Origin of the sequence: Arthrobacter sp. 9AX, from assembly GCF_902506095.1 — a bacterium.
Taxonomy (GTDB): Bacteria; Actinomycetota; Actinomycetes; order Actinomycetales; family Micrococcaceae; genus Arthrobacter.
Genome location: NZ_LR733293.1, coordinates 4,334,290 through 4,415,168, shown reverse-complemented (window position 1 = coordinate 4,415,168; position 80,879 = coordinate 4,334,290). Strand labels below are relative to the sequence as shown.

The 80,879-nt window shown below is 66.3% G+C and carries 70 protein-coding genes, 1 tRNA gene, 1 rRNA gene, 1 pseudogene and 2 riboswitches (1 of these 75 running past the window's edge); of the genes and pseudogenes, 35 read left to right on the top strand and 38 right to left on the bottom strand.

Annotation, left to right across the window (positions count from 1 at the left end):
* Positions 1-9 precede the first annotated feature (9 nt).
* From rrf to BACI348_RS20450, 5 genes are all read left to right on the top strand, one after another.
* Positions 10-126 (top strand): 5S ribosomal RNA (gene rrf / locus BACI348_RS20470).
* A gap of 434 nt (positions 127-560) precedes the next feature.
* Complete coding sequence (locus BACI348_RS20465; RefSeq protein ID WP_009358243.1) at positions 561-848, top strand: HU family DNA-binding protein; 288 nt, start codon at positions 561-563, stop codon at positions 846-848.
* 118 nt (positions 849-966) lie between these two features.
* Positions 967-3,117: a bifunctional copper resistance protein CopD/cytochrome c oxidase assembly protein gene (locus tag BACI348_RS20460; RefSeq protein WP_159829632.1), complete on the top strand. Its 2,151-nt coding sequence runs from the start codon at positions 967-969 to the stop codon at positions 3,115-3,117.
* Entirely contained in the window at positions 3,117-5,168 is a 2,052-nt protein-coding gene (locus tag BACI348_RS20455; protein WP_159829630.1) for an NHL domain-containing thioredoxin family protein, read from the top strand. Before BACI348_RS20460 ends, BACI348_RS20455 begins: the two co-directional genes overlap by 1 nt.
* A 166-nt stretch (positions 5,169-5,334) precedes the next feature.
* Positions 5,335-6,216: a type IV toxin-antitoxin system AbiEi family antitoxin domain-containing protein gene (locus BACI348_RS20450; protein ID WP_159829628.1), complete on the top strand. Its 882-nt coding sequence runs from the start codon at positions 5,335-5,337 to the stop codon at positions 6,214-6,216.
* A 44-nt stretch (positions 6,217-6,260) separates the two neighbouring features.
* On the opposite strand, the gene BACI348_RS20445 is transcribed toward BACI348_RS20450, so the two are convergent.
* The 4 genes from BACI348_RS20445 to BACI348_RS20430 form a co-directional block, all read right to left on the bottom strand.
* On the bottom strand, positions 6,261-7,253 hold the full coding sequence (locus BACI348_RS20445) for a hypothetical protein (RefSeq protein ID WP_201298528.1): 993 nt from the start codon (positions 7,251-7,253) through the stop codon (positions 6,261-6,263).
* 69 nt (positions 7,254-7,322) lie between these two features.
* Positions 7,323-9,071: a helicase HerA-like domain-containing protein gene (locus BACI348_RS20440; RefSeq protein WP_159829626.1), complete on the bottom strand. Its 1,749-nt coding sequence runs from the start codon at positions 9,069-9,071 to the stop codon at positions 7,323-7,325.
* A gap of 48 nt (positions 9,072-9,119) precedes the next feature.
* On the bottom strand, positions 9,120-9,590 hold the full coding sequence (locus BACI348_RS20435; RefSeq protein ID WP_159830393.1) for a GNAT family N-acetyltransferase: 471 nt from the start codon (positions 9,588-9,590) through the stop codon (positions 9,120-9,122).
* A gap of 156 nt (positions 9,591-9,746) precedes the next feature.
* Positions 9,747-11,702: an FAD/NAD(P)-binding protein gene (locus BACI348_RS20430; RefSeq protein ID WP_159829624.1), complete on the bottom strand. Its 1,956-nt coding sequence runs from the start codon at positions 11,700-11,702 to the stop codon at positions 9,747-9,749.
* A 265-nt stretch (positions 11,703-11,967) separates the two neighbouring features.
* Here BACI348_RS20430 and BACI348_RS20425 point away from each other — a divergent pair, with 265 nt between their 5' ends.
* Genes BACI348_RS20425 through BACI348_RS20395 form a run of 7 tightly spaced genes read left to right on the top strand, consistent with a single transcriptional unit; the run spans position 11,968 to position 19,383 of the window.
* Positions 11,968-13,068 carry an amino acid ABC transporter permease gene (locus BACI348_RS20425; protein ID WP_201298472.1) on the top strand — a complete coding sequence of 367 codons (1,101 nt, stop codon included), beginning with the start codon at positions 11,968-11,970 and terminating at the stop codon, positions 13,066-13,068.
* The gene (locus tag BACI348_RS20420) at positions 13,065-13,904 is read left to right on the top strand and encodes an amino acid ABC transporter ATP-binding protein (RefSeq protein ID WP_328700004.1); all 840 of its coding nucleotides are present in this window, start codon (positions 13,065-13,067) and stop codon (positions 13,902-13,904) included. The genes BACI348_RS20425 and BACI348_RS20420 overlap by 4 nt, the downstream gene beginning before the upstream one ends.
* A gap of 10 nt (positions 13,905-13,914) precedes the next feature.
* Complete coding sequence (locus BACI348_RS20415; protein WP_159829622.1) at positions 13,915-14,964, top strand: transporter substrate-binding domain-containing protein; 1,050 nt, start codon at positions 13,915-13,917, stop codon at positions 14,962-14,964.
* Entirely contained in the window at positions 14,961-16,079 is a 1,119-nt protein-coding gene (locus tag BACI348_RS20410; RefSeq protein ID WP_159829620.1) for an LLM class flavin-dependent oxidoreductase, read from the top strand. Before BACI348_RS20415 ends, BACI348_RS20410 begins: the two co-directional genes overlap by 4 nt.
* Positions 16,063-16,896, top strand: a complete 834-nt coding sequence (locus BACI348_RS20405) for a DUF1684 domain-containing protein (RefSeq protein ID WP_159829618.1) — start codon at positions 16,063-16,065, stop codon at positions 16,894-16,896. Before BACI348_RS20410 ends, BACI348_RS20405 begins: the two co-directional genes overlap by 17 nt.
* Entirely contained in the window at positions 16,893-17,996 is a 1,104-nt protein-coding gene (locus tag BACI348_RS20400) for an LLM class flavin-dependent oxidoreductase (RefSeq protein ID WP_159829616.1), read from the top strand. Before BACI348_RS20405 ends, BACI348_RS20400 begins: the two co-directional genes overlap by 4 nt.
* Before the next feature lie 10 nt (positions 17,997-18,006).
* Complete coding sequence (locus BACI348_RS20395; protein WP_159829614.1) at positions 18,007-19,383, top strand: NtaA/DmoA family FMN-dependent monooxygenase; 1,377 nt, start codon at positions 18,007-18,009, stop codon at positions 19,381-19,383.
* Positions 19,384-19,537: 154 nt separating this feature from the next.
* Here the strand turns inward: BACI348_RS20395 and BACI348_RS20390 are convergent, their stop codons facing one another.
* The 7 genes from BACI348_RS20390 to BACI348_RS20360 all read right to left on the bottom strand — a co-directional run bounded on the left by BACI348_RS20390 (position 19,538) and on the right by BACI348_RS20360 (position 27,189).
* Entirely contained in the window at positions 19,538-20,125 is a 588-nt protein-coding gene (locus BACI348_RS20390) for an HdeD family acid-resistance protein (protein WP_159829612.1), read from the bottom strand.
* Positions 20,126-20,445: 320 nt separating this feature from the next.
* Positions 20,446-21,075, bottom strand: coding sequence for a TetR/AcrR family transcriptional regulator (locus tag BACI348_RS20385; RefSeq protein ID WP_159829610.1), 630 nt, complete (start codon positions 21,073-21,075; stop codon positions 20,446-20,448).
* A 91-nt stretch (positions 21,076-21,166) separates the two neighbouring features.
* Positions 21,167-22,213, bottom strand: a complete 1,047-nt coding sequence (locus BACI348_RS20380) for an LLM class flavin-dependent oxidoreductase (protein WP_159829608.1) — start codon at positions 22,211-22,213, stop codon at positions 21,167-21,169.
* Positions 22,214-22,285: 72 nt separating this feature from the next.
* Positions 22,286-23,959, bottom strand: a complete 1,674-nt coding sequence (locus BACI348_RS20375; protein ID WP_159830387.1) for a glycoside hydrolase family 13 protein — start codon at positions 23,957-23,959, stop codon at positions 22,286-22,288.
* 92 nt (positions 23,960-24,051) lie between these two features.
* Complete coding sequence (locus tag BACI348_RS20370) at positions 24,052-24,939, bottom strand: carbohydrate ABC transporter permease (protein ID WP_159829606.1); 888 nt, start codon at positions 24,937-24,939, stop codon at positions 24,052-24,054.
* Positions 24,936-25,874 carry a carbohydrate ABC transporter permease gene (locus tag BACI348_RS20365; RefSeq protein WP_201298471.1) on the bottom strand — a complete coding sequence of 313 codons (939 nt, stop codon included), beginning with the start codon at positions 25,872-25,874 and terminating at the stop codon, positions 24,936-24,938. The genes BACI348_RS20370 and BACI348_RS20365 overlap by 4 nt, the downstream gene beginning before the upstream one ends.
* A 37-nt stretch (positions 25,875-25,911) precedes the next feature.
* Positions 25,912-27,189, bottom strand: coding sequence for an ABC transporter substrate-binding protein (locus BACI348_RS20360; protein WP_201298470.1), 1,278 nt, complete (start codon positions 27,187-27,189; stop codon positions 25,912-25,914).
* Between the two features lie 90 nt (positions 27,190-27,279).
* Here BACI348_RS20360 and BACI348_RS20355 point away from each other — a divergent pair, with 90 nt between their 5' ends.
* Positions 27,280-28,485 (top strand): ROK family protein, encoded by a 1,206-nt coding sequence (locus BACI348_RS20355; RefSeq protein WP_159829604.1) that lies wholly within the window; start codon positions 27,280-27,282, stop codon positions 28,483-28,485.
* A 60-nt stretch (positions 28,486-28,545) separates the two neighbouring features.
* On the opposite strand, the gene BACI348_RS20350 is transcribed toward BACI348_RS20355, so the two are convergent.
* From BACI348_RS20350 to BACI348_RS20340, 3 genes are all read right to left on the bottom strand, one after another.
* On the bottom strand, positions 28,546-29,529 hold the full coding sequence (locus BACI348_RS20350) for an ABC transporter substrate-binding protein (protein WP_159829602.1): 984 nt from the start codon (positions 29,527-29,529) through the stop codon (positions 28,546-28,548).
* A 234-nt stretch (positions 29,530-29,763) separates the two neighbouring features.
* Positions 29,764-30,462: a type 1 glutamine amidotransferase domain-containing protein gene (locus BACI348_RS20345; RefSeq protein WP_159829600.1), complete on the bottom strand. Its 699-nt coding sequence runs from the start codon at positions 30,460-30,462 to the stop codon at positions 29,764-29,766.
* The gene (locus tag BACI348_RS20340) at positions 30,447-31,364 is read right to left on the bottom strand and encodes an aldo/keto reductase (protein ID WP_159829598.1); all 918 of its coding nucleotides are present in this window, start codon (positions 31,362-31,364) and stop codon (positions 30,447-30,449) included. The genes BACI348_RS20345 and BACI348_RS20340 overlap by 16 nt, the downstream gene beginning before the upstream one ends.
* A 142-nt stretch (positions 31,365-31,506) precedes the next feature.
* Here BACI348_RS20340 and BACI348_RS20335 point away from each other — a divergent pair, with 142 nt between their 5' ends.
* The 3 genes from BACI348_RS20335 to BACI348_RS20325 all read left to right on the top strand — a co-directional run bounded on the left by BACI348_RS20335 (position 31,507) and on the right by BACI348_RS20325 (position 37,047).
* Positions 31,507-32,496 (top strand): LLM class flavin-dependent oxidoreductase, encoded by a 990-nt coding sequence (locus tag BACI348_RS20335; RefSeq protein ID WP_159829596.1) that lies wholly within the window; start codon positions 31,507-31,509, stop codon positions 32,494-32,496.
* A 346-nt stretch (positions 32,497-32,842) separates the two neighbouring features.
* Positions 32,843-35,473 carry a trehalase-like domain-containing protein gene (locus tag BACI348_RS20330; protein ID WP_159829594.1) on the top strand — a complete coding sequence of 877 codons (2,631 nt, stop codon included), beginning with the start codon at positions 32,843-32,845 and terminating at the stop codon, positions 35,471-35,473.
* A gap of 77 nt (positions 35,474-35,550) precedes the next feature.
* Positions 35,551-37,047, top strand: coding sequence for an MFS transporter (locus BACI348_RS20325; RefSeq protein ID WP_236557659.1), 1,497 nt, complete (start codon positions 35,551-35,553; stop codon positions 37,045-37,047).
* A gap of 11 nt (positions 37,048-37,058) precedes the next feature.
* On the opposite strand, the gene BACI348_RS20320 is transcribed toward BACI348_RS20325, so the two are convergent.
* The 4 genes from BACI348_RS20320 to BACI348_RS20305 all read right to left on the bottom strand — a co-directional run bounded on the left by BACI348_RS20320 (position 37,059) and on the right by BACI348_RS20305 (position 40,702).
* Positions 37,059-38,186 carry an FAD-dependent oxidoreductase gene (locus tag BACI348_RS20320; RefSeq protein WP_159829592.1) on the bottom strand — a complete coding sequence of 376 codons (1,128 nt, stop codon included), beginning with the start codon at positions 38,184-38,186 and terminating at the stop codon, positions 37,059-37,061.
* A gap of 10 nt (positions 38,187-38,196) precedes the next feature.
* Positions 38,197-39,123: an AEC family transporter gene (locus BACI348_RS20315; protein ID WP_159829590.1), complete on the bottom strand. Its 927-nt coding sequence runs from the start codon at positions 39,121-39,123 to the stop codon at positions 38,197-38,199.
* Positions 39,124-39,187: 64 nt separating this feature from the next.
* Positions 39,188-39,613 carry an aspartate 1-decarboxylase gene (panD, locus tag BACI348_RS20310; protein WP_201298469.1) on the bottom strand — a complete coding sequence of 142 codons (426 nt, stop codon included), beginning with the start codon at positions 39,611-39,613 and terminating at the stop codon, positions 39,188-39,190.
* A 174-nt stretch (positions 39,614-39,787) separates the two neighbouring features.
* Positions 39,788-40,702 (bottom strand): LysR family transcriptional regulator, encoded by a 915-nt coding sequence (locus tag BACI348_RS20305; RefSeq protein ID WP_159829588.1) that lies wholly within the window; start codon positions 40,700-40,702, stop codon positions 39,788-39,790.
* 150 nt (positions 40,703-40,852) lie between these two features.
* Between BACI348_RS20305 and BACI348_RS20300 the strand changes: the two genes are divergently transcribed.
* Together BACI348_RS20300 and BACI348_RS20295 are read left to right on the top strand one after the other, a co-directional pair.
* The gene (locus tag BACI348_RS20300; protein WP_159829586.1) at positions 40,853-42,316 is read left to right on the top strand and encodes an amino acid permease; all 1,464 of its coding nucleotides are present in this window, start codon (positions 40,853-40,855) and stop codon (positions 42,314-42,316) included.
* Between the two features lie 285 nt (positions 42,317-42,601).
* On the top strand, positions 42,602-46,105 hold the full coding sequence (locus BACI348_RS20295) for a bifunctional proline dehydrogenase/L-glutamate gamma-semialdehyde dehydrogenase (RefSeq protein ID WP_201298468.1): 3,504 nt from the start codon (positions 42,602-42,604) through the stop codon (positions 46,103-46,105).
* A 90-nt stretch (positions 46,106-46,195) separates the two neighbouring features.
* Here BACI348_RS20295 and BACI348_RS20290 read toward each other — a convergent pair whose 3' ends face one another.
* Both BACI348_RS20290 and BACI348_RS20285 read right to left on the bottom strand, forming a co-directional pair.
* Entirely contained in the window at positions 46,196-46,513 is a 318-nt protein-coding gene (locus tag BACI348_RS20290; protein ID WP_159829584.1) for a hypothetical protein, read from the bottom strand.
* Between the two features lie 416 nt (positions 46,514-46,929).
* Positions 46,930-47,784, bottom strand: a complete 855-nt coding sequence (locus tag BACI348_RS20285; RefSeq protein WP_159829582.1) for a LysR substrate-binding domain-containing protein — start codon at positions 47,782-47,784, stop codon at positions 46,930-46,932.
* A 144-nt stretch (positions 47,785-47,928) separates the two neighbouring features.
* Between BACI348_RS20285 and BACI348_RS20280 the strand changes: the two genes are divergently transcribed.
* Positions 47,929-49,314, top strand: coding sequence for an MFS transporter (locus BACI348_RS20280; protein ID WP_159829580.1), 1,386 nt, complete (start codon positions 47,929-47,931; stop codon positions 49,312-49,314).
* Positions 49,315-49,379: 65 nt separating this feature from the next.
* Here the strand turns inward: BACI348_RS20280 and BACI348_RS20275 are convergent.
* Together BACI348_RS20275 and BACI348_RS20270 are read right to left on the bottom strand one after the other, a co-directional pair.
* Positions 49,380-49,453: transfer RNA gene (locus BACI348_RS20275), tRNA-Gly, on the bottom strand.
* A 29-nt stretch (positions 49,454-49,482) separates the two neighbouring features.
* Positions 49,483-49,674, bottom strand: a complete 192-nt coding sequence (locus BACI348_RS20270) for a hypothetical protein (RefSeq protein ID WP_159829578.1) — start codon at positions 49,672-49,674, stop codon at positions 49,483-49,485.
* A gap of 11 nt (positions 49,675-49,685) precedes the next feature.
* Here BACI348_RS20270 and BACI348_RS20265 point away from each other — a divergent pair, with 11 nt between their 5' ends.
* On the top strand, positions 49,686-50,147 hold the full coding sequence (locus tag BACI348_RS20265; RefSeq protein ID WP_159829576.1) for an SRPBCC family protein: 462 nt from the start codon (positions 49,686-49,688) through the stop codon (positions 50,145-50,147).
* Between the two features lie 118 nt (positions 50,148-50,265).
* On the opposite strand, the gene BACI348_RS20260 is transcribed toward BACI348_RS20265, so the two are convergent.
* Positions 50,266-51,951 (bottom strand): CAP domain-containing protein, encoded by a 1,686-nt coding sequence (locus BACI348_RS20260; protein ID WP_159829574.1) that lies wholly within the window; start codon positions 51,949-51,951, stop codon positions 50,266-50,268.
* A 165-nt stretch (positions 51,952-52,116) separates the two neighbouring features.
* Here BACI348_RS20260 and dcd point away from each other — a divergent pair, with 165 nt between their 5' ends.
* On the top strand, positions 52,117-52,692 hold the full coding sequence (dcd, locus tag BACI348_RS20255; protein ID WP_159829572.1) for a dCTP deaminase: 576 nt from the start codon (positions 52,117-52,119) through the stop codon (positions 52,690-52,692).
* Between the two features lie 13 nt (positions 52,693-52,705).
* On the opposite strand, the gene BACI348_RS20250 is transcribed toward dcd, so the two are convergent.
* From BACI348_RS20250 to BACI348_RS20240, 3 genes are all read right to left on the bottom strand, one after another.
* Positions 52,706-53,887 (bottom strand): cation:proton antiporter, encoded by a 1,182-nt coding sequence (locus tag BACI348_RS20250; protein WP_159829570.1) that lies wholly within the window; start codon positions 53,885-53,887, stop codon positions 52,706-52,708.
* A 5-nt stretch (positions 53,888-53,892) separates the two neighbouring features.
* Complete coding sequence (locus tag BACI348_RS20245; RefSeq protein WP_159829568.1) at positions 53,893-54,375, bottom strand: cation:proton antiporter regulatory subunit; 483 nt, start codon at positions 54,373-54,375, stop codon at positions 53,893-53,895.
* 132 nt (positions 54,376-54,507) lie between these two features.
* Positions 54,508-55,911, bottom strand: a complete 1,404-nt coding sequence (locus tag BACI348_RS20240; protein WP_159829566.1) for an MFS transporter — start codon at positions 55,909-55,911, stop codon at positions 54,508-54,510.
* A gap of 195 nt (positions 55,912-56,106) precedes the next feature.
* Here BACI348_RS20240 and BACI348_RS20235 point away from each other — a divergent pair, with 195 nt between their 5' ends.
* Genes BACI348_RS20235 through mnhG form a run of 6 tightly spaced genes read left to right on the top strand, consistent with a single transcriptional unit; the run spans position 56,107 to position 62,517 of the window.
* Entirely contained in the window at positions 56,107-59,184 is a 3,078-nt protein-coding gene (locus BACI348_RS20235) for a Na+/H+ antiporter subunit A (RefSeq protein ID WP_159829564.1), read from the top strand.
* On the top strand, positions 59,181-59,699 hold the full coding sequence (locus tag BACI348_RS20230) for a Na(+)/H(+) antiporter subunit C (RefSeq protein WP_159829562.1): 519 nt from the start codon (positions 59,181-59,183) through the stop codon (positions 59,697-59,699). The genes BACI348_RS20235 and BACI348_RS20230 overlap by 4 nt, the downstream gene beginning before the upstream one ends.
* Entirely contained in the window at positions 59,696-61,300 is a 1,605-nt protein-coding gene (locus BACI348_RS20225) for a Na+/H+ antiporter subunit D (protein WP_159829560.1), read from the top strand. Before BACI348_RS20230 ends, BACI348_RS20225 begins: the two co-directional genes overlap by 4 nt.
* Complete coding sequence (locus BACI348_RS20220) at positions 61,297-61,842, top strand: Na+/H+ antiporter subunit E (protein WP_159829558.1); 546 nt, start codon at positions 61,297-61,299, stop codon at positions 61,840-61,842. Before BACI348_RS20225 ends, BACI348_RS20220 begins: the two co-directional genes overlap by 4 nt.
* Positions 61,839-62,117: an MrpF/PhaF family protein gene (locus BACI348_RS20215; RefSeq protein ID WP_159829556.1), complete on the top strand. Its 279-nt coding sequence runs from the start codon at positions 61,839-61,841 to the stop codon at positions 62,115-62,117. The genes BACI348_RS20220 and BACI348_RS20215 overlap by 4 nt, the downstream gene beginning before the upstream one ends.
* Entirely contained in the window at positions 62,107-62,517 is a 411-nt protein-coding gene (gene mnhG / locus BACI348_RS20210; protein WP_159829554.1) for a monovalent cation/H(+) antiporter subunit G, read from the top strand. The genes BACI348_RS20215 and mnhG overlap by 11 nt, the downstream gene beginning before the upstream one ends.
* Before the next feature lie 70 nt (positions 62,518-62,587).
* Here mnhG and BACI348_RS20205 read toward each other — a convergent pair whose 3' ends face one another.
* From BACI348_RS20205 to BACI348_RS20180, 6 genes are all read right to left on the bottom strand, one after another.
* Entirely contained in the window at positions 62,588-62,851 is a 264-nt protein-coding gene (locus tag BACI348_RS20205) for a DUF4235 domain-containing protein (RefSeq protein WP_159829552.1), read from the bottom strand.
* 95 nt (positions 62,852-62,946) lie between these two features.
* Positions 62,947-63,162 carry a CDGSH iron-sulfur domain-containing protein gene (locus BACI348_RS20200; protein WP_159829550.1) on the bottom strand — a complete coding sequence of 72 codons (216 nt, stop codon included), beginning with the start codon at positions 63,160-63,162 and terminating at the stop codon, positions 62,947-62,949.
* Entirely contained in the window at positions 63,159-64,235 is a 1,077-nt protein-coding gene (locus BACI348_RS20195) for a glycosyltransferase family 2 protein (protein WP_201298467.1), read from the bottom strand. The genes BACI348_RS20200 and BACI348_RS20195 overlap by 4 nt, the downstream gene beginning before the upstream one ends.
* On the bottom strand, positions 64,232-65,305 hold the full coding sequence (locus tag BACI348_RS20190; protein ID WP_159829548.1) for an iron-containing redox enzyme family protein: 1,074 nt from the start codon (positions 65,303-65,305) through the stop codon (positions 64,232-64,234). The genes BACI348_RS20195 and BACI348_RS20190 overlap by 4 nt, the downstream gene beginning before the upstream one ends.
* 54 nt (positions 65,306-65,359) lie before the next feature.
* Positions 65,360-65,872, bottom strand: coding sequence for a DUF4383 domain-containing protein (locus BACI348_RS20185; RefSeq protein WP_159829546.1), 513 nt, complete (start codon positions 65,870-65,872; stop codon positions 65,360-65,362).
* A gap of 178 nt (positions 65,873-66,050) precedes the next feature.
* Positions 66,051-66,593, bottom strand: a complete 543-nt coding sequence (locus tag BACI348_RS20180) for a heme-degrading domain-containing protein (protein WP_159829544.1) — start codon at positions 66,591-66,593, stop codon at positions 66,051-66,053.
* 73 nt (positions 66,594-66,666) lie between these two features.
* Positions 66,667-66,807: riboswitch (TPP riboswitch) on the top strand.
* Between the two features lie 57 nt (positions 66,808-66,864).
* Here BACI348_RS20180 and BACI348_RS20175 point away from each other — a divergent pair.
* The 3 genes from BACI348_RS20175 to BACI348_RS20165 are packed head-to-tail and all read left to right on the top strand — an operon-like array spanning position 66,865 to position 69,841.
* The gene (locus BACI348_RS20175) at positions 66,865-67,488 is read left to right on the top strand and encodes an ECF transporter S component (RefSeq protein ID WP_159829542.1); all 624 of its coding nucleotides are present in this window, start codon (positions 66,865-66,867) and stop codon (positions 67,486-67,488) included.
* Positions 67,488-69,044, top strand: a complete 1,557-nt coding sequence (locus tag BACI348_RS20170; RefSeq protein ID WP_159829540.1) for an ABC transporter ATP-binding protein — start codon at positions 67,488-67,490, stop codon at positions 69,042-69,044. The genes BACI348_RS20175 and BACI348_RS20170 overlap by 1 nt, the downstream gene beginning before the upstream one ends.
* Positions 69,041-69,841 (top strand): energy-coupling factor transporter transmembrane component T family protein, encoded by an 801-nt coding sequence (locus BACI348_RS20165; protein ID WP_159829538.1) that lies wholly within the window; start codon positions 69,041-69,043, stop codon positions 69,839-69,841. Before BACI348_RS20170 ends, BACI348_RS20165 begins: the two co-directional genes overlap by 4 nt.
* An 88-nt stretch (positions 69,842-69,929) precedes the next feature.
* On the opposite strand, the gene BACI348_RS20160 is transcribed toward BACI348_RS20165, so the two are convergent.
* Positions 69,930-70,715, bottom strand: a complete 786-nt coding sequence (locus BACI348_RS20160; protein ID WP_236557658.1) for a glycoside hydrolase family 25 domain-containing protein — start codon at positions 70,713-70,715, stop codon at positions 69,930-69,932.
* 231 nt (positions 70,716-70,946) lie between these two features.
* Between BACI348_RS20160 and BACI348_RS20155 the strand changes: the two genes are divergently transcribed.
* Entirely contained in the window at positions 70,947-72,470 is a 1,524-nt protein-coding gene (locus BACI348_RS20155; RefSeq protein WP_159829534.1) for a UDP-N-acetylglucosamine 1-carboxyvinyltransferase, read from the top strand.
* A gap of 67 nt (positions 72,471-72,537) precedes the next feature.
* A complete protein-coding gene (locus BACI348_RS20150; RefSeq protein WP_159829532.1) occupies positions 72,538-73,770 on the top strand; it encodes a glutamate--cysteine ligase 2 in 1,233 nt (410 codons plus the stop codon).
* A gap of 254 nt (positions 73,771-74,024) precedes the next feature.
* Here the strand turns inward: BACI348_RS20150 and BACI348_RS20145 are convergent.
* Positions 74,025-74,306: pseudogene (locus tag BACI348_RS20145) on the bottom strand (hypothetical protein); the annotation flags it as partial.
* A gap of 261 nt (positions 74,307-74,567) precedes the next feature.
* Here BACI348_RS20145 and BACI348_RS20140 point away from each other — a divergent pair.
* Positions 74,568-74,879 (top strand): DUF1905 domain-containing protein, encoded by a 312-nt coding sequence (locus BACI348_RS20140; RefSeq protein WP_159829530.1) that lies wholly within the window; start codon positions 74,568-74,570, stop codon positions 74,877-74,879.
* On the opposite strand, the gene BACI348_RS20135 is transcribed toward BACI348_RS20140, so the two are convergent.
* The 3 genes from BACI348_RS20135 to BACI348_RS20125 are packed head-to-tail and all read right to left on the bottom strand — an operon-like array spanning position 74,876 to position 76,773.
* On the bottom strand, positions 74,876-76,084 hold the full coding sequence (locus BACI348_RS20135) for an O-succinylhomoserine sulfhydrylase (protein WP_159829528.1): 1,209 nt from the start codon (positions 76,082-76,084) through the stop codon (positions 74,876-74,878). The genes BACI348_RS20140 and BACI348_RS20135 overlap by 4 nt on opposite strands.
* On the bottom strand, positions 76,085-76,498 hold the full coding sequence (locus BACI348_RS20130) for a rhodanese-like domain-containing protein (protein ID WP_159829526.1): 414 nt from the start codon (positions 76,496-76,498) through the stop codon (positions 76,085-76,087). It abuts the gene before it with no gap.
* Entirely contained in the window at positions 76,495-76,773 is a 279-nt protein-coding gene (locus BACI348_RS20125) for a DUF1737 domain-containing protein (RefSeq protein WP_159829524.1), read from the bottom strand. Before BACI348_RS20125 ends, BACI348_RS20130 begins: the two co-directional genes overlap by 4 nt.
* Before the next feature lie 13 nt (positions 76,774-76,786).
* A riboswitch (SAM riboswitch) is annotated at positions 76,787-76,901 on the bottom strand.
* 355 nt (positions 76,902-77,256) lie between these two features.
* Between BACI348_RS20125 and opgC the strand changes: the two genes are divergently transcribed.
* The gene (gene opgC / locus BACI348_RS20120) at positions 77,257-79,647 is read left to right on the top strand and encodes an OpgC domain-containing protein (protein ID WP_159830375.1); all 2,391 of its coding nucleotides are present in this window, start codon (positions 77,257-77,259) and stop codon (positions 79,645-79,647) included.
* Between the two features lie 142 nt (positions 79,648-79,789).
* Here opgC and BACI348_RS20115 read toward each other — a convergent pair whose 3' ends face one another.
* On the bottom strand, positions 79,790-80,044 hold the full coding sequence (locus tag BACI348_RS20115) for a hypothetical protein (protein WP_159829522.1): 255 nt from the start codon (positions 80,042-80,044) through the stop codon (positions 79,790-79,792).
* Positions 80,045-80,273: 229 nt separating this feature from the next.
* Here BACI348_RS20115 and BACI348_RS20110 point away from each other — a divergent pair, with 229 nt between their 5' ends.
* On the top strand, positions 80,274-80,879 hold the 5' portion of the coding sequence (locus BACI348_RS20110) for a TetR/AcrR family transcriptional regulator C-terminal domain-containing protein (protein ID WP_159829520.1). It continues 105 nt past the right edge of the window; the window shows 606 of its 711 coding nt (coding positions 1-606); the start codon lies at positions 80,274-80,276; its stop codon lies beyond the right edge, outside the window.

Below are 80,879 nucleotides of genomic sequence, written 5' to 3'. Positions count from 1 at the left end.
TAAAAGGGTTACGGCGGTCATAGCGTGGGGGAAACGCCCGGTCCCATTCCGAACCCGGAAGCTAAGACCCACAGCGCCGATGGTACTGCACCCGGGAGGGTGTGGGAGAGTAGGTCACCGCCGGACAACCATTAGGTCGAGGCCCCAACCACCAGGTTGGGGCCTCCCACATTTAACAACCACACCACTAATGCCCGAAACAAGCGGGCGCCGCCGGCCGCCTGCGGCAGGACCCGCACCCACTCTGGGGCGATCCACCCGCTTGGCGGTAGATCCGCCAGCGCGGCCACCCATGCCGCGGCAGCACCGCCGTCGACCGCCCACGTCGCCGGCAATGCGGCACCAAGTGGGCGGGCGTCGCCAAAGCGGGGTCACCGTAGGCGCCACGTAGCCCTCACGCAGGCTCCAAATCCCCGAAAATCGGGTGATTAACCTCAAAAAGTCGCGGAAACACGCGGAATTTGCGGACCTGAACGGCCCAAGCTGGTAAGTTTTCGAACAGTGGCTTGTGCGCATGCCGCGTGCAGGCTCCAGAATCATGACCGTCCAGGAGGACATAAATGGCTAAGAACCGTAGTGAACTTGTTGCAGAGGTAGCGGGCAAGGCCGGCACCAGCCAGGCAGCCGTCAACTCCGTCCTCGACGCACTGTTCGAGGTTTTCGAGACTTCTGTCGCCGCGGGCGAGAAGATCACCATCCCGGGCTGGCTCGCCGTCGAGCGCACCGACCGTGCAGCACGCACCGGCCGCAACCCGCAGACGGGTGAGACCATCCAGATCGCAGCAGGCCACAGCGTCAAGCTGACCGCCGGCTCCAAGCTGAAGGCTGCTGTCTCCAACAAGAAGTAGAGCTTCTTCCCTCCGGGATCAAACCCGGTGTGGACAAGGGGCGGCGACCAGACGGTTGCCGCCCCTTATGCTTTTAAGCCGATTCGCGGCCCGGGCGGCGGTGACGGACAATGGATAGGTGCCTTCAGCCGCAAAACCCCAATCCACAACCACCCCGCCAACTCCCGGCAAGGGAGCGCCGGGGCAGGGCAGCGGTACCCTGGGCGTCTCGAACGCATGGCAGCTCGCCGGTCTGGGTGCACTCTTCCTCGGCCTGGTGGCGGCTCTCCTCTTCTCCGGAGCGGCAGCTGCCCGTGAAGTCTCGGATCCCGGCGCGCTCGTCCGTTGGGGCCTGCCTTTCAGCAAAGCCATCCACAACGTCTCCGTGGCCACCGTCATCGGCGGCCTCATCTTCGCCGTAGGCATCCTTCCCAAGAGCCTGACCCGCCGCACCAGGGGCCAGGACAGCGCGGAAGATGCGGAACACCCGGCCTTCACCCGCGCCCTGGCCGTAGCTGCTGCGGCGGGCGCCGCGTGGACCTTGTCGGCCATCGCCGTCCTGGTGCTCACCTACTCTGACGTTGCAGGGCAGGGTGTCTCCGGCGACGCGCAGTTCACGCAGGCGCTGGTCTACTTCATGACTGACATCGAGACCGGCCGGGCCTGGCTTGCCGTCACCATCATTGCCGCAGTGGTGACAACCGCCCTGTTCGGCGTCAGGTCCCTGGGCGGGCTGGCACTAACCTTGCTCCTGGCCCTGATCGGACTGGTGCCGACAGCCCTGATCGGCCACTCCTCCAGTTCCTCGGACCACGAGGGAGCCATCAACTCCCTGGGCCTGCACCTGGTGGGTGTCAGCACCTGGGTGGGCGGCATCATCATCCTGGCGCTCCTCTCCGGGATCCTCACCGGACCCAAGGCCGGCTCGTCAACGGACATCACGGAAGCAACGCTCCGCAGGTTCTCCGCACTGGCCGGGTTCGCGTTCGTGCTGGTCTTCGCCTCCGGCATCATCAACGCAAGCATCCGGATCACCAGCTGGTCCGACCTCCTGGGCTCCCCCTACGGCCAGCTGATCCTGGCCAAATCCGCCGCCACCCTGGTGCTCGGCGGGATCGGCTTTATGCACCGGCAGTGGGTGATCCCGCAACTGGGGGCCACGGGCTCCACCATGTCCTCGCGGCGCGTCCTCTGGCAGCTGGTCCTGGCTGAACTCCTGATCATGGGGGCCACGTCCGGGATCGCTGTGGCCCTGGGCCGCTCTGCGCCGCCCCAGCCCACCACCTTCGCCCCCGACGCTTCACCGGCTTTTATCCTCAGCGGCTACGAGCTTCCCCCGGAGCTGACCCCCGCCCGCTGGCTGACCGAGTGGCGACTGGACTGGCTCTGGATTGCGGTGGCGCTGTTCGGGCTCGTCTCCTACTTCCTCGGCGTCGTGAAGGTCTTCCGCCGGGGTGACAAGTGGCAGTGGTTCCGGTCTGTGAACTGGGTGATTGGCCTGCTGGTGCTCACCTACATCACGTCCGGGCCGCCGTCGGTCTATGGCCGCGTGCTGTTCTCCGCGCACATGGTGGACCACATGGCGCTGACCATGGTGGCGCCCATCTTCCTGGTCCTCGGGGCGCCGGTGACCCTGGCACTCAGGGCACTGCCTCCGCGCGGGGACGGCTCACGCGGCCCGCGCGAGTGGCTTCTGGTTTTTGTGCACTCCAAGTTCTCGCAGCTGGTCACGCATCCGATCTTCGCCGCCGCCAACTTCGCCGGCTCGATCGTCCTGTTCTACTACTCGGACCTGTTCGGATACGCCATGCGCGAGCACGTGGGGCATGAGTTGATGATCCTGCACTTCCTGCTCACCGGATATATTTTCATCCTGAGCATGATCGGCACGGACCCGCTGCCGCGCCGCGCACCGTACCCGATGCGGCTGCTGCTCCTCCTGGCCACCATGGGCTTCCATGCCTTCTTCGGCGTGGCCATCATGGGCGGGACCAACCTCCTTGCCGCCGACTACTTCGGAAACCTGGGCCGGGCCTGGGGGCAGTCCGCGCTGCTGGACCAGCAGACAGGCGGCGCCGTGGCGTGGGGAATCGGTGAGGTGCCCACCCTGCTGGTGGCCATCGGCGTGGCCATCATGTGGTCGCGCTCGGACCAGCGGGAGACCAAACGCGTGGACCGCGCGGCGGACAGGAATAACGACGCCGATCTCACCGCTTACAACGATATGTTTGCCAAATTGGCCGAACGCGACGCCAGGCTGGCCGAACGAAACAAGCTGGAAGGACGCTGATGAGCGAAACCGTACGCACCCACGCCCGGGTCCGAGCCTCCGAACTGGTGGGCCGCAACTGGTTGAACACCGGTGGGAGGTCACTGGACCTCGAAGCCCTCCGCGGCAAGATCGTGCTGCTGGACTTCTGGACATTCTGCTGCATCAACTGCCTGCACGTCCTGGACGAACTGCGGCCGCTTGAGGAGCAGTACTCCGACGTCCTGGTCACCGTGGGCGTCCATTCGCCCAAGTTCGAGCACGAGGCGGACCCGGTGGCCCTCGCCGCCGCAGTGGAACGCTACGAGATCCACCACCCCGTCCTGGACGACCCGGAACTGGAGACCTGGAAGGCCTATACCGCCCGCGCCTGGCCTACCCTGGTGGTCATCGACCCCGAGGGCTACATCGTGGCGCACCTCTCCGGCGAAGGCCACGCGGACGGCCTCGCGGTCCTGATCCCCGAGCTCATCGCAGAGCACGAAGCCAAGGGCACACTGCACCGCGGCTCCGGGCCCTACGTTGCCCCCGAGCCCAGCTCCGGCACCCTGCGTTTCCCCGGCAAGGCGCTCTTCCTGCCCGCTGGCCGCGGTTCGGCTGAGGTGCAGGAAACGTCCGACGGCGGCACGGCGGCAGGTGCCGCGGCGTCCGGTTCGGCCTCGGGCCCGACCTCCAACGGCGCAGCAACGCATGGTTCGTGGCTGGTCACCGACACCGGGCACCACCGCCTGGTGGAACTGGCTACCGACTTCAAGACCGTCCTGGCCACCTATGGTTCCGGTGTCAGGGGCTATTCCGATGGCCCCTCGGCCGGTGATACTGCCACGGCCCAGTTCAACGAGCCCCAGGGCCTGGTCCTGCTGCCTGAAGACGTGGCTGCCAAGGTTGGCTACGACGTCGTCATTGCCGACTCGGTCAACCACCGCCTCCGCGGCCTCTCGCTCACGGACGGCAAGGCCCTCACCGTGGCCGGCAACGGCGTTCAGCGGCTGCTGGAAACCGGTCCTGCCCGCGTTGACGAGGACGCCGTCGGCTTCACCGGACTGCTGGGCGGGCACCCCCTCGAGGTGTCCCTGAGCTCGCCCTGGGACCTGGTCTGGTCCCGCAAGCTCAACGCCGTAGTGGTGGCCATGGCCGGGACGCACCAGATCTTCAGTTTCGATCCCGTATCGGGTGCTGTTGCGATCGTTGCGGGCAACGGACTCGAAGGCCTGCTGAACGGCGCCGCGCACGAAGCCTGGTTCGCCCAGCCGTCAGGCGTTGCCGAGGACGCGGAGGGGAACATCTGGGTTGCTGACTCCGAGACGTCGGCGCTCCGCAAGCTCGTAGTTGACGATGACGGGGCTGTTACGGTGGAATCCGCCGTCGGCAAGGGCCTGTTCGACTTCGGCTTCCGGGACGGCGCCGCCGCGGACGCCCGGCTCCAGCACCCCTTGGGCGTGACGGTCCTGCCGGACGGCTCCGTGGCCATCGCCGACACCTATAACGGTGCCGTCCGCCGCTACGATCCGTCCAACGGCACGGTCTCCACGCTGGCGCGCGGCCTGCTCGAACCTTCGGACGTGATCGTGGACCACACCCAGTCCGCCGGTTCGGAACCGCTCCTGGTGGTGGTGGAGGCGAACCAGCACCAGCTCGTGTACGTGCCCATTCCCAAGGAAGCCCAGCAGGTGGATGAGGGCGCGTCCCAGACGCACCGGCCCAAGAGCCCGGTTGCCCCTGGCCCGCTGGAGCTCACGGTCCGCTTCACAGCCCCTACCGGACAGAAGCTGGATGACCGCTGGGGCGATCCCACCCAGCTGAAGATCTCGTCCACGCCTCCTGAGCTGCTGGTGTCCGGCGGCGGCACCTCGGTGGGGCTGCTCCGCACGCTCGAGCTTTCCACGGAGGTTCCCGAAGGCGTCCTGCACATCACTGCGCGGGCAGCGGCCTGTGACGGCCCGGAAACCGAGGACGGCGACATCCCGGACCACGCTGCCTGCCACCTCTACCAGCAGGACTGGGGCATCCCGGTGCTGCTGCAGGCCGACGGCGATACCGAGCTGGTACTGGACCTCCGCGGCATGGACTGACCCGCCGCCGTCGATGCAAAGTGGCCCGAGTTTCCACGTTTGGAGGAGGAAACCGGGCCACTTCTTTGCTGATCCCACCCCAAAACTGGGCCAAGTTGGGCTCACCTTGTCCACATAGCCCTGCATAAGGCTGCCGGCAGGCCGGGTCATCAGTAATTGTTGCCTGATGGACCCAACGGAGATCCTCAGGTCAGCTGGTGGAGTACTGCTGCGGAGGGATGTGCTGGCCGCAGGTGCCACTGACGCGGACCTTCGGCTTGCAGTCCGGCGCGGCCAGGTGCTTCGGCTGGAGCGAGGACTCCTGGCCGTCCCCGACGCCGACGCGGAGCTGGTGGCCGCGGGACGCGCCCGAGGTCTCCTTACCTGCGTATCTGCCGCCCCGGCATACGGACTGTGGCAGCTTCGATCACCTGGGCGGCCCCACTACTGGCAAAGCAACGGCCGGAGTGCAGCCCGGTGTGTCAGCCACCGTGTTGCCCTGACACAGCCAGCCCGGCATCGGACTCTGGCAGCACTTCCCGATGTCCTGCTTCACGCACTGCTGTGCCTGCCGGAACTCGAATCCCTGGTGATGGTGGAGAGTGCCTGCAACCGCGGAGACATCGATCCGACATATCTTCTCCGCCACCTCCACGGAAGCAGGTGCGGCCAGGCGCGGAACGTGGTGTCCAAAATCGAGTGTGGCGCAGACTCGCTTCTCGAGACCCTGGCAAGAGTGCTGTTTCGGGAAGCCGGCATACTTACCGAGACCCAAGTGTGGATCGACGGCATCGGGCGCGTGGACTTCCTGTTGGAGGGATTCCTGATCGTGGAGATAGACGGGCTCGCCTTCCACCTCGAAGCAAGGCAGTTCAAGAAGGACCGGCGCAGAGACAACTCGGCGATTCTGCAGGGCCTACCCGTGCTTAGGTTCTTCTACGACGACGTTGTTCACGCGCCGGAATCCGTCCTGACGCAGGTCCGCGAGGTTCTTAGATGGGGTTCGTTGCGGTGGCCTCAAACAAACCAGCCCAGTTATCAGCACAATTGGCTCCGGCGTGGCTGGTAAACCTGTCGGCAGGTATCCAAAAGTGGGCCAGTCCGGGAGGAGGCCTAGAAGCTCAGGACCGGGGTTACCTTGATAGTGTCGCCGGAGACGTCCAGCCGGGTGGTGAAGCTGAAGTCCACCTCTTCATCCAGCGGGTACCAGGCACCCGTGAACAGGTTCTGCTGGAGGGCCACCACCTTGGCCTTGCCATCCAGCGGGGCCACCACCCAGCGGCCGTCGAACGGTTCGATGGAGACGTTGGGGTACTCCGTGACGGACCACTTGATAGTGCCGTCCTGGACGCGGTTGTTGCTGGCGTAGTAGAAAGGGCAGTCGGGCTGGAGCTTCTGGTCCTTGACCGCCTGGGCAGCGCAGCCGTCCAGGAATTCCTTGACCTTCGCCGCCACGTCCTTTTTCAGGTTGTCCGTGGCCTGGGTCAGCAGGTTGAGCGGCGCCACCGGGACGTCGCGGGCGGTAACGGTGGCCCGGGTGACAGGGGCAGAGAAGTACTCTCCGGTGACGGTGGCCTCGTACTCGCCCGGGTAGAACACCGCGAAGGAGTTCCGGCCGGAGGGCATGTTGACGTCCACACCGTTGATGGTGGCCTCGTGGGAATTGACCACCGAGATGTCAACGGTGGGCAGCCGGGACGGGACAAATGCCCAGGTGTTGAAGAAGAGCCACTCGGTCCCGGTCTTCTGCAGCTGGAACTCCGTGCGGAGCCGGCTGCCGTCGATGGTGTATTCCATGGGGACCATCACCTGGCCGCCCGGCCGTTCCTCGGCCTCGCCGATGCTGACGCTCGCCAACCGGGACGCGGCCGTCTGCAGCGCGGTGCCGTCCAGCATGGCGGCGTTGCTGGGCGGCACCGTGGCCCGCAGGAGCCCCAGCGCCTTGCCGCCGTCGCCGCTCTGCAGCGCATCCAAATACTCACGCACCGGCTGCTGCGGGCTCGCCACCGTGTTGTTCACCAGGTTCACCGCAACGATCGCAGCGGCCACGGCAAGCATGAGGCCCAGCAGCCATCCGGCCGCTATCCTCACCAACGCTTGACTCATCTGCACGTTCAATACGTTACCTGCCAACCGCCCGACGACGGCAGTTGAGCCAGCGGGCGGCGATACCCGTCAGCGGCGGCGGCGCCGGGACGACGTGCCGAAAACACCCCGCAGCAGCTCGCGTCCCAGCTGGGTTCCGATGGACCTCGCCATGCTCTTCAACCCGCCGCCGAGCGCCCCGCCGAGGACACCGCCCAGGTCGCCCATCATCCCGCCGCCGGCGCCTTGCGGTGCCGGTTGCTGCCGGGCCTGCGGTGCTTCTTCCCGCGTGCGGGGCGTGCTGGTCCCGGTGGAAGGGGCGGGCCTGCTGCTGGGCCGGCCGAGGATCTCCTCTTCGATGCGCCGGGCCTCGGCGTCCACGTCCAGACTGCCGCCCGTGCTGTAACCGGAAACACCACCGCCGGAAACGCCGCCGCCCGAGGGAACCGCAGGCTGCCCGGAGGCGGCCGGCCCGGTGGGGGCCGCCGCCTTCCCGGTGAGCTTTTCGTACGCCGAGGGGTTGTCCACGGACGTGCCGTACTTGCCCAGCAGGTCAGAACCCGCCACAGTGCTGCGCACCAGTTCCTCTTCGCTGGGCCCCATCACGGATTCGGGGGCACGCAGGCGGGTCAGTGCCACGGGGGTGGGAGCGCCCTTCTCGTTCATGACGGTAATAACGGCCTCGCCGATGCCCGCGGAAGTGAGCGTCTCTTCGAGGTCGTAGTCACTCACCGGGAAGGTGGAGACCGTAGCCTTGAGTGCCTTGGCATCCTCCGGCGTGAACGCGCGCAGGGCATGCTGCACCCGATTGGCCAGCTGGCCCAGGACATCAGCCGGGACATCCTTGGGGGTCTGGGTGACAAAAAAGATTCCCACGCCCTTGGACCGGATGAGCCGGACCGTGGTGGTGATTGCATCCAGGAACGCTTTGGAGGCGCCGTTGAACAGGAGGTGGGCCTCGTCGAGGAAGAACACCAGCTTCGGCTTGTCCAGGTCGCCGGCCTCGGGCAGGTCCTCGAAGAGGTCGGCGAGGAGCCACATCAGGAACGTGGAGAACAGCATGGGCTTGGTCTGCAGGGTGGGCAGTTCCAGGCAGGTGATCACACCGCGGCCATCCGGGGCGGTTCGCAGCAGCTCGGCAGTATCGAACTCAGGTTCGCCAAAGAATTTTTCCAGCCCCTGGGCTTCAAGATTCACCAGTTCGCGCAGGATCACGCCTGCGGTGGCCTTGGACAGCCCGCCAAGCTCTTCCAGCTGGTCCTTGCCCTCAGCCGACGTGAGGAACTGGATGACGGCCCTGAGATCCTTCAGGTCGATCAGTTCCAGGCCGTTTTTGTCCGCAAAGTAGAACACCAGCTGCAGGCTGGATTCCTGGGTGTCGTTGAGCTCCATGATGCGCGAGAGCAGGATGGGCCCGAAGGAGGACACCGTGGCCCGGACCGGGACGCCGTTGCCGTCACCGCCCAGGGCCAGGAACTCCACAGGGTAGGTCCTGGCCTGCCAGGCCTGTCCGATGCTGTCGGTGCGGGCCTTGAGTTTGTCATTTCCGGCGGCCGCCGTGGCCAGCCCGGACAGGTCGCCCTTGATGTCCGCGAGGAAGACGGGGACACCGGCGGTGGACAGCTGTTCGGCCATCATGTGCAGCGTCACGGTCTTGCCGGTGCCGGTGGCACCTGCCACCAGGCCATGCCGGTTCATCATGGACAGCGGCAGGCGGACCTGTGCCTCCTTGTGGAGTTCGCCGTCCACAATGGCGGCGCCCAGTTCGATGGCGGCCCCCTCCAGCGTGTATCCCTTCTGGATGGTGGCGAGCTTCTCTGCTGTGGTTTTGTTGGCCATGCGGTTAGCTTAGCCGCGGCTCCGCGCCACGTGCGGGCGGGAACACCGTCAGTTCTGCGGGTGTCCGGAAAGTTCCTTGGTGAAGGCGAGGAACTTGATGGTCTCCGGGTCGGCGTCCAGGTCGAACTGCGGTTGGTAGCCGGTGGTCAGGTAAAGGTACTTGGCTTCGGGCTGGCGCGGTCCTGTGGTGAGGTAGAGCCGGCTGTACCCGCGGCGCACCGCCAAGGCTTCCAGCTCGGCCAGCACCAGCCTGGCGAGGCCGCGGCGGCGGTGGGCCGAATGCGTCCAGATCCGCTTCAACTCGGCGGTGTGCTCGTCATAACGGCGGAACGCTCCGCCGGCGATGGATCCGCCGTTCTCCTGGATCACCAGCAGCGCCCCGCCGGGTCCCGCGAACTCTTCGGCAGGGTAGCGGTTCAGTTCCTCCGCCGCTCCCTCGCGGCCAAACATGTCGCCATAACGGGTGTCGTATTCGACGGCGAGCTCGTCCAGCAGCGGACGGACCCGGGGATCGTGCATGGGAAGACTGAGGACCGTCAGCGCGGCGGGGTCCAACGGCCGGGGTCCGGTGCCAAGTGGCGGGCGGGCAGCGTCGAGGGGCTGGTGCCCGGCATCGGGGGACTGATGCCCGGTACCCAGCGGCTGGCACCTGGTGTCAGGTTCTGCGGTCACGGTTCAATTCTTTCCGACGGCGGCTGGTTCAGTGGACAGGGTGGAGGAATGTTCTGCGTGGTGGCCACGGGCGAGGGTGAGGACGCTCCGGGCGAGGGCATCGTTCTCGCGGAACGGCGCGGCGTTGGTGCCGGGCCGGGCAAACGCCCCCGCGCCCCAGCCCGACGTGCCCGGACCGACGCCGAACAGGCCGGCCTGCGGCTCCCCTTCGGCGTTCACGAGCTGGTGCCCCGCCGAGATCAGCAGCTTGCCCGTGGAATGGATCCCGTCAGCGGTCAGCAATTGCTGTTCGGTGCCCAGCCCGGTCTTGTGCAGCGACTCGAGCAGCGGGTTCAGCGACCGCGCCACGGTGGTCGTGGGCAGCCTGGCTTCGATCAGGGCCCTGGCCGCCACCGAGGTTCCTGACCGCGGTGAGCCGGCGTGGAACAGCCCGGTGGACTCATCGGCGGCCACCTCAAGGTCCGGACCGAGGAAGTGCAGCAGCCCGGCGCGGTGCAGCGCCAGCATCTGGCGCAGGCGGTGCGGCGGTGGTCCGGAGTCCACAAAACTGAAGAACCCGTGCCACCAGCCATGGACGGTCTGCTGGGACCTGGCGTTGAGGCGCTCCGGCGGGACCACCCGGCCCACCTCCATGTAGACGTGGAGCAGGGCAAGGAAAAGGGCCTGGGTTTCGGGGTGGTCGGGACTGTCCCGGAGGGCAAGATCGTGCTCGATGTACGCAACCAGCGCCTCCTGCACCTCCTGGTGGCCCGCTAAGCTGCGCCCGGTGAAGGGCCGGTCCAGCCGCTCAAGGTCGAGGTGGAGGCCAGCATCCGGAACGGCCGCGGCTACCAGGGCCTCCCGGGCGGCGCTGTACCAGGCGAGGTCCGCGTACCGGGCAGAGAATTCGTCCCAGCCCATGGCGGCGCGGTCGGGGCTTCCCGTCAGCAGCTCGCGGTAATAGCCGTACCCGGCCTCCTTGGCGATCAGGGGCCACAGGTCCCGGCGGAAATCCAGTTCGCCATACTGCACCGGCAGGGCATTTACCGCGGCCGCGGTAAAGAACCGCAGGGGCCCCGGCGCCTCGCCCCGCAGGGCCGTTGAAATCTTCGAGTGGTACGGCACCCCCCGGCGGGAACCAGCCCACAGCCTTGGTTCCCGGCCCGACGGAAGGTAGCGGAGCCCGCCGTCGTGCGTTTCAACGAACCGCCCCCCGCGGCCCTCCATCAGCAGGACCAGGAGGTCAACGAAGGCCAGGCCCATGCCGGCAACAATGACGTCCTCGCCGGGGCCAAGGGGTGAGTAGTCGACGTCGGTGGTGTAGCTGGGGGCCGCGTGGTAGCCGCCGTGGCGCCCGGCAAAGTCGGCCCAGGCCGCAGAGGCGGCGTCAGGACGGGAGTCTGTGTGCCCCAGGGCAGTGACAACGATGTCGGCCCGCAGCGTCCGGCCGTTGGCCAGCTCCACGAGGTAGGCGGGCGGTCCTGCTGCGGGCCCGACAACCTGCTCGATGGCCACGGCGGTGGTCCGGTGGACCGTGACGTTTCGGCCCAGCGACCGGGCTGCCCGCCGGAAGAACCACTCGAGGTACTGGCTCTGCATCTGCCGGGTGGGGAAGGACACGCCTGTGAGCGAGCGGAGCTGTTCACGCAGGCTGCGGGGGAAGTCCGGCACATCGGTGATCGAGCCGTCCAGGACCCCCGCCGCCCACTCGGCCAGGTTGGGTCCTTGGCCGGCCGGGCCCTCGCAGGCCACGGAAGAGTCGGTAAACATGGTGATGTCCGCTGCCATTGAATTGAGCAGGAGGCCCGGGTGCTGGTCGTAGCGCCAGATGCGGCCCGAGCCCGGAACGTGCGGCTCAACAACGTGGATTTCCAGCGGCCCGTCAAACAGCTCCGCACGGTTGGCCGCAAGCCGCTCCAGCACTCCGGCCGTGCGGGGTCCGCCGCCGACGAAAACGACGGCCGGGATGTTCGCTGGCATGGGTGCTCCTGGTAGCGGCGGTAGGGGGCGGCTGAGGTGCCCATGCTAGGCAGCGATTCCGACGGCGGTCGAGTGCCAGGTCACGGCCGTTAACTCCGCGTCACATCCCGTCAACAGGCGCAAAAAACCGACTCATGACGTTGTGCGAACTCCGGTGAAGTTATGCAACTTGCCGCCTTGCTGCCCTCTTCCGGCCGGTCCTAGATTTGCAGCCAGCACCCGGGTCAAACAGTCCCGGCCCAAACCAAGAGAAGCGAGGTGGCGCATGAGTTCAGCAGCAACTACCGCGGCGCAGTCAACAACGTCAGCACAGTCAGCTGCCGGCGCGGCACCGGACGCCGCCACGGGCGGAACTGCGGGGGCCGTGACTGCGGACGCCGTTAACACGGAAACCACACCCTCCGCGGCAGGCGGGGTCCCGCCGGAAGGCCGAAGCGCCCGGGTGGCCACGGACTACTCGGACTATCGCGTGGTGGCCGCAAAGCACCCTTGGCGCTGGGTGGGAACCGCGGTGGTGGCCCTGGGTGTCCTCGGCATCGCCTGGTCGCTGGCCACCAACCCCCGGTGGGAGTGGGGTGTGGTGGCGCAGTGGTTCACCGCCCAGTCCGTTGTCACCGGGCTGGTGGAGACGCTGAAGCTGACCGCCATCTCAGGGATCCTCGGTTTTGTGCTGGGCTTCATCCTGGCGCTGATGCGGCTGTCCGCCTCGCCGCTGCTGGTCTCGGTCTCCTGGACGTTCTCCTGGATCTTCCGGTCCACGCCGCTGCTGGTCCAGATGCTGCTCTGGTACAACCTGGGCTACCTGTACGAAAAGATCTCCCTGGGCATCCCGTTCACCGACGTCCGGTTCTTCGAAGTCCAGACCACCACCCTCATCAGCCAGTTCGCGGCAGCCGTGCTGGGCCTGACCCTGAACCAGGCAGCCTACTCCGCCGAAATCATCCGCGGCGGCATCCTTTCGGTGGACCAGGGCCAGCTGGAAGCTGCAGCCGCACTGGGCATCCCGGCTTGGCGCCGCTCCACCCGGATCGTCCTGCCGCAGGCCATGCGCGCCATCCTGCCCACCGCGTTCAACGAGATCATCGGCCTGGTGAAGGGCACGTCCATTGTGTATGTCCTGGCCTACTCCGAGCTCTTCTACACCGTGCAGGTCATCTACAACCGCACGCAGCAGGTCCTGCCGCTGCTGCTCGTGGCCACCCTCTGGTACGTGGTGATCACCTCTGTGCTCAGCGTCTTCCAGTACTACATCGAACGGCACTACTCCAAGGGCGCGGTGCGTAACCTGCCGCTGACGCCCCTGCAGAAGGCCCGCAAATTCTTCGCCACCCACGCCGTGGTCAACAACGCAAGGAACGCCCGATGAGCACCGCAACCCCTACTGCCGAAGCCCCGGCCACCGCACCCGGCACCGCACCGGCTACCCGCGGCCTGGTGGAAATCACCAAAGTCCGGAAATCATTCGGCGCCACCGAGGTCCTCAAGGGCGTCAGCCTCACCGTGGAGCCGGGCGGGGTCGCCGTGATCGTGGGCCCCTCCGGTTCTGGCAAGTCCACTCTGCTGCGCACCATCAACCACCTCGAAAAGGTGGACGGCGGCTTCATTTCCATTGACGGCAAGCTGGTGGGCTACGAGGTCCGCGGCGAGCGGCTGCACGAGCTGCGCGAGAAGGACATCCTGAAGCAGCGCACCGGGATTGGCATGGTGTTCCAGAACTTCAACCTGTTCCCGCACCTCACCGCCCTGGAAAACGTGGCCGAAGCCCCCGTGGTGGCACAGGGCCGCTCCAAGGACGAGGCCCGGCGCCGCGGCCTGGAACTCCTGGACCGGGTGGGCCTCAGGGACCGGGCCGATGCGTACCCGCGCCAGCTCTCCGGCGGCCAGCAGCAGCGGGTGGCCATCGCCCGGGCCCTGGCGCTGGACCCCAAAATCCTGCTGTTCGACGAGCCCACCTCCGCCCTGGACCCGGAGCTGGTCAACGAAGTGCTGGACGTCATCCGCGAACTCGCAAAATCCGGCACCACGCTGATCATCGTCACCCACGAGATGGGCTTCGCACGCGACGTGGCGGACACCGTGGTGTTCATGGACCAGGGGCAGATCGTGGAACAGGGCAGCCCGCAAGAGATTTTCACCAACCCGCAGGAACCGCGCACCCGGAGCTTCTTCTCCAAAGTGCTCGAGCCGGCTTTCAACATCTAAAGGATCCACCATGGCACTTTCCACCGGCCTTTCCTCCCGCGCACGCCGCGTGCGCACCCTCGCGGCGCTGCCCGCCGTCGTCCTTCTGTCCGCAGCCGGGCTGTCAGCCTGCGCTGATCCCGGCGCAACAGCTGCCGGTACCTCCGGCGGAGGGGCGCAGACGACGGCGGCACGCAACGGCGTCGTCTACAACACCTCGCCGGACCAGCAGCGCATCCGCGCAGGGAAGGATGCGGCGCTCGCCGCCAAGGTTCCCGGGCTGATCGGCAAGGACGGCAAGCTGACCGTCGCCACCACAGCCGGTTCCATCCCGCTGTCCTTCCACGCCACGGACGACAAGACGCCCATCGGCTCCGAGCTGGACATCGCGCAGCTGGTGGCGGACAAGCTGGGCCTTGAGCTGGACGTCCAGGTGACCTCCTGGGAGAACTGGCCGCTGAAGACCCAGTCCGGCGATTTTGAGGCTGTGTTCTCCAACGTGGGCGTCAACAAGGACCGGGTGAAGCTGTTCGACTTCGCCAGCTACCGCGCCGCCTTTATGGGCTTCGAGGCCAAGAAATCGGCCAGCTACGACATCAAGGGCGCGGACGATATCTCCGGCCTGAAAGTCTCCGTAGGGTCCGGAACCAACCAGGAAAAGATCCTGCTGGCTTGGAACAAGGAGCTCGAAGGCAAAGGCAAGGCGCCGGCCACCCTGCAGTACTACTCCTCCGACGCCGACACCATTTTGGCGCTGTCCTCCGGCCGCACTGACCTGAACATCGCACCCTACCCGTCCACCGTGTACCGGGAAAACACCCGCGATGACCTGAAGGTAGTGGGCAAGGTTAACGCTGGCTGGCCGTCCGAAACGCTCGTGGCCGCCACCACCCTGCGGGGCAACGGCCTGGCCCCGGTGATCACCGAAGCGCTCAACTCCGCGATCGACGACGGCTCCTACGCCAAGGTCCTGGAGCGTTGGGGCCTGTCCGAGGAGGCGCTGCCGGAGTCGAAGAACATCACCGAGGAAACCTTCGCGGCGGCTCAGGCTACCCCCGCACCGTCAGGGAAGACCTCATGAAGTTCCAGGTCCTGGACATCATCCCGCACCTGAAGAACCCGGTGACCGGGGAGATTGTCTCGACGGCGGACCGGCTGAACCAGGTGGTGGAGACCGCCCGCCGGGCCGAAGAACTGGGGTTCGACAGCTTCTCGGTGGGGGAGCGGCACGCGGGAGAGTTCATTTCCTCCTCCCCCACCACGGTGCTGGCGGCGATCGCAGCGGTCACGGACCGGATCCGGCTGCAAAGCGGTGTCACGGTGCTGTCCGTCCTGGACCCGGTGCGCGTGGCCGAGGACTACGCAACCATCGACCAGCTAAGCCGCGGCCGGCTGGAGCTGGTGATCGGCAAGGGCAACGAGGTGGTGCAATACCCGCTGTTCGGACTGGACCTGGCGGACCAGTGGGAGCTGCTTGCGGAAAAGTACGAACTGCTCCGCAGGCTCTGGCGGGAGGAGGCGGTTACCTGGTCCGGCCGGTTCCGGGCTGCGCTGACCGAACCGACCACCACCACGCCCCGGCCCTTTGACGGACCGCTGAGGATTTGGCACGGCTCTGCTACAACCCTGACGTCCGCTGCGCTGGCCGCCAAGTGGGGCGATCCGCTTTTCACGGCCAACGCCATCCAGCCGCGGGAAAACTACGCAGTCCTCATTGAGCACTACCGGGAGGAGTACGAGCGGCACGGCCACGATCCCCGCCACCGGTACCTCGGCTCCGGCAGCGGAGCGGGCGGCGTGTTCATCGCCGGCACCACGCAGGAGGCCATCCGCCAGTTCGGCCCGGTTTATGAGGCCCTGACGAAGAACCGCAACGTGCCGGGCAACAATTCGCCCTTCCGGGACATCCAGCACGCCGTGGCTGAGGGACCAGCGCTGGTGGGAAGCGCGGAACAAGTCATCGACAAGATCCTGAGCTACCACTCGCTGTACCGCCACGACCTGCAGTCCATCTCGTTACCCACCACCCTGCCGTTCGAACAGCAGCTGGACATCCTGGAGCGCTTTGCCCTGGAAGTCATCCCGGCTGTCCGGGAAGCGGCACCCACCACGCTCTGGGAAGCCGAAGACCCTTGCGGCAACCGCCCCGAATCCGCGCACGCCAACAGCAGGAGTGAACATGCCTACGTCCACTGACACCGCACTCGAAGCCTTCGAAGCCGACTGGCAGGAATGGCACGCCGCCCATGAACGCCACCGGGCGCACCCGCACGGCTTCCTGGCGGTGACCCACCTGCATTGGCTGGGGATCGAAGCCGCGCGGCTGGAAGGCGCCCCGGGCACCTGGAGCGCGGAGGCCGACGTCGTCCGTGTAGTCCTGGAACCGGGCGAAAGCCTGCAGCAGGACGGCAAGGAGCTGAACACCGCCACCCGGACCACGCTGGAATTCGGGCCGATTGAGGAGCGCGGCGGCATCAACCTGGTGTCCGGCGATACGGTCATCGAGGTGGCCAAACGCGGCGGCGAGTACATTGTGCGGCCCAGGAATCCGGATAACCGGCTGCTGCGTGAGTACCAGGGCACACCGGCCTACTCGCCGGATGCGGCCTACGCCGTCCGTGGGACCTTTGTGCCGTTCGAGGCGCCACGGCCCACCACGGTGGGTGCCGCCGTCGAGGGCATCCAGCACGTCTACGAGGCACCGGGTGAAATCCGCTTCAAGCTCGCCGGCCAGGAACTGGCGCTGACCGCGTTCAACGGTTACGCCCCCGGCTCGCTGTCGGTGCTGTTCACGGACCGGACCTCCGGTAAAACCACGTATGCGGCCAACCGCTCGCTGTCCGTGGTGCCGGCCGCCGACGGGTCCGTGGAGCTGGACTTCAACCGGGCCGTGAACCTGCCGTGCGCCTACACGGACCTTGCCACCTGCCCGCTGCCGCCGGCGGAAAACCGGCTGCCGGTAGCCATCGAAGCCGGCGAAAAGATTCCCTACGAACGTCAGGACCAGCAGTGAGCACTACAGAACCATCCCGCCAGGGATTCCTTGCCATCGAGGTCGACGGCGCCGGCTGGGACGGCGGGGACTTCGCGAGCCTCGGCGAGGCGGTCCTCGCGGCTGAATCCGCCGGATTCCACGCAGCCACCTTCACCGACGAGCCTGTCCCCGGCCGGGCCAACGCGCTGCAGCGTGCAGCGTTCGCCGGGCCGGTGACGCGCACCATCGCCCTGATCCCCGAAGTGGACACGGTCTACACCGAGCCGTTTCACGTCTCCACCCAGCTCGCCAGCCTGGACTATGTGTCCGGCGGCCGTGCCGGGTGGATCGTCACCGCAGCTGAATCACCCGAGGCGGCTGCCGCCGTGGGACGTTCCTTTGTTTCCGGCACCGCCCTGGGCCAGGAGGCCGCTGCGTCCGTTGAGGTGTCCCGCAGGCTATGGGACTCCTGGGAGGACGACGCCGTGATCCGCGACGTAGCCACCGGCCGTTACATCGACGTGGACAAGCTGCACTACATCGATTTTGATACGGCGGCCGACTTCGAAACGCCCGCCGGTTTTGCCGGTCCCGGTTACTCCGTGAAGGGCCCGTCCATTATTCCGAGGCCACTGCAGGGCCAGTTGCCCGTGCTTGCCGCCGCGTCACTGGTGGGGGAGGGGCAGCTTCCGGCCGATGCTGTGGACGCGGTGCTGGTGTCCGCTCCGACGCCGGAACTGCTCGCCGCCGAGGTACGCGATGTGCGCGCCCGGGTTGGTGGGTCCGTGGCGGTGATTGCCGAGCTCGGCGTCGTTCTGGACTCCCGCGGACAGGCTGCGGCCGGGCGTCCGGCCGGTTTTGATGGGGCCGGGTCCGCCGGCGGCCGTGCGCAATACGCCGGTTCTGCAGACGGTCTCACCGAGCTCCTTGAGGCGCTCCTGCAGGAGGCGGACGGCGTGCGCCTCCACCCGGCGTCGCTCGCGTTGGAGCTGGACGAGCTTTCCCGGCTGGTGCTGCCGGAGCTTCGGCGCAGGGGCGCGCTTCGGCCGCCGGTGCAGGACGGCACCTTCCGTGACCTGCTGGGCCTGACGCGCCCGGCCAGCCGCTACGCATCCGCCGCCGCCGGCGCCGGAAAATAAGGGGAAAACCATGACACAGCACAACCGTGCTAACTCCGGGGTCTTCGAGCCGTCGGGCAAGATCCAGTTCGGTATCTTCTTCCAGGGCGTGAACTCCGGCACCATCTGGAAGGCTGCCGAATCCGGCTCGCAGACTGACTTCGAATCGTTCCGCCGCATCGCGCAGACCGCCGAGCGCGGGCTGTTCGCCGCCTTCTTCCTGGGCGAAGGGCTCCGCCTCCGTGAACACCTGGGCCGTCCGCATGGGCTGGACGTGGTGGGCCGGCCGGATGCGCAGACCATGCTCGCGGCGCTGGCGTCGGTGACCAAAAACATCGGGCTGGTGGCCACCCAGAACACCACGTACAACGACCCCGCGGACCTGGCGCACCGGCTCGCGTCGCTGGACCTGATTTCCGGCGGCCGTGCAGCGTGGAACATCGTGACCACGGACAACGCCTGGACGGGTGCGAACTTCCGCCGCGGCGGTTACCTGGACCACGCCGACCGCTACAAGCACGCGGAAGCGTTCGTGGAAACGGCCAAGCGGATCTGGGACTCCTGGGAAACGCCGGCCGGTCCCGCCCGCCGCGTGCTCCACGAGGGCCAGCACTACACGGTGGACGTGACGCCGCGCCTGCCGCGCAGCGCCCAGTACCGGCCGGTGCTGTTCCAGGCCGGCGACTCCCCGGAAGGCCGAAGCTTTGCCGCCCGGCATGCGGACGTCATCTTCTCGGCGCACCCGAAGTTCGACGACGCCGTGGAGTTCCGCAAGGACCTCGTGGAGCGTTCGCTGGCCGCCGGCCGCGGGGCCAACGCGGTGCAGATCATGCCTGCGAGCGAGTTCATCCTGGCGCCTACCGCTGGGGAGGCGTTGGAGAAGAAGGAGTGGGTGCGCAGCCTGCAGATCGGCCCGCAGCAGGCGGTGGCATATCTGGAGCAGTTCTGGGGCCGCGAGCTGTCCGGGTACGATCCGGACGGGCCGCTGCCGGAGATCGATCCGGTGGTGGAGGAGACCTCGGAGACCCGCGGCAGCGGCTTCCACGGCGCCAAGGCCCGCCAGCTGGCGGACCAGTGGCGTGCGGAGGCCAAGGACAAGGGCCTCTCCATCCGCCAGTTCGTCTCCTCGAAGACGGCGCGCGTCGACGCCACCTTCACCGGCTCCTACACAGCCGTGGCGGACCGGTTGGCGGAGTACGCCCGCGTGGGTGCCGTGGACGGGTTCAACATCTCACCCTGGCTGATTCCCACCGGCCTGGACGACATCGTGAACCACCTGGTGCCGGAGCTGCAGGAACGCGGTGTGTACCCCACCGAGTACGCGGGCAGCACGCTGCGCGAGAACCTTGGGCTTGGCACGCCGGTGCGTTCCGCCGATGAAACTGCCGGGGCGGTCCGGGCGTCATGAGCGCGTTCCGCCCCGGCGGATGGCTGCGGCGGTGCTTCCTGAGCGTGGGCCGCGGCTTTGTTGGAGTGTTCGACGGCGGCACTGAAGTGAGTGCCGCCGTCGAGCCTTCCTTGGAGTCTGTGAGGTTGCAGCTGGCGGTGTGGGAGCAGCGGATTTAAGGCATCGAGGGTGTTGGCCCGTGATGCCCGGACGCCGACGCAGCGCCGAAGCCGCGGAGTTGGAATCCGGCCGCCAGCAGCAGAATGCCGGTCAGGAAAGCGAACGCCGCCAGCAGGCCAAGCAGGCTCAGGATGCCGGCGCCCGGGAGGATCAGGACGTAGAGCCCGAACAGTGCGTTGACAATTCCGATGGCCAACCACATCCACCAGGAGGTCAACACCTTCTTCACCTGGAAGGAGAGCCCGATCTGCGTCACGCCCAGAACCAGTGCCCATGCGCCTATCACCATGGCAAGCCATAGCGCGGTGATGCCCGGCCACACAAAGGCCACGATTCCAGCAAGAACCGAAGCGATGCCGCCAACGAGTGCCCAAGCCGACCGCCGGGGACGGTCGGAGAAATAATGGACGATGTTCGTGATTCCATCCACCCCCGCATAGAAGCCGAAGAGGAACACCAGGGCCAGGACGGTGGCGCCCGGCCAGAGGATCACGAGGATTGCGAAGAGGATGGCGAGGGCGCCGCGGACGAACAGTGCAGTTCCCGTTCCCTCGAATATTTTCTGTTCCCCAATGAAGGACATAATTCACCTCGCGGTATGCTGCGTTTCTTGTGAATCTGGCAATGCTTGCCAGTGTGGATGGCGGGGGCCGGGGCCTTCCCGCCGCGCCCCGGCCAGGGACGCGCGCGGCAGCCTGACGAACTGCGCCGGCCAGTCGCAAGGGGCCGTGCTCTCTCATCTCCAGTCTTGACCTCAGGCGGAGGAACAATAGGGTCTTAGGTCCCTGGAGATCCCGGTCGGACCCGTGTACTGGTCTGCCGCACCAAAGAAGGGCCGACGGCGGCAGCCGGGTGCCGCCGTCGGCGCAGCACCCACGTCCGGCCCGACTGACGGGGTGTTGTTCAGTGCTCCTGGAGCGCGCCGTGGCTATCGCTGTTCCGGCCCCGCAGCGGGGCGAAAGCGATCTCTTCCGTCCGGCTGATGCTTCGCCTAATGGCCTCTTTGTCCACACCAAGGAGGGACGTCAGCCACATGCCGTTCTGGATGACCACAATGTCGGAGGCCCGCGCCCGGCATTCCTCCCATGGCATTCCGGGCCGGGCGTTCGAAATTAGTGCCGCGACTCCATCGATGTACCGGTCGAAGGCGGCGGCGTTGATCTGCGCGTAGTCCTCGTCGGCCTGGGCGAGGGCCCACAGGTGCAGGCGCAGGGACAGGTAGCGGGTGGTGAGCAGATCAGCGCCGGCAACCCGCCGCAAGGCCATGCGCAGTTGCTCGTCCGGAGCCAGCGACGGATCCGGCGCAACGAGCAGGAGATCGTGCTCGTCCACGCGGCGCAGGGCAGCGCGGATCAGGGTGGCTTTGTCGTCGTAGTAGTAGTTCACCAGGCCCAGCGCGACGCCGGCTTCGCGGGCCACGGCCCGCATGCTCACCCCTGAAATTCCGTGCCGGGACAGCAGATCCATCGCGGCGTCGAGAATTCGCGACTGCCTGTCGACCTGTTCGCCACTGTTCACGGTGCTTGTCCCCATCCGGCCAGACTATTGCCTAACCCGGGGCGGTGCACTTTCAGGTCACGGTGCATGACGGAACCCGCCGACTGGTGGGTGCCCGGCCTGCGGCTTATTGCGTGCCCTCGGCCGGAGCCCATCCCAGGGCGGGCCCCAGCTTGGCGGCGATGTCGGTCAGGATCTGGACGTAATCCTCATGGTCAAAGCTGAAGGGCAGCGCGAACGCCACCTCGTCGACTTCCCGGAATCCGGCATGGGCGTACAACTGCCCGGCGATCTCATCGCTGGTGCCGATCAGGTCCTGGGCGAACAGCATGCCCTTTGGCCCCTGCGGCGCCCGGGTGCGGGGCATGCGTTCATCGACGTACCGCCGGTACTTCGCCCGCTGGCCCGGGGACGCCGAATCGGTGGGGATCACCACCAGGCCCTGCGATACCCGCGCCGGTCCCTGCTGGCCTGATGTTGTGGCGGCCGCACGGAAAGCGCGGATCTGGGACTGCTGAACCTCGGCGAAGTCCGGTTCCTGGTCCTGGTCGGGGAAGACGACGCTGCTGGAGAGCAGGTTGAACCCGTTGGCCCCGGCCCAGGCAGCGGACTTCGTGCTGCCCGCCCCATACCAAAGACGGTCCCGCAGGCCGGGGGAGTGCGGCTCCACCCGGTTGGAGAATTCCTCAACCACTCCCTGCTTGCCGGAGAACTCCCGGACCGGTTCCCCTGCGATGAGGCGGGCAAGCCGTTCCACGCGGGCGTAGCTGAAGTCCTCCTGCCCTGAGGAGTCCGGGTACAGCTCGTGCTTCACAGTGTCGTAGTGCATCGGTTCGCCCACGCTCAGCCCCGGATTGATCCGTCCCCCGGCGAGGAGATCCACCGTGGCCAGGTCCTCGGCCAGGCGCAACGGGTTCTCCCAGCCCACCGGGGTGACGGCCGTTCCAAGCTCAATCCGGGAGGTGCGCTGGCTCGCGGCGGCCATCACCGCGATGGGCGAGGAGATGCCGAACTGAAGATGGCGGTGGCGCAGCCAGGCGCTGTCGAATCCAAGCCGCTCGCCCAGTTCGATGATCCGCAACGTGGATTCATGGCCCGGGGCCGGATCCGCTGGATCGAACAGCCCGATGGTAAGGAATCCGAGCTTGCGCAAGGGACGGGTGGGCTCAGGCATGGGACTCCTTCAGGATCGGGTGCGGCTCCCTCCCAGAATATGCGCCCGGGCATGGCACCATGGCCGCTGCTGCTACGCCTGGAGCCAGGCGGTTGTCGCTCCGGGCAGGGTATCTGCCTCAAGCGGTGAGCTTGAGACCAGGACCTCGCCGGCGGGCAACTCGAAGGCTTCGCTACCGAAGTTCGTGACCGAGGTCCAGCCGTTGGGGCGCCGGAAAGCTACGACGTCGGTCCGGCCGGTTTCCAGCCATTCCACCGTTTCGGAGGTCTGCAGCTGCGACCGCAAGGCCAGCGCGCCGCGGTAGAGGGACAGGGTTGAGTCCTCCTGCGATTCCTGCGCTTCCACAGAATGGCCGGCAAACCATTTCGGCTGCGGCAGGTGGGCGTCGGCGGTCCCGAAACCGAACGAGTTGCCCGAGGCTGTCCAGGGCAACGGGACGCGGCAGCCGTCGCGGCCGATTTCCACGCCTTTGTTGCGGAAGAAGGCGGGGTCCTGGCGTTCTGAATCCGGGATCTCGCTGCCGACTTCCTGCAGGCCCAGTTCTTCGCCCTGGTACAGGTACGCGGAGCCGGGAAGGGCGAACATCAGCAAGGATGCGGCGCGGGCGCGGCGCAGGCCGAGTTCGACGTCGATATCTTCCTGCTTGCCGCCGGCGAGCAGCCACTGCTTGCCGGCCTGGCCGGACATGATCTCGCCCCCGGCCGACGGCCCGGCCACGGGAAGCCCGTAGCGGGTGGCGTGCCGGACGACGTCGTGGTTGGAGAACACCCACGTGGAGGAAGCGCCGGAGGCCTGGGCCTCAGCAAGGTTCCCGGTGATGATTTTCCGGAACTGGGCGCCGTCGAAGTCTGCCTGCAGCAGGTCGAAGTTGAAGGCCTGGCCCAGCCCTTCCGGGCTGGCGTAGCGGGCACGGCGGTCCGCGTGCACCCAGGCTTCGGCGACGGCGGTGCGCGGCGGGTTGTATTCGTTGAAGACCTTGCGCCACTCGGCATAGATCCCATGGACTTCGTTGCGGTCCCAGTAGGGATGTGCGCCGGCAAGGTAAAGCGCCTCGCCCTGGGCTTCGAGGTCTGCCTTGGTGGGCAGGGATTCCTCGAGGTTCTTGGTCAGGGCATGGGCGACGTCGATGCGGAAGCCATCCACTCCGAGGTCGGACCAGAAGCGCAGGGTCTTCAGGAAGTCCTGGCGGACTTCGGGGTTGTCCCAGTTGAAGTCGGGCTGTTCCTTGGCGAAGATGTGCATGTACCACTGGCCCGGGGTTCCGTCCGGTTCCGTGATGCGCTCCCAGGCCGGGCCGCCAAACACGGAGTCCCAGTCCGACGGCGGCAGCTCGCCGTTTTCGCCCAGCCCGTCCCTGAAGATGTAGCGGTCGCGGGCCGGGGATCCCTTGGGCGAGGCGAGTGCTTCCTTGAACCACTCGTGCCGGTCCGAGGAGTGGTTGGGCACGATGTCCACAATGAGCTTGAGCCCGGCTGCGTGCAGGGCGGAAGCCATGCCGCTGAAGTCTTCCAGTGTGCCGAGCCGCGGGTCCACGTTGCGGTAGTCGTCCACGTCATAGCCGCCGTCCGCGAGGGCCGAAGGGTAGAACGGGCTCAGCCAGACGGCGTCGATCCCCAGGGATTTCAGGTACGGAACCTTGGCGGTGATGCCGTTGATGTCACCGATGCCGTCACCGTTGGAGTCGGAGAAACTGCGGGGGTAGATCTGGTAGACCGAGGCCTGCCGCCACCAGTTGGGGTCGGTCATGCTCACGTGCACGTCGCTGGTTTCCTGGATGGTGATGGAGGGCAAGAGTGGTTCCTTTGTGTTGTTCAGAGTGGTCGGTTGTACGGCTGGAGTCACTTGACGGCACCCTGGGTCAGGCCTGCCATGACCCAGCGCTGGGTAAACAGGTAGACCACGATCGCCGGTGCCATGGCCATCAGGTACGAGGCGAAGGCCACGTTGTAGCTGTTGCTGAACTGTGTCTGGAACATCTTCTGCAGCACCGGAATTGTCTGCAGTTCCGGGTCGGAGATGATGAGTGAGGGCATCATGAAGTCGTTCCAGGATGCGATGAATGCGAAGATGCCCACTGTTGCGCTCATGGGTCCGAGCAGGGGGAAGATGAGCTTCCAGAACACCTGCCACGTGCCGGCGCCGTCAATGCGCATGCTTTCCTCCAGTTCCACCGGGATGGAGCGCAGGAACGCGGTAAACAGCATCGTGTTGAACGCCAGGGCAAACACGATGTGCAGGATTGCGACGCCCAGCGGGTTGTCCAGTCCCACGAGGCCTGTGAGCTGGATCTGCGGCAGCGCCACCACGGGGAACGGGATGAACATCGCCGCGAGCAGGTAGAAGAAGGACCAGCGGAAGAGCCGGCGGTCCCAGTTGCGGACGATCGCGTAGGCTGCCAGCGCCGACACGATGATTTCCCCCGCCACCGCGGTGACGGACACAAACACCGAGATCGCGAAGCCGCGGGGGAAGTTGGTGAGCGTCCATGCCTGGACGAAACTGTCGAAGGTCAGGGGGCTCGGCAGCGAAAAGGCGTTGCCGTCCACCGCCTGGCCGGTGGTCTTGAACGCCATGCTGAGGGTGACGTAAAGGGGGACGAGCACGCTCAGCGTGCAGACGATCAGGATGATGGTGACGGGCCAGTTGCTGCGCTCCTGGCCGGCGCGGACCGGTTCGCTGGTTCCGGCGGCGGGTCCTGCTGTGATGGTGCCGGGTGCGCTGCTCATGCTGCGATCCCTCCTTTGCCACGGGTGAAGCGAAGCTGGATGAGTGCGATGACGATGCTGATGAGGAAGAAGATCACGGCGTTGGCCATCTGGTACGCGTAGTCGCCGCCTTCGAAGCCGCGGAAGATCGACATCGCGACGCTGCGGGTGGACACGCCGGGCCCGCCGTCGGTGAGGCCCACGATGATGTCGTAGGCGTTGAGGTAGTTCTTGAAGCCGAGAACCATGTTGATCACCGCGTACCCGGCAACGAGCGGCAGGGTGATGTGCCGCAGGTTGTGCCAGGGCGTTGCTCCGTCGATGGAGCTTGCCTCGTAAACCTCGGCGGGAACCGTAAGTAGCCCTGCGATGTAGATCAGCATCGCGCTCGGAATCGACTGCCACGCCGCGACGAAGACGATCGCCAGCCACGCGAGGTCGGGGTTGGCGAGGATGCTCGTGGCCAGCGGTTCGAAGCCCAGGCCTTGGCCCACGAGGGGCAGCGAGTTCGAGAAGAGGTATTGGAAGACGAACGCGATGACGATGCCCGATATGACCATCGGGATCACGAATACCGTGCGCAGCGCGGTACGGAAGCGGACACGGGACGTGAGTCCCAAAGCCAGGAAGAAGGCCACCGCGTTGACGGCGATGACCGTCACGAGGGCAAAGGCGAGCGTGAAGCCGTAGGCGCTGAGGACTCCCTCATCCTGGAACACCGCGATGAAGTTTCGGATGCCGATGAAGTCGAAGTCACCGAAGCCAACGGAATTCGTGAAGCTGTAGATGAATCCGAGGACGGCCGGCAGGGTGACGGCGAGAGTGAAGATCGCCAGGGAGGGGAAAAGGAAAAAGTAGTACAGCGGATCGACGCGGCTTTTGCGCGCACGTGTCGCTCTGGTCGCTGGCGGGGCCGTCACCACCGCTCCGGTGGAAGGCTTCGTCGTCAAAGACATGGTGGTCCTCGTTTCGTGCATTAGGTCGGAAGGGTGGTCACGCGCGGAAAGCCAGGCGCGCCCAGTCGGCGTCCATCCGGCGCAGCGTGCCCTCGGGGTCGGCGCCACCGATGATCGACTGGAAGTAGTTGGCCGCCGGGATCGAGTTCGGGATGAACTGTGAGGCGCCCATGTAGAACCGGCCCTCGTCGTAGTACTTCTGCATCTCAACGATCCGGGGGTCGGTCACCGCCGGTGCGTCCTTGGTGGTGCCGAATCCCAGGAATTCGGCGTTGTAGGAGTTCTGGATCTCCGGCTGCATGAGGTGCTGAAGGAAGGCGCGTGCACCTTCCCGGGCGTTGGCTACTTCCGGGACCCACAGCGAAAGGTCGATGTTTACGCGGACTTTCAGGTCGGCGGGGTCGCCGGTCATCGGCAGCGGGAAGGTGCCCAGATCGATATCCGTGCCGGCCTTTTCGATCTCTCCGAAGGCCCAGGGTCCTTGGAAGTACATGGCTGCCTGGCCCTGGGCCATGGCGGTGTTTCCGTCTCCATAGCCGCGGCTCGACGCATCAGGGTTGACGTAGGACTTCAGCTGGACCATGCGCTTCACCGGCTCGAGCAGCGTTTTCTGGAACGATACTTCGGAGTCGGGTCCCACCTTCTCGCCGATCTCATGCATCTTCTTGTAGAACTCGCGCACGTTGACCATGCCGCCCACCGTGTAGTCGAACAGGCCCTGCGCAATGGTCCAGGGATCCCGGAAGGTGCCGTAGATCGGGGTAATGCCTGCAGCCTTGAGCGCCTCGCACACCTGGATCAGTTCGTCCCAGGTCCTGGGGACGGCCAGTCCGTTCTGCTCAAAGATGCGCCGGTTGTAAATGACCGAGGCAGCCATGACCGAGTAAGGGATGACGCTTGTCCGGCCGGCGTAGGTGGGGTACCAGTTCGTGAGGTCGAGGACGTCGTCCCGGATGGAAGCTGCCGCCGGAAGGTCGGAAAGGTCCGCCAGAGCCCCGCGCTCCATGAAGCGGGCCATTTCAAGGTTGTAGTTGAGGCAGCCGAGATCAGGCGGACTGCTGCGCACAAAGCTGGCAGAGAGGTTTGTCGCCATGTCGTGCAGAACGCGGAACCGGTCTTGGGAGGCGGTGAATTTCGCCGCCAGATCGCGGAAGTAAGGCACGGCTTCCGGTTTTGACTGGTGGAACGTGACGGTGGGACGTTCGCCTCCCGGGGCACATCCAGCCAGGCCGGCTGCGGCCAGTGCGCCTCCGGCAGCGGCGAGGAAAGTGCGTCGGGAGACTGCCGTCCCGGCGGACGTCAAAGGTGGCAACATCGGCTCCTAAGTGGTCTCACTTCGAATTTATTTGGATCTTATATTTAGGTCCTATACGAGGATGAAGGACGATGGCGATATCGTCAAGGCATGAATGGAAATACGGCGAGCTCAACGCAGTTGTTGCGGCAAATCAACTCCGATGCCTTGCTGCGCTTCGCACTCCAGGAGCAAGTGTTCACAGCTGGCGAGGCGATGGCCGTTACAGGGCTGACGCGCGCCACGGTGCTGGGGGTTTGCGATGGCCTGGTCGCCGCCGGCTGGCTGGAGGAAGTGGATGGCAGTCCCGCCGAGAGCGGTACGCACAAGGGCCGGCCGGCACGTCGCTACCAATTGCGCGAGAGCGCCGGTGTTGTTGTTGGGCTGGATGCGGGAGAGACCCATTTCACCACCATCGTCGCCGATTTGCGCGGCCGTGAGCTCGGCACACGCCGCCGGAACATTGACTCACATGTGCTGGGGCGGGCCGGGCGCGGCGCGGGAGCCCGGGAACTGATCGACCTGACCCTTCGCGACATCGGGCGCGCCCCCGACGACGTGCTGCTGACCGTCGTCGGGGTTCCCGCTCCGATCGACGCCAACGGCATGTCACCTGAAGGAGAATTCTGGCAACTGATGAATTCCGGCTTTGCCTCGCACCTTCACGGCATGGTCGTGGTCGAAAATGACGCCAACCTCGCCGCTGTTGCCGAAGGCGCACACGAGCCATCGGCCAACCAGGCAACGTTGTTGACAGGCGAGCGGTTCGGGGCAGGCCTGATCGTCGACGGACGCCTGCTGCGGGGGCCGCGGGGCGGCGCAGGGGAGATGCGGTTCCTCGACGTGCTGTCAGCGAGCAAGCTCGTGCCCGATGAGGGGGGAGCAGATGGGTTTGGAGCGCTCGCCCGGAAGTGGGCACGCTCGCGCATCCGCTCATACAGCGGAGACACCGTTCTGCGGCAACTGCCCGAGGGGGAGATTAATGCGGAGGACGTGTTCCGGGCAGCCCGGGAAGGGGACTCGTTCGCGGCGGACATCATCGCCCGGCTCGGCGCCCGGCTGGCGCGGATTGCGGTGGTGCTCTCCAGCCTCCTGGACATTGAGCGGGTGGTGATCGCAGGCGGGATCTCGCGGGCCATCGAACCTGTCCTCGACCACGCCCGCAGCCTGCTGCCCGGCGATTCGGGTTTGCCCCTGCCGGCGCTCGTTGCGAGCACGCTCGGGGCTGAAGTCGTTGTCAAAGGTGCCATCGAGTCCGCACTCACACGGGTCAGGCGCGAACCCAACGCGTTCCTTCCGCGGGCCGCCCGCTCCTGACACGCAATGAATCCCCGCCTTGCTCGAGCAGGGCGGGGGTTCATTCATCGGCGGGTCTGCTTATTTCTTGGGCAGGCCTGCCGGGTTGAGTTCGGACTTGGCGATGGCCTCGGAACCCAGGCCCCAGCGGTCCAGGATCTTGGCGTAGGTGCCGTTTTCAATCAGTTCGTTCAGCGCGGCCTGGGCAGCAACGGCAAGGCCGTTGTCCTTTTTGGTGGTGAAGGCGATCTCGGCAGTCAGCGGCCAGCCGCCGTTAAGGGTGCCCACCTGCTTGCTCTTGCCGTCCTGCGCTGCCTTGTAGGCGGCGCCGGCGTTGGGCCCGAACGTGAGGTCCGCACGGCCGGACTGAAGGGCCAGCGTGGAGGCGGAGTCGTCGTCGTAATACTGGAACTCAACCGGCTTCAGGCCGTTCTTCTTGTTCTCCTCGTCCCAGCGCACCAGGATGGCTTCCTGGTTGGTGCCGGAGCCTACGATGATGCGTTTGCCGGCAACATCCTTGGCTTCCTTGATCCCGCCGATGTCCGAATCGCTCTTGGCGTAGAAGCCCAGGAGGTCGTTCCGGTAGGTGGCGAAATCGAACTTCTCCTTGCGCGCCTCGGTGACGGTTACGTTGGAGAGCACGGCCTCGTATTTGGAGGATTCGATGCCCAGCGGCCAGTCAGCCCAGGCCACGGGCAGGACCTCAACCTCGAGTCCGAGCGTCTCACCTACGGCGTACGCGATGTCCACCTCGTTGCCGATCAGCGTCTTGTTGTCGGTGGCGAACAGGCTGAGCGGTGCGGTGTTGCCGGTGGTCACTACGGTCAGCTTGCCATCTGCCTTGATGGCTTCGGGGACCAGGGCTGCGGCAGCGGAGTCCACGGAAACCTTGAAGCGGTCCTGCTCAGGCGCCAGGTTGAAGGGCTTGCCTGCCGCGGTGGTCGAGGCTCCCGACGTCGGTGCTGACGCCGCCGTCGCGCCCGGATCTGCGCAGGCTGCCAGCCCCAGCAGCGCGGTGATGGTGAGGGCCGCGGCAGCAGCCGGTTTCGCCTTGATAATGGCCATTTTTCCTCCTCGGAGGTGGTAGCGGATGCAACGGAATGTGCTCGTTGCAGCAACTATCCGGCAGCCCGAGGAGGCGAATCAAAGGCGCTGAAACGCTGGGATACAGGGAGTAACGGCAGGTCACGGGAGGACCGCGGCGGTCACATTGCAAGCGCTCTACGACGCCCGTCGAAGAGAAGTGGCCCGGTCACCAGACTGGGCCACTTCTCTTCGAGCGAGTGTCAGCAGCGTGGGTCAGCCCAGCGCCTTGATGACTTCCTTGGCCACGTCCTCGCTGGACTGCGGGTTCTGGCCGGTGATGAGGTTGCCGTCGCGGACCACGTGGGAGGTCCAGGCGGCGGCGTTTTCCACCACGGCGCCCTTCTCCCTCAGCGCATCCTCCACCAGCCATGGCGTGTTCTCGCCGGTGCCGCCGCCCAGCTCCTCCTCGTTGCTGAAGACGGTCAGGCGACGCCCGGCGAAAGCGAAAGCGCCGCCGTCATCCGCTGCGCTCAGCAGCCCTGCGGGACCGTGGCAGAACGGCGCGATGACCTTGCCGCCACTGTCCGCCGCGACCAGCAGGCGGCCCAGATCCGCGTCCTTGTACAGGTCCGCCATGGGGCCGTGCCCGCCGGGCATCACTACGGCGTCGTAGGTGGAATGGTCGATGTCGGCCAGCACCAGAGGGTGTGCGAGCTCGGCGTCAATGGCGGCCAGAAAGTCCCGGAAGCCTTTCGCGCGCTCCTCACCACCAGCTGATTCTGCGGCGAGGGACACTTGGTCAACGGTGGGTTTTCGGCCTCCTGGCGTCGCGATGTGGACGGTGTGGCCGGCGTCGCGCAGGGTCTGGTGTGCCACCACCAGTTCCTCGGCCCAGAACCCGGTGGGATGCTGGCTGCCGTCCTTCATAGTGAGCGAATCTGCTGCTGATACAACCATCAGGATGTTTGCCATGGTGTTGCTCCTGTCTGTTCTGTAGTTCCGTGGTTGCCTGCGGCTTCGAGCTCTCCGTAGGTCGCGTCGTCGAGCGCCACGCTGGCAGCGGCCATGTTCTCTTCCAGGTGTTTGACGGACCCGGTGCCGGGGATCGGCATCATCACGGGGGAGCGGCGCAGCAGCCATGCCAGCGCCACTTGGGAAGTGGTGGCCCCGAGGCGCTTGGCGGCCTCGTCCAGCGAACCACCCGGCTGTGCCAGCTCGCCCGCGGAGATCGGCGCCCACGGAATGAACCCGATGCCGTTCTCCTCCGAATACCGCAGCACGTCCTCCGAGCTCCGGTCCGTCAGGTTGTACCGGTTCTGGACCGTGGATACGGTGAAGTGTTTCCCGGCCGCCTCAAGTTCAGCCACGCTGACCTGCGAAAGGCCCAGCGCCCGGACCTTGCCCTCGTCCTGCAGTTCGCGGAGCACGCCGAACTGTTCCTCGGCGTCCACCTTGGGATCGATCCGGTGCAGCTGGAGCAGGTCAAGGGTGTCCACCTTGAGCTTCCGCAGGCTCAATTCGGTCTGCTGCCGCAAGTACTCCGGGCGGCCCACGGGGATCCATTTGTTCGGACCGGTGCGTGTGAAGCCCACCTTCGTGGCGATCTTCAGCCCCTCCTTATAGGGGTGAAGCGCCTCGGCCAGGATCTCCTCGCTGATGTTCGGGCCGTAGGAGTCGGCAGTATCTATGAAGTCCACACCGAGTTCGACGGCGCGGCGCACCACCGCCACGGCGGCGCGCCGGTCGGCCGGCTCACCCCACACACCCTCGCCAACGATGCGCATGGCACCAAAGCCAAGCCGGTGCACGATTCCCAGGTCCTTCAGGTCAATCGTTGCGGATAGTTCCAAGTGGTTCATTGTCTCCAGGCTCATAGCAGCGGTAACATGATAAGCCTGCTGAGTATTCCGTAAGTCACAGAAATAAGCCGCCCGCCGCCGTCGTTATACCCAGAGTGCCCGCCGCACTCGGCCGGCACGTCCCCGCGAAAACGTTCTCGAAAGGCCGGCACTCACCGTGACTCTTCCCCTCTCCATCCTTGACCTGGCAACCATCGGCAAGGGCCAGACGGCGGCGGAGAGCTTCGCGGGCAGCGTGGCCATGGCGCAGAGCGCCGAAAAGCTGGGCTACCGGCGGGTCTGGTACGCCGAGCACCACAACATGTCGTCCATCGCCTCCTCCGCCACGAGCGTGCTGATCGCCCACATTGCCGCGCACACGGAAAACATCCGCCTCGGTGCCGGCGGCGTGATGCTGCCCAACCACTCGCCGCTGACCATCGCCGAGCAGTTCGGCACCCTGGCAACACTGCACCCCGGCCGGATCGACCTTGGCCTGGGCCGTGCGCCCGGCAGCGACCAGAACACCATGCGCGCCCTCCGGCGCGACCCGATGTCCTCGGACAGCTTCCCCCAGGATGTCCTGGAACTGCAGGGCTACCTCACCGGCCCCACCCGGATCCAGGGCGTTGAAGCCACGCCGGGCAAGGGCACCAACGTCCCGCTGTACATCCTCGGTTCCTCCCTGTTCGGCGCCCGCCTCGCCGCCCAGCTGGGGTTGCCGTACGCGTTCGCCTCGCACTTTGCGCCTAATGCCCTGCAGGACGCCGTGGCCCTGTACCGCCGCGAGTTCAAGCCCTCGGCGCAGCTGGAGTCACCGTACGTGATTGCCGGTGTGAACGTCATTGCCGCGGATTCCGCCGCTGAAGCCCAGGCCATGATGCGGGACACCTTGCGTGCCCGCGTCTCCCTGTTCTTCGGCGGCGGCCGCGAATTCACTGACGACGAGGCGGACATGATCCTCGATTCCCCGCAGGGCCAGCACGTCGGCCAGATGATGACGTACTCGGCCGTGGGGACACCCGACGTCGTTATCGACTACCTGGACGGCTTCGGCCGGCACGCCGACGCAGACGAACTCATCGTGGCTCACCAGAGCACCGATACTGCGGCACGGCTGCGGTCCGTGGAACTGCTGGCCGAGGCCGCCGGCCTCGCCCGGGTGTAGGTTCTCCGGCGCACGTGCTGCTGCGTCCGCGCGGTCTGCCCGCGTCACGCAGGGCACCTTTTGGGAAACCACGACGCCGGGTTCCCCGGTTTGGCGCGCCGGGCACCGCCGTCGTGGCCCAAAGCGCTGCCCTGCGGAACCCCTGGCACGGCCCGGCGGCGACTTGTAAACACGGGACTTTTACACATACGCAATAAAGGGGACTTTCGAAGGAAACCCCCGAGGCTGAGTATGGGAACTGCCCCCTCGGGAACGCTGGGATTCCTGCGACGGGCACCAACCGGTAGCCCGCCGGCGATCCAGCGGCTGCAGTCCCGGACTGGTCCTGCCTCGAAGGGGTATCTGGATGCCGACGCCGTTGAACCAAAGCGTGGCGGATTCCGCACTGCTCACAAGGTCCCTTCCGCTGGAACTGCTCCGCGCCTTCGTCCAGTCGGATGCCGCGGACAGCGGGCTGACCCCGGCGCTGCTGGCCGAGCTCAAAGTCCTGGCGCGGGTACCAGGGCTGCTGGTGGCCTGCAACTACGGCGGCACCCTGTGCGGCGCCGAGGGCATCTCCACCGAGATCCTTCCCCTGGGCAGCGCGGCCATTGCCTTGCGCGCCCTGGCGGCCCTGCCCAACACTCACGCCGCGATCATTTCCGGCCGCTCGCTCCGCGATCTGGCCGCGGTGTCACGCCTTCCGGTGGAGGTGCACCTCATCGGCTCACACGGCGCAGAGGCGGATATGGGTTTCGCGCATGCCCAGACCCTGTCCACCGAGTCCGTTCTGCAGAAGGTCAACGCCGCCCTCATCGAGGCCGTGGGCTTCCAGGAGGGCATCTGGATCGAGCGCAAACCGGTTGCCGTTTCCGTCCACACCCGCCCGGCGCCGCCGGAGGTGGTGGAATCCGTGACGGAGACCGCCCGGGAGATTGCCCGCGACCACGGGCTGTTCTTTATCGTGGACGGGTCCGTGCTGGACCTGTCCGTCGTGGAACCGTCCAAAGCCGAGGCACTGGAAACGCTCCGGTCCCGGCTCGGCGCCAGTGCAGCCATGTTCGCCGGGGACGCCTCCAGTGATGAACTGGCCATCGCCACCCTGCGCGGACCGGACCTGGGGCTGCGGGTAGGGCCGGGGGAGACCGCCGCCGCGCACCGCGTCCGTGATCCGGAGGCCTTCGCCCGGGTCCTGGCCCTCCTCTTCGAACTGCGGCGGGCCTGGCTGTTCGGCGAGGACGCGGTGGGCCTGGAGCGGCACACGATGATCGGCAACGGATCCTCCACCGCCCTGCTGACGCCGGACGCGAAGGTCTGCTGGATGAGCCATCCGCTGCCGGACTCGGGGTCACTGTTTGCGCACATCCTGGGTGGGGATGCGGCCGGCCATTTCTCCGTGGAGCCGGTCAAGGCCTCCCAGGTGCTGGGGCAGCGCTACGTGGACAGCACCATGATTGTTGAAACCCGGTGGGCGGATGTCACAGTCACCGATTATTTGGAGCCCGCACCGGACGGCATTACCAGCCTGGTGCGTGTGCTCACCGGCCACGGAGCCGCCAGGATCACCTTTGCTCCGCGGCCGGACTACGCCAACGCCCCGTTCAGCATGGAGGCGCGCGGCAACGAACTCCATGTGGTGGGCACGTCCGAGCCCATCATCCTGTTCGCCCCGGGCGTCACTTTCAGCATCACCTCGGACGGCCGCCACGCCACGGCCACGGCATCCGTGAACCTGCAGGACGGCCGCGTGGTGCTGAACCTGCGCTGCGGCGATACCGAACCGCGGCCGGCGGACCCGGACGGCGAAACGGAGCGGCGGGCCGGGGTGGCCCTGCACGCGCGGCAGTGGGTGCAGAAACTCGTCCTGCCCTCCGTCAAACCCTCCCTGGTGCGGCGTTCGGCCCTGGTGCTCCGCGCCCTGGTGCATGAACCCACCGGCGCCGTCCTCGCTGCCCCCACCACGTCCCTGCCCGAGGGGATCGGCGGGACCAGGAACTGGGACTACCGGTACTGCTGGCTGCGCGACGGCTCCATGACGGTCAACGCGCTGGTGGATCTTGGCTCCACCAAGGAGGCGGCCGGGTTCCTGGCTTGGCTTGGCCGTATCCTCGAACACGCACCCGGCCCCGAATGGCTGCACCCCCTGTATTCGGTGACGGGCGCCCCGCTGTCCACGGAAGCCGTCGTCGACAGCCTTCCCGGCTACGCGGGCTCCCGCCCGGTGAGGATCGGAAATGCCGCGGACCACCAAGTCCAACTGGACGTTTTTGGACCGGTTGCCGAGCTGATCCACTCCCTCAGCGAACGGGAAGGCGCGCTCGCCGATGACCACTGGGAACTGATGGTCCAGATGGCCTCTGCAGTCCTGGCCCGCTGGCATGAGCCGGACCACGGCATCTGGGAGGCCCGGCGGCCTGCCCGCCACCACGTTTATTCGAAGGTGATGTGCTGGGTGACGCTGGACCGGGCGCTGCGGACCGCTGGCCGCCACGGCAGGGAACCGCACCCCGACTGGGAGCCTATGGCTGCCGCCATCCGTGCGGAGGTGCTGCGCGAGGGCTGGGACGAGTCGGCCAGGTCCTACACCGTGGCTTACGACAGCCCCGATCTTGATGCCGCCGTCCTGCACATTGGACTCTCCGGCCTGCTGGATGTGTCGGACCAGCGCTTCCTGGACACCGTCACCGCCGTGGAGCGGGAACTGCGGGTGGGTCCCACGGTCTTCCGGTACAGGTACGACGACGGCCTGCCGGGCCTGGAGGGCGGGTTCCACATCTGCACCACCTGGCTGATCGAAGCCTATGTGGCCGTGGGGCGGATTGATGAGGCGTGGGACCTCTTCGACCAGTTGGTGAACCTTTTTGGTCCCACCGGGCTGCTCCCGGAGGAGTACGACCCCGGCACGGAAACCCACCTGGGGAACCACCCGCAGGCATACTCCCACCTGGGCTTCATCCGTTGCGCGCGGCTTCTGGACGAACACCAGGGCAGGAGATAGCACCGGGCAGATAGTCGGCGCCGGCCGTGGGTACCTAGAGTGGAGGTAACAGGGACCCAAAAACTGAAACGAGACTGATGATGACCGCCCGCTCCCAGGGAGTGGGGTTCCGCTCTGACCGCGGCCCCATTCTGATCGCCCTGATGCTGTCCACGGGGCTGGTGGCCATTGATTCCACCATTGTGGCCACTGCCGTGCCGTCGATCGTCCGGGATGTGGGCGGATTCGAGTCCTTCCCCTGGCTGTTCTCGGCGTACCTGCTGGCCCAGGCAGTCTCGGTCCCCATCTACGGCAAACTGTCCGACATGGTGGGCCGTAAGCCGATCATCCTGGCAGGCATCGGATTGTTCCTCTTCGGGTCCATCCTCTGCGGCATTGCCTGGAGCATGCCTGCCCTGATCGCTTTCCGTGCCCTGCAGGGGCTCGGAGCGGGAGCCGTGCTGCCGGTTTCCATCACCATCGCCGGGGACATCTACTCGCTGGAGGAACGCGCCAAGGTGCAGGGCTATCTGGCCAGCGTGTGGGCTGTTTCCTCTGTGGTGGGCCCGAGCCTTGGCGGAATCTTCTCGTCGCTGGGAATCTGGCGCGGAATCTTCCTGGTCAACATTCCGCTGTGCCTGCTGGCCGGATGGATGCTGTTCCGGACCCTGCACGAAAACGTTGCGCGTGCCCGGCACCGGGTGGACTACGCCGGTGCCGGGCTGCTGGCGGTTTCCCTGGGCCTGCTCGTCCTTGGTGCCCTGCAGGGCGGCCAGGCGTGGGCGTGGAATTCCCCCATCAGCATTGGCATCTTTGCCATGGGCGCCGTGCTGCTGGCCGTTTTCCTGGTGGTGGAGAGGCGGGCAGCGGAGCCGGTCCTGCCGTCCTGGGTAGTATCGCGGCGGCTCCTGGGCACCACTGCGCTGGTGTCCTTCGGTGTGGGGGCGGTGATGATCGGGCTGACCTCCTACGTGCCCACGTTCCTGGAAGGGGCGCTGGACAGCTCGCCGCTCATCGCGGGCCTCGCCCTCGCAGCACTGACCCTCGGCTGGCCCATCAGTGCCTCGCAGGCAGGCCGGTTCTACCTGCGGATCGGATTCAAGGCCACCGCCTTGATCGGGATCTCCATCACCGTGGCGGGCCTCGTGGTCCTTACCCTCACGGCAGCCACCCCCAACGTGCTGCTGGTCGCGGCCAGCTGCTTCGTGGTGGGACTCGGCCTCGGGCTGGTGGCCACCCCCACCCTGATCTCCGCGCAGTCCAGCGTTTCCTGGAACGAACGCGGAGTGGTCACCAGCACCAACATGTTCGCCCGGTCCATCGGGAGCGCGCTGGGTGTGGCCGTCTTCGGTGCCGTGGCCAATGCTGTCTACGCGAACACGTCCGGGGAAGGGGATGCGCCCGCCGTGGTGGCGGCCTCCGGCGCGGTGTTCCTGTCAGCCCTGGTGGGTGGCGTCCTCACCGTGGCCGCCGTACTGGCGATGCCGGCGGTGAAGGCGGGGGCCATGGAAGAAGCAGGACACAACGGCGGGCAGCAGGGCGGCGGGCAGCCTGACCCGGACACGGAAAGCAGCCGGAGCGGCGCTGACACGTAGCCAGCCAGTTCCTACCGGGACGCGCGGAAGATCTCCGGTGCCGGCCGGGTGCCCGTAGCGAGGTCGGCCAGGATGCGGCCCACCACCGGGGTGAACTTGAACCCGTGCCCGGAGAAGCCTGCCCCGATCACCACTGGCCCGATCCGGTCGAGGATGAAGTCCTCGTCCGGCGTAGTGGTGTAGGTGCAGCTGATGGCCTCGAACGCATCGGCGTCCACACCGGGCAGCCACGTCCGCGCGTAGTCGTGCAGGGCAGCGAGCTGCACCGGTTCGGGCTGAAAGGAACGCCGGTCCGGGTCAACCAGCGGGCCCACACCGTGCCAGCCGGCCTTGATGCCCTCGCCCGGGGTCTGCATCCCGTACACGGGGGAGTACCAGTTCCGGTATTCCGCCGCAGAACCCGGCATGTGGTTGAAACCAGGCCACACTGCATCCTCGTCAGCAACCCGGAAATGCGCCGGCTGCTCCTGGGTGACCCGAAGTTTCGGAATATGCAGGCCGGCACCGGTGGCCCCGAGGAGTTTCCCGGTCCAGCCGCCGGCCGTGACCACCACCTGCGCGGCGCTGACCACCTCGGTACCGGCGTCGGATTCCAAAGCCAGCCGGACGCCGTCGTCCATCACCTGGAACTTAACCACTTTGGTGTGGTGCCGGATCTCGGCGCCACGTGCTGCGGCGAGCCGCTGGAAGGCCGGGAGCGCCGCTTCGGGGTTGAGCTGGCCGCCGTCGGGCATGTACAGGGCCTGCTGGTCGAACCGGATGCCGCGCCAACGCTCGCCTGCCTCCACGGGGGACAGGAACTCAGCCCGGATGCCCGCCTCGTTCAGCGCCGCGGCGATGTCCGGAAGGCGCGGATCCGGGCCGTGGTTAACGATGCCCGTGCGGGCCAGCAACGTCTCCCCGCTGTCCTGCTCGAGCTCGTCCCACAGGGCCAGCCCCTCGGCGAGCATGGCCACATATTCGGGGCGGTGGTAGCCCGGATTCAGGTTCCGGGTGGTGCCGTGCGAGGCGCCGATCTTGTGCCCCGGCCCGAACTGCTCCACCAGGGTCACCTGGCGGCCGCGGCGGGACAGCGCCCATGCCGCAGCCGAACCCATGGCACCGCCGCCGATCACCACGGTGTCCAGCATCTTTTCCATCAAACTCCCATCACGTCAGCAGCAGCGCTACGCCAATCATGGCCGGGACGGCCACAACGGTAGTAATCAGCACGGTGTCCTTGGCCACGGTGATGCCGGTCTTGTACCGGCTGGCGGCAACAAAGACGTTCTGCGCGGTGGGCAGCGCCGACGTCACCACTACGGCGAACAGGGCATGGCCTTCCATCCCCAGCGCATGACGGGCGAAGAGGTAAGCCAGGGCCGGCTGGATGGCCAGCTTGAACCCGCTCGCCAGCAGGGTGTCCAGGCGTCGGGCGGCGGCGGCCTGCAGCGGGCGGGTTCCGTTCAGGCTCATCCCGAAGGCGATCAGCATGGCCGGAATCGCAGCACCGCCGATCAAGTGGATGGGCTCCATCACCAGCGGCGGAACCTGCCAGCCTGTCCCGGCCACCAGCAGGCCCAGCCCGGAGCCCACAACCATGGGGTTGCGCAGGACCATCACCGCGAAGTTCAGCGGCGTGGTGCGGTGGGAGCTGGTGCTGGAATCCAGGATCATCAGGAACAGCGGCGTGAAGAAAGCCAGCTGGAAGATCAGCAGCGGGGCCACGTAGCTCGCATCGCCCAGGACGTAGACGGCGATAGGGATGCCCAGATTGGCGGAGTTGGCCAGCGACGCCGCCATGGAACTCATCAGCGATTCCGGCAGCGGGCGTTTGAGCCAGCGCCTGGCGATGATGAAGAAGATCCCGGCGGTGGCGATGGCGGCCACCGCGGTCACCAGCAAGGGCGCGGCGAAAACCTCTGCGAGCCGGGCCTTGCTCAGCGTTTCAAAGAGCAGCGCCGGGCTGGCCACAAAAAACGTGAGGGAGCTGAGGACCTGCCGTGCGTTGTCGCCCAGGATTTTCTGCCTGCCCACGAACCAGCCCACCAGGATGATGCACCAGACCACAAAGAAGCCGGCCAGCACCCCTAGCAAGGGACAGCCCGCAGGTTATCCCGCAGGGCGCAGCGGAGGCGGGTACCGGAACGCACGCTCCGGGTTACAGGGTGGCGTTGTTAAGCGCGAAAGGGGGACGCATCATCCCCGGGCTGAGGCCCTCGGCGGGATCGTTGCCCAGCTGGATCACCCGGTTGTTTTCGTCCACGTGGACCACCCTGGGCTCATAGGCCTTGGCCTCTTCAGTGGTCATCTGGGCGTACGTGATCAGGATGACGAGGTCGTTCTCGTGCATCAGGTGCGCCGCTGCGCCATTGATGCCGATGACGCCGGATCCGCGCTCGCCGGCGATCGTATAGGTCTCAAGCCGTGCGCCGTTGGTGATGTCCACGATGGACACGAGCTCGCCGGGAAGGATGTCGGCGGCCTCGAGCAGGTCCAGATCCACGGTGACGGAACCGACGTAGTGCAGGTCGGCGTGCGTGACGGTGGCCCGGTGGATTTTGGACTTGAACATTGTTCGATTCATAACGGCATCAGTCTATCGCCGGGGAAGTGTCTGCGCAGTGACGCAGGGAACAGCGCTTCCTGCGCAGTGAAGGCTGCCTTCGATGCGCAGGGACAGCCCCTGGGCATCGACCCGGGCCGTCGTGGCGCAGGGCGGCCCGGAGCCGCCGGGAACGGGGCGTACGACGGCGGCCGGTCACCCGGCGTCGTTCCCCGCCACTGCTGCGGCTGCTGCAGCGAGCGTCTCCCGCGCGGCCAGGATGGCCGGCCGCTGCGCGCTGGAGCGCCGGACGGAGGTGAAAACGGTGCGGTGCGGCTTGCCGGGAAGCTCCAGCAGCTGCGCCGTGGTGCCGCGGCCGGTCCACACCAGGTCCGGCATCAGCGCCACGGCATTGCCGGATTCGATCAACCGGATCTGGGCCTGCAGGTCGGCGGTTTCATAGCGCACGTCCGGCTCAAAACCCGCGCTGCGGCAGGCCTGTTCCGCCCAATGGCGGGACGCGGCCCCCCGAGGCTCCATGACCCAGGCGAGTTCCGCCGTGTCCTCAAGCGAACGGATGGCGGGCCCGCCGTCGGACGCGGGCGGAACTGCCAACCGGATGGCGTCGTTGGTCAGCTTGACGCGGTCCAGTTCGGGGTACCGCGGCGCGGCGTGCCCCGGATACTGCTCGGCAATAACCAGGTCGAAGTCCCGGGCCCATGTCTCGTGCAGTGCGGTTTCCGGCTCCCGCTGGATCATCTCGATCCGGACCTCAGGGTAAGCCTTGGCCATCCTCGTCAGGGTGTCCGGCATGAGTGCCAGGGCGGCCGACTGGAAAACCGCGACCCGGACAGTCCCCGTGACGGTGGTCAGGGAAGCGGCGAGGTCCGCCTCCGCCTGCTCCATGGTTTCGAGCAGGTTCGCGGTGTGCGCCACCAGCACTTCGGCCTGCGGCGTGAGCTGGACCCGCCGGCCGGTTTTCCGGAGCAGTTCCACCCCCACTTCCTTCTCCAGGAGGGCGAGCTGCTGCGATACCGACGACGGGCTGTACTGGAGTGCCTCGGCCACCTCGGCGAGCGTCCCCCGGATGCTTAATTCCCTGAGCAGCCGCAGTCGGCGGACATCAAGCATGAGGAAATCCTTACCGAAACTAATGTATATAGGTTAGAAGTAGTCACTTTATCTAACGCAAGCACCCTTGCATACTGTTGGGAGCGAGTTACCCCCGTCACAAGCGATGGTTCGCGCCGTGGCGGGGCAGCACCCAAGCAGGAGTTCCTGATGAGCAGTAGAGACATGACCCAGTCGATCATGCGGCGCAAACCCATCGACGACATCGAGGAAGAAAACAAACACAGTGGCCTCTTCAAGTCACTCGGGCTGTGGCAGCTGACGGCGATCGGCGTCGGCGGAATCATCGGCGTCGGCATCTTCTCCCTTGCCGGGCTGGTGGCAGCAGGCAGCGAAGGAACACCCGGGGTGGGGCCCGCGGTGCTGATTTCCTTCCTGATCGCAGGCCTCGCCTCCGCGGCGGCAGCCCTGTCCTACGCGGAGTTCGCCGGCATGATTCCCCGCGCCGGCTCCGCCTACACCTACGGATACGTTGCCCTGGGTGAGGTGATCGGTTGGTTCATCGGCTGGGACCTGCTGCTCGAATACATCGCCATCGTGGCGGTGGTGGCCATCGGTATCTCCGGCTACTTCGACGCGTTCCTCTCCGGCATCGGCATCCACATGCCGGCCTGGATGACGTCCACCGTTGACGAGGGCAAGGGCGGGATCGTAAACATTCCCGCCATCCTGGTCTGCCTGCTGGTCACCTGGATCCTGTCCCGCGGCACCAAGGCCTTTGGCCGGTTCGAACTGGTGGCAGTGGCCATCAAGGTCATCCTGATCCTTTTCATCATCGGCCTGGGTGTCTTCTATATCGACACCAACAACTACAACCCGTTCATGCCCAGCGGCTTCGGCCCGGTCCTGGCCGGCTCCGCCACTGTCTTCTTCGCTGTGTTCGGCTACGACGCCATGAGCACCGCGGCCGAGGAAGCCACCGACGGCAAGAAGCACATGCCCAAGGCGATTGTGCTTTCCCTGATCGTCGCCATGCTGCTCTACGTGGCCGCCACCCTGGTGCTGACCGGCATGCAGAATTACAAGGACATCGATCCCAAGGCCGGCTTCGCCTCTGCCTTTACAGGTGTTGGCCTGCCGGTGATCGCCACCATTATTTCCGTGTTCGCTGTGCTGTCCATCCTCACCGTGATGCTCACGTTCCTCCTGGGCGTTACCCGCGTGTGGTTCTCGATGAGCCGCGACGGGCTCCTGCCCGGCTGGTTCGCCAAGACCGACAAGCACGGCACGCCCCAGCGCGTCACCTGGATCGCCGGCGTCGCATCGGCATTCCTGGCGGGTGTGTTCCCCATCAAGGAAGTGGCTGACCTGACCAACATCGGCATCCTCGCCGCGTTCGTAGTGGTCTGCCTGTCCGTGATCATCTTCCGGTACAAGCGACCGGACGCGCCGCGCACCTTCCGCCTGCCGCTGATGCCGCTGGTTCCGGCCTTCGGCGTCCTCGCCTCCGGCTTCCTGATGCTCCAACTCCATTGGGAGACGTGGCTGCGGTTTGGCGTATGGCTGGTCATCGGCCTGGCGATCTACTTCTTCTATGGCAAAAAGAACTCGCTGATGAACCCCAACAGCCCGCGGCACCAGGAGGTCGTGGAGATGCACCGCCCCCTCGGCTGACCGCCTCCGGGAGACCGGGACGCGCGCTCCCTTATGGCCGCTTTTCCTGCCCCGCGCGCTCCCTTGTAGCCGCCAAACAGCGGACCCCCGCACACACGGTGTGAGCGGGGGTCCGCTGTTTAAGGGGCCATCAGTGAGCGCGCCTTGAGTGCGGTTGGAGGGAGGGACGAATTCATTGGTTTTTCTAACCTGTATTGCTTAGAAAAGATCGCTTTATCTTATGTGAGTGCAGGATCATACTGATGGAGAAGACCTCCTCGAACCACAGGAAAGAACAAGAGAGCCATGACCCACATTGCAATGGAGCCCGGAGTTGCGACCGGAACCGTCCCCACCGTTGACGTTGATGTGCCCCAGGCCCAGGCCCTCGCGAACGAAGCCGTAGCGCTGGTCCGGCACTGGCTCACCGAAGCCGCCAAGGTTCCGGTGGACGCCTCCGCACAGCAGCTCGCCGGTGTGCTGAAGGATCCCAACGGCCTGGAGTTCACTGTCGGTTTTGTGGACGGCGTGGTCCGCCCCGAGGACCTGAACGTGGCCGCCCGCAACCTGGCAGCACTCGCCCCCAAGGTCCCGGCCTTCCTCCCCTGGTACATGCGCCGCGCCGTCCAGCTCGGTGGCACCATGGCTCCGGTCATGCCGCAGGTTGTTATCCCCGTGGCCCGAAAGGTCCTGCGCGAAATGGTGGGCCACCTGATTGTGGACGCCACCGACGCCAAGCTGGGCCCGGCCATCGCCAGGATCCGCAAGGACGGCATCAAGCTCAACGTCAACCTCCTGGGCGAAGCGGTCCTGGGCGAACACGAGGCGTCCCGCCGGCTCGAAGGCACGCACACCCTGCTGGCGCGCCCCGACGTCGACTACGTGTCCATCAAGGTCTCCTCCACCGTGGCCCCGCACTCCGCGTGGGCCTTCGACGAAGCCGTGGAGCACGTGGTAGGGAAGCTCACCCCGCTGTTCCAGCGCGCGGCATCCTTCGCCAACAACGGTGGCAAGGCCAAGTTCATCAACCTGGACATGGAGGAGTACAAGGACCTGGACATGACCATTGCGGTCTTCACCAGGATCCTGGACAAGCCTGAGTTCAAGGACCTGGAGGCCGGCATCGTGCTCCAGGCCTACCTCCCGGATGCGCTCTCCGCCATGATCCGCCTGCAGGACTGGGCCGCCGGACGCCGCGCCAACGGCGGCGCCGCCATCAAGGTGCGCGTGGTCAAAGGCGCCAACCTGCCCATGGAACAGGTGGAATCGTCCTTGCATGACTGGCCGCTGGCCACCTGGGGCAGCAAGCAGGACTCGGACACCAGCTACAAGAGCGTCATCAACTACTCGCTGCACCCGGAACGGATCCAGAACATCCGGATCGGCGTCGCGGGCCACAACCTGTTCGACATCGCCTTCGCCTGGCTCCTGGCCAAGCAGCGCGGCGTGGAATCCGGCATCGAGTTCGAGATGCTGCTGGGCATGGCCCAGGGCCAGGCCGAGGCGGTCAAGAAAGACGTCGGCTCCCTGCTGCTCTACACCCCGGTGGTGCATCCGGCCGAGTTCGACGTCGCCATCGCGTACCTGATCCGCCGCCTCGAAGAAGGCGCGAGCCAGGACAACTTTATGTCCGCAGTCTTCGAGCTCAGCGAAAACGAGGCCCTGTTCGAGCGCGAAAAGCAGCGCTTCCTTTCCTCGCTGGAGGCGCTGGACAACAGCGTCCCGCTGCCCAACCGCCGCCAGGACCGCAGCCTTCCGCCGGCGCCCATGCCCCACACCCGTTTCGAGAACACCCCCGACACCGATCCCTCCCTCCCCGCAAACCGTGACTGGGGCCGGGCCATCCTGGGGCGCGTCCCGGCCTCCACGCTGGGCAACGAATCGGTCAAGGCTGCCTTCATCAACGACGAGGCAACGCTGGACACCGCGATCCAGACCGGCGTTGAGAAGGGCAAAGCCTGGGGCGCCCTGTCCGGTGCCGAGCGGGCCGAAGTCCTGCACCGGGCCGGCGAGGTCCTTGAGGCCCGCCGCGCCGACCTGCTGGAGGTGATGGCCAGCGAAACCGGCAAGACCATCGACCAGGGTGATCCCGAGGTCAGCGAAGCGGTGGACTTTGCCCACTACTACGCGGAGTCCGCGCGGAAGCTGGACGAGGTCGACGGCGCTACGTTTGTCCCGGCAAAGCTCACCGTGGTCACGCCACCGTGGAACTTCCCGGTCGCCATCCCCGCAGGATCCACCCTCGCGGCACTCGCCGCCGGCTCCGCCGTCGTCATCAAACCCGCCAAGCAGGCCGCCCGCAGCGGCGCAGTGATGGTTGAGGCGCTTTGGGAAGCCGGTGTGCCCCGCGACGTGCTGACCATGGTGCAGCTGGGGGAGCGGGAACTCGGCCAGCAGCTGATCTCGCACCCGGCCGTGGACCGCGTGATCCTTACCGGCGGTTACGAGACCGCGGAGTTGTTCCGGTCCTTCCGCCAGGACCTGCCCCTCCTTGCCGAGACCAGCGGCAAGAACGCGATCATCGTCACACCCAGTGCCGACCTGGACCTCGCAGCCAAGGATGTGGCTTACTCCGCCTTCGGCCACGCCGGCCAGAAGTGCTCTGCAGCCTCACTGGTGATCCTGGTGGGCTCGGTGGCCAAGTCCAAGCGCTTCCACAACCAGCTGATCGACGCCGTCACCTCCCTGAAGGTGGGCTACCCCGAGGACCCCACCAGCCAGATGGGGCCGATCATCGAGCCAGCCAACGGCAAGCTCCTCAACGCCCTCACCACCCTCGGCGAAGGCGAAAGCTGGGCCGTGGAACCCGCGAAGCTGGACAACACCGGCCGGCTGTGGAGCCCGGGCGTACGCTACGGCGTCAAGCGTGGTTCCTACTTCCACCTGACTGAGTTCTTCGGCCCGGTGCTCGGCGTGATGACCGCTGACACCCTGGAAGAGGCCATCGACATCCAGAACCAGATTGAGTACGGCCTCACCGCAGGCCTGCACTCGCTCAACTCGGAGGAACTCGGGACCTGGCTGGACACCATCGAGGCAGGCAACCTGTACGTGAACCGCGGCATCACCGGTGCTATCGTGCAGCGCCAGCCGTTCGGGGGCTGGAAGAAGTCGGCCGTGGGCGCCGGCACCAAGGCGGGTGGACCCAACTACCTGGCCGGCCTGGGTGACTGGACCCCTGCCGCCAGCACCGCGGACGCTCCTGTGATCAACCCCGGAGTCCGTCGGATCATCAACGCGGCCGGCGCGGCCCTGCAGCCGGCCGAACTGGAGTCCGTCCAGCGGGCCCTGGCCTCCGATGCGCAGGCCTGGGCCGAGGAATTCGGCACCGCCAAGGACGTCTCCGGATTGAGCGCCGAGCGCAACGTCTTCCGGTACCGGAGCCTGCCCGTCACTGTGCGGCTGTCCGAAGGTGCGCCGCTCGCGCACCTGGTCCGGACGGTGGCTGCCGGCGTCCTGGCGGGTTCGGCACTGACGGTGTCCTCCGCCGTCGAACTTCCGGCCCAGCTGCGCCCGGTGCTGATTGCGCTGGACATCGAAGTAACTGTGGAGTCCGACGCCGGGTGGCTGGCTTCCGCCGAGCGCCTCGCCTCGGCGGGGAAGCTCTCCGGGGCCCGTATCCGGCTGATTGGCGGGGACGCCGCGGCAGTGGCGAAGGCTACCGGCGGACGCCCTGACCTGGCCGTCTACGCACACCCGGTCACGGAAGCCGGACGGGTTGAGTTGCTGCCGTTCCTGCACGAGCAGGCCGTCAGCATCACTGCCCACAGGTTTGGCACGCCGAACCACCTCTCGGATGCCTTGATCTAGTTCATCGCCTGAGGAAAGACAGAAGGCCGGCGGCCACCTTGATGGTGGCCGCCGGCCTTCTGTTGTGCTGTTGGTTGAGCGTGCCGAAACCTAGCCCAGATACCACCCCGGGGGTGTCCAGGTCACCGGGACGTTATGGGCGGAGAACTGTTCGCAGTGGGTGCAGGTGTAGGCGACTTCGCCCAAAGTGGCGACGCTGCCGTCCCGCCGGTATGTGGGCGGGATGTAGGACTCGAGGTAGACAAATTCATCGGTGCGGCACGTGTCGCAGGTAGGCTTGCCTACAAATCCGGTGTCCGTGGTGGCGATGCCGGCGCCAAGCGTTGAGTTGCGGGTGGCCGGCTGGCGCGCAGTGTTGTGCGGGCGCGCGTGGGTTGTGCTGAGATGGGTGTTCCGGGCTGTCGTCATTGGCTGCCTGTCCCGAGCGGCGGAATCCTGGCATAGAGGACCACGCTCGTGTAGTGAACCGGCCAGCTGCTTGACCCTGGGAGATCCAGCATAGGTTATGCGGCGTGCCGCGATCAATGGAAAATGGGCAGGCGGCAGCGCTGATGCCTTTTCCTCATCCGCGGAAAACAAGCCTCTTTGGCGATAGACCACAAGCGTCCGTGCGCTCAGTGGCTGCCATTCCTCCCAGCGGAAGAATTCCCTGAGCTGCATATGATCCGCCTTGCTTCGCCGGGCCGGGACCTAATTCCGAGCCGCCAGTGTCAAAGCAGTTGCCCCGTACGCCGGAGCCGCCATTCCGGTTCCTTGTGCTGCTTTTTGTACTCACGCGAATCCCCCGTTCGTGTGCAAGGTATGCCTCGTCCAGGAGCCTATGCCTAGGCCTCGCGGTTGATGGTCCTTCCCACGATGGACTGCGTCAGGGCGTCGATGACCTCGGAGTTGGCCAGCGGGTTGCGGATCAGTGTGAAGTCGACGTCGCCCACTGCGGGCAGGTCGAAGCGACGCGTGATGATCTTCAGGTCATCCGGCACCAGGGACGACGGCATGACGGCCACCCCGATGCCCGCCCGGACGGCGGCCAGCACGCCGCTGATCTGACGCGTGGTGCACGTGATGCGCCAGGTCCGGCCATGGGACTCGAGTGCGTCAATGGCCAGCTTCCGGCTCAGGCTGGGGGAGGGGTAGGCGATCAGCGGAACCGGGGCCCCTGGTTCGAGCACGGTCTGGTCCTGCCCCACCCAGGAGAAGGAGTCATGCTGCACCACGGTGCCGTCCTTTGCTCCCGCCACCCACTTCACAAAGACGAGGTCGAGCTGGCCGGCGTTGAGCTTCTTGTAGAGCTGGTCGCTCTGGCCCACTGTCAGTTCCAGGTTGATCTGCGGGTAGATCTGCCGGAATTCACGAAGGATCCGCGGCAGGCCGGTGATGGCGAGGTCATCCGCGGTCCCAAAGCGCAGCCGTCCCCGCATGGCGGAGCCAGAGAAATACCGGGCGGCAGCATCGTGCGCCGAGAGGATGTTCCGGGCAAACCCCGCCATGGCATCGCCGTTGTCCGTGAGGCGGACGTCCCGTGTATCCCGGGTAATCAGGACCCGCTTGGCCGCTGTTTCCAGCTTGCGGACATGCTGGCTGACGGTGGGCTGTGCCAGGCCCAGCCGCTCTGCAGCCTTGGTAAAACTAAGCGTTTCGGCCACGGCGAGGAAGGAGCGCAGCTGGGCTGGTTCAAACACTGAGGACTCCAATGGCATGAGAGTGGACGGGGGCCGTATTGCGGTTCGCAATGCGAGTTATAGGGACAATAGGGCTCCATAATTCCTTCGCCCCAGCCTAGCGTTAAGCACATCCCGGACCGACCGCAATTTGAGGACACTCCTGTGGCACCCCCACCGCCGTCATCGGCAACCGTCAGCCAGCCCGTCATCGACTCAGCCACCTCCGCACCACTGCCGGGCCACCACACCCAGCCCCTCGCCGTCGTCCCTGAACGCCTGCCCTGGAGGCACACGTTCATCTCACTGAAGGTGCCAAACTTCAGGATCTTCGCGATCGGGCACTTCATCGCCGTCATCGCCATCTGGATGCAGCGTATTGCCCAGGACTGGATGGTCCTGCAGCTCTCCGGATCCGTGACGGCGGTGGGCTTCACCGTGGCCCTGCAGTTCCTTCCGTCCCTCCTGCTGGGACCGTGGGGCGGGATGATCGCGGACCGGTTCGCCAAGCGGAAGATCCTCATCCTGTGCCAAAGCATGGCCGCGGCCTTGGCGGCCGCGCTTGCCGTCCTCACGCTGACAGGGGTGGTGGAGGTCTGGCACGTCTACGTCATCGCTTTGGTGCTGGGCCTGGTTACGGTGTTGGACCAGCCGGCCCGCCAGGTGTTTGTCAACGAGCTGGTGGGACCGAAGTATCTGCGCAACGCCATCAGCGTCAACTCAACGACGTTCCAGCTGGGCGGACTGATCGGTCCTGCCCTCGCCGGCTGGCTGCTCACCGCGGTCGGAGCGGGGTGGGCGTTTGCGGGCAATGCCGCCGCCTGCTGCTCCACGGTGGCCATGCTCCTGATCCTGCGGAAGGACCAGCTGTTCGTCAGCGCGCCCACCCCCAAGAGTAAGGGGATGTTGCGGGAAGGCCTGAGCTACGCCCTCAGTAAGCCCACCATCTACTGGCCGTGGCTGATGGCGGGGTTCATCGCCGTTTTCGCCATGAGCCTGCCCGTTGTGCTGGCCGCTTTTGCCGACCACGTGTTCGACGTCGGCGCAGGCGGCTACGGGCTGCTGAACGCCCTCGTTGCCCTCGGAGCCCTGGCCGGAGCGGTGGCATCCACCCGGAGGCGGCAGCTGCGGCTTCGCTCCGTGGTGTTCTGCGCCGGGATGTACGGCGCGATGCTCTGCCTTGCCTCGATTGCTCCGTCCATGCCCGTATTCGGTGCCGTGATGGTGCTGTCCGGATTCTGGTGCCTGATGTTCCTGACGGGGTCCAACCAGCTGGTCCAGGTGAGCTCGAACATGGGGATCCGGGGCCGGGTGATGAGCCTCTACATCATGGTGCTGATCGGCGGCCAGGCCCTTGGCGGGCCGATGCTCGGCTGGCTCTCCGAACACGCCAACCCGCACGCCGCGCTGCTGGTGGCCGGGGGAGTGCCGGCGCTGGCCGCCATCACAGTCGCCGTCATCCTGGCGCGAAAGGGATCACTGCTGCTGAGGGTTGACTTGAAGGACCGGCGCCACCCGGTATCCATCGTGAGCAAGGCGGTGACGGCCTAGGCTGGCCACCGAGGCACGTGCGGATACACGTCTCTGGACGGCAGGGCGTATCAGCCCGGCAAAAGTGGAGCGGCTGACGGGAATCGAACCCGCGTATCAAGCTTGGGAAGCTAGCGCTCTACCATTGAGCTACAGCCGCAATGCCCCGTTCCAGGGGCAGAACATAGCTTAGCGCAGATGTGGCGCCGGACCGTCCAGGCGGCGGGTAAGCGGACCGTGTCCGGTCACCGTGGCGTCATCCAGTAACTCTTCAATAACGTCCCCGGCCAGGGCTAGGTAGGGATGCGGAGCGCTGACTAACCTGATCCGGTAGCTGCAGTGCCGGGGGGTGCAGCTGCGCGGCAGGCCGACGTCAACCACGAAAGATCCTGATGGCATTCGCAGAGCATGAGGTCCTCATCCGGCATGACGCCATGGCTGTTTACCTGTACCTGCTCGATGCCACCAATCTGCCGCTGTGGCGCGACGGGGTGCGCAGTGTCAAGCTGACTCAAGGTTCCGCCGGGACCAAGGGCGCCGTGTACCGGAAGATGGTGGAGGGCCGGTCCGGGCTGAGCATTCCCGCCGACCTGAAAATCACTGAGGCAAGGCCAGGGGCCGAAATCCAGTTCCGGGTCACGTCCGGGTTGGGCCAGCGCGCGGGCGGCTACTACCTCAGCTCCGAAGCTTCCGGAACCCGCGTCCGCTTTGCCCTCGAATTCCAGCCCGAGGGCCGGTTCGGGGTCCTCCACAGGCTGGGCTTCCTGAGCAGGCTTGCCCAGCGGAACCTCTGCTCGGAGGTGGCCCAGCTGGAGCGCCTCAATGACATCATGGAGCTACAGCCGGCCGCCTAGCCACGCTGTTCCGGCTCCCCGGCCCTGCTGCCACCCTGCCGGGGCCTTGCTGTGCTGAAGCCCAGCTGATGTGGTCGCCAGCTAATGCGCCTCCAGCCTTACTGGCGGCCCGCCAGTCCTACTGAGCCAGCCGCTGCCCCGTCCAAGGGCCCGGGATGTTCGACGGCGACGCCAGGCTTCCCGAGGTCAGGTCCCAGTACTGCAGGACGTCGTTGGCGCGGCGCAGTGCCAGGCCGGTGGAGTTGAGCGCCGTGACGTTTTTGAGCGGCCGGATGCCCGTCACATCGCCCCACCCGGTGGCAACGGTGGGCCTGGCCTCGGACCGCAGGGCCGTGGTGCCCCAGCCACGGTAGAGCTGGACGGAACCGTCGGCCCGGACCGCCAGCACATCCTGGAACCCGTCGGCGTCGTAATCCACCATGGACAACTCCCGGACGGCGCCCACAGCGCCCACCAGTGCGCGCTCTGAGAGGTCACCCGTGCCCTTGTTCGGATACAGGTAGAGGTTGCCGGCGCCGTCGAGAGCCAGGATCTGGGGCAGCCTGTTGTTGGCGCACCAGCCGCCCACGGCAAGGGTTAGGGTGTCCCATCCGCCGTTCCCGAGGGTAACGGGCGCCTGGAATCCTCCTGTGGCGTTGCCCCGGTGAAGCGTGAGGGTTCCGTTGGTCCACTGCGTCAGGAGATCGAAGGTGCCGTCGCGGTCCCAGTCCGGAGTGAAGACCTCCTTGGCACCGGCGAAGCCTGAGCCGATGACCTTGGCAGCGGCGAACGTGCGCACGCCGGTGGCGGCACGGGCCAGGAGTTGCCCGGTGGAGTCAACTGTTACGAGGTCGCCCGGACCCTTAATGGCCGCGCCGGAGAGGTCCAGGGTGGGCGGCATATGGCGCACGGGTGCATCACACACGCTGGGTGCCGGCGGCGGGAAGGCACTGCCGGAACCCCCGCCGGGGGAATTCAAAGTACCGGCGGGAAGGCTGGTGTAGCCGAAGAAGTTCACCACGCCCCAGATCTTGTACGTGGAGTTTGTGTAGGAGATTCCAGCGCCCATCACGTTGAAGCGCGGATCGAGCAGCATGGCGTTGTGGCCGGGCGATCCCTTCCACCATTCCACCAGTTGGGCGGCGTCCCGGTCCGTGCGGATGGCAATGACTTCGCCGGCGCCGTTGTTGGGATTCATGGCACGGGAGTCGGTCCAGAAGCTGGCGCGGTGCTCAATCACCTCGCGGGAGGCGATATTGTCGGACCATTCCTGCGCCAGCGCCGCCACGGTGGGATGGTACTTCACTGGATTCAGGCCCTTGGACACGCGGTATTCGTTGATCTTGGTGAACACCGTGAGGACTGCCGCCGCGTTGCTGTCAGGGACCAGGGCCTCCGGCGCCGCGAGAGCCTCAGGAACCGCGAGGCGGGTGGCCGGAGGTGAAGCCAGCTCTTCATCCGGAGCCCAGAGCGGAGGGATCCAGGGAACCTCGGCGGCGGCTTCGGTTGGTGGCGCGGGGTCCGCCACCGCCTGGGGGGAGGCTGCAGCAGCGGACGGCTGCGGCGCAGCTTGCTGTTCCACTGCAGGTTGCGGTGCCGGCGTACTGGCCACTCCGGAGGGCGACGCCGGCCTGATGACAGGGTCCACGGCCGGGGTGAGCCGGGACAGGGCTGAGCTGTCGCGCGTGGCCGAGGCCTCGCCGTCTGCTGCCACCGCGGGGCCCAGGGTCACGCCGTGCGGACCCGCAACGGAGGACTGGCCAGCCACCAGCGGCGCGGGAAGGCCGCCCGCGGACGAGGAAACCAGCGCCAATGTACAGAGCACGCCAAGAAAGGCGGGCGCCACTAATTTATTCACAACATCCCCAGCTCTGTTGGGCCATCCGGGAGACCATCCGGCGCCTGAATCACTAGGGCAACATTAGCCCCACTGGGCCACAGCAACAACGAAAGAATGTGGCTGTGATAACCGATACGGTAATTTGGGACGGTGCTGATCTCCGACCGCGACATACGTGCCGAAATTGACTCCCAACGGATCGTGCTTGAGCCGTACGATCCTGCGATGGTCCAGCCGTCGTCGGTGGATGTGCGGATCGACAAGTTCTTCCGCCTGTTCGACAACCACAAGTACGCGCACATCGATCCCGCCGAAGAACAGCCGGAGCTCACCCGCCTGGTGGAGGTGGAACAGAACGAGCCGTTCATTCTGCACCCCGGCGAGTTCGTCCTGGGCTCCACTTATGAGACCGTCACGCTGCCTGATGACATCGCCGCCCGGCTGGAAGGCAAGTCCTCCCTGGGCCGCCTGGGGCTGCTGACGCACTCCACCGCCGGATTTATCGACCCCGGCTTCTCAGGCCACGTCACCCTGGAACTTTCCAATATGGCCACGCTGCCCATCAAGCTGTGGCCGGGCATGAAGATCGGCCAGCTTTGCTTCTTCCGCCTGACTTCAGCAGCGGCGTACCCCTACGGCCAGGGTGACTACGGGAACCGCTACCAGGGCCAGCGGGGACCCACTGCCAGCCGCAGCCACCTGAACTTCCACCGCACAGAGATCTAGGCTTCCTGCGCCGCTAGGCCTTGGCGGCCACTCCTGCCGGCCGCAGCAGCGGCTTGGCCAGGGGCTCAACGTAGCGGGCGGCCAGCGGACCGGTCACTGCCATCAGCAACACGTAGGCAGTGGCCAAGGCCGCGAGCTCGTGCGAAACCGCGCCGGACGCCACGGCGAGTCCGGCGATGACGATCGAGAACTCACCGCGGGCAATCAGCGCCGCCCCGGCGCGAAGGCGGCCGGGACGGGCAATGCCCGCACGCTTGGCAGCCCAGATTCCCGTGGCCATCTTGGTGGCTGCGGTGATGACGGCCAGCACAAGGGCCCAACCGAGCACCGGTGGGATGGAGGTGGGGTCGGTATTCAGGCCGAACGCCACAAAGAAAATGGCGGCGAAGAGGTCCCTGAGCGGTTCCAGGATGCGGGTGGCGTTATGGGCTGTGGCGCCGGAGATGGCGATACCGAGCATAAATGCTCCCACCGCCGCGGACACCTGCATGGCCGACGCCAGCCCCGCCACCAGCAGCGCAGCGCCCAGGACGTTGAGGAGGAAGACCTCGGAGTTTTCGCTGTGCACAGCTTTCGAAACCCGGTGCCCGTGGCGCAGCGCCACCATCAGCACCAGGCTCACCACGGCCAATGCGATGCCGACGGTGGTGAGCCCGCCAAGGAAGCTGACGCCCGCGAGCGTGGCAGTGAGGATGGGCAGGTAGACGGCCATGGCCAGGTCTTCGAACACCAGGATGGAGAGCACCACGGGGGTTTCGCGGTTGCCGAGCCGGCCCAGGTCAGTGATGACCTTTGCCGCGATGCCGGAGGAGGAAATGTAGGTGACGCCGCCCATCACCATGGCGCCGACCCCTCCCCACCCGAGCATCAGGGCAAGCCCGGCGCCCGGGAGGAAGTTGAGGATGAGGTCCAGGACGCCGCCCTGCCACGACCTTCGCAGTCCGGTGAAGAGCTCTGCGGCCGTATATTCCAGGCCGAGCATAAGCAACAGCAGGATGACGCCGATTTCCCCGGAGAGGTGTGCAAACTCGTGCATACCTTCGAGCTTGACCACCCCGCCGGCCCCGAAAGCGAGCCCGCCTAACAGGTAGAGCGGGATGGGTGACATTCCGATCCGTCCGGCCAGCCTGGCCAAGAGGCCGAGGCAGAACACAACGGCCCCCAGTTCGATGAGGGTCAGGGCCAGCGGGTCCACGGCGTCTATCCGTTACGCAGGATATCGGCCGCCGAATCGAGGCCTTCCTGGGTGCCTACAGCAACGAGCAGGTCACCGGTGTGAAGTACGACGTCGGGTCCCGGCGACGGGAGCACCTCGCCTTCGCGCATGATCGCCACAATGGAGACACCGCAGCGGGTACGGATGCAGGCCTTCCCCATGGGCTGGTTCTGGAACGGGGAGCCCGGCGCGATGGAAAATTGCCGGGTGACGATGCCGGGAACATCCTTGTGTTCCTCCGTCAGCTTCATGGCCAGGTGCCGCCCGCCGAGCAGGTTGCCCAGGGTTGCTGCTTCATCTCCCGTGAGGGGGATGGAAGCCTGGCAGGTATCGGGATCATCCCAGGTGGAGACGATGAGTTCCGTCTGGCCTTCCCGCAGCTCCACAACGCCGATCCGACGGCCGGAGGCTGTCATAAAATCCTTCCGCCGGCCAAGGCCCGGAAGGTCCGTTTCATCCACGTTCATGTTTCCAGCCTAGTCTGAGCGGGGCCGATGTGGTGCGGGTGCCGGGAAGTCCGCAGGAAGCCCATGCCGGACCAGAAAAGCGGAAGGGACCAGGCGGCCGGGCCATGGATTGAACCGGCATCAAACGGAGTATCAGGCGGCGGGAACCACGGCGATGGCAGCCTTGTCCGGTGACTTCACCGGCAGCAGGACCAGGAGCCCGGCGAGGAGCACCACCATGATCCCCAAGATCCCCCAGCGCTGGGCTTCCCCGGGCGCCACGAGCGGCGTTGCCACCGTGATGCAGAGGGTGAACAGGGCAGGTGCCAGGAAACTGACGGCCCGGCCCGTGGTGGCGTAGAGCCCGAAGAGCTCGCCGGACTCGCCGTCCGGGGCGAGGCGCGCCAGGTATGCGCGGGACGAGGACTGCGCCGGTCCCACAAACAGGCACAGGAAGAGCCCGAAAATCCAGAAGGTGGTGGACCCGTGCCAATCCATGCCGAAGAAGGAATACTCGCCGTTGCCCAGCACCAGGATGACGGTCCCGGCAATCAGCAGCCCCACCAGGGAACCGAGGATGACTGCTTTGGGTCCCATTTTGTCGTCCAGGAATCCGCCGATAATAGCTCCGATGGCGGCCACCACGTTCCCGAAGATGGCGAAAAAGATCACCTGGGACAGCTCGAAGCCGAAGGTACCCGCGGCGATGATCCCGCCGAAGGTGAACACCGCCGCCAGTCCGTCGCGGAAAACCGCGCTGGCCAGCAGGAAGTAGATGGTGTGCGGGCTCGTGGCGTAGATGGCTTTGATCCGCCGGATCAGCAGGCCGTAGCTGGCCACGATCCCCAGCCGCTGCGCCTGCGGCGTTTTGGGCAGTTCCGGAACGGCGAACAGCACCGGCAGGGCGAAAATGAAGAACCAGAGGGCCGAGAAAACCGCCACCAGCCGGATGTTCAGGCTGTCCTCGGTTGACGCCCCGAACCAGTCGAAACGTGGCTGGACGAACAGCTGCAGGACGATCAGCAGCGCGACAATCCCGCCCAGGTAGCCGGCTCCCCAGCCCAGCCCGCTGACCTTGCCGATGTTCCGGGGCGTAGAGATCTGGGCCAGCATGGCGTTGTAGTTGACCCCGGCGAACTCGAAGAACACGTTGCCCAGGGCGATGAGTGTGACTCCCAGCAGGAGGAACTCGGGCCGGGGGAACACAAAGAAGCACAAGGCAGTCAGGATGGCGACGGCGGCCGTGTTGACTCCCAGCCACAGCTTGCGCCGCCCGCCGGCGTCCGAGCGCTGACCGGTGACCGGGGCCAGCAGGGCGATGGCGAAACCGGCGATGGCCAGCGCCCCGCCCAGGACCGCTGACGCCTGGTCTTCGCCGCCGAAAGCGTTCGAAGTGAGGTACACCGTGAAAACGAAGGTGGTCATCACTGCGTTGAAAGCTGCTGATCCCCAGTCCCAGGAGGCCCACGCAAGGACGCGGCCCTTTCTGGTGGCCTGGTTCCCCGAGGCAAGTTCGGAGGACGGCTGCGTTGCCCCGGGAGCGCTGGCGCTGTTCATACGATGCATCGTATCCGCCGATGGCGAACAGGCGGGGAGCTGAGACCCGTGACACCGGGGAAAGTGGCGGAAGGATACAGCAGCGGAGGAGGAATGGGTACAGAAGCCTTGATAAACTGAGGGCTCCCGGACCTAACGAATGAACCGCCTGCTCCAACTTTTGACAATCGAATCCCTGACGTTGCGGAGATAACAGTGATCACAGTCCTTGCCGTGCACTTTACGGTGGCTGCGCTGGCGCCGTTCTTCTTCAGGGCCTGGGGCCGCAACGCTTTCTACATCCTGGCCGCTGTTCCCGCGGCGTCCTTTGCCTGGCTCCTGTTCCAGCACGCTCCGGTGTACTCGGCCGACGGCGCTGTGTCCGAGGTGGTCCCGTGGATCCCTGGACTCCAGCTTGAGTTCGCCTTCCGGATGGATGCCCTTGCCTGGGTGATGTCGCTGTTGGTGCTGGGCGTCGGTTCGCTGGTCCTGGTGTATTGCGCACGGTACTTCAAGGAAAAAGACCAGGACCTCGGCAGCTTCGGGGCCCAGCTCCTGGCGTTTGCCGGTGCCATGTTCGGCCTGGTGGTGGCTGACGACCTTCTGCTGCTGTTCATCTTCTGGGAACTCACCACCATCCTGTCCTACCTGCTGATCGGCTTCGCCCGGACCAGGCTGGCCGCACGGCGGTCCGCGCTGCAGGCGCTGATGGTCACCACCGCGGGCGGCCTGGCCATGCTTGTGGGCCTCATCATGCTCGGCCACGCGGCCGGTACTTACAGGATTTCGGCCATCCTGCAGGAAGCACCGGACCTCGCCAACGGGACGTCGGCTGCCATGGTGAGTGCCGCCGTCGTACTTATCCTGGTGGGCGCCATTACCAAGTCCGCCCTGGTCCCCTTCCACTTCTGGCTTCCTGGAGCCATGGCGGCGCCCACCCCGGTGAGCGCGTACCTGCACGCCGCCGCGATGGTCAAGGCCGGTATCTACCTGGTGGCGAGGCTCGCGCCCGGCTTCGCCGGGACGTCCTACTGGCAGCCGGTGGTGCTGGGCCTCGGGCTGGCCACGATGCTGGTGGGGGGCTACCGGGCCCTCCGCCAGACCGACATCAAGCTCATCCTCGCCTACGGCACGGTCAGCCAGCTGGGGTTCCTCACCATGGTGGTGGGGCTCGGCACGCCCGACGCAGCCCTCGCGGGCCTGGCGATGCTGCTGGCCCACGGCCTGTTCAAAGCCACGCTGTTCCTGGTGGTGGGCATCATCGACCACCAGTCGGGCACCCGCGATGTCACCAAGCTCTCCGGCGTTTTCCGGTCCTCGCGGGCCCTGGGCATCGTGGCCGGCATCGGTGCCGCCTCCATGGCCGGCGTTCCGCTCCTGGGCGGGTTCGTAGCCAAGGAATCGGTGCTGGAGGCGTTTGTCCACCACGCCGGTGCCCCCGAAGCCGGCGTGTGGGGAATGGTGGTCCTGGCCGGCCTGGTCCTGGGATCCGTCCTCACCTTCGCGTACAGCGCCCGTTTTATGTGGGGTGCTTTCGCCACGAAGCCGGGCGTGGACCCCACACCGTTCAAGGCCATCAGCCCTGCCTTCCTGGCAGCGCCCGCCATCCTCAGCCTCCTCACCATTGCCTACGGACTTTGGCCGGTCGCCGTTGACGCGTGGATCCAGCCGTACGCGGCACTGTTTGCTTCCACCGCGCCCGACGCCGGCACCCCGGCCGAGCAGGCCGGTCACCTCGCGCTGTGGCATGGCTTCACCCCGGCGCTGGGGCTGACGGCCCTCACCTTCGCGTTGGGCCTGGCGATGTACTTCGGCCGCAACGCCGTGGCACGGGTCCAGTCCCTGGTGCCGCCCTGGGTGGACGCGGACAAGGGGTACCAGCTCACTATCGGTGCGCTGGACGATGTGGCGGTGTGGATCACCGGCCGCACCCAGCGCGGTTCGCTGTACTACTACCTGGCAGTCATCCTCAGTGTCGCTTTTGTGCTGCCGCTCTCGGCCATTGTGCTGGCGGGCAAACCCCTGCCGGAGAACGTCTACCTGATTGATCCCGGTTCCCCGCTCCAGCTGGTGGTGGGAGCGGGCATCGTGATCGGCGCCCTGGCCGCGGTCAAGGCGAACAAACGCTTCCTGGCCGTCCTGATGGTTTCGGTGACCGGCTACGGCATCGCCCTGATGTTTGCGCTGCAGGGCGCCCCGGACCTGGCACTGACCCAGATGCTGGTGGAGACCATCATCCTGGTGGCCTTCGTCCTGGCCATGCGCAGCCTGCCGCCCGAGCTGCGGGACCGCACCGGCGGAAAATACCGCGTGGTGCGTGTGATCATCGGCCTGGGCTTCGGCGTCACCATGGTTTTTGCCGGGATCCACGCCATGGGCGCACGGATCGCGACGCCGGTGTCCCTGGAGTTCCCGCGCCTCGCCTACGAGGGCGGCGGCGGCCTCAACATCGTCAACGTGACGCTGGTGGATATCCGCGCGTGGGATACCTTCGGCGAGATCAGCGTCCTGGCGCTGGCAGCCACCGGCGTGGCCAGCCTGATCTTCGTCCGCGGCCGCGGTGACCGGATCAGGAACTCAGCCACCGTTGCCGCGGGCACGGTGGGCCGGCTAAGGGGAGTGGACCCCGGGTCCCGGGACGCGGCTGCGCTCGCAGTCAGCAGGAAGTTCGCCGCCTCTGAGCGGGATGCCTGGATCGTGGCGGGCCGCACCCTGGCTCCGGAACGCCGCTCCATCATCTTCGAAGTGGTCACCCGACTGGTGTTCCACTCCATGATCATCTTTTCGCTCTACCTCCTCCTGGCCGGGCACAACCTGCCGGGCGGCGGATTCGCCGGCGGCCTTACTGCAGGCCTGGCCCTGACCATCCGCTACCTCGCCGGCGGCCGGTTCGAACTGCGCGAAGCCACCCCCGTCAGCGCCGGTGCCCTGCTGGGGATCGGGCTGGCCGTGGCCGCTGCCTCCGGTGTGGTGCCGCTGCTTCTGGGCGGCCAGGTGTTCCAGACGGCCATCATCGAACTCTGGTTGCCGGTGTTCGGGGACATCAAGTTCGTCACGTCCACCATCTTCGACATCGGTGTGTACATCGTGGTGGTGGGCCTGGTGCTGGACGTCCTGCGGAGCCTCGGAGCCGAGATCGACGAGCACTTTGAGCAGCGCTCCGCGGATCCTGCCGGCGCCCTGCCGGACGACGACCAGGACGAGGCGGGGGACGCAGCCGGCCCGGCCGTGCGCGCAAGCGGGCAGCAGTCCGAAGGCGTAGCCGCCGAAACCACCTTGAGGGGCCAAGCATGAGCGTGAACCTGACCCTCCTGATCGTGATGGGCGCCCTGTACGCCTGCGGGATCTACCTGATCCTGGAACGCAGCCTGACGCGTGTACTGCTGGGGCTGATGCTCCTGGCCAACGCCACCAACCTGCTGATCCTGGCCACGGGCGGCTATGCCGGCCTCGCACCCTTCTATTCCAAGGAAACGGCGGCGGAGGATTACAACGATCCCCTTCCGCAGGCGCTGATCCTGACGTCCATCGTGATCTCGTTTGCAGTGACGGCCTTTATGCTCGGCATCATTTACCGCACCTGGGTCCTGGCCCGCAGGGATGAGATCCAGGACGACCTGGAAGACCTCCGTGTGGCGGAAACGCCCAGCTTCGACGCCGAAGATGACGCCGAAATCCCTGCCGAGACCTCCGAGTTCCCCGTGACGGTTCCGGCGGGTGGCCGCGAGATCCCTGCCGAAGACGCAGTCCAGGAAGAGAAACCCGGCTCCACGAATGTGGACCCTCGCCCGGAAGGAGGCGGAAAGTGAACATTGCAAGCTTTGCCCCGCTCGCCGTCGTACTTCCCATCCTGGGCGCTGCCCTCACATTCCTGCTGATCCGGCACTCACGGGCCCAGCGCGCCGTCAGCATCGGCCTGCTGTCCCTCACGCTGCTGCTCGAATGCCTCCTGCTGGCATCGGTGTGGGACGGCGGAACGGCCGCGGTGACCATCGGCGGCTGGCTGCCGCCCTGGGGCATCGTGATGGTGGTGGACCAGTTCTCCTCGCTGATGCTGGTGGTCTCCTCGGCGGTGAGCCTCGCCGTGCTGGTGTACGCCACCGGGCAGGGCATGGCCGACGGCGACCAGGACGCGCCGGTCTCGATCTTCCACCCCACGTACCTGATCCTGGTGGCCGGGGTGTCCAACGCGTTCCTGTCCGGGGACCTCTTCAACCTCTACGTCGGCTTCGAGATCCTGCTGACGGCAAGCTATGTGCTGATGACGCTGGGCGGGACCGGACCGCGGATCCGGGCAGGCGTCACCTATGTGGTGGTGTCCGTGGTGTCATCCGTGTTGTTCCTGATCTCCATTGCGATGGTTTACGGGGCCACCGGAACCGTCAACATGGCTGACCTCGCCATCAAGCTCGGCGAGCTGGACCAGGGCACCAAAACGCTCCTCCACGTGATGCTGCTGGTGGCGTTCGGCATCAAGGCCGCTGTTTTCCCGCTGTCCTTCTGGCTGCCTGACTCCTACCCCACGGCTCCCGCGCCGGTCACCGCCGTGTTCGCCGGCCTGCTGACAAAGGTGGGGGTGTACGCGATGGTGCGGACCGAAACCCTGCTCTTCCCCGGGGACACGCTCAACACGCCCCTGATGGTGGCTGCGCTGCTGACCATGGTGGTGGGCATTCTGGGTGCGCTGGCCCAGAGCGACATCAAGCGACTGCTCTCGTTTACCCTGGTTAGTCACATCGGGTACATGGTGTTCGGCCTGGCCATGTCCTCCACGGCCGGGCTGGGGGCTGCGGTTTTCTACGTGGCCCACCACATCACCATCCAGACCAGCCTGTTCCTGGTGACCGGCCTGATCGAGCGCCGCGGCGGCAGCTCATCGGTGGACCGCCTGGGCGGACTCGCCAAACTGTCGCCCCTGCTGGCGCTGCTGTTCTTCATTCCCGCCATGAATCTGGCCGGCATCCCCCCGTTCTCCGGATTCCTCGGGAAGGTGGGACTGATGCAGGCGGGCATCGAGCTGGGCACGCCGCTGGCTTACGCCCTGGTGATCGGCGGGGTGGTCACCAGCTTGCTGACCCTGCTGGCCATCGCCAGGGTGTGGAACCGTGCCTTCTGGCGCAGGCCCGCTGACGCCGAGCATCCGGACCCCGTCCTGCTGGCAACGCCGGCGGCGAGGGTGGCCGGGCCGGGAGCCAAGCGGAACTCCGCGACGCTCCTGCCGCGCACCATGGTTGGCTCCACGCTGGGACTGGTGGTTCTCGGCGTCGCGCTGACGGTCTTCGCGGGTCCGCTGTTTAGGGTCTCTGACCAGGCCGCCTACGACATGCTCAACAGGTCTTCCTACATCCGGGCGGTCCTGGGCGAAGACACCGTAGTGCCGATGATCCTGACGGCCGGAGGAGGAAAATGAGCCGCCGCCGCATCTCACTGCGCCAGGAACTCCCGCTCCTGGTCTGGCTGGTGATCGTCTGGGGTGCCCTGTGGCAGGACTTCAGCCCCGGGAACCTGCTGTTCGGCACCCTGCTGGCTGTCGCCGTTGCCAGGCTCTTCTACCTCCCGCCCGTGGAGCTCAGCGGCCGCTTCAACATCCTTTACGCCGTTCCCTTCGCGCTGGTGTTCCTGGCGAAGGTGGTGGTGGCCAGCGCCCAGGTCCTGTACCTGGCCGTGATGCGCGGGCCGCAGGTGAAGAACGCCGTGGTGGCCGTAACACTGCGCAGCCACCAGGACCTGCTGGTCACCGCCACCGGGCACGTTATATCCCTGATTCCCGGCTCGCTGGTGGTGGAGGTGGACCGGTCAACGTCCACGTTGTACCTGCACGCCCTGAATATCAGCTCCGCCGAGGACGTGGATAACCTCCGCGCCGAAGTCCGTTCCATCGAAGCGGGACTGATCCGGATCATGGGCACCAGGGAAGAAGTCGATGCCGTCCGGACGGAGGCCGCCGCATGATGCAGACAGTCCTGGTTCTCACAGCCGTCATCTTTTCGCTCGCCGCTGCCGGCGCGATCATCAGGATCGCCCGCGGTCCGTCGCTGCTGGACCGGGTGCTTGCGGCGGACGTCCTGCTCGCCATCCTCGGCGGGGCCCTCTGCGTGGACATGGCCGTGAACCGGCACCTGAACAATTTGATGCTGGTGGTGGCCATCTCCATCATCGGGTTTATCGGGTCCGTCACGGTGGCCCGGTTCGTGGCCGACCGAAGGGAGCAGCCGGATGAGTCCTGACCCTACTGGCCTGGATTTTTGGATCGACCTGTTCTCGGCGGTGTTTATGGTGGTGGGGGCCGTGATGTCCCTCGGCGCCGCCATTGGCCTGCTCCGCTTCCCGGACCTGCTGAGCCGCATGCATGCCGCCACCAAGCCGCAGGTACTGGGGCTGTTCCTGCTGCTGGCCGCGATCGGGCTGCAGATGCGCACCTGGTGGGTGTGGCCGGTGCTGGTGGTCGCCTGGATCTTCCAGCTGCTGACCGTGCCGGTGTCCGCACATATGGTGGGGCGGGCCGGCTACCGCACCAAGCATCTGCACCGCGAACTGCTGACGGCCGACGAGCTGGAGGCCGTGGTGCAGAAAGCCGCCGCCAAAACCGCCCGTGAGGACAGTTCCGGCGACGGCCAGCTGCACTAGGAGATTTTGTTCAGGTATGCAGGCTTCCGGCGCGCTTAGCCCTGCATATCCGGCCAAAAACTCCTGGGGGTCAGACGATGTCCTGGCTCTTGGCGAACCGGGTGATGGCGCGCTGGGTGCCGCGGTTGGCCAGGACCTGGATGATGGTGCTGACCGAGGCTGAGATCAGCGCGAAGGTCAGCGCGGACTGCAGGCTGGTGGGGATGTCCTCGTCCTTGCCGGTGGGCGGCTTCCGGCCGGTGGTCTTTTCCCAGACGGTGTTGACCAGCTTGGTCCCGATGAAGCCGGCGCCAAGGCTCACGCCGGTACCGAGCAGCTTGATGAAGAAATTCATTGTCGAGTACTCCTTGCGGGCGGAAAACGGACTGTACCCAGCCTAACTGCCCATTCTCCGGCACCGGCACAGGAACAGCAGGGAGTGCGGCCGCGTCAGCCGGCAGGCGGTTCCGTCCTGAACTTGATCATCTTGTGGGTTCCGTCGCAGTAGGGCTTGATCGCGGACGCGCCGCACCGGCAGAGCGCCACGGTCTGGCGCTGCCGGGGGACCGGGTCCCCGGACGGAGTGACGATCTCGAAATCGCCCCGGACAATCAGCGGGCCGTCGGGGCACACCACGATCGAGCTTTCGGCGGGTTCCTGGTTCATGGTTGCTCCTTGGGTGCGTGGTCGGTTTTCAACTGCTGTTGGTGTTTCCCGAGCTTGCCTTGGTGCCGGCGCCGAAGCCCGGCCTCCGAGTGGGCGGCGGTCTTAAGCCGTGTCCCGGCGTACGGCACACCGCCGGTAAGCCGGAACCCCAGGGCAAGCCAGATGCATACGGCACGCTCCAGGATCCACAACGGGGCGTACAGGGTGGCCCGGAAGGGGAAGACCTCGGTCCCGGAGTGCCTCCGTCGACCCGTCTCCGCGATGAGGACCGGTGCCGCCGCCAGCGCCAGGAGCGCGGCCCCACGTCGCCCGGCGGGAAGCCGGGCAGCGCAGACGGTCACCGGGAGCAGGGCAAGTTCTACACAGAGGCGCCGCGGCTGGGCGAAGTCATCGTAAGCCTGGCGCGTGCGCTGCTTGAGGAAGTGCCGGAACTTCGGCGGCGTGCGTGCCACCAGCAGGTCAGGCACGATTTTTTCCCGGCCGCCCGCCGCTTGGACGGTGCGGATCAGTTCAAGGTTCTCGAAGAGCACCGGATCGTAGCCGCCGGTGGCCATCAGCGCGCTCCTTCGAACGGCCACGGTGCCGGGGTAGTCCGCAGACCACGCGCGGTTAATCAGGCTCCGCGCCGTATCCCAGCAGGCATGCCAGGGCAGCGGATCAAAGTAGTTCTGCGGCCGCACAATGTCCGCCGAGCTGAGGTGATGGACGACGGTGGCGAGCGACTCGCGCGTGTAGCGAACGTCGTCGTCGGCTATCACCAACAGTTCCGCCGAGGAGGCGCGGACGCCGGTCATAACGCCGGCCACCTTGCCGTTACCGGCCGTGCTGCTGCCGTTACGGGCGGAGCCGCTGGCGGGCTCGGGACAGATGTGGCGCACGTCGGGCGGAAAGGCGGCCCGGTGCCGCTCGAACAGCCCAGGGGCGGAGCCGTCCACCACGGTGACGGAAATCCACTCAAGAAGCCGCCCGAGGTAGGCGGCCAGGTCCTGCAGCTCCGGATCCCGTTCGGACTCTTCCGTCCAGCGCAGTGGCAGGATGTATTCCGCGGACGGCCCCACGGACGGGGTGCTCATGCTGCTGCCGGTACGGCCGCCCTCAGTGAGGTCATTCCGTTTTCCCAGCTGGCCAGGAGATGCGCGGAAAGCCTGCCATCGATGGCCATGGCCGCCGCCGCCCCGAACAGGACATCAGTCAGCAGCCCGGGTTCAGCTTCCACCAGGCCGCCTGCGAGGTCGCGCCCGGCGATCTGCTCATGGACGGCGTCGGCTTCCACGTGCTCGTCGAAGTAGTGGGTTACGTCCGCGTCGAAGCCGTGCCGCCGGAAGCCGTTCCCATACAGCCGGTTCGGCTGTGAGGAGGTCATCTCGTAAATGGCGAGGTGCCCGGTGATGGCCCCGCGGAGTCGGCGGTTCAACCCGAACAGGGACATCATGTTCACCGCGGCCAGGGAGACGGCAGGAACAGCGTCGACGTAGGCGCCGTACCGGTCCTCCATGCCCAAGCCCCGCATGGTGCGGGCAAACAGTGCGCTGTGCATCCGTTCGGGGCGTCCGCCGCCGTACTCGTCGGCCTGGATTTCCACAAGGGCTGCCTTGGGCCTGCCGGTGAGGCGGGGGATGGCCCAGGTGTGCGGGTCCGCTTCCTTGAGCTGGTAGATGGACTTGTGGATCAGGAACTCCTTGACCTGGTCCAGCGTCGCCTTCTTGGCCACGAAGCGGGAGACGCTGGGCCCGGTGTCGCTGGCGGCAAGGCCGAAGAGGATGTCCGCCACGGCGTCGCTGGTCAGCTCCCCAGCTGGCGGCAGGGTCACACTCTCAGCGGCGGAGGCGGAGGCGGAGGCGGCGGCAGCGCGGAGCGCGGCTTCAAACGGCCGTTCGATCAGGCGGCGGACCTGGATCAGTCCGGGTTCCCACTCCCACTCATCATTGATGCCTTCCAGCCCGGAGTAGTGCAGCTCATAGAGGCAGAAGAGGGCCAGCTGGACGTCGTCGTCGCCGATGATGTCAGCGGACGCCGTCAGGTGGCGCGCGGCCAGCAGGCGCAGTTCGTCGACGGCGGCGGAACCCTCGTCGCTGCCGGGCGTGCAGGCGAGTGCCCGAAAGAGGGTGCTGGTAATGGGACCTCGAGGTTCCGGGAACTTCATGATGCTCCTTTGGGCGGCGTTGCAGCGTCTTCGACAGCGGGTTTCGGTGGAGGGTCAGGTCTTGTTGTGCTGGTGGTCCGGGACACTCCCCGGGTCCCCGGTGGGACTGCCGGGGACAGTCTCTGTGGCAGGAACGGTCTTTGGTGACAGCAGGACGGCCAGGGCGATCATCGCCAGGCCCAACGCCAGGTGCAGCCAGTTGTCCGCATTGTTCTCGGGAAGGAAGTTCGCCGGCAGGTCGTCGCCCACCAACAGGCCGTAGAGCCACAGGAAGAGATAGGCGACGCCACCGTAGATGAGGAAGTTCCGCCCCTGCCGGTGCGTCCTGGCCATCACCAGGCCGGCTGCTCCGAACAGCGCGTGGACTGCGTTATGCAATATGGACACCTGGAAAACGCCGAAGAGCTCGGCTTCAGATCCAGGGCCGGCAACGCGGAGGGAATCGTAGTTGGCAGTGATGCCCGGAATGAATCCCAAAATCCCCAACAGCAGGAAGACTGCGCCTGTGCCGAGGGTGGCCTTCTGAAGGCCCGTCCTCGCATCGGTGGCGCGGGTGCTGACCGCCATAACCTGTCTCCTCAAAAGCCGGGAACAACATAGTAAGCATGATTACTAATAAAAGCTAAGCACGCTTCCTACCCGGACCTGCGAAGAGCTGGGGATCAGGGGCCGGCTCCCTTGCCCTGCCCGCACCTGGTTTCCCCGGCGGGATCAGTCGTGGCGCACTGCTCCCGGCTATGACGTGTCAGTCTGCACGCATCGAACCCAGGACCTCGCGCAGGGCCCGCACCACCATGTTGTGGTCCGCCGCCTGGGGGAGCCCGGAAACAGTCACGGTTGCCACGGCACCTACCCCTGCGACGTAGACCGGAAATGACCCGCCGTGGGCCGCGTAGCGGGCCTGGTCAAACCAGGCGTGGTCCTCGATCCGGCCGCCGCCCAGCCGTCCGCGCAGTCCCACCAGCAGGGACGGCACCTCGTACCGGGCGGCGGTGCGCTGTTTGGCCCGGATCCAGTGTTCGTTGTCCGGGGTGGCGCCAGGCAGGGCGACGTGGAAGAGCACCTGTTCGCCCTTGGTGATGTCGATGGCGATGGGGAGCTGGTCCTCCTTGCCCAGTTCCACCAGCAGCAGACCCAGGTTCAGTGCATCGTCCATGGAGAACCGGGGGAACTGGAGCTCGCGGATTTCACCCTCGATCCGTGCGATGAAGCCTTCCAGCGAGCCCTCCGGCTGGGTGGCATCGGAGTCGGGATCGAACTCGGTCATATCCGGTGAGTTGGCAGTCATGGCCCACAATCTACCCCTCCGCCGGTGTAAACTGGACCACGCCCAGCAGGGCTTATTATCAACCCACAGAATCATTCAACGACAGGGGAGCGCCGCCGTCGGGAGTCTCTGGTTATGCCAGGATCCGCAGGTGGGCGCTGAGAGTGCGGACAGCCGCAGACCCTCGAACCTGATCCGGTTAGTACCGGCGCAAGGGAGTCGAGTTCTCGAAGTCCGGCACCGGCATTGTGCCGATGCCGCGCTTTCCCCTCCTGTTCCTCAGGAGGATCGCATGGCAACAACAGCAGTAAAGAAGACCACCGGCAAGTCCTGGCGCGTCGTGGACATCGTGGTGGCGGCACTGATCGCCATCGCCGGCGGCGTCATCTTCTGGGCATGGTCCCAGGGGGCCGCCGCCGTTTCGGCCCCCATGAACGCCGTCTACCCGCCGCTGACCGGCCTGATCGCAGGCGGCTGGATGATTCCGGCGGTGCTGGGCATGCTCATCATCCGCAAGCCGGGCGCCGCCCTGTTTTGCGAGACCGTCGCCGCCACCGGTGAGCTGCTGATGGGATCTCAGTACGGCGCTTCCGTGCTCTTCTCCGGTTTTGTCCAGGGCCTGGGCGCAGAGATCATCTTCGCCATCTTCGTGTACCGCAAGTTCAACCTGCCCGTATCCCTGCTCGCCGGCGCCGGCGCTGGCCTGTTCTGCGGCCTGAACGATTCCTTCGCTCCCTGGGGCTGGAACATCGCCTACTCGGGCGGGGACAAGCTCGCCTACATCATCTTTACCGCCGTTTCGGGCGCCATCATCGCCGGCGCCCTGTCCTGGATCGCCACGCGCGGCCTGGCGAAGACCGGCGTCCTGAGCTCCTTCGCCTCCCGCAAGGCAGCAACGGAGCCCGTTTTCTCCTGATGACCGCCACTTCGCAACACGGCGCGTCATTGGCGGCGCGTCCGGCTGCCATCAGCGCCCGCGGGTGGGGCTGGCGGCATGCGGGACGCGCCAAGGCTGCCGTGCGTGCCCTCGACCTGGACATCCAGCCCGGCGAGCGGGTGCTCCTCCTGGGCCCGTCCGGAGCGGGCAAGTCCACCCTCCTCCATGCTTTGGCGGGGGTGCTTGGCGATGCCAACGATGACGACGGCGAGGCTGGCGATTCCGACGAGTCCGGTTCGCTGCTGGTTGACGGCGGCTACCCCCGGGAGCAGCGCGGCCGCGCCGGCCTGATGCAGCAGGATCCGGAGACCCAAGTGGTTCTGTCCCGGGTGGGTGACGACGTCGCCTTCGGTGCCGAGAACCTCGCCGTGCCACGCGATGACATCTGGACGCGCGTGCACGAGGCGCTGGCCGACGTCGGCCTCTCCCACCTGCCGCTGGACCACCCGACGTCGGCCCTGTCCGGCGGCCAGAAACAGCGGCTCGCGCTCGCGGGCATCCTTGCCATGCGGCCCGGGCTGATCCTCCTCGACGAGCCCACCGCCAACCTGGACCCAGCCGGGGTTTTGGAGGTCCGCGACGCCGTGGCGCGGTGCCTGGACAAGACCGGGGCCACCCTGGTGGTGGTGGAGCACCGGGTGGACGTATGGAAGGACCTGGTGGACCGGATTGTGGTGCTGCAGCCGGGATCGTCCACCGATTCCGCCGTGCTCCTGGACGGGCCGCCGGACCGGGTGCTCAGCGAGGCCCGGAGCATGCTGACCGCTGCCGGCGTATGGGTGCCCGGCTATGTTCCGGACACGAGACAGCGTTCGTCGAATCCGGCTGCCGGGACGGGCGGTCTCCTGCTTGCCGCCGAGGAACTGGCGGTTTCGCGTGAGCGGGCGCGCCGCAAGGGATTCCGGAAGGTGCCGGCCGAGCCGGTGCAGCAGGGTATCTCCGCGCAGGTCCGTGCCGGGCAGGCGTTGGCCGTCACGGGACCCAACGGCGCCGGAAAATCCACTTTTGCCTTGACGCTTGCCGGGCTTTTGGGGCCTGTGGCCGGCAAGGTTTCGGCCACCGTGGCCCTGAGCAGGGGTGCGGGAATCGACCCGTACCAATGGAAGGCGGAGCAGCTGATCGAGCGTGTGGGTACCGTTTTCCAGGAGCCCGAGCACCAGTTCGTTACCGGGAAAGTGCTGGACGAACTCCTGTTTGGCCCCCGGCATCTTGGCCACGGGACGGAGCGGGTGGATGAGCTGCTGGAGCGGTTGCGGCTGACGGACCTCGTGGATGCCAACCCGTATACGCTCTCCGGCGGCGAGAAACGGCGGCTCTCGGTGGCGACGGTCCTGGCGGCGCACCCCCAGGTCCTGGTCCTGGACGAACCCACCTTTGGCCAGGACGCCAACACGTGGGCCGAGCTGGCCTCGTTCCTGTCCGAGCTCCTGGATGCCGGCACGGCAGTGGTCTCTGTGACCCACGACGCCGAGTTCACAGCTGCCCTGGGCGGGACGGAACTGCGGATGGCCGCAGCGCCGGCCGTGGCGCCATGAGACAGGAACTGAATCTCCAGGGAAACCGTGCCCTGCTGACCCGGGCCAACCCGCTGAGCAAGCTCGCCGCGGTGTTCCTGGTGACCGCGGTGCTGGCACTGTCCATCGACTGGGTTTCCGCCTCGGTGGCGCTCATCCTTGAACTCCTGCTGTTCCCGCTGGCGGGCCTCACGCTGACGCTGTTATGGCAGCGCGGCTGGCCGCTGATCCTCGCCGCGACCGTGGGCGGCTGGAGCACCTCCATCCTGGCGCCGGACAGCGGAAAGACGCTGATCGACGTCGGCCTCTGGACCATGAGCGAAGGCTCACTGGAGCTGGGGGCAGGGTTCATGCTGCGTGGGCTGGCGATTGCGCTGCCGGCGGTGCTGCTGATGAGCTGCACCGATCCTACTGACCTGGCCGACGCGCTGGCGCAGAAGGCCCGGCTGCCGCACCGGTTTGTTCTGGGGACCTTGGCGGCGATGCGCCTGGTGGGACTGCTGGCTGAGGAGTGGCAGACCATCGGCATGGCCCGCCGCGCCCGCGGTGTTGGCTCGCGGGGGTCAGCGCTGCAGCGGGTGAAGGCGACGCTGGGACAGAGCTTCGGACTCCTGGTCCAGGCGATCCGGCGGGCGTCCCGGCTGGCGGTCACCATGGAAGCGCGCGGTTTCGGCGACGGAACCCGGACCTGGGCCCGCGAGTCGACGTACAGCAGCCTTGATGTGTGGGTGCTGGGCGGCGGAGTGGTGATGGCCGGTGCTGCGTTTGCGGCCGCCCTGTGGGCCGGAACCTGGAACATGGTGTGGCTGGGGAGTTGACCGCGGCTGGCCTGGCTTGGTCCTGGTGGCTGCCTGGGTCTTGTTGCCCGTGGCTCGGAGCATGGGCCTTTCCGCCCGCGGGCGAAGCCTAGGAGTTCAGTTCGCAGGAGTAGTTGTAGTCGAACCCCCGCGACACGAACTGGGTGAGCGCCACTTCACCCCCGGCGGTCAGCGGCGGGTTGGCGCAGTTTCCCTTGGCGCCGGTCACGGTGCGCGCCCCCGCCAGCCAGCTGGGCAGTGAGTACAGATTGCTCGAGCTGCTCACGGTTCCCACGATCTGGCTCCATTGGGATCCGGTCGAATAAATCCCAACATCCTTGGCGTTGATGCTGCGGAAGAACGCCGTCATGCCCTCCAGGACTGCGCGGTTGGCATCCTTGTCCGTCGAGGACCAGCTGTTCCCGGTTTCAACATCCAGCCACCAGATGTAGTCCGCGGGGTTGCTGATCCCGCGGATGTAGGCGTCGTCCCAGGCTTTGGCGTAGCCGTACATGTAGGCGCAGGCCTTGCCGTAGTCCTTGGCCTTGCACGGCCCGTACGGGTTTTGGACACGCGTGCCGATGGGATACTCGTCACTGTCGGGCCACCACGAGCCGGCGCTGCCCGGGTTGGCGGTGTTCACGTACAGCGAGACCTTCGGCTGCGGGGTGCCGCCGGAGGACGTCGCCGCCCACTTAAGCTGTTCACTGAGGCATGGGTTGGTGGTGTTGGCCAAGCCGTTGTTCACGCCCACGATCCCGAACGCCTGGCCCTTGGGAAGGTCCTTGCCGCACTGGGGCCACGAAACGTCATTGCCCAGAAGCGATTGCGTCCCCTCGCCCGCTGAAGGTGCTGCGGATGCTGGCCACGCAGGAATCAGGAGCAAGGCGGCCATGAGTAGGGCAGCCCATGCAGCAAACGGTCGCGTGGCATGCTTTGTCCGCACCGGGCCACCTCCGTAGACGCTGACGAACGAGGTCCTTCCAGTCTCCCCCGCCCCGGCGCGCAGGGTCAAGGATATGGGAGCGCGCTCTTTCTATCGCATGTAGCGGGTAAACGCTGTTCCTGAAGCGCGCCGCTCCGGATTACTCGCCGGGGCTTAGCTCATTTATGATATATTCTCGGCATGACTCAGGAGACCACGGAACACGTTGCCGCCATGCTTCGGGATGCCCGCAGCGAGAAGGGCTGGACCCAGGGCCAGCTGGCCTCGGAGCTCGGCACCAGCCAGAGCGCCATTGCCCGGATGGAGCAGGGAAAGCAAAACCTGAGCCTGAAGATGATCCAGCGCCTCGAAACCATTTTTGGCCGGAGCATCGTCAATGTGGGCAGGCCACAGATGACGCACCTCCGCGTGGAGGGCGGACGCACCCTGTCCGGCGCCGTGGATGTCAACAGCAGCAAGAATGCCGGCGTCGCGCTCCTATGCGCCAGCCTCATCAACCGGGGCACCACCGTTCTTCGCCGTCTTGCCCGCATCGAGGAAGTCAACCGCATCGTCGAGGTACTCATCAGCATCGGCGTCGAATGCACCTGGCTGAACGACAGCGACCTCCAGCTCCGTCGCCCGGAGGTCCTGGACCTCGAGGCCATGGACGTGGAGGCCGCCCGCCGCACCCGCAGTGTCATCATGCTGCTGGGGCCGCTGCTGGATGAGTCAGCGGCATACCGCCTTCCTTACGCGGGCGGCTGCGACCTGGGCACCCGGACCGTGGAACCGCACATGCAGGCGCTGCGCCAGTTCGGCCTCAGCGTGGAAGCAACCCAGGGGTTCTACACGGTGCAGGCGCCTTCTGCCGATACCCGCGACCGCTCCTTCGTACTGACCGAGCGAGGCGATACGGTCACCGAGAACGCCATCATGGCTGCGGCGCACCGCGAGGGAACCACTGTGATCCGCAACGCCAGCCCCAACTACATGGTGCAGGACCTCTGCTTCTACCTGCAGATGCTGGGCGTGCGCATCGACGGCGTGGGCACCACCACGCTGAGGATCACGGGCCGCACCGTGATCAATGCCGAGATCGAATATTTCCCGTCCGAGGATCCCATCGAAGCCATGAGCCTGATCACCGCAGGCATTGTGACCAACTCCGAGGTGACCATCCGCCGCGTGCCCATCGAGTTTATGGAGATCGAACTGGCCACGCTGGAGCAAATGGGCCAGCAGCTGGAGATCTCGGGCGAGTACATGGCGCGCAACGGCCGGACCCGGCTTGTGGACGTCACCACCAAGCCGTCCGAGCTGCACGCCCCCGAGGACAAAATCCACCCGATGCCGTTCCCGGGCCTGAACATCGACAACCTGCCGTTCTTCGCCGTGATTGCCGCGAATGCCGGGGGCCAGACCATGATCCACGACTGGGTCTACGAAAACCGGGCCATCTACCTGACAGAGCTGAACCGGCTGGGCGCGCAGGTGCAGCTGCTGGACCCGCACCGGATCTACGTCAACGGGCCCACCAAATGGCGCGCGGCAGAGATCGGCTGCCCGCCGGCCCTCCGCCCTGCGGCCTGCCTGCTGCTGGCCATGCTGGCGGCGCGGGGAGTGTCCGAGCTGCGGAACATCTACGTCATCGAGCGCGGTTACGAGGACCTGGCCGAGCGGCTTAACACCATCGGGGCCAAGGTGGAGTACTTCCAGGACTGAGCATTCACTCTTCGTCATGATGCGTTGAAGGCCCGCAAAAGGCCGTGCCCTGCCGCAGAATGTGAGTATGCGTACGTTCGGCGTCGAGGAAGAACTCCTGATCGTTGATCCGGAGAGCGGTGAGCCGCTTGCCCTGGCCGATGCGCTCCTGTCCGGGCGCCGCATGGCGGCCGATGATGCTCCGGACGACCCCCGCGTTCTGGAACAAGAAGACAAAACTGTTTTCGACGACGACGAGATGGGCTTGAGTGCCGAACTCAAGCTGGAGCAGATTGAGACGCAGACCCGGCCGTGCCTGGAGTACGGAGAGTTGCTGGAGCAGATCCGTGCCGGGCGGGCGCTTGCGGACAGGGCTGCCAAGAAGAACAACGCGCGGGTGGCGGCGCTGGCCACCTCACCGCTTGGTTTGTCCAGCCACACCACTCCTGATCCCCGGTACGCCAAAATGCTGGAGCGGTTTGGCCTCACTGCCCAGGAGCAGCTGACCTGCGGCTTCCATGTCCACACTTACATTGAGTCCCACGACGAGGGCGTGGCGGTGCTGGACCGGATCCGCGACAAGCTCGCGGTACTGACGGCACTCAGCGCCAATTCCCCGTTCTGGAACGGCATGCCGACCGGCTTCGAGAGCTACCGCACGCAGGCATGGAACCGCTGGCCGACGGCCGGGCCTGCGGGAATCTACGGCAACTACTCTGCCTATCGGCGGGTGGTCACCCGGCTCCTGGACAGCGGCGTGATGCTGGATGAAGGGATGCTGTACTTCGACGCCCGCCTCTCGCGGAACCACCCCACTGTTGAGGTCAGGGTGGCGGACGTGTGCCTCCGCGCAGAGGATGCCGCGCTCATCGCCGTCCTGGTGCGGGCGCTCGTAGAGACTGCGAGCCGGGAGTGGCGCGACGGCGTGGATCCGGCTCCGGTGCCCACCGTACTTTTGCGGATGGCTTCCTGGCAGGCAAGCAGCGCGGGACTCGGCGGCGAACTGCTCGACTTTGGGACGTTCCGGCCCGCGCGTGCCGCAGATGTGGTGCGTTCGCTGGTGGACTACCTCGCCCCGGTCCTGCAGGAGAACGGCGAACTTGCCTTGGCCCGGCAGGGTATTGAGGACGTTATTGCCCGCGGAACAGGGGCAGCCGAACAGCGGCGTGTGCGGGACAAGGCTTTGGCGGCCACAGAGCCTGCCGACCTTCTTGGGTTCGGCGCCGTGGTCAGGCATGCCGTGGACATCACCATGCGGGGCGCGCTGGATCTTTCCAAGGTCGAGGAGGCCCCGGAACTGCTGCGGGTGAGGCAGTCCTAACGGCTGCCGGCGGTTGGTCGCCGGGGAGCCAGGGCGGCAGATCCGTTGCACGGGGCAAGTGCAGAGGTGATTCCGCGTTCAAGGATTCAAGGAACCGGGTGGTTCGTCCGGGGTTGGGACTCGGGGTGTTTCGGTTGCTTAGGCAGGAGTGATTCTCCCGCGGGTAGCGGTCCGGTTGTTCCTCTTGTGGGGAGGAGTCCGGGTGGCCAGTGTGGTGGTTCCCGGTCGTGGTGTTCGGCTGTGTGGTGGCGGCCGGTGGTGCGGTTCCAGATGGCGTTGGCGGTGTCTCCGGGGAGGTAGAGGGAGAGCCAGGCCATGCCGTCGCGGTCGGGGCTGTATTCCATCCGACGGTCGGCGGCGACCGCCATCCGTTCGAGGCGGATCTCGTACCGGCGCTGCAGCACATCCACAACATCACCAGTACCCGTACCGGCACCGGCTTCGAGGGCGGCGTCTTCGAGGAACAGCGCGTTCAGGCGCGCGGTAGAGACCTGGATGCCTTCCATCACTGTTGCCGGTCCCGCGTCGTTGCCCATGCCCACATCTTCCAGCGAGGCACCGACATTGCGAGGGGCGCGTTACGGATGCGGGGAGCTGGCAGGCAGGATCGCCTCGTGACCAATCCGCTCGCCCGGAAGGATTTTCCCCATAAAAGACTTCCTGCAAGGGGGTCTGACATTGGAGGGTACTGAGCCGCCCCGCCTACAAGCGGCTTAGCCCGTCGATGCCAGCACACAAGTGGCGTGGCCGGGCACTCACCTGTGGCGCCCGCAAAGGCGCCGTGCCATACTCGGCGCGTGACGGCGTCGTATTCCTTCAAGGCCGAATTATGGCTGTACCCGGGCGAAGCGGGCTGGCATTTCCTGACCCTGCCGCCAGAGGTCGCGGACGATGTCCGGGCTCAAACTGCCGGTGCCGGCAAGGCGTTCGGCTCGATCAAAGTCACGGCAAAAGTCGGCGGCCACTCCTGGCAGACTTCGCTCTTTCGGGACACCAGGAGCGGCTCGTACCTTCTCCCCGTCAAGAAGGACATCAGGGACAAAGCCGGGATCGGTGAAGGCGACGAAGTCACCGCCCACCTCTCCGTCCTGGACCGGCCCAAAAGCTAGATCTGCTTCAGCGCCTGTTCCAGGTCGCCGATCAGGTCGTTCACGTCCTCCAGGCCGACAGAAAGCCGTACAACGCCGTCGCTCAAGCCAATCGCGGCCCGGCCCTCCGGCCCCATCGCACGGTGCGTGGTGGTGGCCGGGTGGGTAATGAGCGATTTCGAGTCACCGAGGTTGTTGGAGATGTCGATGATCTTCAGGGCGTCCAGCAGTGCGAAGGCGGCTTCCTTGCCCGAGCGGCCGCCGGAGGGGGCCAGTTCCAGGGTCAGCACCGTGCCGCCGGCGCTCATCTGCTTCGCCGCCAGCTCATACTGCGGGTGTGACTTCAAGAGCGGGTACTTCACCCAGCTCACGGCCGGCTGCTGCTCCAGCCACTCAGCAATCCGCAGGGCGGACGCGGAGGAGTGGTTGACGCGCAGGGCCATGGTCTCCAGGCCCTTGGTGAGGACCCAGGCGTTGAAGGCGGACAGCGACGGGCCTGTGTGCCGCATGAGCTGCTTGACGGGCCCGTCGATGAATTCCTTGGTCCCCAGGATGGCGCCTCCCAGCACGCGGCCCTGGCCGTCGATGTGCTTGGTGCCGGAGTAGACAATGACGTCGGCACCCAGCTTGCCGCAGCGCTGCAGCAGGGGAGTGGCAAAGACGTTGTCCACCACCACGGTGGCGCCGGCTGCGTGCGCGAGTTCGCTCACCGCCGCAACGTCCACGATCTCCTGCATCGGGTTGGATGGCGACTCGAAGAACACGGCGGTGGTGGGCTCGGACAAAGCAGACCGCCACTGGTCCAGGTCCGGGCCGTCCACAAAAACGGTCTCCACGCCCCAGCGCGGCAGGATCTCGTTGAGGATCACGAAGCAGGAGCCAAAGAGCGAGCGGGCGGCAACAACGCGGTCGCCGGCAGCCAGCAAGGCACCCAGGGCGGTGAACACCGCGGACATACCGGACGCCGTCGCAAAGCACGCCTCGGCGCCTTCCAGGAGGCGGAGCCGCTCCTGGAAGGTGGCCACGGAGGGGTTGCCGTAGCGTGAGTAGACGAAGCGTTCGTCCTCGCCGGTGAAGGCCCGCTCGGCCGCAGCGGCGGATTCGTACACGAAGCCGGAGTTCAGGAACACGGCCTCGCTGGTTTCCTGGAAGTTGGTGCGGTCCAGTCCGCCGCGGACGGCCTGGGTCTCAGGGCTCCAGCCGGCGGCGTCTGCGTTAAAGGTCACTTAGTTCTTTCCCAGGTTGGTTGGCAGGCCGCGGTTTTTCCAGCCGTTGACGGTGCGTTCGCCGTAGCGGTCCGGCTCACCTTCGAAGCCTTCCAGCACGTTGTAGGAGGTGAAGCCGGCCTGCGTGGCGGCGATGGCGGCAGCGATGGAACGCTGGCCTGAGCGGCACAGGAAGAGCAGCTCAGTGGAGGGATCCTCGGGTGCCTGCTGGCTCAGGTCCTTGATGAAGTCGGGGTTGGGGATGCCGCCGGGGAAGGTCCACTGGATGAACAGCGGATCATTGTCCGTGGCTTTGGTGTCCGGAATCCCGATGTGCGCCCACTCGCCCTCGGTGCGGACGTCCACCAGGATGGCGTCGCCCTGCTCCAGCTTGTCCCAGGCTTCCTGGGGCGTGAGGTCTCCTGCGTAGCTCATGCGTGGCCCTCTCCTGCGAATTCGAGCTCGTCGCCGGCCAGTCCCAGCTCGTCCACGGCGGTGGCTACCGCGGCGTCGGCGGAAGCAACCGCTGCGGGCAGGATGACGGCCTGCGCCACGATGGCAGTGAGGCCGTTGAACGTGACGGCGGGGCTTCCGTGCAGCACATAGCCCTCGCCCAGCGCGGCCGAAATCCGCTCGCAGAAGGATCGGTCATCAGGCCCCGTGATAAGGCGGTAGGCCAGTTTTTCTTCGGGGGCAGGTGCGTCAGACATGACGGATCTCCTTCTCTCACGCTTGCAGCTCGAATCGGTCGATATGCCGAGTATTCACCTGAGGCACCCCGCCGCGAAAGGAGGGTTGCCGACCGGCCAGTCAGGGCTTGGCGCCGGTACTCATTACTCCCCAAAAACGTAACACTTGCCGCACGGGGCCGCATCGCCGTCGTCGTCATGTTCCGTAACTGAAGCGCGCGGAAGCTGCCTCAAGCGGCTTTGGGTGTGTTGCCGTGTGGTTCCCGGAACGTATGACGGCGGGAGCCGCCTTAGGGCGGTGACGGACGGTGACGCCCGCGGCAGCATCGGGCCGGATAGAGTTCTTACGGGGGCGCCGCCCCGGCAGTCGGAGCAAACTTTCTGGGGGTCCTCATCAGCACGCCAGCCGCCGCCACTCTACAGCCCCACCGCAGACACCCCCGTTTCCATCAGGGCCCGCAACATGCGTCCCTTCGCCGCACTGGTACTGCCCTGCTGGCCGTGATGCTGGTCGCGGTCCTCGCAGTGCTGCTGCCTGCCGGCTCCGCAAGGGCCGCAGAATCTTTCCCGGATGAGAGCAAACCGCTGCTGGGCGCAGTCCTTGAATGGGGCGAGGATACGGCCGCCGGGTTTGCGGACAGGCTGGGCGCCTCTCCCGCGCTGTTCGGGCACGATATCGCCCTTCCCTTCCGCGGCTCGGAGGAGGAGAACATCCGGGGCTTCCTGGAGCAATCGGGGCTGCAGGGCGCCCACGCCATGCTCACGGTGAAGCCCGGCATTCCGCTGGACCAAGTCACGGCAGGAATTGCCGCATCGTTCGCCGGCGAGGTCCGCAGACTTACGGCGAACTTCAAGGGCCAGGTGCTGATCAGGTTTGCCCCGGACATGAATTCAAGCTGGGTGGAATGGGGCCAGCAACCGGCCGCCTACCGCTCCGCCTTCCAGGCTGTGGCCGCGGCCTTCGAGGACGCTGACGCGAGCCGGACCTCGATGGTCTGGGAGCCGTACCTGGGAACGGGATACCCGTTCGACCGCCACCGGAACGCCCCCGCGCCGGGAAGCGAAGGCTTCGCCCTGCTCGATACCAATAGCGACGGTGTGTGGAACGGCTCGGATGCGGCCTATGCCCCCTACTACCCCGGGGACGACGCCGTCGACTGGGTGGGCCTGACGGCCTACCACGACGACACGGCCGGCGGGGCTCCCGTCAACACGGTGTCGCAGCCGAACGAGCTCGAGGAGATGCTCACGGCTTCGGGCGGCGAAAACTTCTACTCGACGTACGCGGCAGGGAAAAACAAGCCGTTCCTGCTCCAGACCTCCGCGTTCTACAGCCCGGCCTCCGGCGGCTCATCCGACGTGGACATCAAAGTGGGTTGGTGGGACCAGGTCCTCGGTGCCGCCACGTCCACGGAATTCGCCAGGACTGCGGCAGTGGTCTGGGACGAACGGACCAGCACCAGGGACACTGGGGTGGCAAGCATTGATTGGCTGCTCACCGGGAATCCCACGGTTGCATCGGCCGCCCGGGACCGGCTCGACGCTTCCGCCGTTGTGACGGGCCCTGTCACCCAGATGGCCGCCGGCAGCGGATATGTGCGCGCCAACACCCTCGCCGGGGCAACCGCCTGGACTGTGGGCGCTGCGCTGATCATCCTCCTGGTGGCACTGTGGCAAATTCCCCGGCGGGTCAACGCGGCCACGGCCTGGGGCTACACGGATCCCTCAAAGAGGGACTCCCGGGTGGACCTGCTGCGCGGCATGGCCATTGTCTTTGTGGTGGTGAACCACCTGGGCATGACGTCGCTGTTCCAACTGCTGACCCAGGAAGCGGTGGGCTTCGTTTCCGGAGCCGAGCTTTTTGTCCTCTTCTCCGGCCTGGTAGTGGGCATGGTCTACGGACCGAGGGTCAGGGGGGACTTCGGGACCGTGGTGGACCTGACCTCACGGCGGGCGGGGAAGCTTTACGTGACCGCGCTGGTGGTGCTCATCGGCGTCTTCCTGATTTCCCTGCTGCCCATATTCCAGGCCGATACCCTCACCACCTTCGTTGACCAGGGAACCGGGGGCGCGGGCCACAACGGTGCCGGCCGCACCTATGATCTGTACGCCGGGATGGAATCGTTGTTCCAGTTCCCCGTGCCGCCGCAGGTCCTGCCCGCCGTCCTGCTGCTGCAGTTCGGTCCCTGGCAGTTCAACGTCATGGGCCTCTACGTGGTGCTGCTGCTCGTCAGCCCGCTGATCCTTGCCGCGCTCAGCCGCGGCAAGGCCATGTGGGTGCTTGGCGCCACCCTGGCCGTGTACGCGCTGGGCGCCGTCACCCGGTTCCGGATCCTGCCCTCACAGTTCGAGGACTCGTTCCCGCTGCTGGTGTGGCAGGTCCTGTTCGTGATTGGACTGGTGGCGGGGTTCCACCGGCACCGCATCGTTTCATGGCTCACCGGCCACACCTGGGTAGTGGCGGCCTGCACGGCGGCTGCCTTTGCCTTTGCGTTCCTGTCCTGGGGCAACCCGTACCTGGCCAACGGCTTCGACGTCCGGCTCGCGATCATTCCGGACACGGTGTACCGCAGTATGTACGACCTCTTCTTCGCCCGCACCTACCTGGCGCCCGGCCGGCTCCTTAACGTCCTGGTGCTGGTGGTGGCCGCGTACGCGTTCCTGACGGCCTATTGGAAGCCGGTGGCACGCGCCCTGGGCTGGTTCCTGATTCCGTTGGGACAGGCAACCTTGTACGTCTTCATCATCCACGTGGCACTGATTGCGGTGATCGCCAATATCCCGGCGCTGCGCCAGGGCGATATTTGGCTCAACACCGCAGCCTATGCGCTGGTCCTTGGGCTGCTGTGGGTGATGGTCCGGACCCGGTTCCTCTTCCGCATCATCCCCACCTGACCACTTCTGGCCCCCGGCGTATGGCTGCCGGCTCGTGGAGGTGGACGCCGCCTACCCTGCTCCCGGAGGCAAGTAGGAACCGGCGTGGGCCTGGCCGGGACGCCCGGCCAGGCCCACGCCGGATTCCGCTGTGCAGGGGTGGCTATACGAGCCCTGGATAGCTTGTCAGGATGTAGTCGGCGGCGGCCGGGCCCTTCATGCGCAGGCCGTTGTGGCCCGCGGGGATGCGGTGCTTCATGGCTGCCCAGAATACGGACTCTTTGCCGGGTTTCAGCTGGTTGATGAAACACCAGCTTGTGTACAGCCCATACAGGCGGTCGTCGTCGAGACCCTGGTCTGAGGCCTTGTCGAAAAGGGTGGCTTCCTGGAGGAAAAGGTCGAACTGCGAATGCGCCATGACGGCTCTCCTTCGCTAAGTGCGTAAACGCCGCCGTGGGCTACAGCAGCAAGACTTCATTGCATGCACAGGGCAATGGAGGGTGATCGAGACCTTGGGAATCGATGGGGTGGAGAGAGGGGCTAATTCCCTGTCTACGATGTAGACTTTACCCGTAGACTACCCATCAAGCAAGCGTCTGGAGTAATCCCCCTCCAGCCTCCGCCCCCCGGTCAAGGACGTCAAAACCATGCCACCAGCCAAGCCCGCCATTCCCGGCGGGACAGCCCGGAAGGCGCGGCTTAGCCGTGACCTGGTAATAGCCCAAGCGCTCGAACTGGTGGATGCCGAAGGCCTGGACGCGCTGACCATGCGCCGTTTGGGCCAGGAATTGGGCCGGGACCCGATGAGTCTCTACCGGTATGCGGAGAACCGGGCTGCCCTGCTCGACGGGGTATCCGAGCTGGTCCTCAACCAGCTCGCCATCCATCCCGAAGACCCGGACTGGAAAGCCCAGCTGCGGCACATCGCCCACAACCTGCGGGAAATCGCGCTGCGGCACCCCAACGTGGTGCCGCTGCTGGTAACCAGGCCCCTCTCCACGCCGCTCGGGCTGCGCCCGCTGGGCACGTTGCGGCCCCTTGAGCAGATCCTTTCCCTGCTGATCCGGGCGGGGTTCGTGGCGGCGGACGCACTGCACGTTTACCGCGCCTACTACGGCTTCCTCTACGGCCACATCCTCAATGAGCTGCAGGAGTTCGTGGTGGACCCGGAGGAAAACGAGGCGCTGCTGCGGCTTGGCCTGCACCGGCTGCCGCCCAAGGAGTTTCCCCGGTTGAGGGCGCTGGCCCCGGAC

Excerpts from the sequence above, each read along its gene's own strand:
- BACI348_RS20465 (WP_009358243.1), top strand. The coding sequence starts at position 561 with ATGGCTAAGAACCGTAGTGAACTTGTTGCAGAGGTAGCGGGCAAGGCC.
- BACI348_RS20455 (WP_159829630.1), top strand. The coding sequence starts at position 3,117 with ATGAGCGAAACCGTACGCACCCACGCCCGGGTCCGAGCCTCCGAACTG.
- BACI348_RS20450 (WP_159829628.1), top strand. The coding sequence starts at position 5,335 with ATGGACCCAACGGAGATCCTCAGGTCAGCTGGTGGAGTACTGCTGCGG.
- BACI348_RS20445 (WP_201298528.1), bottom strand. The coding sequence starts at position 7,253 with ATGAGTCAAGCGTTGGTGAGGATAGCGGCCGGATGGCTGCTGGGCCTC.
- BACI348_RS20440 (WP_159829626.1), bottom strand. The coding sequence starts at position 9,071 with ATGGCCAACAAAACCACAGCAGAGAAGCTCGCCACCATCCAGAAGGGA.
- BACI348_RS20435 (WP_159830393.1), bottom strand. The coding sequence starts at position 9,590 with ATGCACGATCCCCGGGTCCGTCCGCTGCTGGACGAGCTCGCCGTCGAA.
- BACI348_RS20430 (WP_159829624.1), bottom strand. The coding sequence starts at position 11,702 with ATGCCAGCGAACATCCCGGCCGTCGTTTTCGTCGGCGGCGGACCCCGC.
- BACI348_RS20425 (WP_201298472.1), top strand. The coding sequence starts at position 11,968 with ATGAGTTCAGCAGCAACTACCGCGGCGCAGTCAACAACGTCAGCACAG.
- BACI348_RS20420 (WP_328700004.1), top strand. The coding sequence starts at position 13,065 with ATGAGCACCGCAACCCCTACTGCCGAAGCCCCGGCCACCGCACCCGGC.
- BACI348_RS20415 (WP_159829622.1), top strand. The coding sequence starts at position 13,915 with ATGGCACTTTCCACCGGCCTTTCCTCCCGCGCACGCCGCGTGCGCACC.
- BACI348_RS20410 (WP_159829620.1), top strand. The coding sequence starts at position 14,961 with ATGAAGTTCCAGGTCCTGGACATCATCCCGCACCTGAAGAACCCGGTG.
- BACI348_RS20405 (WP_159829618.1), top strand. The coding sequence starts at position 16,063 with ATGCCTACGTCCACTGACACCGCACTCGAAGCCTTCGAAGCCGACTGG.
- BACI348_RS20395 (WP_159829614.1), top strand. The coding sequence starts at position 18,007 with ATGACACAGCACAACCGTGCTAACTCCGGGGTCTTCGAGCCGTCGGGC.
- BACI348_RS20390 (WP_159829612.1), bottom strand. The coding sequence starts at position 20,125 with ATGTCCTTCATTGGGGAACAGAAAATATTCGAGGGAACGGGAACTGCA.
- BACI348_RS20385 (WP_159829610.1), bottom strand. The coding sequence starts at position 21,075 with ATGGGGACAAGCACCGTGAACAGTGGCGAACAGGTCGACAGGCAGTCG.
- BACI348_RS20380 (WP_159829608.1), bottom strand. The coding sequence starts at position 22,213 with ATGCCTGAGCCCACCCGTCCCTTGCGCAAGCTCGGATTCCTTACCATC.
- BACI348_RS20375 (WP_159830387.1), bottom strand. The coding sequence starts at position 23,959 with ATGACCGACCCCAACTGGTGGCGGCAGGCCTCGGTCTACCAGATCTAC.
- BACI348_RS20370 (WP_159829606.1), bottom strand. The coding sequence starts at position 24,939 with ATGAGCAGCGCACCCGGCACCATCACAGCAGGACCCGCCGCCGGAACC.
- BACI348_RS20365 (WP_201298471.1), bottom strand. The coding sequence starts at position 25,874 with ATGTCTTTGACGACGAAGCCTTCCACCGGAGCGGTGGTGACGGCCCCG.
- BACI348_RS20360 (WP_201298470.1), bottom strand. The coding sequence starts at position 27,189 with ATGTTGCCACCTTTGACGTCCGCCGGGACGGCAGTCTCCCGACGCACT.
- BACI348_RS20355 (WP_159829604.1), top strand. The coding sequence starts at position 27,280 with ATGAATGGAAATACGGCGAGCTCAACGCAGTTGTTGCGGCAAATCAAC.
- BACI348_RS20350 (WP_159829602.1), bottom strand. The coding sequence starts at position 29,529 with ATGGCCATTATCAAGGCGAAACCGGCTGCTGCCGCGGCCCTCACCATC.
- BACI348_RS20345 (WP_159829600.1), bottom strand. The coding sequence starts at position 30,462 with ATGGCAAACATCCTGATGGTTGTATCAGCAGCAGATTCGCTCACTATG.
- BACI348_RS20340 (WP_159829598.1), bottom strand. The coding sequence starts at position 31,364 with ATGAGCCTGGAGACAATGAACCACTTGGAACTATCCGCAACGATTGAC.
- BACI348_RS20330 (WP_159829594.1), top strand. The coding sequence starts at position 32,843 with ATGCCGACGCCGTTGAACCAAAGCGTGGCGGATTCCGCACTGCTCACA.
- BACI348_RS20325 (WP_236557659.1), top strand. The coding sequence starts at position 35,551 with ATGATGACCGCCCGCTCCCAGGGAGTGGGGTTCCGCTCTGACCGCGGC.
- BACI348_RS20320 (WP_159829592.1), bottom strand. The coding sequence starts at position 38,186 with ATGGAAAAGATGCTGGACACCGTGGTGATCGGCGGCGGTGCCATGGGT.
- panD (WP_201298469.1), bottom strand. The coding sequence starts at position 39,613 with ATGAATCGAACAATGTTCAAGTCCAAAATCCACCGGGCCACCGTCACG.
- BACI348_RS20305 (WP_159829588.1), bottom strand. The coding sequence starts at position 40,702 with ATGCTTGATGTCCGCCGACTGCGGCTGCTCAGGGAATTAAGCATCCGG.
- BACI348_RS20300 (WP_159829586.1), top strand. The coding sequence starts at position 40,853 with ATGAGCAGTAGAGACATGACCCAGTCGATCATGCGGCGCAAACCCATC.
- BACI348_RS20295 (WP_201298468.1), top strand. The coding sequence starts at position 42,602 with ATGACCCACATTGCAATGGAGCCCGGAGTTGCGACCGGAACCGTCCCC.
- BACI348_RS20290 (WP_159829584.1), bottom strand. The coding sequence starts at position 46,513 with ATGACGACAGCCCGGAACACCCATCTCAGCACAACCCACGCGCGCCCG.
- BACI348_RS20265 (WP_159829576.1), top strand. The coding sequence starts at position 49,686 with ATGGCATTCGCAGAGCATGAGGTCCTCATCCGGCATGACGCCATGGCT.
- BACI348_RS20245 (WP_159829568.1), bottom strand. The coding sequence starts at position 54,375 with ATGAACGTGGATGAAACGGACCTTCCGGGCCTTGGCCGGCGGAAGGAT.
- BACI348_RS20240 (WP_159829566.1), bottom strand. The coding sequence starts at position 55,911 with ATGAACAGCGCCAGCGCTCCCGGGGCAACGCAGCCGTCCTCCGAACTT.
- BACI348_RS20230 (WP_159829562.1), top strand. The coding sequence starts at position 59,181 with ATGAGCGTGAACCTGACCCTCCTGATCGTGATGGGCGCCCTGTACGCC.
- BACI348_RS20220 (WP_159829558.1), top strand. The coding sequence starts at position 61,297 with ATGAGCCGCCGCCGCATCTCACTGCGCCAGGAACTCCCGCTCCTGGTC.
- BACI348_RS20215 (WP_159829556.1), top strand. The coding sequence starts at position 61,839 with ATGATGCAGACAGTCCTGGTTCTCACAGCCGTCATCTTTTCGCTCGCC.
- mnhG (WP_159829554.1), top strand. The coding sequence starts at position 62,107 with ATGAGTCCTGACCCTACTGGCCTGGATTTTTGGATCGACCTGTTCTCG.
- BACI348_RS20205 (WP_159829552.1), bottom strand. The coding sequence starts at position 62,851 with ATGAATTTCTTCATCAAGCTGCTCGGTACCGGCGTGAGCCTTGGCGCC.
- BACI348_RS20200 (WP_159829550.1), bottom strand. The coding sequence starts at position 63,162 with ATGAACCAGGAACCCGCCGAAAGCTCGATCGTGGTGTGCCCCGACGGC.
- BACI348_RS20195 (WP_201298467.1), bottom strand. The coding sequence starts at position 64,235 with ATGAGCACCCCGTCCGTGGGGCCGTCCGCGGAATACATCCTGCCACTG.
- BACI348_RS20190 (WP_159829548.1), bottom strand. The coding sequence starts at position 65,305 with ATGAAGTTCCCGGAACCTCGAGGTCCCATTACCAGCACCCTCTTTCGG.
- BACI348_RS20185 (WP_159829546.1), bottom strand. The coding sequence starts at position 65,872 with ATGGCGGTCAGCACCCGCGCCACCGATGCGAGGACGGGCCTTCAGAAG.
- BACI348_RS20180 (WP_159829544.1), bottom strand. The coding sequence starts at position 66,593 with ATGACTGCCAACTCACCGGATATGACCGAGTTCGATCCCGACTCCGAT.
- BACI348_RS20175 (WP_159829542.1), top strand. The coding sequence starts at position 66,865 with ATGGCAACAACAGCAGTAAAGAAGACCACCGGCAAGTCCTGGCGCGTC.
- BACI348_RS20170 (WP_159829540.1), top strand. The coding sequence starts at position 67,488 with ATGACCGCCACTTCGCAACACGGCGCGTCATTGGCGGCGCGTCCGGCT.
- BACI348_RS20165 (WP_159829538.1), top strand. The coding sequence starts at position 69,041 with ATGAGACAGGAACTGAATCTCCAGGGAAACCGTGCCCTGCTGACCCGG.
- BACI348_RS20160 (WP_236557658.1), bottom strand. The coding sequence starts at position 70,715 with ATGGCCGCCTTGCTCCTGATTCCTGCGTGGCCAGCATCCGCAGCACCT.
- BACI348_RS20155 (WP_159829534.1), top strand. The coding sequence starts at position 70,947 with ATGACTCAGGAGACCACGGAACACGTTGCCGCCATGCTTCGGGATGCC.
- BACI348_RS20150 (WP_159829532.1), top strand. The coding sequence starts at position 72,538 with ATGCGTACGTTCGGCGTCGAGGAAGAACTCCTGATCGTTGATCCGGAG.
- BACI348_RS20130 (WP_159829526.1), bottom strand. The coding sequence starts at position 76,498 with ATGAGCTACGCAGGAGACCTCACGCCCCAGGAAGCCTGGGACAAGCTG.
- BACI348_RS20125 (WP_159829524.1), bottom strand. The coding sequence starts at position 76,773 with ATGTCTGACGCACCTGCCCCCGAAGAAAAACTGGCCTACCGCCTTATC.
- opgC (WP_159830375.1), top strand. The coding sequence starts at position 77,257 with ATGCTGGTCGCGGTCCTCGCAGTGCTGCTGCCTGCCGGCTCCGCAAGG.
- BACI348_RS20115 (WP_159829522.1), bottom strand. The coding sequence starts at position 80,044 with ATGGCGCATTCGCAGTTCGACCTTTTCCTCCAGGAAGCCACCCTTTTC.